Source organism: Paenibacillus terricola, from assembly GCF_014779765.1.
GTDB classification, from domain to species: Bacteria; Bacillota; Bacilli; order Paenibacillales; family Paenibacillaceae; genus Paenibacillus_T; species Paenibacillus_T terricola.
The window spans coordinates 230,687-346,029 of sequence record NZ_JACXZA010000001.1 but is presented as its reverse complement, the minus strand read 5'-3'; the positions used below and the strand labels follow the sequence as shown (position 1 = coordinate 346,029).

The window sequence follows — 115,343 nt, the reverse complement described above, 5'->3', positions numbered from 1 at the left end:
GCCCACCGGCTTCATCGTGCCGCCCGGTACATGGTGAACGAGCGTCAGCTCCTTATTGTCTGGATGCGCAGCGTCGAACGACCATTGTGTCCAGTAGGTCTGCCGTTCCGACTGCAGCAAGCTTTGAAAAGAGCCTGACATTTCACTTACCTCGGAGAACTCGGGATCGAACAATACAGGTTGCTCGCCATCTACATACAGCTCAACTTTATTAATCATCGTGTTAGAGCCCTGCATAACGAGCATTGTATTCGTAATGTCGCGGGACCGAATGAAATCTTTGACGAAATCGGTGTCGCGAAGCGTGTAATTGAATTTGGAATCGAAAGCCCAATGCGACAGCATAAGCTCCAGATTGGACAATTGTTCGTCCACGTTATGTGCGCGATGTTGAATTTGTTCATTATGCATGTTCAACAGCTCGCTCTCGAGCCGTCCTCCAGCCATCCAGTAAACGAGTGCGCCTGTAATGAGGCCTGGTATGCCGGAGACGAGAAGAAGCACGATTAAGCTTTTGCGATAAAATCGTCTCTTGCCGCCCGCTGGGCGCTCCTTACGGTTGTGCATCCATGCCTTAAAGCTGTTACCCATCTCTCTCACCAGCCATTATTCATAAAATGTAAGCGCGTTCTTCTAGGATATATGGACACGCAACAATGAACAAGACCCAGATAACAACGTTGGACTTGTATCTTTTTGCGCCGTTTGCACTATTTTGATCTACCCGCCTAATTCCTCCCTCAATGGAGGACTCAAGGGGACTAGCCCCCTTGGACCCTCTATTTTCCTAAAAGATTCCGGGGCTTCGCCCCTTAACCCCTTTATTACTTCTGAAAATATAAATTTCAAAAGCTTCGCCCTATAACCCATTTATACCAATTTTCTCTACCCACCTAAATCCTCCCTGCAAGGGAGGACCCCATGGGTTTCCAACCCCTGGACCCCGGAAGGGGATGTTGGCAGGACAGCGATGCGGATATGTTAATGCGTGCTTAGAGTCGTGCGCCCCTTTGGGGCACAACTTTTGTTCGAGCGTATTGGTGCGGATATGGTAATGCGTGCTGGGGGTCGCCCCTTTTGGGGCACAACTTTTGTTCGAGCGTATTGGTGCGGATATGGTAATACGTGCTTGGGGTCGCGTGCCCCTTTTGGGGCACAGCATTTGTTCGAGCGTATTGGTGCGAATATGGTAATGCGTGCTTGGGGTCGCGTGCCCCTTTTAGGGCACAGCTTTTGTTCGAGCTTTATTGGTGCGGATATGGTAATGCGTGCTTGGGGTCGCGTGCCCTTTTAGGGCACAGCTTTCTTTCGAGTTTATTGGTGTGGATACGGTACTGCGTGCTTGGGGTCGCGTGCCCCTTTTAGGGCACAACTTTTGTTCGAGCGTTAATGTTAAAATAAAAATAATTAGTAGGTACGTGGAAACTTTTTTCTTGAAAGTTTTGTATTGGTAGATGAGGGGGGGGGATGGAATTGAGCGATAGCGATAGATCGTTGATACAACAAATTAAGAATAATGATGAGAGCGCGATAGAAGAGCTCATTGCTAGATACGGTCAGTACACTGCGGCAATTGTGTATGGAGTTGGCGGGGCGTCGATGAATGCTGAAGATGTGGAAGAGGTTGTATCCGATGTTTTTTATGCCATCTGGAAAAGCAGACACAGTCTTCAGCAAACCGATTCAATAAAGCCATATCTGGCACAAATTGCACGGAACATGACACGTAACAAATGGAGTCGCGTGAGAAATGAGCAGCCTTTGGACGATGAACTTTCGGTTATCGGTGCTCCTGCAACAGACGAGGTAGTCATCCTGAAAGAACGGATCTCCATGATTAAGACGTTGATGGCAGCATTCAAGTATCCGGATAAAGATATTCTTACCGCTTACTATTTTCGAGAATATAAATTGGAGGATATCGCATCGATGTACGAGCTTCCCTTGTCCACGGTGAAGTCGAAGATTTATAGAGGCAAGAAATCGATCGTGCAATATTTCGATAAAGGAGGTTGCGAAGTTGACGAATACAAACGGTGACGCAAGCATTCCTAAGATTAACCTGAGCAGGGTTACAAACCTGACTATGAGGAAAATACAGCAGGAAAAGAAGCGTAAGACATATAAATTCAACAACAAATTCGCCCGAATCGCTTGCGCGATAGCGGCAGCTTGTATCCTTACAACAGGTGGCGCCGCATACGCAATGAAGACGGATGGTATACAGGTAATCATAAGCAAACTGTCAGGCATCCCACAATCATATGTATTGACGGTTGGCGAGGCTATTTCAAACAAGGATTATAAGCTGACTGTGCATGAACTTGTGACGGATTCACATGTCGGATATGTTGTTCTATCTATCGAGGCGTTACGAGAGGCAAGTAAAGAACATTTTGACAGCTATCGATTCGCCCTTGATCATATAGGCAGCGGCTTTAGTGTTGGAGAACTGGATCAATATAGAGAACCCTACACTCGATTTTATCGAATAAATTTCACGGGCGCATCCAATCCCTACTCACGCAATGACGGCAAACTTCGATTTTCAACTGACGGGATGAAGACGCCAATTGAGGTTCCGCTCTCGCCTACCGTAAGCTGTATTGATAAGAACATTGCAGAAGATCGTTCAAGTGCGTACCAATATCAATTCAACAAGCTTCATTTATCTGAGATAGGGTTGTCTTTGGAAGGTGTAGATACCAGAAATGCCGAACATGACGATCAGTATCGAATCGAGCTGCTGTTCAATGACGGCACGAAAGCGCTGCTGCAGAAACAATCAAACGATTCGGTCGAACACGGCGAATTGAGCAGCGGCGCCTCTGAATACCATTCAGGTGATGATGGCGAATATGTGAATATATCCACGGCCTTCTCTAAGGCTCTTCCTCTGAACACAATAAAGCAAGTTATTATTAACGATATTGCATTAGATATAGAATGAGTTCGCAGTTGCAGACTCAAACATAAAAGACCACTAGCTAACCTGGCCTAAGGACGGTTTGCTAGTGGTCTTTCATTCATTCATTCATTCATTCTACGTTACTTTGTGATCAGTGGTCGTTAAATAGAGCAATCAGCACCGAGAAGGTTGATTTGGACTGAAGAACGAGTAGCGGAGTGTAGGCAAAACCTACATGAGCTACAAGGTTTCCGTAGGAAACCTACATCGGAAGCATACGCTTTGCAGTTCGAAGGCCGGATCAAGATTCGACGTCGAATACACTCCCCCGAGCTACTTCGTGATCATTGCTCGATTATTTGTTGCTTGCTGCGTAGAGCTGATTCATCTCCTCCACCAGATCGTTGCCGCCGGTTTTCTTCCACAGCTCGATCGCTGCAAGGAAGCCTGCTTCGTCGATTTGGCCAACGATGTATTTGATGCGGGCATCGTTAATGATATCGTCCAGCTGCGGACCCTTCTGCGAGTATACCGTCGAGATGAACGGCTCGGCCGGGTTAGGCACGATATACTGCTCGTTCTCCTTCATAAGCGCCGTCTGCTTTAGGCGGAGCGGCGTCTGTTTCACCGTAATTGCCGTCGTCGATGGAATGAACGTCAGCATCTGGTTGAGGCCTTCCACCTCGGACTCCAGCAGCACCGAATCTTTGCTTGGCTCAGCAAACTCGCCGTTCTTCGTATAATGCGTGCCTTCAATACCGAAGCTTGCCAGCGTCTGAAGCTCTGGCTCGCTCAGCTGATCGATGAATCCAAGCACGCGTTTCAGTTCATCTTCCGTCTTCACCGAAGATTTCGGAATCGACAGCAGACCTGCAAATCCCGAGGTTGGCAGCGTGTGCAGCGTGCCATCAGAACCGATTACGCCTCCGACAACGTCCATATAGTTCTGATCGTCCGGCACTTCTGTGCCTGCTTCCTTCAGCGCCGCGTGAATTTTGTCATCGATACGGGCAGCCGTATCAACGACGTCAACGATAACGCCCGCTTTGTTGTTAACGACCGGATCAACCCATTTCGCCGAGTCATACACGGCAAAATCTTGGTTAATCAGCTTCTCGTCATACAGCTTCTTCATGAAGCGGAGCGCATCCATATAGCCTGTTGTTTCGAATTCCGGCACGAGCTTGCCGTCCTGAACGCCCCATTTGTTCGGTGAACCGAACCACAGCTTCATGGTATCGAAGCCGCTTGCCCAGCCGCCGGTCCACTTAACGAGAACCATGCCGTACGTATCGTCCTTGCCGTTCTTATCCGGGTCCTTCTCTTTGAACGCTTTAAGCATATTGTAGAAGTCGTCGATCGTCTTCGGCTCGCTCAGCCCCACGTTCTCAAGCCAGTCTTTGCGGTAGACGATACCGTTACGGCCGAGATTGCGCGATCGGTAAATACCGTATGTTTTCCCTTCAACCGAGGAGTTGTTCAGAATGACTGAATTCGCTTGGCTTAGGAACTTATAATCTTTCAGATAGGATGACAGCTCCCAGAAAGCACCCGATTTGGCTGCATTAACGAAGCTAGCGCCTTTTGCATTATCGATATAAATGATGGATGGCAGCTTGCCGGATGCCAACGTGATGTTCAGTTTGTCCGTATAAGATGCGTTCGGTACCCATAGGAAGTGAATATCCGTGTTCGTCAGCTTCTCGATCTGCGCGGCAACCGGGCTGTCATCCTTCGGGAAATTCGTCTTGAAGATCGGCAGCATAATGTCCAGCTTGAGCGGGTCCTGCTGCTTAGGCGTATCTGGCGTTGTCGCCGTATTCGCGTCTGTGCCTGTGCTGGCTGTCTCTGTTTGCTGGGTTGTGCTCTCTTTCTTGTCGTCATCCGAGCTCGAACCACAGGCTGCAAGCGAGCTTGCTACAAGCGTACCCACCAGGAATGTTGCAGTTAAGCGCTTTCGTGCAATGGCATTTCGTTTCATGATAAGCGACCTCCCATAGGAATAGTAGTATCATATCGTAAAGCCGCGTTTACAGCTATCCTATCTACGCGCAACGCGGATTTCACGCACGGTAAGTTCGGGGCTTTAGCCCTTGACGGAGCCAAGAAGAACGCCCTTCGCAAAATGCTTCTGAAGAAACGGATAAACGAGCAGAATCGGTACGGTTCCGACGACGATTACAGCCATTTTGATCGACTGCTCCGGCGGTTTGACGAAGTTCGGATCCATGGAGTTCAAGTCGCCTGCCGCTGCTTGCGACAATAGGACAATCTGGCGAAGGAGCACTTGCAATGGCCACTTCTGCGGATCGTTCAAGTAAAGCAGCGAGGAGAAGAAATCGTTCCAATGGCCTACTGCATAGAAAAGAGTAAATGTTGCAAGCACCGGCGCTGACAACGGGAGAACGATGCGCAGCAGCAGTCCGATCTCGGAGCAGCCATCGATGCGCGCCGCTTCCTCCAGCTCCGGCGGGAGCTCCTGGAAGAAATTTTTGACGATAATCAGGTTGAATGCATTAATGGCACCAGGGAGCATGAGCGCCCAGTATGTATCAAGCAGATGCAGATCGCGAATGACGAGATACGTCGGGATCATGCCGCCGCCGAACAGCATCGAGAAAATAACGAGATTAAGAACGAGATTGCGTCCCATAAGCCCGCGCTTGGCAAGCGCATAAGCCATCGTCACTGTAAATGCCAGGTTGACCAGCGTACCGATCACCGTTACGTAGATAGAAACACCAATACTTTTCATAATCGTGTCTGTTGAGAAAATGAATCGATAAGCGTTGGCCGTAAACGTCTTCGGGATGAGGAATACCGCCCGTTTGGTCAGCTCTGCATCCGATGCGAATGAGCCCGCAATAATGTAGAGGAACGGCAGAACCGCCGCAGCAGCGAACAGTCCAAGCACGATGTAGTTGATGACATCAAAGGTGACGCCAGCAGGTGTTCTGTATGTTCTGGCCATAGGAAGCGCCCTCCTTTCGTTAAAATAATCCCTTCAGTACAAGCCCGACTGGCCGAATCGCTTCGCCAGCCAGTTCGTGCCTAGCACGAGGATGACGCCTACGACCGCTTTGAACAAGCCAACTGCCGTACTATAGCTGAACGCGCCTTGCGTAATGCCCATCATGTACACGTAAGTATCGAACACTTCCGCTTTCTCGCGGTTAAGTGGATTAAGCATGAGATAGATTTGTTCAAAGCCGTTGTCGAGCACATGCCCCATACGCAGAATGAGCAGAATGACGATCGTACTGCGAAGAGCGGGCAGCGTGATATGCCACATCTGTTTCCACCGATTAGCGCCATCCACGATTGCCGCCTCATATTGCTCCACATCGACCGCTGCCAGCGCAGCGAGGAATATGATCGTACCCCAGCCGCATTCTTTCCAGATCGTCTGAATAATGATCATCGGCCTGAACCAGTCCGGGCTTGTCAGAAAGCTGATCGTTGTCCCCGTGTGTGCATTCAGCCATTCGTTGACTACTCCACCCTCTGTCGTCAGGAACACGTAAGTCAAACTGGCGACGATTACCATTGAGATAAAATGCGGTATGTAGATTAACGTTTGAACCGTACGTTTAAACAGTGCTATTCGGACCTCATTCAGCAGAAGAGCTGCAATGATCGGCGCCGGGAAGAAGAACAGCAAGTTGTAGAATGACAAGACCAGCGTGTTGCGTAATAGCTTGAAGAAATCTGGATTCGTAAAGAACAATCGAAAATGTTCAAATCCGACCCAATCGCTCTTCCAGAACCCGAGAAACGGTTGATAGTTCTTAAAGGCGAGCAGCACGCCCCACATCGGAACGTATTTGAATAATAGAAAATAAATCAGACCCGGCAGCAGCAGCGCATACATCCATTTGTCTCGCTTCAATCGGCTCATGATGCTCGGCCGATACACGGAGGTGCGCTGAACTGCAGCAGTTGTTGATACAGCATTGTGCTTCACCTTGGTTCACCTCCCTATGAAAGTCCGTCGATTTCGTGATGCAGCCTCAGTATGCTTGGAGCAGCTCCTTTCCGGCAATTAGACATTTTGGAAAGTGTGATTCCATGCGGCTTTGCACTTTATCACCGAGCTGCGCGGAGGCATTCAAGAAAGTGCAATTGCCCGCCGTTACTAGGTTCGTTACAGTAATAGAGCATGCTTGAACAGGAAGAACAGGAGGAAACTTGCGATGAGTGCGAAGAGCGGAAAGCTGTATCATGGAACGGCCTGGTACCCGGAATTGTGGGATGAAGCGGTCATCTTGCACGATATTGCCAGGATGAAAGAGGCCGGCATCAACGTAGTACGAATCGGAGAATTCGCCTGGTCAACGATGGAACCGTCCGAAGGTGAAATTAATGTATCCTTGTTCGCGGATATCATCACAAGACTCCATGATGAAGGAATCGATACGGTCATGTGCACGCCGACGGCGACGCCGCCGATCTGGCTGACCCACCGGCATCCGGAGCGGCTGCATGTAGATGAACGCGGCGTCTTGATGGGACATGGCTCGCGTCAGCATATATGCACGAATAACGCTGCATTTCGCGAGAGGGCCGCTCGGATAACAGAAGCAATCGCTTCGAAGCTTGGCCGGTTGCCGGGGCTGATCGGCTGGCAGCTGGATAATGAATTCAAGGCGCATGTCGCCGCTTGTCACTGTGAGAACTGCCTTCTCCTCTGGCAAGGATGGCTGGAACAATGTTACGGAACGATCGAGGCACTCAACGAGGCTTGGGGGGCGGCGATCTGGAGCCAACAGTATGAACGATTCGATCAAGTACCGCATCCAGGGCCAACGCCGTTCCTGCACAACTCTTCGATGCAGACTGCACATCGGTTGTTCAGCATGGCTGGCATCGCCCAATTCGCCGATGAGCAGGCTGCAATCATCCGTCGATTCTCGGATGCGCCAATCACTCATAACAGCAGCATTGCCTTCCACGTCGATAATGAGAGGCTGTTCGAGCATTTGGATTTTGCTTCCTTCGATACATACGCAAGCGCAGAGAACTACGCCGCCTATCTGATCAACTGCGATTTGTTCCGCAATTACAAGCCAGGTCGCGGCTACTGGCTTATGGAGACAAGCCCTTCCTACAGCGGCTCGCTTCAGAGCGCTGCCGTCCCGCATCCGCAAGGTTATGTGGCAGCGGAGTCCGTTGCAGCCTATGCGCTGGGTGCGGAAGCTTTCTGCTATTGGCATTGGCGGCAGCATCGCAGCGGCTGCGAGCAGCCGCACGGTTCTGTGCTAAGCGCTTGGGGCCAACCGACGGTTGGCTGGATGAATGTGCTTGAAGTTGAGCAGGCACGGCGCGCGTTGGAACCGCTGCTGCTCGCATCGCAGCCAGCGAAAGCAGAAGTGGCACTCGTATATTCCGATCGAGCGAAGACATTCATGGCGACAGAGCCGCTCAAAGGGATGAACTATCGTGGACTAATGACGAGTTATTACGCTAGACTGCTAGCGATGGGCATTCATCGGGATGTCGCGCCGGAGGGGATTGATCTCCAAGGACGCAAGATGCTGCTGACGCCCTTCCTGCCATACGTCAGCGAGGCGTTCATTCGCAAAGCGATAACATTCGTGGAGCAAGGCGGCACCTGGATCATCGGACCATTCACAGGCGGAAGAACAGAGGAACACACGATCCCGACAGATGCAGCGCTTGGCAAGCTGGAGGCGTTGGGTGGAGTCGAGGCTTGCTTCTCTTATCCATTAGACGGATCAGGCGCGATCGGCGAAGCTTTCGGCATTCAAGCGCCGCTTGGCATGTGGAGCACCGTCTTCGAGCTGCGAGGAGCATCGTCAGTTGGCACTATAATTGACGGCCTGACGCCAGGATACTCGTTCCTAACCGAACATCGGATCGGAGATGGTCTGCTCGTCATGCTCGGTGCGATGCCAACCGGTGAAGAAGGCGATGCGATGCTGCGTGCCATGTTTGATCATTATGCTTCGCGCGCAGGCGCAACGCTACGCGTGGATGCCACCTCTGGTACGCTCGTCGCACCGAGGGTTGAAGCCGATGGCCGCCAGCTGTGGGCCATCGTCAATATGGATGGCCGTGGCGGCACGGTTACCGTTCCGGATGGTACGGTTGATGCCTTTACCGGCGAACTTATTGCAGCTGGCTCGCTCGCCGTTGAGCGGTATGCGTATCGTGTAGTGCGACTGCCACTGGTGGATTAAAGAGATTCGCGTAGAGAAATATACCTCTACATTCTGCAGGTTGGATCTCGAATATCGCCAAAAAAAAAAGGGACCACAGCCTCCGCTTGATAGCCGAGTGGAAGCTGTGGTCCTTCTATAGTAAGAGAAGTCTCTTTGAGCCCCCTTCGGATACGCCGTAGGTGGCTTTGTTCATATAGTAAGCTTCAATCGGCGAAATAACCCACAGCAGTTGCGATTTCCAGCCGCCACAACAAGAACGTATGTTCTTACTTAATTTTCCAAAATCGAGACCTCCGCATGTTGGCTGTGCATCCATTTAGGCAGGTAGTCTCACTTTCCTCCATGACCATCGTTCAGTAACTTAATAGGTGCCAGGACCAATTCACAGCGGCACCAAATTGTGGTTATCTAGGTATTGTCGAATTTATGCAGGGCTTTATAGCTAATGACGCAACGATCGGCACACAGATGATGGGGGATGCTCAAATTGAAACGTTGGATTGCAATTGCAGCGATAAGTGCCATGCTGGCAGTAGGCGGAGGAACCGGCTTCACACCAGCAGCACACGCGGCTTCGGCTGTCGTGTTCACTGATATTGCGAAGCATTGGGGCAAGGCAACGATCGAAGACATGGTGACAAGAGGCATACTGGACGGTTATCCAGACGGAAGCTTCCGACCTAACGATCCAGTGAAGGTCGACCAATTTATCAAAATGCTTGTTCTGTCCTATTCGGATTTGCATCCGAACGGGGAGCGCAGCTGGAAATCAACTTTCCTAAGCTCGTTAAGCGAAGAGAATCGGACGATTGTCGCGCAAGACTATCGCTATTATGACTTCAAACCAAGTACGACTGGCTATTGGGCCAAGCCGTTCATCGATATCGCAAGTGACTTGCACTTTCTGAACAAAAGCCGCTACAGCGATTTTCAAGGCAATATGACCCGCGAGAATGTGGCTGAAGTGCTGTATTACACCCTTCAAGAGACGGAGTATCTAGAGGATGAATCATTCAGCCGCTCCGTCGCACAATCCTATGGCGACTTGACCAGCGCATCAGACCGGATGCAGAAGTTTATTGCAGAAGTGCTGGTGAAGGGCATTATGCAAGGTTATCCGAATGGCAAATTCGGCGTTGGCGACGTCGTGACTCGCGCAGAGGCACTCGTCATTCTCAATCGGCTGACGGACACCGGCAAGCGTATTCCGATTCAGCCATCCGCAGACAAGCTGCAGCGCTCTGTGCCTGCTGCAGGAGGCTTACAGAAGGTCGTCGTATTCCCAGATAAGCGTATGTGGAATATGTATGATGTATTGCTCGATGCAGGGAAGCTGCGCGGCAGCAACTACGATCTGCAAGGAACAACGCTCCGCTTGTTCAAGGACAACGCTGAGAAGTCTGCCGTGCTCGATTCAACGACGTTTGCCAAAACAACACCGGAAACGTCCATCTGGCTGGATACCGCATATAACACCTACGGCATTACAGTCGTGCTGCGCGATGGCACCCGTGCACGTAACAAAGAGTCGATCACTTTGTTCGCTAATGCACTGTTCGGCTATTATGCCAGCGCCTTCAACCAATGGTTCGATGCGGTGTGCAGAGAGATTGAAGCCGGGCGCCCGCTCGCCTCTAAGCAGATTACGGTCGGCACCGATCATGTCAGTCTGCTCGTCGACAGCGGCGCGAAGACAGTTAGCTTCTCGATTGCAACAATTAAACAGTAAAAGATGCGAAAAAAAGTTGCCCAGCTCTCAATAAGAGCTGGGCATTTCATTTTTCTGAAGGGTGTTATGCAGGTATTTAGTACTAGAAATTCATCGAGAAAGCGAACTGGTTAGATATTCCTGCATGAACGACGGAAGTACCTCTCCTTAAGTCACGGTTTGCCCTGCGGTTAGGAGTGAGAGGTCCACACCGCTCTCGTATAACCAATCCTCAAGCCAGCTCTCTCCATGTTGTTCTGGCTTATGGAAGCATATGCCGCTTGGCTGACGACAAGATCGCATTGTGCTATTGCAGCATCGTAACAGCGTTTATGTAGAAAAGCCGTCTGCAGCCCGCGCTTTCTGAAAGCGGGAATGGTCGCTGCGAACGTGAGCGAAGCAGTACTGTTATGCATATACATGACCGCGACACCAGCAGGTTGGTCATCTACAAATCCGATATAGAACCGCCAGCCCGGCTGGTCGTACAACACACGATTATTATCCGCAACATGGCCTGCGCCATCTACATTTAATCCCGTACCTAAACAATGCAGTTTCCCATATAGCTCGAACTCGTCTGCTTTCAATTCTCGAATGGCAATTCCCGCTGCATAAGCAGGTTCTTCTTCCGCATTCGGCATCCCATACAGAACAGTATGGAAACCGCTCTGTCGAAAGCCTCTATCCGTCAAATAGCTCAGCAGCTCACTGGATGAATTCGCTGGCGTAATCTCGAACTGAAACGACCGACTCCGTTCACGGAAGAAGCTAATGATTTCATCTATATAATCGATGTGCTCCTCCCGGACGCCTTTGACGGTATTAAACGATCCCCAAGGCATCTCGTGGACATAAAAGGCAGTCGCGCCGCCAAACTGCCTTACCTCCGCCCCCATCGGATTGCCTTCTCGTTGTCCAATTGCATTCACTCTCGATATCATATAATCGATCTCGGATTGCTCCAGTCGTTCCGCAAGCGCCCTCGTGACAATAAGCAGCCAATTCATCGTCAGCTCTCCTCTTCGGCATGCAACTACGCTATTGCTTTCGCAGTCGCTCCCATCATTTATATGTATATTATTCCAAGCAACGGATATCAGGCAATATGCAAATCGCTCCTGCAACGATCTGCCAGAACGTAAGAAGACCGCCGAACATCCAGCTAGCACAGCACGATGCGGCGATCTTCTTGTTCATTTATTGAGTATTCACCAATCGGAACGGCAGTGCCGTATTCGTCTTGCTGTTCGGTCCCACGAACGCGACGAATGCGCCCGAATCGCTGACGTGGGTCAGGTCGGAATGGTAATAACGCAGTTTCTGCTCTGACAGAACGAACGATACCTCGGCGCTCTCGCCCGGCTGCAGGCAGATCTGGCGGTAATCCTTCAATTCCTTGACGGGACGAACCACTTCTCCCGAAATATCCCGAACATACAGCTGCACCGTCTCGACACCTGCGACGTTTCCTTTGTTCGTCACGGTAACCGATACCTTGATAGGCGTCGCCTCTGTCATAGTATCCGTTGAAAGTTCAGCTTCGCTATACCCAAAGTCGGAGTAGCTCAGTCCGAAGCCAAAAGGAAGCAGCGGCTCGTTCGGAATATCGATGAACTGCGATACGTAACGGACCTGCGCATCCGGAGCCCCTTGCGGGCGGCCCGTGTTGTAAGCATTATAATAGACCGGAACTTGACCGACGCTGTATGGGAACGACATTGTCAGTCGGCCGCTCGGGTTGGCGTCGCCGAATAATAAATCGGCTACCGCATGGCCTGCTTGAGAACCCGGATACCACGCCTCCAATATCGCATCGGCTTCGTCTATCACCCCGTGCAAGTCAAGCGGACGGCCGTTGAACAATACAACGACGATCGGCTTATTCAGCGCCTTGACCTTGCGGACCAATTCCAGCTGAGCCTCCGGCAAGCGAATGTCCGCCCGGGATGCCGCTTCGCCGTTCATATCCGAATGCTCGCCCAGCGCGAGCACAATCGTATCGGCGTCTTGAGCAGCCGCCAGCGCCCGCTCCCATTGCGCCTCCGTCCCCGCTTCCAGAATCCCGCAGCCTTCCGCAACCGAGAGCTTCGCATCCGCTGTAAGCTTCGCATTCATGCCGGCTTCCAGCGTGATCGCATCATCCTTCGAGCCGGTCCATGACCATGGACCCAACACGTCGCCGCTTGCGGCAAAAGGACCGATAAGCGCGAGCTTCGCATCATGTTTCAGCGGCAAGACGCCTTCGTTCTTCAACAGGACGCACGACTTGACCGCGAGCGCGCGCGCAGCTTCCCTGTGCTCCTCGCAGAACACGATTTCCTTCTCCAGTTCGGGATTGGCGGCACGGAACGGATTCTCGAACAAGCCCAGCTTCTGCTTCAGCGCGAGAATCCGCAGCACTGCTTCGTCAATCAACGCTTCGTCTACTTCGCCGCGCTCCACGAGCTCAGCCAGATTCTTAACGTAACAAGCCGTCATCATCTCGATGTCGACGCCTGCCTTGAGCGCCTTGAGTGCAGCTTCCGATTCATCGGCGGCTATGCCATGGTTGATCAGCTCCTTGACCGCTCCCCAGTCGGAGATCAGGATGCCGTCGAAGCCCCACTCCTCCCGAAGCAGCTTCCGCATCAGCTTCGCGTTGCCCGTCGCCGGGATGCCGTCCACCGTATTGAACGACGTCATCACCATTTCGCAGCCTTCATCCAGCGCGGCTTTGTAAGCCGGCAAATAAAACTCGCGCATTTGACGGTCCGACAAGTCGACCGTGTTATAATCGCGGCCTGCCTCCGCAGCTCCGTATGCAGCGAAGTGCTTGACGCACGCCGCGACTTTGTCCATGTCGCCAGCAAGATCTGCGCCTTGGAAGCCTCGCACGAATGCCCTGGCGAACTCGGCGTTCAGATAAGGGTCTTCCCCTGTTGCTTCCACGACACGTCCCCATCTCGGATCCCGCACGAGGTCCACCATCGGCGCGAAGGTGACATGGACGCCAGACACAGCCGACTCTTTCGCCGCGATCGCCGCACTCTTCTCCGCGAGCTCCATATCCCAGGAGCAGCCGATCGCCAGCGGCACGGGGAATATCGTTTTGAAGCCGTGCACGATGTCCGCCATCATGAGGAGCGGAATGCCGTGCCGATTCTTATTCAGATGCGCAGACTGCACATTGATAACATCTTGCGCACCGGCCATGCCTAGAACGGAGCCGGAATTATTAACGGTATCCTCCGTAATGCCTAAGCTATCCATCGGCCCTGTAATCTGCCCCTCCCCCGCGCCTTCATAGAAAGGGACAGCCAATTGAATGAGCTGCGCGATTTTTTCATCGAGCGTCATTTGCTGGATCAGCTCGTTTAGATTTACCTCGCCGCTCTCTGTGCGCGGCGGTTGTTGTTGGACTTGGTTGGACATCTAATTGCAGCCTCCTGATTGTTGTCTTTATCAACTGTTCAATCGTTTGTGCATATGTGCATTCGAAGCTTTCACATGGCTATTCCTTGACGGCGCCGATGACGATGCCTTTTACGAAAAATCGCTGCAGGAACGGATAGACGAGCAGAATCGGCAGCGCGCTGATGAAAATTTGCGAAGCCCTCAGCGTGCGCTGCGACATATTGGCGATGACGGCCGGGTCGAAGCCCGTCGTGTTCCCCTGTACGATCAGCGTCTGCATAAAGCTCGCCAGCGGCAAATTCTGCGCGCCTTTCATATAGATAAGGCCATCGAAGTAGGAATTCCAATGGCCGACCATCGTGAACAAAGCAATGGTTGCTATGGCCGGCATAGAGACAGGAAGAAAAATCGAGATGAAGGTGCGGAAGTAGCCCGCTCCGTCGATGAAGGCTGCTTCTTCAAGCTCCTTGGGCACCGATCGGAAGAAATTAAGCAGCAGGATGATATTGTATACCGCCACGAGTCCGGGCAAGATCAGCGCAAACAGGTTGTTAAGCAAGCCCAGCTTCAGGATCAAGATATAGCCGGGCACGAGACCTGCGCTGAAGAGCATGGTGATGACAAAATACCAAAGATAAATGTTTCTCCCGCGGAAGACATGGTTATCTTTCGACAGCGCATAGGCCGCGATAGAATTGACAAACAGGGCAAGCGCCGTTCCGATGACCGTCCGTTTCACCGACACCCATAACGAGGTGACGAAATTATCGTTGCCGAACGTTTGGGCGTACGCATCCCAGTTGAATCCGATCGGCCAGAGCGTCACGCGTCCCGCGTTCGCCGCGGACGTGTCGCTGAAGGATACCATCAGCAGATGATAGAGCGGCAGCAAGCAGGCGATGGAGATTACGGCCAGCACGATGTAGTTGAACAGGTTGAATACGCGATAAGACAGCGTTTTATGATACACGAGGGGTCACCCTTTCCAAGTAAGCAAAATCGGCCGTTATAGATTCTTGCATTGCTAGAATATGCGGTATCCCGCGAATCGATAGGCCAACCGATAGGAGATGATGATAAGCACGAGGCCGATCATCGATTTGAATAAGCTGACCGCAGTGGCGAAGCTGAATTGGCCGCTGAGCAGTCCTTCGCGATAAACGAACGTGTCGATAATATCGCCCTGCTGATAGATCATCGGGCTGTACAGATTGAACACCTGATCGAAGTTCGCGTTCAGTACGCTGCCGAGCGCCAGCGTGGCGACCACGATCAGAATCGGAGTGAGCGACGGAATCGTAATATGCAGCGTCTGCTTCATCCGGCTTGCGCCGTCGACCTCTGCCGCTTCATACAGCGCCGGATTAATGCCGGACAGCGCAGCCAGGAAGATGATCGTATTGAAGCCGAATTCTTTCCACACGTCGCTGAAGATGATCGTCAGACGGAACCAGGTGCCGTCCCCGAGGAAGAAAATCGGCTTAATCCCGAACAGAAACGTCAGCAGTTGATTAGCGACGCCCGTCTGCCCAAGCAGATCGATCAGGATACCGCTAAGCGTTACCCAGGACAAGAAATGCGGCAGATAGACCATCGTCTGAATCGACCGTTTGAAGCCCATATGCCTTACTTCGTTCAACAGCAGTGCAAATGAGAACGGAACGATTAAGTTCAATATAATTTTGGAGCAGGCGAAGATAAGCGTGTTCATCGTGATTTTCATAAAATAATCGTTCTCGAACATATACCGGAAGTGCTTCAGTCCGACGAACGGAGAGCCGGTAAAACCTAGACTAGCCTTGTAATCTTGGAAGGCCATTACGATGCCCCCCATAGGCAGATAAGAGAATACGAATACTAACAGTACGGCAGGCAGCACCATGAGATGCAATACCACAGGCACGCGGTATCCGGATCTCTTGCTTGCTTTAGGTGTGGTCTTGAGATTATGATCCGTCGAAGTCATTGCGTCCATGGTTCTCTCCCTTTCCAAACAATTTTCATTGTGCCTTGATCGCGGCTTTGCTATATATATTAGCAACGGTTATGTACGCCGAACTATATGACATTGTTAGGATCGATAGTGTTTTGTTAAGCAATTCGCGGGGGGAATCAGCAATGATGCTTGGTAGAGGCATAAGCATGATGAAGAGAAAAGTAAGCTCCAAGATGAGCCTGTTCGCGAAAATAAACGGACTGCTAATCGTCCTGTTCGTCCCTGTTATTCTGTTCTTCGCCTACTCCAACGGCGTATCTTCGAACGTCATCGTGAAGGAGCTGAAAGCGTCAAACATTAAGCAGCTATCATTCCTGTCCAGTCAAATCGAGTCGCGGGTCAATCAAACGATGGACTTCGTCCTCACCTTCTCGAAGGATCCGAACGTGCAGAAATTCAACGGGCTTAATGTGTGGGACGACCCGTACGACCGCATGCAGACCCGATACGTTATCCAGGAAAAAATGACGCTGCAATCCGGGGTCATGAACATTTGGCCTGTGCAGTTCACCGTCTATTCGCAGCAGAATAAATTAGCAATTTCGAACTCAAGCAGCATGGCGGAGTACAACGAGGACTATCTGAAGCGGAACGCGACGGGCAAATGGTTGTATGGCGACGGAGAGCCTGAAACGCCGGAGCATCCGAAGGCGTTTCATTGGTTTTATGCCGATTCGTACGGGCAGCAAGGCTCGCTTACAGGCAGTAATCTTGTCGTACAAGCCAGCTTTAATCACGCTAACATTCAGAATATGCTGGACACCTATAAGGCCGGCGGGCAAGGCGATCCCATGTTCTACCGCAAAGGCGAAGGCGTCATTCTGAATCGGAGCGCAAGCGGGAAGCTCGCCGGTGAATTGGTAAGCTTGCTGGACAAGAAAGAATTGGGAGACTCCATGCAAGAAGTCGTGGAACTCGACGGCAAACGTTATCTCGTCAGCGCGATCATGTCCGTCCCGCTCGGTTGGCATTTAGTCGATGTCGTGCCGATCGACCGCATTCTCGGGCCGATTTCGTTCAGCCGCAACCTGTTCTACGCGGCCATGGCTCTACTATTCGTAGTCGGCATTTCTGCTTCCGTGCTGTTGTACCGTAACGTGCAGCGTCCCATCCGCAAGCTCATCGTCGGCTTGCAGCGCGTGCAGCGGGGCGACTTCTCCGTGCGGATGACCTCGAACGTCAATAACGAGTTCGCTTTCCTGTTCTACCGGTTCAACGATATGTCCAACCAAATTCAGATATTGATCGAGAACGAGTTGAACGAGAAGCTGCGGGCGAGAGAAACGACGCTTAAACAGCTGCAGGCCCAAATTAACCCTCATTTCCTGTATAACTGTCTCGGTTATATAATCAATATGGCCCAAATGAAGGATGAAGAGGCCGTCGTCACCATGGGGCACAATTTGGCCGCCTATTACCGGTACATGACTCGACTGGAGCGCCCTACCGCTTCTCTAAACGAAGAAGTGCAGTTAATCATCAATTACTTGGATATCCAGAAGCTCCGCAATGGGCGCATTCATTACCGGATCGAGATTCCCGACGACATGCTGAAGCTGCAGGTACCGCGGCTCATGCTTCAACCGGTCGTCGAGAACGCCGTCATTCATGGCGTTGGCAAAACCTATTCCTCCGGAGAAATCCGGATTACCGGAGAGATATCCGGGAAGTTATGCAGGCTTTATGTAGATGATGATGGTCCAGGGATGACTGACGAACAACTAGAGACGTTATCCCGCGCAATGAAGCAGCCGCTACAGGATGACACGGGCTACGGCCTCTGGAATACGAATCAGCGTATTATGCATCAGTTCGGCGGGAAATCTCAGTTAACGTTCACGAGATCGGAACTCGGAGGACTGCGAGCCGAGATGTGCTGGGAGCTTGCTGACACGGACGCGCAGCTGATCCCGCCATACAAGTAAGGAGGAGAAAACACTTATGCAAATGATCATCGTTGACGACGAAGCCCATTGGGTCGACAATCTATCCACCACCAAGCCTTGGCATACGCTCGGCATTGATGTGGTTCACAAAGCATATTCCGCTCAAGAAGCATTGCAAATTATGGAAGCGCATCCAATCGATATTATTATCTCCGACGTGCTCATGCCGGAGATGACCGGGATCGAGCTCATGGACAAAATCCGCGAGTCCGATCAGCGGGTGAAATGCATTATTTTATCGGGATATTCAGACTTCGACTACGCCAAGGATGCGCTGCGCAACCAAGCGGTCGATTACCTGCTCAAGCCCCCCACGGACCAAGAATTGCTCGGAGCAGTCAAGCTCGCCATCGAACAACTCGAAACCGAATGGAGCAATATCAGTTCTCTTGAGCGCACCCAACATATTCTTCGGGAGAATATGCCTCTGCTGCGCGGACAGCTGCTGCTGAGCGCTTTCCGAGGGGAAAAGCTGGCGCTTGGCGAATGGGAGCGAAGACTCGACAGTTACGGGCTGCCCTTCCGCTTCGGAGACTGTGCGCTCATGCTTGTCCGTATGGAGGAAGAATTCGGGCAGTATCGCAATAACGGCCAGCATCTGATGGAGTACGCCATCATGAATATGGCGGAAGAGATATTCGGCGATTTCGCGCATGCCTGGGGCGTCAAGGAAGAGCACGGTTATCTCGCCTTCCTGCTGCAGTTCAAAGGAAATTTGACGAAGACAGGCAAAGAAAGCAGCTTCGAGAAAGCCGCTATGCACCTGCAGGCGAAAGTAAAGCAGTATTTGAACGGCTCCTTGTCGATCGTGATGTCCGAGCCCTTCGCTTTCCCGGATCAGCTGGCTGACCGATACCGCCACTCGCTCGCTTACTTCAGGCAGATCATCGGGGACGAACGGGAATTTGTCATCCGGGCGGGCGACTTGGGCGGCAATGCAACAAACGGCGTGCTCGACGTCATCCATGCCCCGCCTGTCCTGAAGAGTCTGCTCGAGGCTGGAAGATGGGAATCCGCCGAGGAGAAATTGACGGAGATCTTCACGGAGCTCGACGGGCGTTGGTCCGATTCCTGGGAGCATTGTCTGGAGGCTGGGTATCTCATTGCCTCCTCGTTCACGAACTACTGCCATCGCAACGGACATACGCTCGAAGGACTGCTGGGGGAAGACATCGAGCTGCTGCGCACGGGAGAAGCATTCAGATCGATCGCCAAGCTTCGCAATTGGGCGTTCCTCGCCATGGGCAAGCTGAAAGAATCGGCATCGAGCGAGGTCAAGGACATTCGCTCGATCTATGTGCGCAAAATCCAAAGCTTCGTCGAAGCGAACCTCCATCTCGACGTCTCGCTGCGTGCCCTGGCCGATCATGTCAACCTTCATCCAACGCATCTGTCGAAACTTTACAAGATCGAGACAGGAGAAGGCATCAGCGATTTCGTCTCCAGGCTCCGCATGGAGACAGCTTGCCACAAGTTGAAGACGACCGATAAGAAGGTGTACGAAATCAGCACGGAGATCGGCTATTTGGATCCGGCCTATTTCATCAAAGTGTTCAAAAAGCAATTCGGCATGACCCCTCAGGAATACCGCGAAAGCAACTAACAACCTAACAGAGTCCTATGGAAACTGAGAAAATCCTATAGAAGCCCCCTCTCGGCTGTTGGTAAAGTAACACATGTAGACATCATAAACAGCAGGGGGAGTAACGATATGGGAAAATTGAAGAAGCTGGCTCTGCCGCTTATGGCCATGACGCTTGTCGCTTCGGCATGCAGCAATGGCGGCGGCAATAGTGAACAACCGAATAACACCTCGACCGAGACTTCGGCCAATACGGGCGCCACGACGTCTGAAGCCGATGCTGCCTTCGCAAAGGGCAAATACGATCCGCCAATCGAGATCAGCACCGTCATTATGCCGAAAGAATATACAAAAGGCGAAACGAACGAGAACAACGTGCATGACCGTTGGATGTTGGAAACGCTGGGCATGAAACATAAAAACACCTGGTACCCAGCTGGCTCCGATCAATATAAACAGCAGTTGCAGCTCGCGCTCACATCGGGCGAGAAGCTGCCGGACTTCGTGTTCGTCCCTACGGATCCGGTCCTGACGAACCAGCTAATCGACTCCGGACAATTCATTGCGATTGACGAGCTGTTCGAGAAATACGCCAGCCCGATCTGGAAAGAGCATGCCGAGAAAAATCCGGAGCTGTGGTACCCATTCACGAAGGACGGCAAGAAGTGGAACCTGCCGATTCTCGAATACACGGACAATGACGACACGCTGCTATGGCTCCGCGAAGATTGGATGCAGAAGCTGAATCTGCAAGCACCGAAGACCATTGCCGATCTGGAAGTCATCATGGACAAGTTCAAGAACCAGAACCCGGACGGTCTGAAGCCCAAAGACGTCTATCCACTGGCGATCTCGCTGAAAAACAACACCAATACGTGGATGGGCGGCCTCGACTGGCTGTTCGGCGCATACGGTGCCGTGCAGGAGCAATGGAACAAGGACGATAATGGCAACCTGGAATACGGTTCCGTCAACCCTGGGGCCAAGCAAGCGCTGGCTAAACTGCAGGAATGGATGAATAAAGGTTACATCCACCCGGATGCCGCGTTGTGGGATGAAGGCAAATCAGCCGAAATCTGGACCAAAGGCAACGCCGGCGTCTTGCCTGGCGCGAACTGGGTGCCGGATTGGCCGGCGCCGGATCTGCTCAAGAACGTGGCTGGCTCGCAATATAAAGCGTACCCGATTCCCGCGGGACCGGACGGCAAGATCGGCACGAAGTGGCAGAATTCAGGCGTTAACAGCAGCTTCATGATCAATAAAGACGCGAAGCATCCGGAAGCGATCATTCTGTACTACAACTACCTGCTCGAGAACTTGGCGAATCCGGCTGTCGGCAGTAAGTACGAATATGGCTTCGCACAAGGCTACGACTGGGATGTCATCGACGGTCAACCAACCAACGACAAGGAAAAAATCAAAGATTTCTTCGACAAGTTCCCTTATATCACCGGTCCTGCGCGTATTCCGGGTCTCTACATGGAGAGCCTCGTGAAGCTCGCGAACGGCGAGAAGGCTGAGACGCCTTACGAGAAACAGCTGGAAACCTTCCGCAAGCCGGAGAACTGGTATGCCGCGAAGGTCGTCATGGACCAGATTGATATCCGCAAACAGAACTACTTCACGGGCGCAGCCACGCCGACGATGATCGAGAAATGGAACCTGCTCCGCCAATCCGAGCTGGAGACGTTCAACAAAATCATCTACGGCAAACTGCCGGTCGATGCCTTCGACCAGTTCGTATCCAACTGGAAAGCAAACGGCGGCGAGCAGGTGACGAAGGAAGTTAACGAGTGGTTCAAATCGGTGTCGCAATAATAAAGATCGAGGCCGTATGTTTGATGAATTATGGTCATGTCAAAGAACTCCTGAGAATTCTCAGGAGTTCTTTGCGTGTTCCTGTTGTTTTTTATCACATCATGAATGAGAGCCAACAGAGATCAATCGCTGCATGGAGAGATCATCACATCATCTCGCCTGCTTCTTGCTTTCCCTCATTCATCCCGTTCCGCAGATAATCGCCATGCTCCTGCGTCCACTTCCACATCGCTTCAAAAATCGGCTGTAACGCCTTCCCGCTCTCGGTTAGGTCATATTCGACATGCAGCGGCACACCAGGGAAAAGCGTACGCGTGACGATCCCCTTCTCCTCTAACAAACGCAATCGATCGGTTAACGTTTTGGGACTAATCGGATGTAGTTTACGACGCAGCTCGCCAAATCGCCGATTCCCGTTGAATAGCTCGAATAGGAGAAGGAGCATCCACTTGCCGTCTAAGATCTCCAGAATAGGTTCGACCGTACCCGGGCAAGAACGATCTATCATTATAACCACTCCATAGTTCATTTTTTGAAACTATTGCACTTAAATGTAACTACTTTTCAAATGTACCACAGACCCATTAAGATGTGAATCAAGCAAAGGGAATAATAACCAGTACACATTATTAAGGAGTGTTCTTCTTGATTAGACCATTTGAAATAGACCCTGCGGAGTACCCGTTCACCGATCACTGGATGCCTTACCGCGACGGTTACATCCACTATGTCGATGAAGGCCAAGGGACAGTCGTTCTTCTCCTGCATGGTAACCCTACATGGTCTTACTTGTACCGAAACGTAATCAAGGAGCTTCGCACGGAGTTCCGCGTCATCGCTCCTGATTACCCTGGGTTCGGGATGTCGAAGGCGCCTGACGGATACCGATTTACGCCGCAAGAGCAGTCGAAAGCCGTTCATGACCTTATTCAACATTTGGATCTGAAGCAATTTATTCTTGTCGTTCAGGATTGGGGAGGTCCGATCGGTCTGAACTTCGCAGTACGGCATCGAGATAAACTGCGCGGCATCGTCGTGATGAATACTTGGGCGTGGCCTGCGACAATATTGCCAATGAAATTGTTCTCGCTCGCCATGGGAGGCTGGCCTATCGGACGCTGGCTTCAGACGAAGCGGAATTTCTTCGCCAAAGTCATCGTGCCTCACGGGATTTATCATGCCGAGAAAGTTACGGATCGTTTGCGTCAGGCTTATACCGCCCCGTTCCCAACCCCGAAGTCCAGAATACCGACTTGGGTTTTTCCGCGGTATATCCGCAAAGCGCGTAAGTGGCTTGCCGATATTGAATCGAAGCTGCCCAATCTATCCGATTTGCCTGCACAGATTGTGTGGGGAACGAAAGACAGCGCCGGCTTCCCGCTCGAGCAGATGGCCAAATGGCAGAGCTATTTGCCTCTGAACGAAACCGAGATCCTAGAAGATGCTTCGCATTATGTTCAAGAAGACCGTCCGGATCGAGTGGCAGCAGCTATCCGAACATTATCAAACCGAATCTAAGGAGGAGTAATATTATGAAAACAATCTTGTGGGCAACTTTAACCGCCAACGGCAATTATGCGCAATCCAGCCCCGATAATCCGCCGAAACAAGAAGCGCTAGACGACTTCTTTGCGGAAGCCAAAGCCGCTGGAAATTTCATTGTCGGACGTCGGACCTTCGAAGGTATGCGCGGCAGCGGCGGACCAGGGCCCTTCGCCGATATCGATATCGTTGTCGTTTCGAACAGCGCCCCGGAAATCCCGGACGTAAAAGTCGTAAGATCGCCGGAAGAAGCTTTGATTTACCTGAAGGAGAAAGGCCATCAGACCGCTCTTATTAGCGGCGGCGCCGATATCCACAATTCGTTCCTGGGTCAAGGACTTGTTGACGAAGTGATTTTTAATGTGGCGCCCGTGCTGGAAGGTAAGGGATTGAACCTCTTAATCGATCAAGAAAACTATCGTTATCAGCCTGTGCAACTGTTGGACTGCAGGCCGCTTGGCAGCGGCATCGTTCAACTGCGTTATGCGATCTGTTTCCAACAATGAAAACCCAAAGTTTAACTTCAGTTTATATATGCGCTCTAATATGATCTTAACCAAATCGAACCATTAGGAGAGATCAAACATGGAGAACAATGCGTTAATCGAAGCGATGGACGGTTATTTTCAAGCGGGAACCGTATTGGACCTGGATAGGCTGGAAGCGATTTATGCGCCCGACTTCATCAACATTCGGACGGATAAGCTCGGGCAGACCGTATCGATTACGAAGGAGCAGTTCATGCAAACATTTCGCCGCATACAGCAAGGTGGCGGTACTTCGCTTGGAACGACCGAAGACGTGCAGTACCTCACCACTACCATCTACGACGATCACGGATCTGTTCTTCTCCGCCGGGAAAAGGAAGGAAAAGCTGTACTGTACAACTTCGTATGGCGAATGAGTGACGGTCTGCCGACGGCGATCGTCCGCGAGTTCTCAGTAGAAGAAGACCTTAGCTCGCTAATCGGCATGATGCGCGGGAAAGGCTGACAACATCTACTTCATTCTATAATGCGATTAACATTTCCGCCTTTTAACTTTTCATCCTGAGTCACTATGCCTTGCCCTTCTTATTCCGACGGTATTGTCATCTTATTCGAATCGATAAATCAGAATAGATTCCACTCGAAAAATCGAACCCTCGCGCTTGCCCGTAATCTGAACGGTTTGATCCGAAGCGAGCATATCAAGGTTCGCGGCATGATCCTTGTAGGTCGTGCCGCTCTTGTTCGCTATTCGCAGCGTATACTTCGTCCCCTCCGTTACCTTCACATTAACCTTAATCGCATTCTCTCCCAGTCCCGTTACAGCAACCGCCGCGCCTCCCTCGGTCTCCTGGGTAACGCTTAGATTGAGCGTGATGTTGTCTCCATCCACTTCCATAATCGAGCCTGAGATTTCCTCAGTTGGAGCTTCCGGAGGGACTTTCCGATCGCTTCGGCGCAGCTCCTCTTCCGTCGAAGGAGCTTGCGAATGATCGGTATGCCCCTCCATTGCAGTCGATATCGTTTGGGTTCCTTTGCTAGGGACGAGCGGATCGGAGATGACGATAACATCCGGTACATTCGATTGCTGCTCGAACCACAGCGTCAGCATCGCATGGTCCGGAAGACTGTCATACTGCTTGGATGCCAACCTTTCATACCGTATCGTACTGCTGGATTTCCCGCTGACGATCGTGCGCCGATATACTTGCGTACGTTCATTCAGACGAACCTGACGCTTCTCCAACCATTGATCCGTGGCCTCATTACCGGTAAGCAGTCCCTGATAATAAACCAGCTGCTTGTCCGTTAACTGCACGAGCGTCCCTTCCGCATCGGCCTCCCGTTTCGGAATAGGCTCGAAGCCTTCATAGATCGTCTCGTATTTCGTCAGGCCAAGCATTTGACCGAACTCTTCGGTTGCAATCCACATAGCAGGGACGCTGCCGACAGCCAGCATCGCCAGGATAAGAATCCGTGTCTGCAATTGATTCGAGCCCGTCCAGCGGGAGACCCTGCGGAACGCTGCCACGCCAACAGCAGCTCCCGCCACGTTAAGCAGCACATCATCAATATCGGCGCTCCCTAGAGCCAGAACGTATTGCAGGCTTTCAAAGAGGATGCTTAAGCCCAGAGCGAGCATGACCGGCATGGAAAAACGTTGTTGGAAGCGTGGAGACAACGACGGCAGCAGCAGCCCGAATGGGACAAAAACCGCCAGGTTGCCGGCTATATTCGAGAATGCCCGAAGCCAATTCGAGGAACGTAAATAGGTGCCATAATCGACAAAGATTCGAAAAGGAACGAGATTATACGACCGATAGCCGCTCGACCGACCCAAGAATATATCCGAGAGCGATTCTGTTTTCAATAAGATGATTTTTACGAGAAAAGCGAGGTAAGCGAGCCATGCGACAACTATTAATCCAGAGATAACCTTCTTATTCAATGATCATACACTCCTCTTGCTTCATTCCGATTGTTCTCGGTGCAAGAAGAGAATACCGCATAAATCTCAACCTTTTCTCAATTTCGGCAGGAAAATACTGCCGTCACGCTGGCCCCTCCATTCTCGCCGTTAGCGAGCGCCAAGCTTCCGCCATGCTTCCGGCACAATACTTCGCATATATAAAGCCCTATTCCCGCTTGTCCTTTGATCGTCAAGGGGTCATGATAATAAGGCTTCTTCGCCATTCGCAGCCCTTCGCCGCTAAATCCCGCCCCGTCATCCCGAACCGTTAGCGCCAGCTCTCCCTCCATTGTTCGGCATTCGATCACGACTTCCGAGGCAGCGTGGCGAACGGCGTTGGATATAAGATTTTCCGCTACGCGAATGACCAGCTCATCGTCGACCCTGATCTTCGCCTCTTGAATAGACATGCGTAATCGGTACCGAAGGCGATCTGGCGGGACGTGCATGCTCAAAAGCTCATGTAGCGCTTCATTCAGCCTTACAGGAAGGATATCCGTCTTATGCACGCGAATGTCCTCCAGGCGGCTGATAGAGCTCATGCTCTCGACATATTGTTCGATTCTTGCGATGCTTATCGAAACCGAATGAAGCACCCTTCTTGTCTTCTCGAGCGTCAATTGATTGGAAGGCAAATATTCGATCAGAAAATCGTTATACCCTTTGAGCGCAGTGATCGGGGTCCGCAAATCATGGGCGAATGCGGCGTTCAGCCGTCTTCTCTCTTCGACCGCCCGCCACATCTTGATATGATTGTTTTCCAGCTCGACCCGCATCTTCTCGAATGCCTGGACCACTTCGTTCATCTCGTCCTTCCCGTCATAGCTCAATCGAAAATCAAGATTATGACTTGAGATCTGATCGGCCCCTTCGATGAGCAGAGCAATCGGGCGTTCCAGCTTCGATAGGTAGTACTTCCGCGCCGCCAAGAAGATGAACAGGCAGAATATGACGATCGGAAACAGATTCGACGTCCATTTCAACAGCTGAACAAGGAGTTCGTCTCTCGCAGAGAGCTCGGAATGGACGACAAGCAAATTGTCGGACTGAACGGCCGTATACTTGCGCATGATCCTGCCCGTTGCGCTTGCACATCCATTTTGAACGAGTATGGAAAGAATGGAGGCCCCCGAAGCGGCAACCGCCATCAAGAGGAACAGGCTTGTTCGCAAGGATAGCCTTTTCAGCCGTTCCATAGATAACCTACCCCCCAGACCGTATCAATGATTGTTCGATCGGTGTGCTCAGCGAGTTTTTTGCGGATTTTGCGAATATGCTCCATGATCACGCCGGAATCGCCCTCTTTCTCGAAGCCCCATACTCGTTCATAGATCCGCTCTCTGTCGAATACCTGTCCGGCATTTATCGAGAGCAGCTCTACGATCTCATATTCTTTCTTGGACAGCTGAATCTGTTCACCGTTAACCAGAACCTTTTTGCCCCCGTAATCGACGACGATCCCGCCCTCGAAAATCGACCGTTGCTTGTTCGCTTTGCGGCGTTCTCTTCGCAGATGCGCCTCTATCCTTGCCCCTAGCTCTCTGATGCTGAAAGGCTTCTCGATGTAATCATCCCCGCCCGTGCGGAAAGCGTTGATTTTATCCAACTCCTCTACCTTCGCGGTCAGAAAAAGGATCGGACAAGAAACATGCTCGCGAATCCGTGCGCACACTTCGAGTCCGTCCAGATCGGGCAATCCGATGTCCAGCAGGATCAGATCCAGCTGCCCCGTCGCCTTCTCCAACGCTTGTTTTCCGTTTTTTGCCGCAACGACGAAATAGCCGTTTATCTCCAAATAATCCGTCAGCAACGATACGATCTCTTCATCATCGTCTACAACCATAATTGTGTGCACGATTATCCACCTTTATCGAGTCTGCAAGGTTCGTCCATTTAACCAGTATGAAGTCCATTGTACTGAACAAATCTCAACACTTTATCAAGTTCAAACCCTATAACAAAGAGGTTGAATCATGTTGAAACGAAATTTTTATTAACACTCGGCAAGCAAATCGTAACAGAAGCGTCAAATCCGCCCCTCGATCATATATTGACTTCCATTTGCGCTTTTTATAAGATAATTGCAATACCCCACAGGGTATATGATGCATCATATCTCAACCGGAGAAGCAATAGAAGCATCACTTTTTTTTGACCTCTTACATACCCATTGGGGTATGTAAGAGGGATCTTCTCAGAAATCGGAAAACCCGATTAATCTGTCCCATCGAAGGAAACAAATAAAACGATGTTTCAGGAAGGAGCCCGACATGAGCGTACCTATTATTACTGCTGAAGAGCTTTACCGCAAAATGAATGCCGGAGAAGATGTCGTCATTCTCGATGTCCGCAATGAAACGGACTACAACGATTGGAGAATCGAAGGGAAAACCGTCAAGTCGGTTAACATCCCGTACTTTAACTTCCTGGAGGAGGACGACTCACTATTCGTCGATCTCCCGAAAGAGAGCGAGCTTGTCGTTCTGTGTGCCAAAGGCGGTTCATCGGCTTTTGTGGCGGAGCTGTTGATGGAGAAAGGCTATAAGACGTATTCCCTGGACGGCGGCATGCTGGCATGGAGCCAGTTTTATTATCCGACAGTTGTTAGTGACCAGGACAAACTGAAGTTGATTCAGGTCAACCGCTTGTCCAAAGGCTGTCTGTCTTACGTGGTCGTTTCCGAAGGGAAAGCTCTGATTGTCGATCCAAGTTTGCAAACGGAATTTTATGTGGAAATGGCGAAACAGCAGGGCTTCGAAATCGAGCATATCGTGGATTCCCACCTGCACGCCGACCACATATCCGGAGGCGTCAAGCTGGCTTCGCAAACCGGCGCGACTTATTATATTTCTTCCGGCGAGGCGAAGGGCACAGAGCTTGCGTTTGAACCGTTGGAAAATCATAAACAAATTCGTGTAGGCGAAATCGATGTGCAGATTCTAGCGATTCCGACGCCGGGCCATACGCCGGGTTCCACATCCTTCTTGATCGAAGACCGATTCATGATGTCGGGAGACACGATTTTCGTCGGCGGCCTCGGCAGACCCGATCTTGGCGGCAAAGCAAAGGAATGGGCGATGGATCTGTACGACACCGTCTTTAACAAGCTGAAGGATTTGCCGGACGATTGCCTCATCCTGCCTGGACATTACGCGGATATTCAAGAAATCGGGGACGACGGGATCGTTGGCGCCTTGTTCGGAGAAATCCGCAATAACAATGAAATCATGCAAAATACGGATAAGGAAGCCTTCACCGAACAGGTTGCAGGCGCAGCTTCTTCGGAGAAACCGCCGAATTTCGAAGAAATCATCGCCATCAACCGCGGCGAGCTGAAGGTGGATACGGATAAAGCGATCGAACTGGAAATCGGACCGAACCGCTGCGCGGTGCACCATCACGGATAATTAACTACTTGAAGGGTCTAACTTTATGAATGTCGCCGCGTTATTGGTACGATAATGCGGCGAATTCATAAGACAGGTTTCTGAATCGGCAGAAACGAGACCTTTGGAGGTTAGCTCAGATTGTAAAACCCAATTCGTTTCCATCCGGGTCAGCGATCGTAAACTTAGTCACCCCATAGGGAGTGGTATGCAAGTTACAGTCAAGTGCATGACCCAACTGACAACGACCCTCTTATTCTTATGCGGTTATAATCATGCTTATTGCGCGCCAGATGGACCCTTTTTACACCATTATGTTTGTCACAATGCTTATTACACCGTCATGCAGTAATTTGACCTGGATCAGATCCCAATAGCCCCGCACGCAACCGTTAGCGTTTAGAATGAGGCTGTTTCTGCGCAATTCGGGTGAACCGGTAAGAGCCCCTACTCGGGTTTCAACCTTAGAATACAAGCCCTATAAAAGGAACAATGGGATGCTGCCACGGATTCGTGAAAGCATCCCATTATATTATTCAAAGCGAAGATAGGCGTCAAATTGATATTCAATGCGGCGCCAGACTTCCGCACTGCGCTATCTTGTTCTTAGCGCCTGGATTCTCGGCGCTTCGCTTCGCCGGTTTGTCCGTTGTTAAGCTTTGACGCCCTCGATCTCCGCGATCTTATTGGCAACCGCTTCCGTAAGCTCTTGTGCGGTCTTAGGCACGAACGATTTCAAAATCGTATTCACCATTGGTCCCATCGCGCCCTTGGCCGTGATGTCCAGACTTCCGTTCATTCGGGTTTGATTGTCGCCGAGCGCTTCCGCTTCGAAGTAGCCGCCGCCTACAAAGTTGTCGGACAAACCCTTCAGGTCAAAGGTTACTTTTGTCGGTTCGATCCAGTTCGTGATGTCGATCTTGAGCTTTACGGTCTTCTTCATAAAGCCAAGATCTCCTTTGAAGGACCACGTCGACTCACGATCGTTGATGATGCTGTGCTCGATGTAGCCCGGTACGAGCGGAGCCCACTTGTCCATGTCGCTGACAAATTGCCAGATGCGATCGATTGGGACAGGCAAATCTACATGATAAGTTCCATTAGGCATTGAAAATACACTTCCTTATTGTTATGTGTTATCGAACACTTGATGTCGATTAGATGCTTCTAGCTTCCGACTTGCCTGCAGCAATGCCCGCCAAGTAACCGAATGTCATAGCCGGGCCGATTGTTCCGCCCGCGCTCACGTATGCTTGTCCGAGTACGCCCATCGCTGCGTTGCCTGCCGCGTATAAGCCGGCAATCGGCTTGCCGCGCAAGCTCATTACTTGCCCGTCTGCGTTAATGCGCGGACCTCCGTTCGTGCCAAGCGCGCCGAAGTAGATCGGCAGTGCGTAGAACGGAGCCTTCTCGATTGGACCGATGTTGGCAGCAGGATTGCCGCCGCCTCCAGGCAGATTCTCGAAGAACGTCGTGCCGCGATGGAAGTCAGGATCGATTCCTTTAGCCGCGTTCTCGTTCCAACGATTGACGGAAGCTTCCAGTCCATCCGGATCAACGCCGATCTTCTCGGCCAGCCCGCGAATCGAATCCGAGCTGTCTACCCAATCCGGAGTATCCTCGCCCGGCATCATCGTGATGATCATCTGGCTGTCCTTGAGCTGCTGGTCGAAGATCATCCATACCGGCGGCTCATTCGGCCATTCCAGTGCAACAGGGTCATATTGGTAGAAAGACTTCGGCATATCGTTGTATGTTGTACCTTCATGAACGAATCGCTTCCCGTGGCGGTTGACAATGATACTGTTAGGCCCCATCCGTCCTCCGCCCAGTTGGTTCATTACGCGATCCTCATATTCGAAGGTAGGGTCCTGCATGGCCGGATACCACCAAGCCTCGCTCATGTTGCCGAGCGCTGCGCCGGCTTCCATCGCCATGATCAGCGCATCGCCGTCATTTCCGGCTGGAGACATCGGGTGCGTGATATGTCCCTTAAGGAATGTCTTGATAAGCTCCTGATTCCACTCAAATCCGCCGGATGCCAGAATAACGCCTTTTCTTGCGCCGATGTAGAGCTTCTGATCCCCCTGCTCGGCAATGACGCCGATAACGGAGCCTTCATCGTCCAGCACGAGTTCCTTGCCTGGCGTCTCGATTAATATTTCGACTCCGCGATCAAGCAGCGCCTTGAGGAGAGGAGCAATTAATGCTCGGCCCATCGTAACGATATTGTTCTCCATACGCTCTGCTATCTTAGCGAAGTCAACGCCGCCAACAGCGCCGCCTTCCTCAAGCGTCAACGGCGGGAACGTTGGATTCTGGCGAACCTTATCTCCCCACTCGCCCAGCTCCTTCAGGTCAAAAGGCTTCGGATCAAGCGAGCGTCCGCTCTTCGCGCCGTCGAGGTAATGATAATAAGATGGATATGAGAGCGGCGGCGTGAACCGCAGCGCAGTATTCTCATGAAGATAGTCGATCATCTTGTGGCCGTTATCGATGAACACTTCGAGAAGAGCTGGGTCCGGCTCCTTGCCGCCGGTTAAACGCCGAACATAGTTTAACGCCTCTTCCCTGGAATCTTCGATGCCGCCTTCCTTCATGTAGCGGTTCATAGCGATCCACGGAATGCCTCCCGAGAAGGCTGTCGTTCCGCCAATTTGCGATGTCTTCTCCAGAACGAGTACTTCGGCGCCTTGATCGCTAGCGGTTACGGCCGCTGTAAGCGCGGCGCCGCCGGTTCCTAACACAACTACGTCAACCTCGCGATCCCACTTAGCTGGTTTCTTAGCTGGCATGTTCGAACATCTCCAATCAGTTAGTAGGTTGGTGATCGCCACTTTTTTGTAAACGCTGTCATTAGCAACTAAAAAAATTTGCTTATGGAATCAAACGTTTTGATATAATAACTATCACCATGATATATATCATATCAAACACTTATCCATCTGGCAATTTGAAATAAATAAAAAGAGCCTTGACCCCCTTTCACGTCTTTCTCGTCACCCTATCGCAAGAACCATCCAGGGGCGAAGCGTCGCGAGAAGTTTCATACGTACATGACGAATGTGGCGATTGTGGCTCTCTATGTTGGATTGGTAGAGCATAAAAAGAAGGACGCTTCGTCGGCGTCCTTCAGCAAATGGCTGTCCACTATATTAATTCGAAGACCATCAAATCGCGAGCGACCGTGATTGGACCTGCGTATATCGCGGCCATCCCCTCGATATATGCCTGCTCCGCCTCCGGATTCGCCGCAGGCGCTGGAATGTGATGCGTGAGCACGAGGTGCTTGACGCCCGCCCGCTGCGCGATGCCCGCCGCTTCCAGCGTCGTCGTATGATACTTCGCTGGGTTCGACAGCGCCTTCTCGTGCTGCGGATATATCGCGATCAGGTCGTCAATCCATGACTTGTTGTACGCTTCGTGAACGAGCAAATCCGCCCCGGCCGCTTGCCGCTCCATGTTGGCGACTGGGATGGTATCGCCCGAGATAACGACCGTCTTGCCGTTATACTCGAACTTGTAGGCGACAGCCGGATAGACAGGGCGATGGTCCACTTCGAATGCGGTAATCCGGATGCCGTCCTTCTCGTATACAATTCCCTCGTTGCATTCCGTATACTCGATTCGCGAGCCTGCTTCATCCGACAGATTGTAGCTGATTCGGAGCTCAACGTCGAACTCGAAGGATTCCCGCATTTTACCGATGATCGCCTTCGTCGTCTCTGGCCCGTACACTTGCATCGGCACCGAACGACCTTCGAAGACACGTTCCTCGGTAATATGCGTGCGCCAGCTCGAGATGAACACGTCGAAGAATCCTCCGTTATGATCGTAATGGTGATGGGTGAACAGAACATCGGATATCCGTTGAGGCATGATGCCCGCTTTGATCAATTGATCCACCGTAGAGCCCCCGCAATCGACGAGGAATGCCTTATCTCCCGCTAGCACCACGGCTCCGGGCTTCGCTCGCCCATAGAAAGCGCGTGGTGACCCCGTTCCGAGCAGAACGACGGTAAGATCAGGGTGGTAATCTGGCCGCAAATCCTTTTGTGGTTGAATATACATCGCTGCGCATCCCTCATCTTTGGTTTATTTGCCTTCTTGCGTCTCCTTCAACAGAGACAGATCATACAAACCTTCCAGATCCAAGCCATCTGGACTGACTCCCTTGATGTAGCCTGCATCGACCGCCACCTGGGCCATCGTTTTCAAGGCGTCTTCGTCGATGGTTGTCGTCAGATTCAGATGCTCCAGCGCAGCCTTGATCAATTCGACGTCCAAGCCCTTGCCCGTCAGTTCCTTCAGTTCGTCATTGACAAGGGAATACGTGTCGTCCGGGTTATCATGGATAAATTGAATTGCGTCCTCGTTGGCCAGAAGAACGGATTTGGCCAAATTCCTATGTTTGTTAAGGAAGTCTTCGCTGGATACGATGATCGTAAGCGGATAGTTCCCCTTATTCGGCGGAATCTGATTCCAATCGGCCACGATCTCGCCAATGCCTTCGTTCGCGATCTGCGTGCCCCATGGCTCAGGCAATAGCGCAGCGTCTACCTGACCTTGCTTCATGGCCGTCAGCGTATCCGCTGGAGCCATCGCGATGATCTGCGCCCCGCTCTTATCTGTCGTCACCTTCAGTCCTTGCTCCTGAAGAAGCAGACGAAGTGAAATCTCGTTCGTGCTCCCCTTGGTCGGAATCGCGACCAGCTTGCCCGCTAAGTCCTTGACGCTCAGCACGTCGGAGCCCTTCCTCGCCACTAGCATGGCACCGCCGTTGTTCGCTCCGGACAAAATCTTGATGTTCTTGCTCCTTACGTATTGATTAATTACGGGGCTTGGCCCTACGTAGCCAATGTCGATCTGCCCTGTCGCCATCGCTGTGGAGAAGTCAGAGCCGTTGCTGAAGCTCTGTACTTCGATCTTCACATTAGCGCCGAGGCGTTCTTGCAGATAGCCCTTCTTGATCGCTACGAAGGCCGGGGCATGGGTCACGTTCTTGAGCAAGCCAATCTTCACCGTAATGGAGTCGGCCGACTCGGAGTTTCCTTCACTGCCTGCATCAGAGGAGCCGCAGCCAGACAGCAGAGCTAGCATCAAGACGACGATCATAAGACTCGTATAAATCGTTTTATTCAACATGGTTCAATCCCCTTCCTTATATGCTTACGTTTTAGCCGTATTAAGACCATACTGGTTCCAGATCCGATCCTCTACGCGTTTGAAGACGAAGTAGTCGGAGATCGTACCTAGAATGGCGATTACAAGCACGATGCAGAGCATGAGAGAGGTATCCCCGATGCTTCGACCCTCCTCCAACATCTGCCCCAGACCGACGCCGCGCGCAATGAGCTCCCCGGAAACAAGCGCACGCCAAGCGAACGCCCACGCCATGCGCATCCCCGTAATGAGCTGAGGGATGGCGGCGGGAATCATCACTTGGTAGAAGAGCCGAATCCCGCGGCCTGTTCCGAACATCTGAGCCGACTTTAGATAGATGGGAGGAATGTTCTTGATTCCGCTCCGACTCGCTATCGTCATCGTCCACGTCGCCCCGATCGTTGTGATGAACAAGACGGCGAAGTCGTTCAACCCGAACCATATGATAGCGAAAGGCAGCCAAGCGATACTCGGAACCGTCTGAAGAGCGACGACAGCAAATCCGAACGTCTCATCCAGCAGTCGGCTGCGAGCGAACAGGACGCCGAGCGTTATGCCGATGGCGCACGAGAGGACGAACGCGATGATAATTCGCCTCAAGCTGCTAAGCGTCGCTTGCAGCAGTTGCCCGTTTGCGATCCCGTCGCAGAACGTTTGAATCGTCTGCAGCGCGGACGGGAAGCGCCAGCCCCATTGCATCGTTCTATATGCCGTCTCCCAAATTACTAACAGCAGAATGAGAAAGAGGGCTTTTCTCAAGATTGTAGTCATCGCCATATTCCTCCTTCGCCACCTTCGCCAGTTCAGCGGCCAGCGTATTCATGATCTGACTCTCGATATGATGCAGAAGAGAATCGCCTGCTTCTCGCGGCCGTGCCGCCTGTACGCGGAATTCCTTCTTAATCCGTCCCGGCCGGGTCGACATGACGAGCACTCTGTCCGATAGCGTGACCGCCTCCCGGATGTTATGCGTAATGAACAGAATCGTCTTTCCCGTGTTCAGCCATATCTGCTCCAATTCCTTGTGCAGCAGAAGCCTCGTCTGTTCGTCCAGCGCAGCGAACGGCTCATCCATGAGCAGAATTTCCGGGTCCATGACGAGAGCCCGCGCGATCGCCACCCTCTGCTTCATTCCTCCCGACAGTTCATGGGGATAGCGGTCCGCGAACTTCCCAAGATGGACAGCCCGGATCTGCTCCATGGCACGCTCATGGCGCTCCTCCTTTTTGATCCTCTTTTGTTTGAGACCGAATGCGACGTTCTCCAGCACGGTAAGCCAAGGATACAGGGCATGATCCTGGAATACGACAATCCGGTCTGGCCCTGGGGCATTGACCTTCTTGCCGCTGACTTCGACGCGGCCTTTATCCGCTCTCTCCAGTCCCGCTACCAGATTAAGCAGCGTGGACTTGCCGCAGCCGGAAGGGCCTAGGATGGAGACGAATTCACCCTTTCCAACCTCGAAGGCGATGTCATCCAACGCGGTGTAACCCGCTCCGCCCCGTTGCTCGAACGTTTTGCTTACTCCTTCTACTCTGATCATGCTCCGCCCCCCATGGCTTTCCCTATCATTATTACAAGCGCCGTTGGAACTCGTCGGTATCGAGAATGACAACCGTCTTCTTCTCATAGTGAATGGCACCTTCGTCCCGCCATCGTCCCAATGTCTCGGTAACCGTCTGCCTGCTGCAGCCAATGACATAGGAGATTTCCTCATGGCTGAGCGGAAGCGCGACGACCGTCTCCTTCCCCGATCGAACGCCGAGCTGCATCAATAACTGAGCCAGCCTCCAGGCAACCGGGCGAGAGATAAGCGTCTCAACGTACTGCTGTGTCTGCAGCAATCGCCTTGCATTGGCCACTGTCAGCGCGTAGAGTGCATCCGGATGTTTCTTCAGTAAGTCAGTAAATTGAGAAGACGGAATCGAGAGAATGGAGCAGTCCTTGATACATCGCGCATAGCGCTGCCTCCTCTGCCCCGTCAACACCTCAGCCGCACCAAAAACCTCGCCCTTGTGCCGCAGGAACAAGGTGATGCTCTGGCCCTCTTGCGCAAACTGCGAGATCTTCACCAGTCCGTCCTGGACGTAATAAATCTCCTGACTTTCTTCCTCGCTCCTGAAGATAAAGGAATTTTTCTTCATCTCGCGAGAAGCTCCGAATTGCTGGAAAAGCTTCGCTAACGCAAGTTGCTCGGCTTCGCCGTTATCCGATACGGAGCCGCCGGAATTGGAATACCTAACCTCTTGATCCACTCTCGTCGCACCTCTCTCAAGCCGTTATTAATTCAAAGTTTGCCTATCGGTATTTAATATTATATTTTATGGTTAAAAACAAAAACAGTCGGCTAGCCGACAAAACATTAGGCGGAGCAATTGTTTATTTGTCAAAGACGATAACGAGAACAAAAAAAAGGTTGTCTCGAAGGCCTTCAATGCCTTAGAGACAACCAGATACCATGCTCGGAGACCTGCTGACAAACCTAGTTAAAAATGCTAGCATGTTACCTAATGATAGTCGACAGATTACGACACAGAGCATGGAGGAATTGGGACGATGTTTAAGAACCGGCACCTTGAGGTCATTATGGAAGTCCAGCAGCAGATGTTGTTAGCTAACTTTGATTTGAAGCAATTTATGCAGACGATCTGCGATCGGATGTGCCAATTAACCGATGCCGATGGTTCTACCATCGAGATGCTGGCAGGCGATGATATGGTATATGCCGCCGTAAGCGGCACCCTGCATCCTCATCTCGGCATTCGAATCAAAAAAAAAGGCAGCTTGTCAGGCATGTGCGTGACAGTTAAGGAAATTCTATATTCGCCGGATACTCAGCAGGACGACCGCGTCGACAAAGCAGCGACATTGAAAGTTGGCGCACGCAGCATGGTCTGCGTCCCCCTGTTCGAATCCAGCAACGCCGTCGGCGTGTTGAAAGTCATCTCCGGCCGTCCAGATGCGTTCTCCAATCGCGATATTGAGACGCTGCAGTTGTTATCACTCGCCTTGGGTTCGGAGCTAGGCAAGCAAATTAACTACGATGACAAAATGCGGATTCTGAATGATTACGAGCAATTATTGGTTCAATTGAGGGCCGAAATTAATAGACGCGAGAAACTAGAAAGCGAACTTATTCAACTGACAGAACGCGACATACTGACGGGCTTGCTGAACCGAAGAGGCTTCAGCGACCGAATTAAAGGCTGGATGAATCGAGCTAGTCGAGAAGAAGGCTTATTCGGGCTGTTCTACCTCGATTTGAATAAATTCAAGCAATGCAACGATACATATGGACATGATGCCGGCGATCTTGTGCTTGTAGAATTCGCGAATCGTATCAAGAATGCCGTTCGCGAATCCGATCTGATCGCTCGCGTGGGCGGCGATGAGTTCGTGGTAGCCGCATGGCTGCAGAACGGCTATGACGGCTTGCTGCAGGTTGCCAAGCGTTTGATCGAGCAGTTGGAGTCGCCAATGCAGATTAAGGAACTTCAACTGCCGATGACAACGAGCGTTGGTTGTACGTTATGGACAGAAGGTAAGACGGAGCTCGATCTCATTCGTGCGGCCGATCAATCCATGTATCTCGCCAAGTCTAGCGGCACCAACCGGATTGCGATTGATGGAGAACTCGCGTGGTAATTGGAATACATCGTTAGTCCATCATAAGAGTCATCCCTCGTGGATGGCTCTTATTTGTGTTCCATTTTCGAATCCTTTCATGACCATATATGATATTCGTCATACCCTCACCTTGACGTTTATGACTATAAGCGACAGTGCCCTGTTCTCTATAATGGATATATACCGATTATTATGTCGACATTTCGTATACGTACTTCTAGGAGGAAGTCCCCGTGGATCCGATGAACATTGCAGAACTAAAGAAGCATTCAGCTCCGTTTGCACGAACGAATACCGCAGCCAGCTTGCGTCAGCTTGCCAACACGCTGCTGCCATTTCTGCTGCTGTGGGCTGCAGCTTATGCGAGCTTGTCCATCTCTTACTGGCTCACGATACCCATTACGGTCGTCGCGGCGAGCTTTCTTATCCGGACATTTATTATTTTCCACGACTGCTGTCATCAATCATTCTTCAAGAGCCGTAAGGCAAACGATTGGCTGGGGAACATTACCGGCATTCTAACGCATTTCCCTTATGAGCAATGGAAGAATGCACATAATATTCATCATGCTACAAGCGGCAACCTCGATAAACGAGGAGTCGGCGATATGTGGGTCATGACTGTGGAGGAATATATCGCTTCCCCGCCGCGAATCAAGCTGGCGTACCGATTTTACCGGAATCCGTTTGTTTTCCTGGTGCTTGGTCCCCTGCTCGTCTTTCTCGTCACTTATCGCAAGAACCGTCCAGGTGCGAAACGCCGCGAGAAGCTTAATACGTATATGACGAACGTGGCCATTGTGGCTCTCTATGCGGTATTGGGCGAGTTATTAGGGTGGAAAAGCCTGCTTCTCGTGCAAACTCCGATTCTATGGGTTGCAGGAATGATGGGGATTTGGTTATTCTATGTTCAGCATCAATTCGAGGACTCCTACTTCGAGAATGACGATGATTGGAGCTACGTGAAGGCTGCCGTCGAAGGAAGCTCGTACTATCAACTTCCCCGGCTGCTGCAATGGATAACGGGCAACATCGGCTTCCATCACGTGCATCACTTGAACCCGAAGGTGCCGAATTACAATCTAGAGAAGACTCATCTAGCCATTCCGCCGCTGCAGAAAGCAGCGACGATCAATATTCGCACCAGCCTGCAGTCGCTTCGATTCCGATTATGGGACGAGGATGCCAAGACGTTTATTGGCTTCCGCGAGTTAAGCGCTGCCCGAAGGAGGCTGGTTGTGAAACCGAAGCCCCAATTGAATGAAGAGGCTAGGATCGGTCGTACAGGCTAAGGCGCGCATTAGTCATTCCAAAAGGTGGAACCCTATGCTTAACTGGCGTTCAAATTTGTACAAAACAACCGGGCTTAATCCATTCATATGGGCGATCCTTTTCATTCTGCCCTTCTACTACATCTTTCGCACCTCGACCAGAGCTCATACGGCGGTAGGAATAGGACTCATCCTCCTATTCTTCATCTCCTATGTGCTCGTCTTTATTACTAAGGGGTGGAAGGTCTATATATGGTCAGGCTTACAAATCGCAATCTCCATCGCGATGACTGTCTTATTCGGATTCGTCTATTTCTCGCTGCTGCTTACCTTCGTAATCGGGAACATCGTCAGCAAGAAAGGCTTCATTACGCTGTATGTCATTCACCTTACCATAACGATCATCATCATCGACTACGCTATCATCATCAAGAATCCGGTCGTCATCAGCCAATTGCCTTTCGTCATGATTTGTTTAATCATGGTGATCCTGCTTCCTATCTCGAACTACAATCGAAATAAGAACGAGCAGCTGCAAGGCCAGCTGAATGATGCGAATAAACGTATCTCGGAATTGGTGAAGCTCGAAGAACGCCAGCGCATCGCAAGGGATCTGCACGATACGCTCGGTCAGAAGCTTTCGCTCATTGGCCTTAAGAGCGACCTCGCCCTTAAGCTGATGAACAAAGATTCGGCGCAGTCCATGGTCGAGATGAAGGAAGTCAGACAGACAGCGAGAAATGCGCTGAAGGAAGTCCGTCAGATCGTGACGCAAATGCGCGGCGCAAGGCTGACGGAAGAGATCGCCCGTATCCAGCAAATGCTTAGGACTGCTCGTATTGAGTTAATTGTCGAAGGCGATCTCGAACCAAAGTGCTTATCCCTGATGAACGAGAACGTACTCTGCATGTGTCTGAAAGAAGCCGTTACGAACGTCGTTAAACATAGCGAAGCTTCTGTCTGTACGATTACGATCAAGCCCGATCGCCTAGCATTGGTCGTCATCGTCGAAGACAACGGGATCGGGATGTCCCAGCAAGCTACGTACTCCAACGGCAGCGGTCTTATCGGGATGAAGGAACGACTCGAATTCATTAATGGGAGCCTGGAGCTTAGCGAAGGTCCAGGTACCGCCCTTGTCATAACAATACCCAATACTCAACCAAGAGAGAAGGCTTGAAGATGATTCGAATCGTAATTGCAGAAGATCAACGAATGATTCTCGGCGCTCTCGCTGCGTTGCTGGATCTGGAAGAAGATATGACGGTCGTCGCAAAAGCAAGCAACGGAGAGGATGCCGTCAAGCTGGCGCGTCTTCATCAGCCGGACGTATGCATTCTCGATATCGAGATGCCGCTTAAGACCGGCTTGGAAGCTGCTGAGGAGCTGTCCTCCCTATCGCTAAATTGCAAGGTTGTCATCCTCACGACTTTTGCACGTGCGGGCTATTTCGAGAGAGCGATTAAAGCTGGCGTGCACGGCTACTTGTTGAAAGACAGCCCAAGCGAGGAGCTCGCGAATTCGGTTCGAACGATCGTAGGCGGCCGGCGTCTATATGCTCCCGAATTAATGGATGAGGCTTATGGCGAGGAGAATCCGCTCACCGAGCGCGAGAAGGCTGTCCTTACGTTAATTGCGGATGGCAAAAGCACGAAAGAAATTTCGAAGGAATTGTTCATCACCCAAGGAACGATTCGGAATTACATCTCCGTTATTCTCAACAAACTCGGAGTTGGCAACCGAGTCGAGGCGATCAAGCATTTTAAGGATAAGGGCTGGTTTAAGTAGCCTATTCCTCTGCTGACACGATAAGAAAAGGAGCTGCACGCGGCAGCTCCTTCTTTGTGTTCCTCAGGCTCTCTTCAATCTTCGCACATGTTTGTTGACTAAGCTTTAAGCTCCTGTTGATTTCATATCAGCGCGTTTTGCGTCGAGTTGTTTATTGATGTTGTCCACGTCTTTATCAGACAGCGGGTAGAACTGCATCACGATCATTGAAACAATCGCAAGAACAGCAGGTATCCAAATAGCCGTCATATTAATTCCTGAAAGCGCGTTGGCCGTCTGCTGCTCGGCATCTCCATTAAATCCATATGCTGCGAGGAACCACAGCGGAACGGCACCGCCAAGCGTGAAGCCAACCTTGAAGAACAGCCCCATAATCGCGTTGATGATAGCAGCATTGCGTTTGCCGGACTTCAGTTCGCCATACGAAACCACTTCGGGAACAAGCGCCCACATGAAACCAGTCGCTGAGGACAAGCCCCATTGTTTGATGAAAGTTGACACATAAGCCAGCCACAGCTGATCGCGCATGCCGTCAAGACTCCAAACCCAAGTCAGGATTTCGCCGATGACGAACATGCCAAGGAATAGATGGAAAAAGCCTTTTTTACCGAAGGTCTTCTTCAGTCTAGGCCAGAACACTGTAAAGGCGATACCCGGTATCGAGGCAATCAGACCTACAGCACCCATCCAGTCCGAATGATCGACGGTGTATTGGTAGAAGAATCCGTTAACCGTATTCATGAAGAACATGAATGTGAATGCTAACATGAAGAATACGCCTAGGATGATCAATGGCTTATTATTCTTAAACTCAATAAAGAAATCATAGACTTTCACTTGCGCCGATTGTTCCGCATTGGCGACAACGCGTTCTTTCGTAAGCTTGTAGCAAAGGAATAGCGCAATTGCGCCAATAATCATATAGACGGCATAAACGTTAAACCAAGCATGGTCTGCAGAAGGATCGGTATACGTTCCCATGTTCAGTTTCAATCCGAACAATCCGGTATCTTTGAGCGAACGATCTTTAGGCGCCGCCATTTGAACAAACATTGGGAACAGCGTATATACGAGAAGATTCGCAACGTTTGCAAGCGTCATGCGAGTCGTTGTAATTTGGTCAACGGATTCAGGATTACGGGTCAGCGAGGCGTTCAGCGAGCCATAAGGAATATTGACGACGGAATAAACCAAGTCAAGCAGCAAATAAGTAATGAAAATAAAGGGCACAGAGCCACGTACACCAGGAATAGGCGCGAACAGAAGCGCACCCAAGATCACCAGCGGAATGCCTGCGCGAAGCAACCATGGACGGTATTTACCGGCTTTGGATGTGCGTTTATCGACAAAGGTCCCGACCATTGGATCCCAAATTACATTGACGATACGGACAAAGAGGAAGATGAACCCTGCAGTCGCTGTGCCGATCGCGTTAACAGTCGTCAGAAAGAGGGCAAGAAAGCCTCCGACCGTACCAAAGACAAGATTTTGGGCAAAATCTCCAAAGCCGTAGCCCATGCGTTCAATAAGACTGAGCTTGCGATACTCTTCTTGTTGAACAACCTGTGTGTCATTACTCATGATGAATGCTCCTTCACTTTTTCCATTAAACATTTGAAATCTACGAAACTAAAAGCCCTTACATTTTTAAAAGCTCGTTCAAGTTTACCCGTTAGATGACTCGTTATACTCCTCCAGCCAATGTTGTGCTTAAAAGGATTAACTCCTCGTTTGTTTGTTTATTAAACAAACAAAGGTAACACTTATTATCCATAATCGCCTTCAACTCGGCAACGGCTAGATATATCCAGTCCCGATCACCCATCAAACGGAGTGAACAACAAATAACTCGGTTCCTTTGAGGAACCGAGCCGTTCTGCTCGTTCGATCGGGCCGCTAAAGCAGCCAATAAGGAAAGCCATCCTCTGCGGGTGGCTTTCCTTATTGGCTCGATCATTCGTTTACATAAAAGAGGACACCGCCGAAATGCGCATTGAATCTTCGGTAATCGGCATTTCCTTTCAACACGATGATAGAAGGATAAGCATTTACTCGTCTGCGCTTCAATGAAGCAAGCAGCTCTTGTTGTACGGAACAGTAAAACTTCCCTGCTTCATATTGAATAAGAAGCGGCGGCTGAACGGAAAAGTTCTCCTCTTTGTTATCTGTGTGATTGCCACCAATCTCTGCACCTTCGTGCTGAATAAGACGAAGAGGAAACTTCACGACCCCGAAGAAGATCGTCTCCTCCTTCAGGAACTCATGAAAATCAGACTCCGCTTTGCGGGTAAACAACAGATAGCACTGGATCCATTCCTCGAACAGTCCTGCATTCGCATATTGAACAGCCGATGCGACGGTTGGCGAATAGCTCAAATTGCTTGCCATTCTCTTCGAATAAATAATTTTCTTAATGGAATCCAAGGACAAGCAATATTCGTCCGCCAGCTCCGAGATGGTAATTCCGTGGGCATACTTATTGCGAATCATACGATTGCGCTTCAGCAACTGATCTCGGTAACCGGAAGCTTCCCCCCAAGCTCTCTTATCGTCCCCTGAAGGAACATAAAGCAGCTTTCCCGCCGCGTATTTCTGAATTTCTCTCAACAGCTCCACGGGGAGCAAATCGTTCGCATTCTCATATTTCATCTGATCACCGTTTTACAAGTTGTAAATTCGATCTTTCAGTTCGCTCATCGATTTCATGATGGAGATGCACGACTCTTCATCATCGATCGACGCGTGCCAACGCAAGCAAAATAGCCCCTTCAAATAACCCATGCATAGAAATCTTTCTTTGAAATCAGGAACGACAATGCCCTTCTTGTACAAATACGGAACGAGCAGCTCCGGAATTCGCATGTACGGTTTGTGCAAATCCATAATCGCGAAGTCCATCAGGAAATCACCGATGCTTGCGTAGCTCCAATCCGGAAATCCGACCGTAGACTTGCCGTCCGTGATCATATTAGAGAAGAACATGAAGTCGTTAACCAAGTACCGCCAGCCCTCGCAATAAGGGATACGGTCCATCATCTCTTGATAGTAGTGTTCGAAGAACTCGCGCTCAAGCAGCGTCGTATCGAACATTTCTCTCCAGTTGTACCAGTATCCTTCTTGGTCCTCAGCGAATTCGCCAATGATATATTCCCTGCACGTTGTATGTTGCGTCTTACAAGACTCATCTAGGTTTCCATAACCATCCATATCCGAAATGTCCGACGCATGGATTTCTAAGATTTTATCGAAAAACAACTCGTGACAATCCCAGAACTGCTCCGGGGACAATTGGTCGGCTTCAAATCCGCTTGGCGTCATGTCGACCTTCTCCGATAGTATCGATCTGAGGACGTTGTCTCGGCTCATCTTGTTTGCTCCTTTGCGACTTTCAACTAGGGTTCATCAGGTGCGTAGCTAATCTACGTCTAGAATAACTTTTCCCCCGTATGATGAATAGGTCGAGTTTCGTTTAAAGCAACTTTGCATCTGCAACAAGACTCTTATCCTCGAATCGTGTAGACAGAACTACAAGCGTCGAAGAAAAGCCGAATGTATTGCAGCGTTCAAGAAAAGCTTCCAACGTTTCGCTAGTTGCAGTTACAACCTTTAATAAATAATTATATTCACCGCTTGTTCGGTAGAAATCGATGATCTCAGGCGACGCCTCTCCAAACTCTTCGAATTCCTTGCAGTTATTCGACTTCAATAGAACAAACGCCGTTGTATATTTAATAAGCTTAGATGGTGAAAGGACCGCCTTATAGCCCTTTATGACCCCTTGCTCCTCCAGCTTGCGAAGCCGTTCCGTGACAGCTGGCTGCGACATTGCAATCTTACGGCTCATCTCGGAAACCGTAATACGGGCATTCTCATGAATGATTGACAAGATCTGATTGTCTATCTGGTCCATCGTTAGCACACCTCATTTTTATAAAGTTAAGTTCCGAAACAACGATAGAATTAAGTTTCCAGACCCCATCTTTCTTCATAATCCCATTTCGATTGTAATCTAAATTCTATAAAATTCCACTATAACCAGCAAGGGAGATGGAAAAGATGGCGACAGCGTTAAACAAAGCAAAAGAGATTGATGGGTTACTTTATTTCACGACCACTGATGGCGTTCGAATCGCTTATCGAATCGATGGAACAGCCGATAAACCGGTATTGATGCTTGCGAACTCCATTGCCACCTCAATCAATATGTGGGACGGCCAAATAGCTGAATTGTCTCAGCATTTCCGCGTGCTTCGATACGACTACCGAGGTCATGGCGGCTCGGATACGCCAGACGGCCCCTATTCGTTCGACAGACTGGGACGCGATGTCATCGAATTATTGGATGCCCTTCGTATTGAACAGGTACATTTCCTCGGATTATCGTTAGGCGGTATCGTCGGCCAATGGCTTGGCATCTATGCTCCTGAGCGAATCGACCGACTGATTCTAAGCAATACATCCTCCTACCTCGGGCCAGCTGAACAATGGCAAGGTCTGATCACCTCCGTCCTGCAGCCGGAGAACCTTGCCGAAACTGCCGATACATTCATGAGGAACTGGTTTCCTTCCCATATGCTGGAGCCAGAGAATACAATCGTCAGCTCATTCCGACAGATGGTGCTTTCTACTCGTCCGCAAGGAATCGCAGGAAGCTGGGCTGCAATCCGCGACATGGATATGCGCCGGACGGTTGCCCTCATTTATAACCCAACATTAGTGATCGCCGGCCAATATGATACTGTGACACTTCCAAGCCACGGTGAATTAATCGCCAACACGGTTCCGAACGCAGCCTTCGTCTTGATGACTTCCGTTCACCTGCCGAATATCGAATATCAAGACCAATTCCTGAACATCGTGTTGGAATTTTTGCAATTGATTTAATTGATCGCGACTCTTCTAGATATGGTAATATTTTACTAAATAAAGTAAGATAGATGATGTAGTTATTTATCATTATTCTATAACTGAAGGAGGTATCGTACGATTGGGGAATGTGGAGATGAAGTCTACTTCCGTCAAAGAGTCTCCTATTGAAGGCGGAGTGCCTGCGGTATTTATTTATGTTAGCAACTTGGCGAAGTCAGTGGAATGGTACGGCAAGTTATTAGGGGAAAGAATACCGGATACCATTCGGGAAGATATTCATATCTTTGATCTTGGCAGTGGGGCATGTCTCTTCCTCCGGGCGCAAGATTATTTGGACCGAATTAATGTTGATCCCTCCACTTGGAAGCCTAATCGGCTGCCGGTCTGCAGCTTGATGGCTAAAGACAAGGATCTGCCGCAAGCCAAACATTTTCTAATCGATGCGCAAATCGAGATAATCTATGAAGATGATGAAACGATTAATTTCCTGGATCCCGATGGGAATGTGCTGATGATTTGCTCCATTTAATCGACAAAGGCACCCAATCAGGGTGCCTTTGTCCGTTAGAAAGCTATATCGCATTAAGTTCGAATAAACTTAATGCCCCATGCCTTGGCGAGGTCCTTCGCCTTCTGGCGGCTGCGTCCGGCGAATGAACAGACCGATCACGAGCGCGAGAATACCTATGCACAGACCTACCCAGAAAGCATTGTGCAAGCCCTCTACCATACCTTTTAACGATTCGATCGGATCTGTAGGGTTGCTGGACTTCGCAAGATAATCTTTGGTGCCGTTGGACATGATGCTGATGAACAACGCAACGCCGATTGCGCCTGCAACTTGCTGAAGCGTGTTCATTATCGCCGTTCCGTGTGGATACAGCGCACGCGGCAGTTGGTTCAAGGCCGTCGTCTGCGCAGGCATCATCACGAGTGAAATGCCGATCATCATAATGATATGCACCATGATGAGGTAACCTTTGGTCGTCTCCATATCAATGCTAGTGAACATGTAGATCGCGAAGACCACAATGGCAAGGCCCGGAATAACGAGTACACGCGGACCAAGCTTGTCGAACAAAATGCCAGCTACAGGCGCCATCAATCCGTTGACAATGCCGCCTGGCAGCATAAGAAGACCCGACGCGAATGCTGTCAGCATAAGCGGACCTTGCAAATACAGCGGCAGCAATGTCAACGTCGAGAACAACGTCATCATCATGACGAGCATGAGCACCGTAACGAGCGAGAACATTGGAAACTTAAATGCGCGCATATCCATAACCGGACTTTTGAGCATCAACTGACGTATAGCAAAGAATAGAATAGCGAGGACACCTACCGCAACCATCCCATACACTTGAGGTTCGCTCCAACCGAGGTCACCTGACTTACTAAATCCGTACACCACACCGCCGAAACCAATCGTTGAGAGAATGATCGACAGGATGTCCACCTTCGGCTTCGTAATCGTCGATACGTTCTTCATATAAACGGATGCAAAAATAATCGAGAATGCCGCAAGCGGAATAACTAGGTAGAACAACCAGCGCCATTCAAGCGAATCGAGAATGAGACCCGATACCGTCGGTCCGATCGCCGGGGCAACCATGATAACCAGGCCGATCAGTCCCATCGCTCCACCGCGCTTTTCAGGCGGGAAAATCGCAAGAATCGTGTTCATCATTACCGGCAGCATCAATCCGGTACCAAGCGCTTGTACAACACGCCCTACCAGCAGCACTTCAAATCCTGGTGCAAACGCCGCAATAATCGTACCTATTAAGAATAATGTCATCGCACCGATGAACATTTGCCGTGTCGTAAACCATTCTTGCAGAATCGCCGTTACCGGCACTAGCACGCCAACTACCAGCATGTATGCAGTAGATAGCCATTGAATTGTAGAGGGCGTTACATTTAACGCCTTGATCAAATCCGGAAAAGCATTACCGAGCAACGTTTCGTTCAAAATCGCAACGAATGCGCCGATGATAAGCGCGATAACAATCGGGGCCCGTTTGATTTTGCTTAAATCCGGCCCTTCTGCGCTCATTGCAGCTTGAGCTTCCATTGTATTCAGTTTCCTCCCTGTTCTGTCTGCCTTCAAGACATCCGGCTTATGTAGTGGTGGAGCCGTGAGCAAGCTAGCCACCCTCACAATTCCCAATAATCGCCGACCTGCCTGAAAAAGTCAACCCGTTTCACGCCTTCAAAACGACGTATATGCCATTTTTACCAACGCCAGGAATATTCCATCTCCCTAAATCCAACATCCCATAGTTTTTCATTTCCTTCAATGGTTATGGTAAGCTTGTTTGCCCGTTCGAGATAAAGGCCAAACATATCCGGCTCATGGGGCTGATCTTCTGCGGACATGGACAGAAACACCTGCCCATCGACGGTAACCGTAATGCTTCCACGAAAATCCTCCTGGTCAGGAATTCCATAATTCATGTAGAGATAAAGCTCCTTATTGCCTTTGCCTAACATATACGTGTATGTTTCAATATTACGGCCCTCTGCGCTATACACATTATACTGGGGCACTACCTTCTGGCCGCCAATTTCGAAAGGATCTAACTTTGCTCCCTCTGACGGCTGTCCGGTGCTATCTTGCAGTTCATTTATCGCCACAAATTCGCTTAGCTCTTGGGTAAACGCCTTGTCCACAACCCCGAAGCTCCCCCAAATTCCAAGCATAAGGATAGCAATAGCAATGCCCACAGCGGCTATATTGCTCCAGATACGTCTATAACGACATCCCGATTTGTACGCCCCGAATCCAACTGCTGCGCCCAATGAATTCTGAATGACGTCGTTAATATCGAAGCTGCCGAGCAAAGTTAGAGCCTGAATGGTTTCAATCACAAGAATAGACAGGATGAACAAGATCATGAAGCGAATAAAATCGGTTCGATATAACAGCGGAATCAATAGGCCAAACGGGATAAAGGCTGCAATGTTGCCCAAATCCACAAGATCCATCAATGTAGGATGCAGAAGATCAGAAAGACCTGGCAGCCTAAAGAAGCTGTCCGGCAGAAAAATAAAAGTATACCCCGTCACATGATCTACAGTACCTAACCTACCGAAAGCGAGAAATATAAAGTAGAGGATCAGAACGGTATACGATATGGTTATGGCGGCAATCATCTTACGTTGTTGTTTGGTCACTGTTTTCTCCTTTTCACATCTTTAGAACTCAGCAGTTCAATAACTGGTATAGGCAAAATGTAATCACCCCTAATTTAACGCAACTACAGCCACAATAGTTTCTGCAAGTATAAGAAAGTTTCTGGAGGGGCTTGTCGCGAAACAGGCACCGCTTGTTCCTGCGATGGGACGGTGGCGCTTAGCTTGGCATTCGCGCCCAAATTTCTAGAAATAATTGACAGGACGGAACAAATCGGTTATTTTAAGAATGAACCATTCATTCTCAAACAGAACGAACGTTGATTAAAGATCAGGGAGGAATGACTTATGAACACGGAACGAGCCATTGTTATTGGCGGAGGTATCGCCGGACTGCTCGCAGCGAAGGTTCTATCCGATTATTATGGAGAGGTTGTAATCGTAGACCGAGACGATTTCCCTCTGGAGCCCGTGAATCGTCCCGGAACGCCTCAAGCCTTTCAGCCTCACCGTTTCACGCCTCGCAGCAGATTGATTCTAAATCGCTTATTCCCTGACCTTATCGATGAGCTAATCAAACATGGGGCCTACCCCACTCGCGGTAAAAACGTACATCTGCTTAACCCCTACGGCTGCATGTCCGCGGTCGAACACAATCATGATGCTTCTTTCAGCAGAGCCCTATTCGAATGGGTCATACGAAGCAAGATTCGGGCGACAGAAAACGTTCGCTTGCTTGGTATGAACGAAGCGACTTACCTACAAACATCCGAAGATCGCTCTCGAATTACCGGTATCGTAATCAAGGAGCGTGAATCGGGCGAACGTAAACAGTCCACGATGAAGGCGGATCTTATCATCGATACTAGCGGACGATTATCCAAGACCGTCCAATGGCTCTCTGAGCTTGAGTACAAAGTTCCGCAGCCCGATCGATTAAAGATCGATCTGGGTTACAGCACTCGTCGATACCGCATCCCTGCCGGGCGCAAGGAAGAGCTGGGCACGATTCGTATGGAGGGCGATCCTATTGCTGCAACGCATGCTGGAGCTTTCTCGATCATTGAAGACGATACAGCCGAACTGGTACTCTGGAACTTAAATGGTCGGTACCCCTCTACAGACCCGACGTTATTCGAACAAGAAATTCGCCAATTAGGAAATCCGCTATTGAATGACGCATTACAAGGACTGGAACCGATCGGACAACCGCGTGGGTTTAGGGTACCGGAATTGTCCAGGCAGCATTTTGAACAGATGCAGGATTGGCCTTCGGGACTGTTGGTCATGGGAGACGCTTTCTGCCAACTGGATCCTGTTTACGGCCAAGGAATGACGCTCGCTGCGATTGAAGCGGAGATTCTTGAAGAGTGTATTCAGCGGCAGTTGAATCATCCCATACCTCGCTTCGAGCTTGATGTCCTTCAGCGGATGCAGAATAACATTGAAGCGGCTTGGTGGTTAAATGTCGTATCCGATCTGCGGTGGAAAGGCGTGGAATATCTCGGCATGCAGCCGATTCAAGGCTTGACGTTCGCTCAGAACTACTTCGATCATCTTCTCAAATTTTCTACGGAAAACGCCAATTACGATATACTCGGATTATATTGGCTCATCAACTCTTTGTTCTTATCACCGCAACAGTTGTTTCATGCAGATATGGTCACAGCCCTGTTGGCTGCAGACAGCTGCGGTGATGCTAAGCGATGGCTGGACCGCTGGATCGAGGAGTCGGATCAACCGATGGTTGAACGGCTGTCGCAAACAATTCCTTCATTTGCAGGAGCCACCTTCGCTTCATTGGATCAACTTATGTTTTCAACTTAATCAGTTATCAGTTATCGCAAGTATCTAACTTAAAAGGAGTGCCTAAACATTGTCGCCCTTATCCGAAGAACAGTTAATGAAACGGCGTGAAACTCAAAGGCAGCGAATCATTGAAGCAGCTCTAAAGGTATTTGCAGTGCGCGGCTTGCAAGGAACGAAGATGAGCATGATCGCCGAAGAAGCCGGACTGAGCGCAGGTCAGCTCTACCGCTTTTTCGAATCGAAGGAAGAGCTGTTCGTCACCTTGATTCGGCAAGTTGCCGAGGAGACTACCCGGGCAATGGAGAGTATCTACAATCTTCCCGGATCTCCTTTTGATAAAATTCGCGCCTTTACCGCAAGCACGTTGAAGGAAGAGAGCGCGAAATATCCATTCAAAATGATTCAGCACGTCAATACTGCCGAAGACGCGCCGGAAGAAGCTAAACAACTGATCCAACAATTTTCCGCTAAGCGCTATATCGAGCAGCTGCTTCCTCTGTTCAAGGAAGGGCAGCAGACTGGGGATTTTGCACAAGGCGAACCCCGCCGGCTCATATCCGCCTTTCTGACCCTGTTATCCGCATTGATTACGTTCAACATGCCTATTGATGACGATCATCAAATGCCGGATGCAGATATTCTCATGCGCACTATAGCAGGTCCGCGCACCCAAGATCGCTAAGCTAAGGGCCACTCATCGTCGGCCCCGGCTATATCTAAGGAGGGGATGATCGGTAATGAGTACAATTCTGGCTTGCACGAACTTAACAAAGAGCTACGGCAAACACGATGCCGTCCGAAATCTCGAGATGAAGCTGAACGAGAACACCATATATGGACTCCTCGGTCGGAACGGCGCCGGAAAAACGACTTTACTCAACATGATATCCGGCAGCCTATTCCCTAGTTACGGTCACATTGAAGTCGCCGGTTCTCGACTTAAGTACGGGGAAACTCCGATGGAAGTTTGCTATATCCGAGAGAAGAATCTGTTCTTCGGCAGCGCAAAGGTCATCGAAATTCTGCAGCTTGCATCTGTGTTTCACAAGAATTGGGATTGGTCATTCGCCCATGAGCTGCTAAGAATCTTCAACCTCAATCCCAATAAAAAGATCCGCCAGCTCTCCAGAGGAATGGAATCCCTAGTCGGCAATATCATCGGTCTGGCAAGCCGGGCGCGACTAACGATTTACGACGAACCGGTGCTTGGTCTTGATGTATTAATGAGGGAAAGGTTTTACCGCATTCTGGCTGAGGATCATGCGAATCATCCTCGAACGATTCTGTGCTCGACCCATCTGATTGACGAAATAGCGACTGTCGTTGAACAAGTCTATATTCTGGACTTCGGCTCCATTCAGATGAACGATAAGGTAGACAACATCCGAAACCAATCCCATTTGTTGAGCGGCGATCGGGTAGCCGTTGAGAGATTCACCGACGGCAGGAAAGTCATCTATCAAGACGCTTACGGTCAGAACGTTGTGGCTGCGGTATATGGAACGCTCGGAGATACGGATCGACAGCTCGCTCACAAGCTCGGCATTATCATCGAAAGCCTGCCGCTCCAGAAATTCTTCTCCTATTTGATCGAAGGGAGGCAGCGAATTGAATAAAACGACTGTACTGTTGAAGGCATCCTTCCTGCAGCTCAGGCTTTATCTGTGGATTATTCTAGGTATACTCGCCGTCAGTGTTACTACGGACCTGATCATAAGTCTCGGAATGGGACCGGGAGAGAACGCTTCGGTGTCGGCCGCAAATTTGCTCAATGTGTTCTTGATTTTCGTCGGAAGCGTTCTTCCCTTAAGCTTCTTCAAGCGAGTCATTCATTTAGGCGCAACCCGTAAGGAGTATTATGTTGGCGTCTTGTTGGTCTATGCGGTATCGGCGGCCTTCTTCGCAGTACTCAACATCGCTTGGTTACAACTGGAGACAGACGTGATTCGCAAGTACGAGCAGACGTTTAACATTCTCGAAATTTTTCACTGGGACCAATTCGGCATCGTCGGCATGTTTGGGTACCAGTTCGGCGCATACCTTTTACTGCTTGCGCTTTTGAATTTGTTATTCACCGGCCTTCGCCATGCTGCGGGCTGGGCGATGTGGGCGACCCTCATTGCGATGATCCCCATCTTCACCTCGATCGCTTCGCTTCGGAGCAAACTCGTCGATGGTCTGCACACGCTGCTCTTCAATCATTCCCTTCTGCAAGGATTCGGATTGACATTCGGAGTGGCATGCCTGCTGCTTGCCGGTGGTTGGTGGTTTACAACGAGACGCTCCTTCATGTAAATCGCAAACCGTTCAAACAACACGAAGAGCCTATCACCACGCGTGGTGACAGGCTCTTCTCTTATGGTGGCTATTTAATTAATAGACAACCATTCCATGCAAGTATCTGCACGTAATTGCAGCTCATTGAACAACACGCCGACGTGGTAGCCGTCGCAAACGGCATGGTGGAATTGTCCCGACAATGGCAGCATTATTTTCCCATCGTGCGCATGGTATTTCCCTATTGTAAAGATAGGCAGTAAATACGTTCCATCGTTATACACATTCAGATTAAAGCCCGTAAAGCTCACCCACGGGATGCTTGAGATTGGGAAGCAATTGGCTGGTTCATTGGCTTTAGCAGCAAATTGTTTAACACTTCCGAACCTATTCATATCATCAAGATAACGGTTGTAGAAACCATTAAACTCTTCATCGTACACCGTCCAGATGCTTGAGAAAGTCTTATCATCATCATGGAAAACGGTAAAGCTAGGAGACATGCTGTCCCAATAACCTAATCGACCTTCAGAATCGTAACATGTACGAAACTCACGGTGCCGGTTTACCACTGTAGTTATCATATGGATTAGTGTCGGGTACAGCTTAATCTTCTCACCCTTTACTACTGACAGCAGTTCGGTAATATCAATATTCGCCGTCATGCTATAGGTACATCTGACATTATTTAAATAATGTTCGAAATAGGGTTTCCTACTCCAACTATCCATATCAATCGGATTGAAAATCATTTGTTATGACCTCCCAAAATTTATATGTTTATATTTTAGGAGGTCTGCTCGACTGATTTAACCATATCCCTATCACGATCCCTTAAGAATTATTCAGTAATGATTACTATAATTTAACCACAGAAACCCATCCTATAACCATCCAAATCTTGATCGATAAACTCTTTGTTTGGATAGCATATTCGAAGTTAATATCTGGATACTCCAATTCTGTGTATGCTTATTCTTTCCACATCGTTGGAAATTTTCATGCTGCCGAGGATATCCCGCAAGATGTTTTTGTAAAAGTTTTTTTAATCTGATTACATTACAAGACAATGAAAGGTTTGGACCTTGGTTACTTACAATTACAAAAAGAAAATCGTTTGATTGGATTAAGAGGACAAAGAGACAGCCATGGATTCTATGAGAATGCTGACGAAATGGGGGTTCGGCTACGAGCGTCAGTAAGATCGAGGCGGCAGGCCCTGCATATTCCACGCCCAAATACCTCCATGCCGGGACTTTTCTTTCTCCTTAAGCCAACAGCCTCGCCTATCAGCAGAGACTGCTCACACCTTAAACCGATACCCCGCGCCCCATACCGTTTCGATAAACTGATGCTTCGCCGGCTCCTTCTGAATCTTGTCGCGGATCTTCCCGACATGGACCGTGACCGTGGCGGAATCCCCGAAGTGATCGATCCCCCACACTTTATCCAGCAATTCCTCCTTGGAATAGACCCTATCCGGATTTTCCGCGAGGAAGAGCAGCAAGTCGAATTCCTTGGCGGTCATCGTGATCTCTTGCCCGTTCAGCATCACCCGTCTGGCATCGACCTGAATCGCAAGTCCACGAATGTTCAATTCACGCGCCTTCCGAATAGACGAAGAACCGGCGCCTGCAGCAGCCCCAGTCAACCGGTCATATCGTTCAAGATGTGCCTTTACCCTCGCCACGAGTTCCGACGGGCTGAACGGCTTCGTTACGTAATCGTCCGCGCCCAAGCCAAGTCCCCGGATCTTGTCGATATCCTCCTTGCGGGCGGATACCATCAGCACCGGAATGAACTTCTTCTCGCGAACCCGCCGCAGAATGTCGAAGCCATCCATGCCCGGCAGCATGACGTCTAGAATAATAAGATCGTATGCTTGCTCCAACGCTTCCTCCAGCGCTTGCCGTCCGTCTTCCCGAAGGGTCACCTCATAGCCGTGCACCTCGAGGAAGTCCCGTTCCAGCTCGGCGATCGCTTGATCGTCCTCGACGATCAACACTTTCCGTTTCGTCATCTTCTTACTCTCTCCCATCACGCTCGAGACTGATTCATCGGAATCGTAAACATCACCGTCATCGATTGTCCCAGCTCGCTTCTTGCGGTAATCGTCCCACCATGAAATGCGACGATCTGCTTCACGATTGCCAAACCTAACCCGGAGCCGGATACGTTCTGATTCCGATTGGCGTCCGCACGATAGAACCGGTCGAAGATACGTTCTAGCTCGTTCTGCTCCATGCCGGGACCGTTATCCGTCACCGCGATGACCCACGCCTCCGCTAGTTGGCCGAAATGCACATGGATATGCGGTTCCTTCTTATCCATAAACTTCACCGAATTGCCGACGATATTCAGAATGGCTCGCTTGAGCTTCTGGGCATCCATCGTCGCGACAGCGTCCGATCCGGCCTCGTATTCTCCCGTCAGCCGTATGCCTGCTCTCTCATATTCGATGTACAGCTCGCTCATTGTCTGCCCGTAGAACTCCGCAAGCGGTACCTGATCGAAATGGAACTTCTCTTGCTCGAGATCCAGCTTCGACAGCAGGAACAGGTCATCGATCATCCGATCCATGTCGAGCGTCTTCGTATAAACCACGTCGATATACTTCTTCAGCTTCTCCGGATCGTTCGCAACGCCTTCCCGAATTCCCTCCACATATCCCTTAATCGAGGTGAGCGGCGTCTTCAGATCATGCGAAATGTTCGAGATCAGCTCTTTGCGATTCTCCTCCAGCGCCAGCTGCGCTCCGATCGATCGCTCGAGTTCGCTGCGCATTTTCTCATACGAGCGGATCACGCTGCCTACCTCGTTGCTCACTTTCGATTGCAGGCTGAAGTTCAAGTCCCCATCCGCGATACGGCGGGAACCTTGCTCGAGCTGCCGCAGCGGCCGGACGATATCCTTCGTCGTAATCCAAATCAACGGCACTAGAATAATCCCAAATAAGATTGCAATACCCAGAAGCACAAAAAGCGGGAACCGGTCACCCTTCGTCCACATCTCCGTTACATCGGTGACGAGGTAATACGTTAAGGGCTCGTCGATCGCCGGAAAATCGTAACGAACCGCGAGTAACTCGCGTCCCTCCCACGAAATCACCGTAACCGCGCCGTCTGCGTGCTGCCCCATCTTCGATACGTCTTTCCGCAGCTGCGCAAGGAACGTATTCTCCTCCTTGAGCGCGCCGTAGCTTTCCCATCGTTCGCCTGCCTGGACGACAAGGAAGCCCCCGAACGGCTTAAGTTGGTCCCCTAATAGGCTCGCGAATGCGGGGGAGGCCAGTTCCGCCGGATTGTACCGCTCCGCATAACGCAGGTCCACGAACAGATCGATGCCCCGCCCAAACGCCTCACGAGGGGATTGATCCTTTATGATGCCGCTCGCAAAATACGAGACGACCGCCGAGACGAGTCCGATTCCCGTCACAGTGACGATCGCCGCGGTCAGCAATATGCCGATGATATACGTTAAGATGAGCTTCAATCGAATGGACATCTGTTAGATCTCTTTTCTTTGGAAGGCTATCAATCCCAATATAGTGCCAATAATATAGTAGGTTGCTATAAATAGCAATGTCGAGATCGACGCGCCGGCATCGCCTGCATACAGGAGCGGCCGCACCCAATCCGTGAAGTCCGTGACGAGGAATCGGCTCAATTGCGGTTCGAGCAAGCCGACGACGCCCATCGCCATCCACAACACAACGCTTACCACCAGCCCGACTCCGCCGCTTCCCGTCCATAAGGATATACAGTTGGCCAGCACCACAAGCAATCCGCAGAAAAGAATCGCGCCGCCAAGTTCCGCCAAACTCGCCCCCAGCTCAGAAAGTGCAGGCACACCCTGGAGCACTATGCTTCCGATCAACGTCGGCACGAACACGCTTAGCACGATCAGAGCACCGGCGGTCCACCCTGCGAGTATTTTCCCCATAAAGAGGAACTCTCGGCTGATCGGCAGCTTCAGCGCGTGCTTAATCGTACGATCCTTAAATTCGCCGACCATGAGGTCGCTCCCGAGCGACACCATGAATAAGGGGAACACGATCGCAAGCAACAATTCCAGCACGGTCGACGGGAGGTTGTCGTCCAGCCCGATACGGTCGCCGATCAAGACGGAGAAGATCCCGATCAGGAAAGCGAGCAGCAGCAGCACCTTCAGCTTACCTCCACGGAGCAGCTTACGCAGCTCTTCGCCCGTGAGATAGTTCAATTGCGCGATCATTCGGCCCCGCTCCTTTCTTGCGCGATACCGTGCAAATAATATTCCTCTACGCCCCGGAACGCTTCCCGAATGTGCGCGACGCTCGCGGTACCGACATGCCGCCCTTCGAAGATGATGCATGCATGAGTGATCCAATCCTCGATGTCGTGCACCTGATGCGACGAGACGATGATGCTAATCCCCGTCTCGGCTACGAGACAGCGCAATATTGCGGCCATCTCGCGCCGACCCTCAATGTCCATGCCCGAGAACGGTTCGTCGAGCAGCAGCAGCTTCGGCCTGTGGAGCAGCGCGCTGGCGAGCTCAATCCGTTGTTTCATGCCGGTGGAGTACTTCTTGATCTTGAGCTGGTGGTGCTTCGACATTCCCACAAGCTCTATCGTTTGCCGAATACGCGCTTCGTCGACGCCAGAGTACAGCTTGTGATAAAGTTTCAAATACTCGTAACCCGTAAGATAGGAGTACGGTGTCGGCTCGCCGATCATCAAGCCCATGTGCGGCCTCGTCTGCTCGGGCAGGTCGGCGACGGAGACTCCGTCCAAGCGCGCATTCCCGCTGTCGCTCTCGAGCCACCCGGCCATCGCTTGCAGCGCTGTCGTCTTTCCGGCACCGTTCGGTCCCAATAAGGCGACAACCTCACCGGGAAGTACGGTGAGATTGAGCCCTTGGATACCCCGACCGCCGGGGTAGACCTTCGACAAATCGTTCACTTCGAACATAAGACAGGTCCTCCCGTTATCGTGATGTTAGCCGCGATCGTCGAACGTTGCTGCGTTGATGATTTCGATGTTCTTGCCGGCAGGGTCGTACACGTCTGGCGTCGTAGCGTTAATGCCGCTGATATCTCCTGCACCCTCGATCTCCACCGTGTGGGCAGTACCTGCTTCGTCCTTGCCGCTTACTTCAATCTCGCCTTGCACGCTCTGAAGCTCGTTGTTCGCATTCACCGTGAACTGGAGCATCACGTGCTCAACCGCGAAATCTTTCGTCAGCTCTGGCAATTGCTCTTCGAAGTTGATGTCCTCAAGTCCTTGGAAGAAAGGAAACTGCTTGATCCGCTCCCATTCTGCCGGCACTTCCTCCGCATGCTTGCGTCCAACCCTGTCCTTCGACTCTGCCGCGTCCATCAGCAGGCGAATCGGAAGGGGAATGTCCTTCTCGTCAATGTCCGCCGTAATCGTCTTCGAGCCGTCCGCATGGTTAGCCACGCTGAAGTTATTCTTGAGGTCGCCGACCATGAAATCGAGGAGCGCTTCTTCCGCCTTGCTCATCGAGCGGTCATCGCGGCCGTCCTTATCAGACCGCTCGCGGCGGTTGCCGCTGTCTTCCCCGCCATGGTTGATCACCTGATAGTTCAGATTGTGCGTGCGGTCGATCATATAAATGCTTTCATCGTTGCTGCTGTAAAGACTGGCGCTGCGTGCGACGCCCATGAGGGTGAAGTTGAAGTCGCTGCTCACGATGTGCCCATCTTCCGCGTCCGCTACTTTCGCCTTACCGTGCGAGTCCAGTACCGTCTCGCCGTCTACCGTCACGCTGAAGTTCCCGTTCACCGTCGCACTCTCGATCTTATCGGCCGACAGGTTGTTCGCCTTCAGCACCTCTTTGAACGCGTTGTACCCATCCGTATTCGGGGTGTACGCGAATGCCGTCGCCGTAAACAACGTCGCCGCGGCCACGGCCCCACCGATCATCAACCATTGGTTTCTCTTCTTCATTTCATATTCGCTCCTTTAAGATTGTATGGGTTCTCTCTTACTTACAACCTTAGTCTAAAGGAGGAGTCTAAACTTCCTCGAAACCAATTCGAAAATATTTCTAAAATGTGGGGACCGTGAAGTGATTCAGATTGGGCCTTCAGTTTATCGACTCTGCCGAAATCGTCTCACACCCATACAAGAAGCAAGCTTAGCGCCTTCTTCTGCTAAATGCAGCCATGGCGTGTTATCGTCGTTCATTCCCCTGAAGGGAAATACAGACTTCGGCCTCTTGTACAGTTTAATACCCAACAAAACGATACATCTGCGGCGATGCTCATTATTTTGGGCGATACCCAGAGTGAATTATATGTAGAAGAAATTTATAATGCTGCTGTGTAATCAGGGAAAATGCCTTGCGATGTACGCGACAAGCAGGTCACACAAATTATGAGCAAATTACCTTTTGGCGCTAATTTGAATTCACATTCCCCATTACAGACGAGAGTCGGACCGGTAACCGGTCCGACTCTCTCTTCTATGCCTGTATCTACTGCATATCTCTACCATTCAATTGTTCCAACAAAACCCAGTTGAGGTTCCGTATTTCATGTATAATCAAGAAAAACCATCGTATGCTTGAGTATGAAAGGATATCTATGAAAAAAGTCTTTTACATCATGGACTGGGGGATATTCGGGCTCCGTTCCTACAATTATATTTTGCTGTTATTACATATTGTAACGGACAATGACTATTCATCACAATCGCTCTTGGACATCGTGTGGCTCTTAGCGGCTTTGATTATTCCAAATCTATTCTGGTTTCCGCAGCTAAGGACGAACAAGGAATGGTTCATCTTACTTGAACTATTGCTGGGAGGATCCTATTATATTAAATCGTTCATGCAGGCGGATCAGTTGGGGAGCGTCGATTACCTTATTCCAAGTCTCACAATCGGTTACTTATTGACCAGAAAGACGGCATGGACATTGCCGGTGCTATTATTACTCCCCTTTGCCAGCATGTTATTTGGCGAAGTTACATGGGACCTTGCGCTCGGTTCAAGCTCAGACAACCTTCTTTTCTCTCTTATCGGAATTTGGGTCAACTTCATTGCCAGAGCCTATCATGAGAAAAATAAATTAGCTAAAGAAATTGATGAACAAAATAAATTGTTAACCATATATACTGCCGAGATCGAAAGGATGACTCTGCTCGAGGAACGAAATCGTATGTCCAAAGAGATGCATGACACGTTAGGGCACTCTTTTATTTCCCTTATTATGAGTCTCGATGCCGCTATTGCACTTCTAGACAAAAACCCAAATCAAGCCAAAGAAAAATTGATTCGTATAAGAGAACTGACGGAACACAACTTGGATGAGATGAGAGACATTGTGCACAAGATGGGCGAGGAAGAGAATATAAGTTTAGTGAACCACGCCGAGAAACTCGTCAGCAACTTTCGAGAATATACCGGAACGGTCATTCGTCTCACACTGACGGGAACAGAACGGATCGTTCATTTCGATGCGCGGCAATCGATCATTCGGTTGATACAAGAGTCTTTTACGAATGCACTAAAGCATGGAAAGGCAACGGAAATTGAGTTGAATATCCGCTTTTCCCCCTCAACTTTGCAAGTTTCTATTCGAAATAACGGAAAACCTTTGGGTAAGATCGAGTATGGGTTCGGCTTGACAACAATGAAGAATCGGATCGAGATGCTGGGAGGTACCTTGTCAATCTCCGACTTGGCGGTCGCTGGCGCTGAAGTCAGATGCGAAATACCACTACAAGGAGATACGTTGTATGCCACAAATTAAAGTGCTCATCGTTGATGATCAGGAATTGATTCTTGAAAGTCTAAAAATAGTACTAGAAATGGAAGACGATATCGAGGTTGTTGGATTGGCTAGGAATGGTGAAGAAGCTATCAACTGTTGTGAACTATCCCAGCCGGATATCATCCTCATGGATATAAACATGCCTATTATGGATGGCGTTGTTGCTACGGCGAAGATTAAACCTCGATTCCCGTTAGCCAAAATCATTATTCTAACTTCGTACAAAGAGGTTGAATATGTTCTGGCAGCGTTAAGTCATGGAGCTGAAGGTTACCTGCTCAAAGCCATCCATCCCAAAAACCTCGTCGCCGGCATACGGGTGGTTCACACAGGAGGCACGCTCATTTCGCCGGAAATGGCAGACAAAATGATTAAAAGCATGCTGAAAAGCGGTATTTCGCCAACTATTGATACACGGTCTTCTGAACCCGAATTGCTTGAGCACAACAATGAATTCGGACTTAGCAACCGCGAAATCGAAGTTCTTCACAAGCTGGCGTTAGGTTTGCGCAATCAGGACATCGCTAAGGCATTATATCTTAGTGAAGGCACGGTTAAAAATTACATCTCGAATATTTATTCGAAATTGAATGTAAAAGGAAGAAGAGAAGCTGCCTATAAAGCTAAGGAAACAGGGATTTTAGATCTCTAAAAAACACATCATCAAGAAGAATAGATCATACAATAGATCTGCTGAAAGCCGACACCATAACGGATGTCGGCTTTTATCTTGTTAAAGTCATATGACCGCGACATGACTAAACGGTACTACTTACATATGACTTTTTTAAAGTAAAGTTTGATTTGTAACCTGCAAGATCGGAATGACAATAGCTATCCTGTTAGAGGAAGAGGAGCGATCAATTATAATGATAAAGACGAATACACCCAACAATGAGGTACTTAGCGTGAAGAGAAAGACTAAGTTAGCTGCCTTCTTTCAATTCCCTCTCATCTGGATGCTCGTGGGAGTGCTTGGGATCATCCTCGCCAATGTGACATTCAATTGGTTATCCACAGACTTAAATGCACTAGGGTCCATCATACTGACACTTGTCGGAAGCGCCGTTGTAATCCTTATCTACTGGCTTGCGATGAAATTCCTAGCGCGGCGTCCGGTTCCTGAACTTCTGTTCCAACGGCGTGCGGTATCGGAAGTCACTCTCGGCGCTGTCGTCGCCCTTATCTTTATCATCGTTTCAACAACCCTCATCGTCTTATTCGATGGGTATTCGTTCGAATGGTCAACCGGCAACACCAGCGCTGTCGTATGGCCTATCATCACCACCTCACTCGGTGCCGCCTTCGTAGAAGAATTGATTTTTCGTGGGCTTGCTTTTCAAGCAATTGAACGAATGGGTGGAAGCTGGCTTGCACTGACCCTAACATCCCTCTTCTTCGGGATCGCGCACCTAGGCAACCCTGGAGCTACAATTTGGGGAGGCCTATCCATATCCATTGAAGCTGGTGTATTGCTAGGTGCAGCCTTCCTGTGGCGACGCAATGTTTGGTTTATCATTAGTCTCCATTTCTTGTGGAATACATTAGAGGGACTCTTAGGCATTCCCGTCTCAGGCCATCCCTCCGCAGGTCTTTTCACGGTCGAAGTTACGGGTCCGACCCTACTCACCGGAGGGAATTTTGGCCTGGAGGCTTCGATAATTCCCGTAATCATTAGTCTGGTGATCGCCGTCCCTATGTTGATTTCCGCTCGCCGCAAAGGGCATCTCCTACCACTCCGTCAAGATCCGCGATAATCGAACTCGATGGAAGCCAATTCGAACTTCACATTACCTCCTTCTTCTGAAATACCAAGAACCTCTTCGATACTTCTTCGAAGAGGTTCTTGGGTTTCATGGAGGTATCGAGAGCGCCCTTCTTCTTACAAGTTCTGTTCGGTCACTCCCGTTATCGGATTGAAGGTCAGCATCTTGGTCCCAATCTTATCGATAAAGAAGCGATCATGGCTTACTGTAATGACGGCGCCCGGAAAATGGATCAGAGCTTGCTCCATCACCTGTATACTCGTGAGGTCCAGATGGTTGGTCGGCTCGTCCAATATAATAACGGCCGCACCCGAGAGAAGACATTTAGCCAGCGCGACCCGAGCTTTCTGCCCGCCGGACAGTTTGCCGATCGTCTTGCTTAGATCCGCCTCTGAGAATTGCAGCATAGCTAGAAATTTGTTCACCTTTTTGCGAGGGGCGTCCAGTCCCAATCCATACGTATTCACCGCGTGGCTGACGGTATCCTTAGGATCAAGCTCCTCCCACATTCGGTTGAAGTAGGCGTAGTTCACACCCTTCTCCCAGGTAACCTCCCCGGATTCCGGCTGCTCTTGCCCGGTAAGTGCCTTGATGAGCGTGGACTTCCCGCTTCCGTTCGGTCCCACGATGACTAAGCGATCTTCCTTCTGAATATCGAAGCTAACGTTCTCGAAGATCTGCCTGCCCTCGTATGTCTGCCCGATCTTCTTCACTTCGCATAGCTTGTCGGGGAAGCGCAGCCTCTCGTAGATGTCGGTAATCAGCACGTTAACGGGATGCGGCTCTATCCGCTTCTTGTTATCCGCCAGCTTACGCGAGAGACGGTCCTTGGAACCGGAACTCCGTTTCGCGTGATCGTCGATCGCCTCGGATTCCATGAGCAGCAGCTCTTCCTCCCACTCGAACTGTCGGTCTAATTCCTTCTTGCGCATCTTCTTCTTACGGACGTAATCCGTGTAGTTGCCTTCGTATTCCTGAAAATGATAGTTCTCGATCTCGATCGTGCGCGTGACGACCTTGTCGATGAATTGCCGGTCATGCGACACTAGAATCATGGCTCCCTTGAATCGGTACAGCCACTGCTCCAGCCATGCGATCCCTTCCATATCCAAGTAATTCGTCGGCTCGTCGAGCAGAACGACATCGGGGAGCTCGATTAGCATCTTTGCAAGCGCCGCGCGGTTACGCCATCCTCCGGACAACTCATCGATTGGCTGATTGCGGGATCGATCGTTAAACCCTAGCTTCGTAAGTACGGTATTAATCTCGACCGAAACGTTCCAGCCATCGAGATGATCCATCTGTTCGAATAACTCCGCCTGCCTTGCAAGCAGAGCATTCATCTCGCTATCGTCGGTAACCATACCCAGCTTATCTCCGACCTCTTGCAGCTCCCGTTCAATAAGGGCAACCTGCTCGAAGCATGCTTCTAGCTCTTGTTGAACGGACAAGCTTCCGCTAAGCTCCGAGAATTGCGAGAAATACCCGATTCGCACCTGAGGATCGATTTCTACTCTGCCGGACGTCGGCTCTTCCTTGCCCATGATGAGCCTGAATACCGTCGATTTGCCAGCGCCATTCCGTCCGATTAAGCCGATACGTTCCCCTTGCATAACTCGAAAATAAATGTCGCGGAAGATCAAAGACTCTTCATACTTCTTCGTAACGTTCTCTAACCGTATTACGCTCATGATTATCACCCTTCTTGTTCCAACACACTAGAGTGATTATACCATCCTCGCCTCATGGATACTTCTCTGGCTACTAACTCATAGGAATGAGAATGCAAGGGGGGCTTCTCCTTATTCAGGAAAAGCCCCGCTTCACCGCTTCATTTAAGCGAGTTAATTAAGTTGTGATTGGAGCATTACCCCTGAACGAACCGCCGACGTTGTTGAGTATCGAGCCGGCTGCATTGACAATGGTACCGTTGTTCGTGATCATGCCGCGGTTCGTTATTGTACCGGGGTTCGTGATCATGCCATCGTTCGTGATCGTGCCGCTGTTCGTGATGACACCGTTGCCGGCATAACCTGTGATGGTGCCGTTATTGATTACAGTCGCTGAGCTTGTAATATTGAATGTCCCGTCAACGATCAGCGTAGCTGCCATTGCCAGCGTAACTGTACCGCTCACATTCAACACTGCGCCTTCCGTGATGTCCCAATAATAACCTTCATCCAATGTCGTGTTGCTCACATTCAACGCTGCATCTGCCAGGACCTCAATATTGCCAGCCACCGTTGAGTTGATCACATTCAGCGTCGTGCCTTCCACAATCGTTAATGTGAAGCCATTCAGCATCGCATCACTCAGATTCAGCGATACACCTTCTGGGAGGGTCCAATTATCGGTCAATGCCGCACCGCTAATGGATACTTCTGTTGAAGATACGACAGTGACTGTGGCAGATGCCAAATCTAATTCATCGGCGTTGGCAATCCATTCGGGAAGCGGCTCCGAAGTGGGCGCGGCATCCTGCACAGCACTCGTTGATGAACTGAGTACCATACCAAGGCCTTCATTGGCACCGTACACCCAAACTTGCAGCTTCTTCCCTACGTCCCCCGCTGCAACCGTGTAACTCACTGTTGTTCGTCCAGCCCCTGAAGCGGATACATAACGATCGCTTCCGACGATATCTTGTACCATCCATTCGTAAGTCACGCGGTTGCCGGCCGTAACACCATCCCCCATCGTGACTTGAGCTGAAAGAATGTCGCCGACATGAGGTGTTGTGTTGTTGATGCTGACACTCGTGATATACACGCCTACCGCACTTGTAGGTTCACTCGTGACGGTGCCTGCTGCTCGCCCCATATACGACACCACAACGCGCAGCTGCTTGCCTTTATCCGCGGCTGCAACTTTGTAACTCGCCGTTGTATGGCCCGCTCCTGCGGCATTCGTGTACGCTCCGCTGCCTGCATCCGTTTCAACTTGCCATTGATACGTCACTTGACCGCCCGCCGCACTGCCATCACCCATGGTCACACTAGCGGTAAGCGTATCGTCATAAGCCGGATATGCATTGTCGATCGTGACGGCAGTGATTGGAATGGATACCATATTAGTTGTTGCGGTTTGCGTGCCGGTAATTGGGTTTACCCCCGTCACCACGACTTGCAATTTCTTGCCCATGTCCGAGGCTGCAACCGTGTAACTCGCTGTTGCATTGCCCGCACCTGCGGCATTCGTGTACGTTCCGCTGGTTGCAGCCGTTTCGACTTTCCATTGATACGACACGCGGCTGCCGACGGCATTGCCATCCCCCATCGTTACATTGGCATTCAGGGTGTCCCCTATTGCGGGGGTTGTATGGTCTATACTTACCTTAGATATCGTGTAATCAGGCGTCCACTGCGCGGTAAAAGTAACATCCTGAGCAGGCATTGTAACAGGTGCAGCAGGCGACCATCCCGCGAACACATAGCCTGCCCTTGTAATGGATATCAGAGGTAGAATAGACATCGATTCCTCATATCGCATACTTATCGCGTAATTGCCTGTTGTCTTGCCATTGACAATCCCCCCATTGGGATCGAGGTTCATCTTGTACACGTTCCGATTATAGTACAGCTTCAATTCGAGCGTACCGCTCGTCGGGACTTTCCCAGATGTAATGGTGCCTGACGAGCTGCTGTCATACGTGAAGCCTTCATAACTCTTCGGTGTTGCTGTGACGGTATCACCTACGCCCCCGCTTAACGTCTCCTTGTCGATTATGGTGTATTGACCCGTTCGGTCTTGCTTAATATGGGACACTGTATAAGAAGCAGTCTTCGCATTCCATTGTGCGGTGAAACTCACATCATGCGCCGGCATCGTTGCTGGAATGACCGGCGACCATCCCGAGAGAACCTCCGTTCCTTTGGTCACATAAGGCGGTGATATGCTGGCTCCATATGGAACAATCCCTGTGTAGAACCCGGTTACTGGGGCGGTTGTTGCAGCATCTTTAATACCACCACCCAGATCAAAGGTTGCGGAATACGTATTGCGCTTGTAGTAAAACTTCAGAATCGTAGAGCCATCACCTGATATGCTGCTCGACTGAACGGTACCTGGAACGCTGCTGTCCAAGGTGAAGCCTTCATAACGCTTAGGCGTTACTGCGCTCGTGGCGGTATCCGTTGTGCCTGTAAGAGATTCCTGATCAACGACCGTATAGGTATTGCCGAGAATCGGAAGTCCTAGCGATGTCTTTGTTATGTCCTGTTGCAAGTAAACGACTTGGTAAGGTGTATCGCTTCTAGCCTTCCATGTCGCGGTGTATGTGGTGTCTTGACTCGGTCCCGTGCTCGGAACGGCTGGCGACCATCCGACAAACGTATAGCCAGGTCTTGTCACAGTAGGTATCCATGAGATGTTATTTCCGATTTCCTTTGTCAGCGTACGCACAACCGCATTATCTCCATAGCCCGTTTTGAAGGTTAGATCTCTACTATCCGGATAGTAATACACCTTCACGACTGTCGAGCCATCGGCGTTAATGTACCCTGGACCGACATTGCTGCCGTTTCTCGTATACGAATAACGATAGCCCTGATCTTTGAATCGGTTGGTATTGGCAAGCGTAATCTTCGCATACGTTGTGCCCGTCAAGTTCTCCGTCGCTGCAAGCGTCACATCACTGGTACCTGGGGTGCTCGTAAAAGTAACGTTCGGCTTAAACAGATAGTGTTCAACCTTGTAAGGAATATCCGTCCTTGCTGTCCAATGCGCATAAAGACTGCGAGATTCCCTTGGCAGCGGCATCGTATTCGGAATCGTATACTTCGTGCCGCCCGTTGGATCGGTATACCATCCGTCAAAGATGAATCCTTGGAATACAGGATCGTCTGGGATATCAATTACAGTGCCATATTGTCCAGATAGAGTCGTACTCGGATTACCGTTCAAAGGCGTCGTGACGATTGTCGTATCGCCGACTTTAACGTTCATAGACAATGGAATGTAGCGCGTTGGAGCAACCGTGAGTGAACCGGATGCATTCTTCCATTTAATAATCAGGTTCCCGTGCGTATTGATTGGAAGCCCTTTACTCCACCGTATGTGCAATTCCTCTGAGATGGATATTCGATTTAATTCAGGATCATAAGTGAAATCCGGGTTATCCGTAGTAATGGTGAAATTCGATCGATCGTATAGCATGATAGAGGTTTCACCGGATTTGATGTCCATGATCTCCATTCTCATCAGGTTGCCCGGTAATAGCGGTGGCTCTCCGAACTTCAATGGACCTGAAAGTTCATAGCTAGGTACTTGAGCTTGTTTGTAAGCAAAATCCACGACATTGACTTGTGTCCCCGCAGTGTAAAGCGGCCATTTGTTGTTGTATAATGTCTCACTAGTGGACAGCAGCTCGTCACCGAGCTGTGCTCCCACTTCTGACTGCAGGTATATGCCAAGCTCCATATACAAGGCACCGAAAGATGTGTTTGTTACCGCACCTCCCGAATTTTTGAGCTCATAGTAGAAGTATCCCCACAAATTCAAGTAAACGCCAGGCTCAACAGAGATGCCTATGCTGTCCCAATCGACACTGCCGACCCCTGCTTGCAGCATCACCTGAACACCCGCTCGCAATCCCAACGTGCCTAGAACATAAAACTTAAACTGGTAATCGCCATCACCTGTCAGGCTTACAGTGTTACTACTGCCTGTGAAGCTGAGAACACGTACGGTAGCTGAATACCGCTTGGCACTCTTGTAATTGAAATCAACACCTACCGTTAGATTCACATTCGCACTAACCACGAATTCAACTGAAAACTTGACCTCAACGATACCAAGACAAACTCTTAGATTCTTTTCAATGATCTTTTTGCTAATTAACGGAACCCATTCCGTCTCATTCTTCAATAAGCTCTGGTACCTTGCCTTTAGTGTCGTCGCGTCTAGTCCGGTACTCTGCGCGCCTTCAATTAACGCTTGCAGCTCCACCGCGATGTTTTGAACCTCGCCTAATTTGCCAGCTGTCTTGGCTGCCAGCCAGTCCTCTAACGCATCATTCAGCACATCCGGTGAGACGGTGGTGATCTCCGCTGTTATGTTGATCCCAGTATACGTATAGGCATCCAAGTTCGCTGTAATGATATAATCCTTAAGGACTGGGAAGATCCAGTACCACTCCCACTGGGTATCACCATTGACGCTGAGATCCAGCTTTATCTCTTCGACGAAAGTACCGGTCATATGGATGACGATAGAATTATTGTTGTTGATGGCAATGACAATATTTGCATCCAATTGAAGGGAAACACTGACACCAGACCCAGAGATATGGCGCATGGAACTGCTTATTGAAGGTACTACCTTCAAATTTTCGACGCTTATTGCAGGGGCTGCTTTGGCTGCTGCCTTCGATGCAATTGCAGCGTATTGCTGCTTGAAGCTGTCCGTATGTAATGCCAAATTAGACAGATAGCTGGCGGCTTGATCGACGAATCCGCTGGATACCGCCTGCTGCTTAACTTGACCTTCCAATATGGAGACATCCGCATCAGATAATAACCGATCCCCATCAAGCGCCTGTTGCTGATAGATATCCAGAGCGCTCGTGATTTGATCCAGCGTGGCTTCAGTATACGTAATGATATCCATCTCTGCGTCGTGTGTGATCGACGTAATGAGACCATACCCCGCCGAAGCAGCTTTGCTATTGAAATCTCCATTATAGAAGGCAATAAAGTCGCCCGCGTTCACAACCGTAAGCTCATTCAGACCAAGTGGCGCATATCGACTATCACTATAGTTCATCGCGGTATGCTCGATCGTAATCGATTCGTTCGTCGCGTCTCCATCCGTGTCCGCTGCTGTACTCACGGGCAGAACATCTGGTTTGATCAGCACTTTCTTGGCATCTGCCTGGGCATAGGTGTAGCTGTTGCTATTGATCGCTGTGATCTGTACGTAGGCAACACTGCCGTTATCCTCCGCGGTACGCTGATCAGGACGAACCCCTTCATAGATCGCGACGATATCGCCAACTTGAATCACCGTACTCCCGGTATAATCGAAGGTTCCGCTGCTCGTATTCGCCTCGTTCAGATCTGTTCCGCTATCGCCTAACCCTGTCCTGATGACCGGAATCGCAGGGCTGTTCACATCCGCACCATCCAGTATCATATTCGATACGTCCGAGAAGGATAGATAGATCATGTCAGGATTGAGCGGCAAATTCATGACGGCTTGTTTGGCGATGCTAAATATATAGATGGTGGTCGTTTGGTCCTGACCCTGGAATGACAGATTCGCATCCATCAACGTAAGTTGATACGTGTTTCCTTCCTCGAACGCACCGCTCTTGGCAGCTACGGTGAAATGACCATTCGAGCCTGTGACGACAATACCCGCAAACGCGGGATTCGCCGGGGATTCGAATGTCATTCCGGCTTGAACTTGGTCTGGTGTCATCTTGCCGGCAGCATCATTCACTTGAATCGTGAAGCTCGGCGCTGCATCCAGCACCGTCACACTCGGAATACGTGCCACCGCATTATCGACGCTTGCAATATAATTGGCATACAGCGTGATATTGCCGGTGACTGGCTCTCCTTCGACGAATACCTGTGTGAATTCAATGTCCTTATACCAGCCTTGAAAAATATATCCCTGCTTCACCGGCGCTGGAAGATGACTCAGCATATCCCCTGCGTGGCTCTCAAGACTATCAATCGCTGATCCGCCATTGGTTTCAAAAGCTATCGTATACGCAGTGGAGCCTGAGCTTCCCGCGCCTCCACTATTACCACCGCTGGTACTGTCGGTTTCTGGTGTTGGCTTCGTACTTGTATCTTCTTCATTCTGATTAGCCGATCCCTTCACCACTTCGTTGCTGCGCATGCACAAAACAGCCGCTTCCGCACGTGATGCATGGGACCGGGGATTGACATTACCGTGTGCATCTCCGGTAAGCACGCCAGCCTGCCACAGCTTTACGACTGCATCGACCGCCCAAGGCGAAATGTCTGCAAGGTCGTTGGGTTTCGTCGTCACGCTGTCACCCGTTTGATAATCGATATTCTCACTTTCAAAATAGCGAAGCGTCAGCGTCGCCATCTGTTCTCTCGATACCATAGCATCCGGAGAAAAGGTATGGCTATTCGTTCCGCTTGTAATACCTGCCTCAACTGCCCATTGCACATAAGGCGCATACCAGGCGGTTGGCAGCACATCTGTAAATGCAGAAGTTGTATATTTACTTGTATCAATTCCTGCTATTCGACCAAGCACCGTAACATACATGGCACGAGTCATTGTACCCTGTGGCGAGAAGCTGTTATTCCCTGTACCGCTGAATATGCCGTTCTGCTGTACATAGGTTACAGCATCATAAAACCAATCCGTTGGTTTAACATCTTGAAATGAATTTTGCGCTGTCCCTGCGTTCTGTGCTGCATCATGCCAACTGATTGGCGGAGAAGAACCGTTCGCAGCGCTCGTTGAATTTGTTGCAAGTACCCCCGCTGGTATTAACGATCCCAACAAGCAGCCTATAAGTAATAAACTAATTGTGCGTTTATACCATTTATTCAAGTCCTACTTCCCCCTATACATTCGTTTTCACTCCATAATAGAGGGACAATGATATTTACACATCTATAGAAAGTTATAGAATTCGACATAAACTTGCATGTCAAAAAGGCTAATGTCGATTTCTGAATGAAATCAACATTAGCCTTTGGGTATGGAACACGTAATTAACTAATGAGCTGAAGTTCCTTGGCTTTCTTGATCGCTTGCACTCTTCTATTAACGTCTAACTTGCCATAGATGTTGTTGATGTGACTTTTGGTGGTGCCTTCCGTAATCCCCAGACACAATGCGATCTGTTTATTGGACAGCCCCTCGGCCATGAGACTCATAATCTCCAATTCACGACTCGTTAACGGTTCGACTAGAGGAGCCGTATTCGGGGTCTGATGCGGCTTCGGACTTGTAGAAGCTTGCACAGGAAAAGCTTGCAGGACAATAGGCGCATAACTTGACGTATTCGTCGAATACCCACTTTTGTCCCCTAACGATTGCACATAAATAGACAACAGCTCCGCCATCGCCTGACCTTCGTCTACAAAGCTGCGAATGTACCCTTGAGGTTCGGCGAGATGCAGCACGGTTTCCAGCTTTTCAAGCGCTGACTCGATCCGACCGTCCAGATACAAGATCATACATTGCATGATTATTATGTGAATGCGATCTCGCAGACGATCTTCCTTCGTCAACAGCTGATACAGCCGCTCCGCGAGAGACAGCGCTGGTTCGAATTGTCCACATGCGGTCAGCACGCGAACGAGGATCGCCTGTTCAGAAACTTTGCCCAGCGCTGCCTCATCCGAGTTCGACAGTCCGCTATTCTCCAACCATCGACGAGCCGACTCGATGTCGCCTCGACGCACCGCCAGACTCGCCTGCTCCGCTTCAATTTTACGCATAAAGATTTCATAATCCGGCGAATCGATCTTCAGCTTGAGTTGTTCTAGCAATCTCGCAGCTTCTAATGAATTGCCCTTTGCACGCTGAATTCTCGAAGCAGCCACACCGATTTGATAGAGATTGCGTGCAACCGGCGCGAATCCGTCAACACGCATAATGCGATTAATCCAATCCTCCGCTTCTTCTAACCGGTTCCACTCGCACAATAACTTAGCGTATGAAGCATACATCGGTGTCGCATTGGGATGGTTAACGTGATCCCGCCAATGATTCATCATTCTCGTTAGAAACTGTGCTGCACCATGAAAGTCATTAATATAACCCAGATGGTCATCGAATTCTTCGGTCGAATAATGCTTATTGTTGCCGCCTATAATAAACAAGCTTTGCTGCAGTGAATACGTATCACCAAGAATAAAATAGTCGGCTGTGCTTGCAATGTCTTTGGTTACGTAGGCAGCAGTACCGCAAATATAATAGATCTCTCCCATCGTCGCGCGCCAAATGTCAGCGTCCATATGATCCTTCATGGCCTCGAAACGGATTCGAAGCCGCTCAGCTCGATCCGGAATATTGTGAAACTGCCCAACTCCTATCATTACATACAAACAAAATATCTCAACGATCGGCCGGTGCGATACATAGGACTCAGGCACTTGCATCGCCCAGCGGGCAATTACGATGTTCTTGCCTCCATTAAGAAATTCTTGCAGATGCTCCTCGATCAGACGGACGACATCTTCATATTGTTTGCCTGCCAAATAATGCTCCGCCGCTTCTTCGACAAAACCATTGCTTTCGAGCCATTGCGCGGCACGTACATTCGCCTGCGTCCACAGCCAAGGCTCTGTTCGAGCAAACATCGCCTGCAGAAAATCGGACAGCAGATGATGATAACGATACCAGTTGCGTTGATCGTCCAGTGGAATGATGAATAATTGAAGCTGTTCCAGTTGCTCCAGCTGCTGCTGACCTCTCGCTTGCCCCGTCACTGCTTCGCACAACGCATAATTCATCTGGCTTAACACAGACGTGTGAAGCAGAAAATCGCGCATCGTCTTCGGCAGATCGCGAATGACTTCTTCGAGCAAATAATCGGAGATATGCTGCTGACGACCGCTGAACTGACGGATCGATTCAGCCACATTGCCGCTGCGTTTCAAGGAGATGGACGCAAGACGCAAACCACTGATCCAACCTTCGGTTTGGTCGTACAGCATATTTAGCTGCTCCGCCGATAGCATTAATTCCGTTGTCACTCTGAAAAATTCGGATACTTCCTCCGGTCGGAATCGCAGCTGCTCGATCGTAATTCGCCGCATCTCGCCTTTCGCCAACAATCTTGCTGTTGGAAAAGGGAGGTCGTTGCGGCTGGCGATGTACAAATGAATATGGGCCGGGAGGTATTCGAGTAAATAGCTCATCGACTTCTGGATGGCTGGCGTGGTCACCAGATGATAATCGTCCACCATGATGACGAGCTCGTGATCAAGTCGGTTCAGCTCGTTCAGCAGCTCAACCATCGCCGGCTCCATCGATGCGGAAGACGCGGATGGCCCTTCTGACAGCAGCGGCCGAACGCTTCCTCCAAAGTCGTTGACACGATGCTGAATCGAAGCGATGATTGCGCTCCAGAATATGACCCAATTATCGTCCTGTTTGCCCAGTGACACCCAGGCAACAAGCTTGTCTCTTTGCTTGACCCATTCACTTAACACCGTCGTTTTCCCATAGCCGGACGGTGCGAATACGAGCGTCATCTTCGCATCCATGCCGTCATCAAGCAGCTTGAACAGATTCGAGCGAGCAACCAAGGTGTGCCGTACATGAGGAATGTGCATCTTTGCTGCAGCAATCATAGGTGGACCTCCAAAAGTCGCCGAAATTGTATGATTAAGTACAAAATTCGACATCAAGTCGTAAAATCCTATTCATGGTACCTAATGAGCCATCCATTATTGTATCAACCCCTTACTTGCTTTTTTTCTAGCATACAACAAGCCCAGTGCCGGCATGGCACTAGGCTTGTATTTAACAGATCATCCCGTCAGAGGGTTGTTATTTAAAGCAACTTAATTAGCTCCTCTAGCTCATCAACCAATCCTTTTGCAAGTTCGAAATTCGTATCTTTTAAAGCCAATTCGATTTTCATTTCAACGGATTTTTTCTTTTGTTCCGTTTCCAGATAGTCTTTATCAAAATGGCTGGCATAAATCATCTGTCTAAATTTACGCATGCTCATTTTTCGAATCGTCTTATCCTCAATGATTAGAACATAATCCATACCATTGACAACCGAATAGAAGTCATGAGAAATCATGAGAATCGCACCCTTGAATTGTTCAACGGCTTTCTCCAGCGCTAGTTGTGTATAGGTATCCAAATGGCTTGTCGGTTCATCAAGAAGCAATACGTTTGCTTTACTGGCAGAAACTTTAGCCAATTGAAGCGTATTTTTTTCTCCACCTGATAAAGATTGGATCTTCTGATTAACGATTTCTCCCTCGAAGCCATAGTTGGACAGATACGATCTGATTTCATCATAGGTTTTAAAACCCGCATCGATGAATTCTTCTAGTATGGTATTAGAATCATTGAGCATTTCACCTTGAAGCTGCGACAAATAAGCCACTTTAACATCGGCATTGATTTCAATTGCATCATGTTTATTGTTAAAGATGTCTCGGAGCAAGGTCGTTTTCCCGGTACCGTTGGAACCGATAATCGCTACTTTATCCGTAGATTTGATCTCAAAGCTAACCTTGTCTAGCAGCAGCTCATCATAGGCAACACTATAATTGTTTACATTTACAACAACAGTATCGTCCATTTCATTATCAATATCAAAACGGATATTCGGTTGCTTGATAGCAACGAACGGCGCCTTAATTCTACGCGCTATCAATCTTTCTTGGAATGTAACTCGAGCTTTTAAGGCTCTCCCTCTTGCTGCATCTGAATTATAAGTTGCGATCACTCTAAGGTTATTGATCGTGTTCTCATTTCTCTCGATCTCTTCCTGTTCAGCGACTGCGAGTTCTTGCATCTCGATTTTGGTCTGAAGTAAGGAGAAGTTATACTCGATATAACGCCCATCAAACTCTTGGATCTCCATGTTTTCAAGGTGTATAATTTTGTTGAAACAATGATTCAATAGATATCGGTTGTGCGTAACAACTAACAGCATTCCTTTGTGAGCATTGATAAGTTTTTTAAGCGCATTTAGGTTTTCGAAGTCCAGGAACACATCCGGTTCGTCCATAATCAATAAGTCGGGATGATTAAGCATTTCCTTCATGACTTGAACAAGTTTGAACTCCCCGCCGCTCAGGTCGGATACCTTATTATCTCTTCGCTTCATGAGGTTTGCTAGATTTAGCTGCTTATGAATAATACTTTCGTAATCATCCCCGCCCATTGCATCAAATGCGTCTAACGCTAATTGATACTTTTCCAGTAACGGTTCTATATCGGATGAAGTTTCCATTTCGATGCAAATGGCTTCAATTTCTTTTTGAACCTTAACAAATCGTTCTCCTATATATTCAAACACGGTTGTTTCTTTCGTGTCGTCTAGTTCTGAGAACTGGCTTACATATCCAATTGTGCAATCGGGGTCTATTTCTAATTTGCCATCAAATAGATATCTTTCTGGGTCCATCAGAATATCGATCAATGTACTTTTCCCACTGCCACTTGTTCCGATAAAAGCGCAATGTTGTGCTTCTTCTAACGTAAATGAAACGTTGTTATATAGTTCTTTTTGCGGAAATGAAAAGGATAAGTTTTCAACTTTTATCATGGGTTGACCTTTCTTTATAACTAAATTAGTGAATATCAATAGAGTGAATATCAATAGATATTGTGCAGAACATAGGTTTTAAGTTCACCGTTGTTAGCGTAACACCGTTTACAACCAACTTCAATCCATTTGCATCCCCTCTGATTCCGCTATTTCCCTGCGCTCCATACCCGCTTTAAACGGCAAGTTTTAAGCCACCCCTTAAAGGGATGGCTTAATTGATTTCTCTGTTTTCTTGTAATACCTAATTCTAATGCATGTTGAAGAAATGTTCTTAAGCATGCGATAACATAGGGGCACAAAATGGAAAGTTTAAGTTCAAATCATTCTTCGACTTAACAAATAATAAGTCGCCTTGACTCTTAAGTTCACAAATCACATTGTCAGTGAAACGATCAGGCGTGAAGTGAAATTGAATGGTTTCAGTATCACTGTTACTAATATGAGAAAGCAATCTTACTAAATCGACCTTGTACTTACTCACCACATCATACAGGTGAAGGACATTCCCTTCATTTTGATACACGATGACAGCCTCTTCGTCTTCATAAAAATAAATCGAATCTTGAAAGACATTTAAGGCATAGAACATAAAAATCCCCTGATTATCGCTAATGCCAAATTGATTTGAAACAGGCGTGCGCGTTTGAAGGATTTCATAGATCACTTGTAGATCTTCATCATTGGCGCAATCCATTTGTCGTAATCCGTTATTAACGATGGAGATTAGAGCAGCTTTCATGCTGAATTGCACTTCTCTGCAAGGAGTGAACCCGAATTTCGGATAAAAGTGATGCACGCTGTCGTTCGCAAACAAATAGAACACGTCACATTCATCTCGATAAGTTTCTAGGACATGCTTCATTAATGCGCCAGAGAATCCGTTCCCTCTATAGTCAGGGTGCGTCATAACGGTTCCAATCTGAATGGCTCTATGGTTTGTTCCATCGATGATTAAGTTCAATTTGCTGATCGAAACATTAGAAACGACTTTCCGGTTTATTACAACGGAGTGGCAAATATAATGATTATCCCAGAGGCCTTGCTGATACCAATGTTCGAAGTCGATTCCGAAAACCTCGTTCGCTAATTGATTAAAGCTTTTCCTTAGTATCTCATCGTTGCGATAATCACTGATAATAGATAATTCCGATGTATCAAATTGGATATTCATTCCTATTCCTCCTAAAGTGGAAGGAAACAAAATACCGAGGTTATAGGAGAAAATGAGCGCAAAAAATGCAGTACCCATAAAGGTAACTGCACCGATGGCTAATAACGCTCCATACATTGCATCCTTGTAATGGATTAATTGGACAAACTACTCTCTTGGATTAAAAGCAGCCAAAAGAAAGATTGTCTCATTATAGGCATCCATTACAAAGTTGTTGGCATAGAGTGAATCCCCTTCCATTAATCTCCTGAAGTAAAAGTTAACAAATGAGTATAATCAAGTCAAGAAAGAATGTACACCGAAGTCAAGTTTGTAATTAGTCCTGCTCCCCCTCATCGCCGGCTGGATATCATTTTATGAAACATCTCGTCTAATAACATTATTTCTGCTTTTTGCTGACGGCATGGTTCCCAAGCTTTACATCAATTATGAAGTCATTGCTCAGCATCTGACGGTAACGGGAAATAATATCGCTGTCGGGCAAATCCCCCATTGCCTTCGTTTCGGGTGGGATTACCGGAATGCCGGCTTGCTCTACCAGGTGAATGTTTTGTTTAATATCTGCGGCGATCTTACTTAGAGTGCTTACACTTCTTGCCGTCTCAATATCCACCATTCCATCATTCGTATAGAAATGCTTGTTGACGATAGCTAACGCAGTATGCGAAACATGGAATGCCTGAATATCTTTTTGGATTTCATAATGCAAATCCACCGATTCAAATATTTGGGCAAGATCATTGACTCTTTCGGTCATCCGTCCATTTATTTCACCAAAAATGGTTCCTTGATGTTTTTCGGAACCGAATTGGGCGTATAGAACATCTTCTTTGATGTCTCCACCGGCGCCCGGGAATCCCGGAAGTAAGCGATCGCCCACGATATCAAGCCAAGAATCATATCCAATGGTGTTGGTTAAGGTGACGATGGTCTTGCTCCGGTTAAGCTTGATCGCGGACAGGGCAGATTCAGCCTGATCATATCGGACTGGGACCAAAATGAAATCATAAATATCGTCGTTCTCAAGTTTGTCGATCGTCTTGATCGATATTTGCTTGATCGTTCCGTTATCGTTATATTTCAGTCCTTCCCTATTCAGCGCCTCCAGTCTCTTTCCTCGTGCCAGTATAGTAACGTCCAGTCCCGACTGTGCTAAGCGGAGTGCATATACACTGCCAATCACGCCGGCGCCAAATATCAAGAGTCTATGTGGTTTGGTGTTCAAATTCGATCCTTCCTTTCAAAGAATTAGTCATAGATCGTTTAAACAACATCTGCATGATAGGATAATAATATCGCATGCTTTTGATTTCAACCGGCAGAGTTTAAGGAAAGTTGCATAGACAACACATTTTGATATTTGATGTTTAAAGGGGGGACATAACAATGGTAAATCTGGAGGATCCGAGGGTGTTGCGCACACGACAGTTAATTAGAGGAGCGTTCAGAGATCTGTTGCTTAGAAAGGGATTTGATGCAATCACCATCAAAGATATCGCTCAGAAAGCTACCATTAACCGTGCCAGCTTTTATGCCCCTTTTGAAAATAAATTCGCTTTGCTTGACGATATCACGGAACAGGCTTTTCATGAGAGGTTTCCAGAGCAGGTGGCGAATGCGCAGCAATTTACGGATGAAATATGTAACCAGTTGATCTTGATGACGCACCAATACATCGTGGTTTTTTATCGGATCTGCAGAATGGATTCCAAAACGATGGCTACGCTTGTCGATGAAAAAATAAAGCAAATGCTGCAGCAAACGATAGAAAACATTTTCCTGAAAGGGGATACCCCACAGAGGGTGGACAAGCATCATATAAAAATCATGTCGGCCATGACCGGTTCATCAATCTATGGCGCTGCTCATCATTGGTTAAATGTCGAGGCAAATGACCGAGCCGGTGTGCTTGTAGAGATCGTTCGACCCTATATAATGAACGGTCTGGGGCTGTATCGCAATGGCGATGTTTTTTTGAATGACAGTCAAGAGAAGTAAATTCGTTTCTGCAAAAGTTGCATTAATAAAGAGAAGACGACTACTTAATGAAGTAGTCGCTCTAGAAAGAACCTGCTCCCGCTATCAATACCCTTTGGGCTTTGACATGCGTTCCATGATCAAGGCTACCCTGCGTCTGCTGAACAATCGAATCATTTGAGCCATAAGGTAATTGTTACGGCCATCGATGATGTAGCTGCGTCCCTGGTCAATCCCGCGAAATCCGGCCTGTACAACCTTCTCTGGAGTCGATAGTTTTTGACCCGCCCCCATTTCCTCGCTGCCGACCGAATCGAAAAACCCCGTCTCGGTTGCACCTGGGCACAATGCGAGCACGCGAACGCCTCGCCCACGCGTTTCCGCCCATAGCGCCTCGGAGAAGGACAATACAAATGCTTTGGTAGCCCCATAAACGGCCGAATAAGCACAAGGCATAAACGCGGCCATAGAGGCCACGTTTACGACGATTCCATCCTCACGCTTCAGCATATCGGGTAGATATCGATGCGTAAGGTCGGTTAGCGCAGCCGTGTTCAGCATAATCTCCTCTAGTTCCCGCTCCGAGTCTATTTCCTCGAAACGGCCGTAAGTGCCAACGCCTGCGTTGTTGATGAGAATATCGACCGACAAGCCCAGTTCGGAAATTTGTTCGGCCAGGTGACGCGGGGCACTCGCTTGGGACAAATCGCAAGCCAATGGATAAGCCTTTACGCCATACTGACGGTTGATTTCCTTAGCCAATGTATCTAATTTGTCCTTGGAGCGCGCTGCTAGCACGACATGACAGCCTCGTGCCGCCAGTTCCTTGGCATACGCTTTCCCGATTCCGGATGATGCACCGGTGACTAATGCTAGCTTGTTTCGATAGGTATACTTGTTCAAGAAACAAAACCTCCTATTTAGCACGTCTCTGACGTAAATTATCTTCATCGTACTGTCGATAGGCGGAGGTTAACCACATCATGCTTATACTATTAACGGGATTAACAGCCTCGATACTCGTTATAGCTCTCTTTTGTGGCAACTGACACTTGATAGAGATTATAATAATCGTGTATGAAGTACTTCTGGTCCAATTGATTAATAGCATATGTATTCTTCTATATGAGTAATTAGAGGTGATCTGCTTGACAATAAATCGTTCCTCATCCGCATTAGGTGACTTCATTAAATCGCGCAGAGAACGGTTGCAGCCTTCAGAGGCGGGGATCCAGTCGCTGCCCGGACGAAGACGCACTCCGGGGCTTCGAAGAGAAGAAGTCTCTTATCTTGCCCATATAAGCGTGACTTACTATACATGGTTGGAGCAAGGCAAGGAGGTTAATCCTTCTCCAGAAGTGCTGCTAAGTATCAGCAAAGCGCTTCATCTTGACGAAGATGAACAAAAGCATCTGTTCGATCTGGCTAATGTAGGTGTGGCAAACGTCGTCACGGTTCCGAATAATGGCGGGCCTGATACGGAAGTTTTGCAGAAAATCGTAGAGCAACTGCATTACCCTTCTTTTATCACGGACGAAGGTACTGATGTTATCGCCTGGAATCGGGCGGCAGAACTGATCGTAGCCGATTTCGGCAGTCTGCCGGACAACGAACGGAATATGATGGACATTATGTTTTTAACGCCGGATTACCGCAACAAACTGGTGAATTGGGAAGGCTTTGCCCGATACGCCGTAGCGGTTCTTCGGGCAAGCTTTGACCTTTACAAGGAAAATCCGTTATATATGGAAAGGTTCGAACGCTTGAGACGGGAAAGCGAGGAATTCGTGCATTTCTGGGGGCTATATGAAATCAAGCAAAAACGCGTAGCCACCGCTTTATTTCGTCTTCCTGACGCACAGGAGATGGAGTTTATGCTCCATTCCGCAGCTGTAATCGATAATGACCCGGGACTGCACTGGTGTTTTTTTGTTCCGGTGCCCGGTTCAGGCACTGAAGAGAGTTTATTACGTTTACTTGAGCTGGACAGGCAACTCCCGTAGACGGTTACTCCACTGATTCAGATGATGGGGACTATCTGTAACGGCAAGTTTTAGGGCCACCCTTAATAGGATGGCCCCTTCTTTAGATCCAATCATTGAATGATCCGTTACTAATCAAATCTCTCTCTCATTTCTTTTATGATTTCTAAGAATTGACCAACTTCCTCGGATGGATGTAATGGATATATCAAACCGTATGGAACTGTGAAATCTAAATCACTAGGAATCGTCACCAAGGATGGATGAATATCTGCCCACGCCTCCAATGTTAGCATAACCGTATTACTTTCCTCGCAGCGATTAAACACATCAAGATCATAGAGACGCGGAACATCCTTAATTCGAATTTGAGGATGTTTCATTTTCAGGAAATCTCGTATCTCATGAATGACAGCACTATTCCCTCCATTCACTATAGCCAATCTTTCTCCATACAAATCTTCGACACAAAGTGTTTTTCTTGAAGCCAGCCTATGCTGCCGAGATACGGCAAAGCAAACGCGGTAACTCCCAAGCTCGAGCAAACGGTAGTAATCCTTCAAGTTATCTGTAAGAAATGGCCCCGCAATGATATCGAGCGATTGGCCAATCATGCGGTAAGTGGTTGGGAGTGTATGTGCGTCATCTTCGAAATGAACGATGTTTATTCCGAATTGAGGGTATAGGTCGCTAATTCCATTCCACAAATCAATCAAAATGTTACAGGGGTTAAGTATAGAAGTACCCACCCGAATAATATGCCGATTGGCCTGCGCGGACTGATGCATGCGGATAAGAGATTCTTGAAAATACTGCAGCATAAATTCCGCATCTTTAATAAAAGCTGTTCCGGCCTTTGTGAGCCTGACACCGTGGTTGGTACGAATAAAAAGCGGGACTCCCGTTTGTTTTTCCAACAAATTCATTTGCTTCATCACAGCGGTCGAAGAAATAAAAAGCTTTTCGGCTGCCTTAGAGAAGCTTCCGGACTCCGTCACTTGAACAAACGTCTTCAGTTGCTCAATCATTCAGGAAGGCCCCCTCCTTTTGCATAAACCATAAGTTAATACCATGCTAACTTATTTGAAATTCCGTATCAAGCTGCTAAGTCGTAACATTAGGGATGAACTAAAGAGACAGCTGAAGCTTTATAAATACTACACAGAAGACATGTATTGGAGGAGAATACCATGGAAACCAAAGTCTGGTTTATTACAGGAGCCTCTCGCGGATTAGGGCGCATTTGGGCGGAGGCCGCACTCTCTCGCGGGGATAAGGTTGCCGCGACCGCCCGCACACCGGAAAGCATCGCCGACCTTAAGGAGCGCTTTGGAGACGCTGTTCTCCCCCTTGCACTTGATGTAACGGATTCCCGGCAGGTCGAGCATGCCGTTCAGCAGGCGCATGCGTATTTCGGCAGGCTGGACGTCGTCCTAAACAATGCCGGTTACACGCTGGTTGGCACGACTGAGGAGGCTAACGAATCCGATGTACGCGAACTATTTGACGCCAATTACTTTGGTACGCTCCGTGTCATCCAGGCTGCCCTGCCTCTGCTTCGACTGCAGGGCAGCGGGCACATTATCGGCGTCTCAAGCGCCATGGGGATTGTTGCAGCGCCGCTCATCGGCTTCTATTGCGCTTCCAAATGGGCAGTCGAAGCACTGCACGATAGCCTCGCTCAAGAAGTCAAAGACTTCGGCATTAAGGTCACGTTGCTCGAGCCGGGCGCCTTTGCAACCGATTTTGGAAGCCCCCTGTCCATGAAGACATCACAGGGATTGGAAGTGTACACTGAACTTCGAAATCAGGTGACTGCTCGCTTATCGACAGAAGAACGAGGCGATCCGAATGCAACGGCCGAAGCGATTCTTCAAATCATAGACGCCGAGGACCCGCCGTTGCGGTTCGCGGTCGGCGCACGGGTCTTACCTTTGGTGCGCGGAGTCTATGCTGATCGTTTAGCTACTTGGGAGACGTGGGAAACTGTTTCGAACGGAGCGCAAGGAACGCCGATAAGCCACCGTTAGATTTGGAATTAGCAGAAGGTAAAGAAACAGGGGCACCCGATCCGGTGCCCCTCATGTATACTACCTCGCTTTTTGCCTGTTCTTGGTCTGCCATTTTTCCCATCTCCGTAACTTCTCTCCAAGCATCCCACCATGCCAATACTCGACTCGAAACTGCTCCGCTTCCTTCTTTGCGGGTCCCGTCAAATCTGATGATGTAATAAGCAGGGTCAACATGCAATTATGATTCCGTTTTGCAGCAACAAGCTCCCTAACGGTCTGCACAGGAACCAAGTTGTGGTCAGCGTAGCATTTTGCCTGCACAGCCGTTCTTTCTCCGCGCTTGTCCACAATAACCAGATCCACTCCACCGTCATTTCCGCCTATACCGACTTCATGAACTACATATCCCTGATCTCGGAAGTACAGTGCAAGGAGCCTTTCGAACTCCGTTCCGTTCAGATTATCAAGTGAACTGGACAGAATGACCTCATCCGGTCGGCAGGATTTCGAATTCCGGTTAGATTTCTGTTTTGATGATTCTGATCATACCTCACTCTAGTTTTTTTCCACCTATCTCAATGCGGATGGAACATCTATTTTCTGATCTCTCCCATCATATTTTTCTAGTATAATGACTTCATACAACAATAATTCTATACATATCCTGCCTTCAGCTTGTAAGGAATTCTTACGACTTTGTAAGGTAGGAAGAAGGAGAGTCTTTATGGAATATCATGTATCCATACGTGGGAATGATCAGTTGAAAGGAACAGCTGATCAACCGTTTCGTACAATATCACGTGCTGCGGCTCATGCGATGGCGGGTGATACGGTTATTGTTCATGCCGGAATATACAGGGAATGGGTTAACCCGGCTAATGGCGGCACAGCGGAGCATAGAATAGTATATCGATCCGCAGGAGACGGGGAAGTCGTCATTACAGGAGCTGAACGGATTACCGACTGGAAGTCTGAAGAGGACAATGTTTGGAGCACAGAAGTGCCCAATTCCATTTTTTCCGTTCGTAATCCCTTTGAAGTGGAGTTGAGTGGGGATTGGGTGTTTGACGGGCCCTTCCCGGTTCATCTCGGTGATGTATATTTGGATTGCAAGTCCTTATATGAATGCGACAGTATTGCAAGCGTTTACAAGCCTGAAGTTTGGCCCGAAGCCAAATATCCCGAGGATTCATTGTTAAAATGGTATGCCGAAGTTGGTTCTACGACAACAAAAATCTGGGCTCATTTTGGCGGAAAAGATCCTTGTAAGGAAAATGTAGAAATCAGTGTCCGTCCTTATTGCTTCTGGCCTGAGAAACCAGGACTTAACTACATAACCGTAAGCGGCTTCACGCTTCGTCAAGCCTCTCCTCAATGGGCGCCGCCTACTGACTACCAGGAAGGTTTGATCGGGCCTCACTGGAGCAAGGGTTGGATTATTGAGAACAATATAATCAGTGAATCCAAATGCGTTGGTATCAGCCTGGGGACCGAAATCGGTACAGGTCACACCAAGTCTTTGGAGAAGCATATTAAAGGAGGGACTCAACGCGAGCAGGAGGTTATTTTGCGAGCATTACGCTCCGGCTGGCATAAAGATCGAGTCGGCAGTCACATCGTTCGAAATAATGTGATTCATGATTGCGAACAGGCAGGCATTGTCGGTCATATGGGAGCAGCCTTCAGCCGCATTTATCAGAACCGCATTTACAATATTCACCACAAGCGGCTCAGACACGGTGCCGAAGTAGCGGGAATTAAGCTGCATGCTTCCCTGGATACTCAAATCAGTGAAAATAAAATCTATGGCTGTTACCGTGCGCTTTGGCTTGACTGGCAGGCACAGGGCACCCGCATCAGCCGCAATGTGTTTTTCGACAACCTTTCCGAAGACCTCTTCGTTGAGGTTTGCCATGGTCCGTATATGGTCGATCATAATCTGTTCCTATCTCCCATGAATTTCAGAAATATGGCGCAAGGCGGGGCATTTGCCCACAATTTGTTTGCAGGTAAATTTGTAGTTCGTTCCGAGATTACCCGTATTACGCCGTATCACTTCCCACACGAGACGGCAATGGCGGGGTACTCCAATATCACTGGAGGCGATGACAGGTACTACAACAATATCTTTGTGGGCGATGATGTCGCTAATAAGGAACCTGTTCCAATAACCTTTTTTGAGCATCTTCCACTGAAACCAAGGGATGAAGTTGGAGCTGACGGGAAGACCGTCATGGATGGCGTTCCGGACAATTCCATTTGCTATCTGCATGCTGTGGGATTGGGGGGATACGACAAACATCCTAATGTAAAAGATAAGAAATGGTGGGAATACACCAAAGAGGAGCTCATTGAGCTTGGCGATGCCGCAAAAGATTTCTTTATAGGAAATGCCGTTCTTCCAGTAGCTATGGGTGGAAATTTATATCTTAACCATGCGGTTCCAAGTCGTCATGAATCGAATGCGAAGATATATGCGCAGAAGGGCATAAAAATTGAGATTAACCCTGCGCAAGGCAGGGTGCAAATGCAGGTCAATGAGCCCGAACTGCTTCGGGGAACCTCTGCAATGTTGGTTACCACGGACTTGCTTGGAAAGACTTATCACGCCGATATGAAGTATGAGGAACCGGACAGCACTCCATATCGTTTCGACTCCGACTTTTTCGGAATCAAGAGACCCGATGCAGCTGTCACGCCTGGTCCGTTTGAATGGACCGACAATGGTACCATTGATTTTGAAATTTAGTTTATGATTGAGGATCCAGTCAGAGTGGCCTCGATTTTCCTTCTAGCAACATTGGCTCTATCACGATAATCAACAGAAACTTGCCATTACTTATGATAAGGTTCACCTTAACGCTCATAACGGCGAAAATCGCAAAAGGAGCTGCCGTGGCAGCTCCTTTTGTTGTATATATGGGATTGATCTTACTGTGAACGTACATCGTCGAAATTCCGTAGAAGGCGTTTCTCCAGCTCTTTATCGTTCGTTTTTAATTCTTGCATGATCGGAATACTCATTGTTATTCCTGCCAGGTCACTGGTTTATCGAGTATGACGCCATCCGTCTGCACCCATTGACGGAGACTGCCCGCTTGGACTTGAATTACGATAAAATACAAATCGCCAGTACCGTTATTGCGAAGCGTGCGTTCGCCTTCAGCTGAAACACGAATAGCCGTTCCTTCCTTTACATCAACAATCTGTCCATCTACCTGAAACTGACCTTGGCCGCCAATGAATAGGTATAGCTCTTCATTCTCGCGATGGGTGTGGTAGAACGGGACAGAGCCTCCCTCCGGCAGCTGGTTCAGTGAAACTTCCATGCCGGTTAGTCCAAGCTTGTCTTTCAGAAAGAGCTTGCCTGGGATGGGATCCTTCGACATACTCAAAAGATTGATAATAGGACCTGATTCCAAAACATTGAAATGATTACCATTCATTTGAAAATTTCCGTTCGGTTTAAGTTTAGTACCGGCACACGAAGAATTAAACTAAATGTTAAACCATATGGCCGGCAGGGTTTTGTCTGTTTCGAGAATGTCAACCGGAATTTCGCCACCGACTTCGTTATGTGATAAATCGAGTATAAAGTCCGTACTTTCAAATTGCAAGTATAGATGCAGAGCTTGTCCCGATAAAATTTTCGTTGTTACTTGTGATAAGGCTCTCCCCATTTAATCTCCAACCCTACTTCTCGCCATGCTCCTTATACCAATCATTCGCTTCCCTCAACACCTGCGTTCCGCCTGCTGCCATAAACTCCTTCACGAACGTATCGAAATAATCCACCGGCTTATCTCCGGTAATAATCGAGATATACGCTTTGTTCTTAAGCTTGATTAAGTCTGACCCATATTTGATCAAGGACGGGGTCGCAACTTCTAATGCATTATAGATCCCGTCCTGATCCAGTCCTAACGTTGCAGCCCACTTCTCCCTTCGTTCCGTTGGCATCGTAGGAACGGTCATCCCGAGTCCAGCGCCAATCTGGTTCTGATAGCTGAAAGTATGGTCGTACGGAGGACGTATAATGACGTCATCCTTGGCAGGGCTCGCCCACTGCCAATGCGTTCCTTGAATGCCGTACTTCATCGAAGCGGCTTCGTCCGGATCAGGATTGGCGCTCATACAGTCCAGCAGTCGAAGGATCATCTCCCTCTTGCCAGGCTCCTTGGCAGCATCGGCTCCAATTGCCGTGAAGCTCATGAGCATATCATAGGCTTTGGAGCCCCGCTTCCCCTCTGGTCCGCTGAAAGGCCGACCGAACACAATTCGAGCATCGGGATGAACAGCGGTCAATTCCTTCACATTGAATGTCGCTTCCACAGGAACCTCTTCGCCGTTCGAATTCCACTTCAAGTAATCGCCATCTTGAATCCAGTGATAATAGTTGCCCATAGAGGTCATACCAATCGTTCCATTAATAAAAGAGTGCGAGAGATGCTTGTAGCCGCCCTTATTCTCACCGGTAATAAACGTTGGATCGATGACGCCGTCCTGGTACCACTTGCTAAGGTATTGCAGCGCCTCCTTCATCTCCGGCTGCAAGGCGCCAACAACTAACCCTCCATCCTTAACGCCGAAGTAAAGCTGGTCCGCGAAGACGATCTGCCCGAAGGCACCAAAGACGACATTCATTCCCTCGCTGGACAATCCATACGTATCCTTGATGCCGTTGCCATCCGGGTCCTCATTCGAGAATGCATAGATGACCTTCTCAAATTCAGCCAGCGTCTGCGGCACAGACAGACCCAGCTTGTCTAACCAATCTTGGCGATAGACAACGGGGATGCGATAAATGTTCGTCGGATTAATGACCGGAATGCCGTAATACTTCCCGTCAATGACACCATAATTCTGATAGTCGGGCGCATGATCCCGAAGTGCCTTCATTAGATTAGGCGCATACTTCTCCAGCATCTCCTGCGGAATCTCTGCCAGTACGCCCTGCTGCTCGTATTTAAGCAAATCCTGTGGTTGTCTAATTCGGAATAGATCGGGAATCGCGCCTTGCGCCAGCTTCATATCGAGCAGCGCTTCATATTTGTTATTCTCTAGATTCCAGAACGTAAGATTGACGTTGAACTTCTGTTCCAAGTAGCGAACCATCTCCGCGTCCTCCGTAACGGGGAAATTCTGATGCATCGTCCAAGAGATATCATAGAGAGGGGTATCCGAAGCCGAAGCATCCGTAGAAACAGCTGAGACATGCACGTTATCGGCATCCGTTCCATCCGCGTTATCTCCGCAGCCGCTGACAACGATCGCCAATACTGCTATCAGCAGCAATGCGGACCCGCCGCGCCTTAATTTCTTAGCAGCCATCTGGACGAACTCGAACTTTCTACTCATTAAGATCTTCCTTCCATATACGTCCACCAGCGGTTACGCTTCCTTCGCAATGCTGCGCAGATAATTGCCCGGCGTACATCCATGCATTTCCTTAAACTTCTTGATAAAATAAGCCGCCGTACCGTAGCCCACCATATTCGCGATCTGCTCTATCGTCATATTGTTCTTCTCAATAAGTACCTTCGCCCGCTCCATTCGCTGGCTGGTCACGTAGTCGGTATAATTCATTCCGATCTCTTCCTTAAACAACTTGCTAAGATATTTGGAGCTAAGGAACACTTGAGCGGACACCGCGTCAAGCGACAGATCCCCCGAGAGATTGTCTTCAATGTACTGCCTAACCACTTCGATACTCGACACAGCCCGTTCGCTGTTCCGATTCTCCAGATACGCAAGAAGATCGGCAGACGACTGGACCAGCCATTGTCGGAAAGCTCGAACGCTTCGCAGCTGTGCGAACTGACTATACAGATCCAGCTTCTCTTGCTCACGATGCTTATATTGAACGCTCTTCAAGTAGTCGGAGTAGACGAACACGATATTCCCTAACATGAATCGGCAATGATCAGCGGAATACATACCTTCTTGCATCGCCAAGACCAACTGCTCCACAACCATCTCAAGTTCATCAGACTGCCGAGCCTGCAGTTTATCTCTGAATCTCGCCACAATCGCCTGCGGAATTTCTTCCGTGCTGTTCTCCCGATCCAGCAGTTTGCGATCGTTCAGAATAGCGATGTCCGGCAAGAAATAGCCGTACTTCAATTTGATATGAGCCTCGTCATAGCTCTCATGAACTTCCGTCATCTCCGGCACCCAACTGCCCCATGCGATTTGGACATCGAGTTGGAATTGTTCCTTCCCTTCCGAGATGACGAATTGCGAGATCTGCTCCAGCAGTCCGTCGCTCGCTTCATTGGCGCACACGATGACGACAACCCTCTTATCCGGAAGCGCTTCGGCAATAATACGGCAGTCCGGCAGGACCACCGATTCCAGCTGGTTCATAATCCGGAATACGGCATACTGCATATTGCGAGCACTTAACTGGGCAAGCGCTTCGCTTGAATCAAGTACCAGACAGCAATAATGGTTGTATGCGTGCGTAAAGCCTATAAACGGACGCTCCTCCAGCCATTCCTCAGGCGTATAGCAATTATTTAATAGATTTTGGACAACATTATGTTTAATAACCGCGCTATTCGCCTCCAGCGTCTCTTCCAGACTGTTCACTTTATCTTTCAACTTCACGAAGGCCGCGTCGATAAGTCCGTATTCATTCGTCATCTGCTCAGGTGCATGGTCTAATAAACCTCGTATCTTCGCCGTCAGCCGCTTGATTGGGCTGTAGTTTGCTCTGGCTAGAATGCCGGACATCGCGATGCCAATCAGGATGACTAACAGACAGATGCCTAGAATCAGCTTCTGAATGACAATCGATTTCTCATAAAAGGAGCTCGAAGGCACTACGCTGTACATGGTCCATCCCGTCGAAGGTATTAGCTGATAAGAAACGACATGGGATGCTTGATCGATCGTACCGTTATTGCTCTGCGCCTCCCCCTGTATCGTGCTATCGTCGTATTCACCTTGTAACCCTAACTTGCTTGAATCCGCATCGGATATGGTCTGGCCGGAACGATCTAGAATAAAAGTACCTTCGTATTGGGAAGGCATCATGTTGCGAATAATGTCACGGATCGCACTTTCCTTCACATCTACCGCAATAATAACGTCGCTGTCCGAGCCCGACTCTTGGAATGGATAGCTGTGAGCGAACGTGATTAAGGCATTGCTGCTACTGTTATCCGATTGGACAGTGTAAATATCCTGCGGAATCACACGGGTTGACGTCCAGTAGCTGCTCGATGGATTGCTCCGCATCCCTTGAATCCAATCGGCCAAATACGTCATGCTGCGGTCATGATCAACATTCATTGCCAATCCATATAGCGACGACAGCAGCATCTTATTCTTCGGATAATAGAGATGCACGGCTTGTACGACGTCTGAATTGCTGATCACTTCCGACTTGAGCAGCTCTTGCAGATCAATGACCTTGCTGTGATTGTTCTGATACGCAGGGTCGGCGAACAGTCGCACATTTACATTTTTGCTAAGCGAGATGTCCAAGTACATTTGCTGCGCTCTCTGGAGCACCGTCGATTCGATCGTTTGCGCGGTATTCTTCAGAATCAGCTGATTTCGATTACGAAGCTCGTCCTTATATTTGCCTGAGAAATAAATATAGAAGGTTGAGCAGAGCAGCAGCACGATAACGATCACAATGGACATATAGGAAATCGCCAGGTTAGCAAATACGGAATTCCGCTTCTTCATCTTATTGCTCCTCCCTCCCTGGTTTGTTGTTCGATCGTTGTACTCAATTATCAGCCTTTTTTATTTGTCGAATGTAAACTAGCCGCGGCGTTATATTAGGTGAATGTTAAAAGATCCCCGTATTCCTCCCAAACTGATAGAAAGGGGAAATTGTTATATTGCCGCTCGCAGCGGCCCGATGCTACATTGAGTCCGATTCCGATGCCCTAGCTCGGGCCGAGAACAATATGAGACGAGGAGTAGATTCATCTTGAAAATGAAAAACAAAAACAAGCTGGTATCAGCTGCGATGGGTACACTGCTATTGATCAATCCCGCTGTCGACAGCATCACGGCTTCAGCAGCAGACCATTCTTCCGTTCCACTGCCTACAGCTCCAGCTTGGGGACACTTCGTCGACGGTTACAAGAACAATATTCCTGCGAACATGACACTGGAGTCCAATCCGGCAATCGGCGTGCTCTCCGGGTTTCTGAAGCTGTGGACGCCAGGCACTTCATGGGATAACGGTACCAAGCTGAACAGCGAAGTGCTGGACTACAATATTCAATATGTTGCCAATCTGTCCAAGACTCGCACAAAGGAAATGGAAGACGCCGCTTATTACGATGACCGACGCAACCAAACCTACGGTGCGATTGATGGTCTTGGTTCATTGGCAGACGTGTACCGCAGCACTACGAACACGTATACGACCATTGCAAACATTCCGGAAGATGCAACGACGGTGAAGTACAACGATGGCAACGGAGAGAATAAAGGCGGCAGTTCCGACTCCTCGCTCGGCAAGATGGTCGATCTGATTGGCATCGTGCGCGGCAACTATGCTTCGTCCAATCAGGCCAAGAAGTATTACAGCTATATGCGACCTTGGCGTTGGCTCGATACTACCTCTGTTATCGTCCCAACGCTGGTTCCTGCGAGAAGCTCAACGCCGGAATCGGACGGCGGCTTCCCAAGCGGTCACACGAACGCATCCTATCTTGCTTCGCTTGCGCTCGCTTATGCCGTGCCAGAACGGTTCCAAGAGCTGCTGACCCGCGCTTCCGAGATGGGCAACAATCGCATCGTCGCCGGTATGCATTCGCCGCTTGATGTCATGGGGGGACGCGTCCTCGCGACAGCGCTGGCAGCCTCCGCTCTGGCCGACCCGGACAATGCAGCGCTGAAGCAAGCTGCCTATGAGCAGGCACACGAGACTTTGCTGACCCAGACTGGCACCGCAGTCGACCGCTTCAGCAATTATGAGCAAAATAAAAAGGACTTCACCGACCGCTTGACTTATGGCTTCACGCCAATCTCCTCCACAACGGAACCGACAGTTGTTCCGAAAGGCGCTGAAGTGTTGCTCGAAACTCGCCAGCCTTACCTGAGCGATGAACAGCGCCGCGAAGTATTGGCGACGACTGGCCTGCCATCCGGTTATCCGTTGCTCGACGATCCAGAAGGCTGGGGACGCCTCAATCTGTTCGCTGCTGCTGACGGCTACGGCGCCTTCAATAACAACGTAACGGTAACGATGGATGCGATCAAAGGCGGCTTCTATGCGAAGGACACTTGGAAGAACAACATTGCCGGCACAGGCAAGCTGACGAAGGAAGGAACTGGTTCGTTGACGCTGACAGGCAGCAATACGTATGCCGGAGGCACCGAGCTTAACGCTGGTACGCTGACAGGCAAATCGACAATTGCATTCGGCAGCGGCGACGTAGCGAACAACGGTGGTACACTTGCTGAGGATGTTATCGGAAAGGTGACAATCGGCGGAGACTTCACTCAAGCGGCTGATGGTACGCTGGAACTGAATATGGCAAGCGCCAATGACGTATTGGAGACGAAAGGTGCTGTGGAAGTAAACGGTAAGCTGCACCTATCCTTCACGAATGGTTACGCGCCAGGCACGGGAACCTATACGTTGATGGAATATGCTGACGGCGCTCGTACAGGTCAATTCTCTTCGGTTCAAATTGACGGCCTGTCTAGCTCGTATATTACGCAAGTTTTCTATCGATCCGATAAGATTGTGTTGAATGTTACGACGCCAACTTCTACGACTGATCCGGTCGTTGTTCCTGGCACAGGTTCCGGCACGGATACCAATGCAAATACGGGCACGGAGCAAGGCACAGACACGGACAACCAAGGATCGAATGGTACGGAACAGCCAGAAACGACGGTAAACCCGTTCCAATCCAACGTCGTGAATCGGGATGCCGTTCTGAATGCGGTAAACAAAGCAATCGCCGCATCAAACAACGACAATCAATCGTTCAGTGACATCAGCAATCATTGGGGCAGCAGCTTCATTCATAAAGCAGTCAAGCTGGGCATCATTACGGGATACGAGAATCATACCTTCCGTCCGAACTCGCCGGTTACAAGAGCCGAATTCACTGCGATGATTGCCCGAGCATTCGCGTTGACGCCAGATGCTTCAGCTAGCTTCAACGACACAGGTTCGAGTTGGGCTGCAGGTTACATCGGTGTGCTCGCCAATAAAGGCGCTATTACCGGGTATTCGGATGGCAGCTTTAAACCAAATGCTCCAATCTCCCGCGCCGAGATGGTTGTCATCATCTCTCGCATCTTGAACCTTGATATATTGGCCGCTGGACAACCCGTCAGCTTCAACGATGTGAGCAGCAGCTTCTGGGCAGCGAATGAAATTGCACGCGCATCTTCTGCTAATCTGGTGCAAGGAATCTCCGCGTCTTCGTTCTCGCCGAACGGCACGACGACTCGCGCAGAAGCCGCTACACTGATTATCCGCGCGCTGGAGAGCGACAGCTCGATCAAAGCGCTGATTGAAGGTGTGTAAGAAACTATAGCTATAACAAGGCGGCTCGTGTTTGCGAGCCGTCTTGCTTTTTGGACACAAAATAAGAAGGCTCATTCTCCCCTAGTCGCGAAATATCGTCATCTTTACAAATCCTTCGGGGCACCATGACTCTGCCATAATAATGTTCTGTTCTAATAGGCACGTAACAACAATCAAACAAGTCAGGAGGGACATGAAGGATAGGAGACGGCTTCAATATATAAGGATCATGGATGGAGGAGAAATAATGAAGAAGAACAGCTCGAAGTGGACTCGCAGCGTAGGCGCTTATCTGTTAACGTGTGCAATTATTATGGGGATCTTCAGTATCCCTGGACCTGCCGCATTCGGCGAGGGTCCTTCTGATTCCGCTCCGGTGCTGCAGCCAACAGGTACAGCCAATGGCAAGAAAATATTGTTCGACAATACCCACGGTCAAACGGCTGGCGCTGCAGACTGGGTTATCGACGGCGGTTTCTCGGACTATGCGACGGCTTTAGCCGGCCAGGGCTATTATGTCAAAGAATTACGCAAAACGACGCCCATTACGCTGAGCGATCTTAGCGCTTATAACGTCTTCATCATTGGCGAAGCGAACATTCCTTACAAATCGTCGGAGCAAGCCGCGATGCTGCAATATGTACAGAATGGCGGAAGCATTTTCTTCATTGGCGATCATTACAATGCTGACCGTAACAAGAACCGTTGGGATGCTTCGGAAGTTTTTAACGGCTATCGCCGCGGCGCTTGGACCAACCCTGCCAAAGGGATGAGCACTGAAGAAGCTAATTCCGATGCGATGCAGGGCATTGTCAGCTCGGACTGGCTTGGTACGAACTTCGGCGTTCGGTTCCGTTATAACGCAATCGGCGATGTAACGGCGAACAACATTGTTTCTTCATCGCAGGCATTCGGCATCACCCAAGGTGTATCGACTGTAGCTATGCATGCTGGCTCTACCCTTGCTATTATGGATCCGACCAAAGCAAAAGGAATCGTCTACCTGCCTGCCACGACGACCAAATGGTCGAGTGCCGTTGACCAAGGCGTCTATGCAGGCGGCGGCGTGAGTGAAGGACCGTTCGTCGCTGTTGCTAAGGTCGGCCTCGGCAAAGCAGCGTTCATCGGCGACTCTTCCCCAGTTGAAGACGCAACGCCGAAATATAAACGCGAAGAGGATGGCACCACGAAGACGACTTACGATGGCTTCAAGGAGCAAAATGACGGAACGCTGCTCGTCAATATCGCGAATTGGCTGTCCGCTCAGGAGTCTTATACCAGTCTGAGCCAAGTTAGCGGCCTCACGCTTGACCAAGCAACTTCGCTGCTTGCGATGGAAGCGCCAGCTGCTTCGACGGAACCACAATCAGAGCCTTGGGCAACGCCAGCGGCAGGGTACAAATGGTGGGATCGCTGTACCTTCAAGACGGGTTCCTATGGTGGCGGATCCTGTACGGTCACGAACCCCTCCACATCGCTTAACGAAGGATTCGAGTCCGGTACCAAAGCCGCATATACCGCTGCTAGCGTTACGCTCAGCTCCGGCTCTTGGACGTTCGATAATGCGCTGATCGGTGACTTGAGCACGGACAAGAAGGTTGGAACGCAATCGGCTCGCATCAAATCGTCGGGCTCCATCTACATGAATTTCGACGTTGCGACTGCAACAACCGTTAAGCTGAGTGTTGCAAACTTCAGCACGGATACAGGTGCGACTTGGAAGCTGCAGAAGTCGACCAATGCAGGCTCGACCTGGACGGATGTTACGACTGCAGCAACTGCAACATCGACGTTGACCGAGAAGACGATAACCGTTAATTCAACGGTACCGGTGCGCTTCAAGATTGTAATAGCCGGCACTTCAGGCAGCCGAATTAACGTGGATACATTTACAGTGAACTAACCCTTCCTTCGACTTCTGTGATAAGGTTTTTCGTGCAATCTGCAAACGACAACATTAAGCCATCTTTGCAGGAAGACACACCTGCGAAGATGGCTTATATGCTTCGACTTCATGAGTAGATAAAGGCAATGGACATCTGATTATATGAGGGTATTACAATCATTCGTTCACTTGCTTAAGCCATTTCACGAAATCCCTTTGATTAAGCTCGGAGACGCCATGATCGGTCGGATACACGTTGAAGGTCAAGCGAGACGTTAGACTTCCCATATAATCGGCCGTTTCATGCCCGATCCGAATCGGGAATACGGAGTCGAATTCGCCGTGGGAAATAAACACCGCTACATCCTGGATGCTCTTCAGCGTATATTCCGTCTTCACGAATTCCGGTACATACCCGTTCAACGCTACGATTCCCTTCAACGCATCCCCCATCGTAAGCGCCATCGTCATCGACAAAATCGCGCCTTGACTGAAACCGAGCAAATAACGCTTAGCCGCATCGATCGGATACTTCTCCGTCGCATAATGAATGAATGCTTCCAATTGCTCGACCGCTTGATCGAACATTTCCCGGATCGGATTGCCTAAGCTCTTCAGCTCATAATATTGGAAGCCCGCGCCCAAGGTAAGATTGCCGCGAATGCCGACAATAATAAATTCATCGACTAACGGCTCCACTAAACCAAACATATTCCTCTCGTTCGACCCTTTGCCGTGAAGCGTGAAGATGGCCGGATACCGCTTGTCCGGATCCATGTTAGCCGGAAAATGAATGTCATACTGATAAGTCGGGTTCATGAGGTCACATCTCCTTTGGGTTAGGCGCTGCGCTTTCTCCACAACATGTGGTCGAGCGACAATGGCGATCGGTCAGCAACAATTAAGTAAACCGCAATGACGATAAAGCTCAAATCCAGCTCATAACCGGCCATCTGGCCGTTCCCAAGCAGTCCGACGGACAGCTTAGTTGTAATAATCGCGCCAATGAGTATGATTACCAACAAGGCCGCCACATATCGGGTGAAGATACCTGCTATCAGCAGAATTCCTCCAACCAATTCGATATACGCCACGGCATAAGCCAGCGGCCCCGGTACGCCGATAGAATCGAACCACGCCTCCACATTGCCTAAGCCCATCTGAAATTTGTCGAGTCCATGAGCCACGAATAAGATTCCCAACACGATGCGCGCTATAGTCGAAACAACGTTTATTTTTGTCATAGGATTCCTCCCCCTCGTGAATATTAGTTATAAAGATGTTTGTTTCGTATAGCTAATATATTGTTTGGAGGAGTAGCTTGTCAATAGGAATATTGTTATTATTAATATATATTCAGTATTACAAATATTCTAATGGGGTGAAAATCCGTTGAACATCGGTTCCACCATCCGAACGATACGCAAACGCAAAAATATAACGATCGCGCAAATTTGTGAAGAAACCGGTTTGTCGCAAGGCTTCATGAGCCAGGTTGAAACGAATAAAACGTCTCCGTCTATCGCAACCTTAGAAAGCATTGCTAAGTCCTTGAAGGTGCCGCTTGCTTACTTGCTGCTGCAGCAAGAGGAACGCATGAATATTGTCCGGAAGGACGAGCGGAAAACGACGACGAGCGGGACCGAGAAATTAATAGTGGAACACTTGAGCTCGACTAAGAACGTAAGGACGATGCTCGTGGAGATTCCTCCCGGCGCTTCGACCGGCTTGGCTCCGCATGCGCATGAGGGTGAAGAGGTCCATGTCGTCGTGAAAGGTACAATCTACGCCGAACAAGGAGAGGATGCGGCTGAATTCAGAGAAGGTGACTCCTTCGGCTGGAATGCTTGCACCCCTCACATTGTCAAAAATATTGGCGAAGAAATCGCTCTTATTCTGATTGCTGTCTATACCGAAGGCGATCAGGCGCATGATTATCTGTAACCCCACCGGGAATAACGTTTTGAGAAATAGGTATTAGACCGATCCGATAAATGAAACAGCGGCGCACTAGGATGCGAAAATAAAATCCTAGTCCGCCGCTGTTTTGATTTTAATTTCAACGTCTCCGCTAGCGAAATGTCGTACTTCTAGGACAACAATACGGATCTAAATTACAATTGCTTAGCCTTTTCTGCTCTATGTCCTGACCGCTGTAAATAAACGGCAGTGGCACATGCGATGAGCACGCTGACTGCACCGGCCCAACCAATGTGAATAACTGAAAACCGGGCAACAATCGCTCCGCCTGCAGCAGCTCCCGCTGCCATACCGATTTGAAGTATGGACGTATTTAGGCTCAGCAAGATTTCCGAAGCTTGGGGAGCCAGAACAATAAGGCTAAGCTGCTGTACAGGAGCGGTTGCCCAAGATGATCCGGCCCATAGCATCATTAATATCAATGAGACAAACTGTGAAGGGTGCGTCAATTCGAAGAGTAACAAGACAAGGGCATGCAGCAGAAGACTGGAGATCAGCATTGCCGATGTGCCCCACCTATCTGCGCCATATCCACCAAACCGCGAACCGATTATACTGAATATCCCGAACGCAAATAATCCGATACCGACCCAGTTGTTAGGCAGGTGTGTATGCGCAAGCAAATAAGGAGAGATATAAGTATAGACGATGGAGTAGCCCATAATCCAGAAAAAGGTAACTGACAGCGTGATACTTATACTCCGGTCCTTTATACTCGAAAGCTGTATGCCTAGCGAAACGGGTCTATGGCCTTCCAAGTGCGGTATCCATTTGGAAATAGCAATTATTATGAGAACACCACCGCCTGCAACAATAGCAAACAAATAATGCCAATCGAAAGTGTTCGCAATCACTCGTCCCATTGGAACTCCGATAATCAGTGACGAACTGAAACCCATAATGACCGTCGCAATGACACCACCCTTTTTTTCAACCGGAGCTAGATGTGCTGCAAGAGTTAGTGCAGTGACCGTATAAATACCTGAGCTGACCGCCAGTATGACTCGGGATGCCATAAGGAGTGATATATCTTGGCTAAACAAAGCGAGCAGATTGCCAATTATGAATACAAACAATGAAATAGATAGCAGCTTCTTTCTTTCGACTCGCGAAGTGACGGCGACTAACAATGGAGTGCCCAGTGCGAATACGAGAGAGAACACAGTGACGAGCTGTCCGGCTAACGATATCGGGATCTTTAAATCGACCGCAATCCTATCTAATACGCCCGCTATGACAAACTCCGATGTCCCGACCAAAAATCCTCCCGCAGCCAGCAAGTATACTCTCCAATAGTACTTCATAAATGACAATCCTCCCTATTCCTTATCGTCCGTTGGATTTTACGCTTTCAACTTTTTATCATTTTCAGTTTTATCACAAAGTGACATTTGAAATGTTGCTCTTTCATTCGGAGGGACGTTTTTTCATGGTTGAAAAACGTCAAGGAGCAAGTCGTATGACGACCTGCTCCTTATGTCTGAAAGTCTAATCCACCGATGCTTAATAAACATTATTGGGTTTCGGTGAGAATAAAAAAATCCAATTCAGCCCTTCTTCCCTGACACACAGCTGTCAACAATGAAACCTTATGATGGTCTCAGATGATTGTTCAGCAATCAATTCAGGTACATGAAGGGATGGAAACGTATGACAAACAAATTACCCGCAATCGTTGGAGGCCTGCTGCTTGCTATTCTAATGGCGTCCATGGACAACACGATTGTTTCAACCGCAATGGGTACGATCGTCGGAGAGATGGGCGGACTCGACAAGTTCGTATGGGTTACCACCGCGTATATGGTAGCAGAGATGGCCTGTATGCCGATCTTCGGCAAGCTGTCCGATATGTATGGACGCAAACGTTTCTTCATCTTCGGGATCATCATGTTTATGATCGGTTCCGCATTATGCGGATTCGCGCAATCGATCGTTGAACTAAGTATTTTTCGGGCTGTACAAGGAGTCGGAGCAGGTGCAATGGTATCCATTGCGTTCACGATTTTGTTCGATGTCGTATCGCCTAAAGACCGCGGGAAGATGATGGGGGCATTCGGAGCCGTGTTCGGTTTGTCGAGTGTGGTTGGTCCACTGCTAGGTGGGTACATCACCGATCATATTAACTGGAATTGGATTTTCTACATCAATCTTCCGCTCGGCTGCATTGCTTTACTGATGATTGTGTTGTTCTATAAAGAGTCGGCTGAGCACTCGCGTCAGCGAATCGACTGGGCGGGTTCGATTCTTCTCGTAGGCGCTGTCGTCTGCTTTATCTTCGCGCTTGAGCTAGGCGGCAAAACGTACGCTTGGGATTCACCTCAAATTATCGGGTTGTTCGCCGGATTCGTGGTCCTTGCTTTCTTACTTGTCGTGGTGGAGAAAAGAGCAGCAGAACCAATCATTTCATTCGGCTTATTCCGCAGCAGATTGTACGCAACGAGCAATCTAGTCGCGATGCTAAGCGGCGCTGCATACATGACGGCGGCGATCTTTATCCCGATCTACGTGCAAGGCGTGTTCGGCGGTTCAGCTTCCAATTCAGGTTTAACTTTGTTGCCGATGATGTTCGGATCGGTCGTCACCGCGACGCTTGGCGGATTTCTCATGACGAAGCTTCAGTACCGCACCATTATGATAGGGACGTTGGCGACGCTAGTGACTGGTATTGCCCTCCTCTCGCAGATTACGGTAGAATCTTCTCGACTTTCAATTACGGGAATTATGATTCTTATCGGACTTGGAATTGGTGCTTCCTTCTCGGTACTCAGTACATCTGTGCTTCATTCATTCCCTGCGGCGCAGCGCGGAGCGGCAACCTCGACGCTCAATTTCAATCGTTCGCTTGGCATGGCGCTTGGCATTACGATCTTCGGAATTGTACAAAGCCACAGCATGCTCTCGAAGCTTACCGAATCACTTGGCAAAGGCGACATAGCGGTTCCCGCTGATTTGAACCTAAGCGATCCCCATTCACTGCTGAATCCATCGTTCCGTCAATCAATCGATCCTAACCTTCTGGATACCATTACAACTGGGCTATCGGGATCCATTGAAGCAACCTTTGCTTGGAGCCTTATCCCCGCTGCGCTGGCGCTAATTGCGGCATTCCTGATGACGAGGGATAAAATGGAACCGGTTGCCGAAGGCAAGGAATTGGCTGCGGTGCATTAATTTATATAACGGCGAGCTGCGGCATGCCGGATTAGGAGATATAACAATGAAGCTTGAACGATTAATGACCATTACGATATTGCTGCTTAACCGCAAGCGGATACAGGCGCAGGAATTGGCAGATCAGCTCGAAGTATCGCTGCGCACCATTTATCGCGATCTCGATTCACTTGGTCAAGCGGGCATCCCCATCGTCTCCTACACCGGCATGGAGGGTGGTTATGAGATTATGGACAGCTTCCGGCTGGATCGACAGCTGCTGTCCTTCGAAGAGCTGACCGCCCTCTCCACTGCTCTTCGAGGTCTCGCGTCTACGAAGGCTTATGACGCTTCGAATATGGACCGCCTGCTCGGTAAGGTTGGCGCGATGGTCACGCAAGCTGAGCAAGGCCGGACAGGAGAAGGACATCGCATTCATATCGATTTCACCCCTTGGAAGAACAGCCAAGAGGATCAGAGTCGGTATGATTCGCTTCGTAAAGCTGTGGACGAACGAAAACTCATCCGTTTCAACTACACGAGCCGAACAGGCGATGAACAAGGGCGTGAAGTAGAGCCGATGTCACTCGTGCTCAAGAATTATTCATGGTACCTTCATGGCTATTGTCTCTTACGCAACGATTATCGCATCTTCAAGCTGACTCGTATTCAGGAATTAGAGGTGCAGGCTGGTACCTTCATTCGCCGAGAGGAATCGCACGTTCAGTTGAATGAAAGGTGGGCGCTACCTGAGAGGAACGATCCGTTTTCAGTAATTCTTCAATTCAAAGCATCGGCTGCAGTGAGCGTAATGGACCAATTTGATGCCAAAGATATTGAACGGCTTCCAGATGGACAGCTCCTTGTACGTACGACATTTTCTAGTGAAAACTGGTTGATTCGTACCGCCTTTCACTATATGGCTGATGTCATGGTGCTTGAGCCTGCTCATCTTGCTGACAGGGTGAAGAAGATTGCGCTAGATATTGCAAGGCAATATGGTGTATTGGATACCGACTAAGTTTAGGGAAGGAGGTTGGCTATGATGTCCCTACATGGAAAAGTAATCATTGTTACCGGGGCTGCGCAGGGGATTGGGCGAGCAACGTGTCTGCAATTGGCTTCACTGGGAGCCAAGGTTGTGGTCACCGATTATGAGAATGAGATGACCATCCAATCTGTTGCTTCCGAGATTATTGCCGTCGGCGGCGAAGCACTGGCAGCATCCGCGGACGCTCGCAGTAAAGAGCACATGGAACATCTCGTGGCTGTCGTGAAGAATACATTTGGACGTATCGATGCCCTCATCTGCTATTCGAATGGCAGCGTCACAGCTTCAACCTTTGCCGAGCTCGCCTGGGAACAATTCGAACAGCAGTTGACGGATGAATTAAAGTCGGCATTCGAATCAACGAAGGCTGTCATCCCGACGATGATCGCACAGCAATTCGGCAGAATCATCTATGTTTCCAGTACGGAAGGCAAGGATCCTGCCCCTCAACATATCGCATTCGGTACGGCGAAAGGCGGGCTCGATACGTTCGCACGATATATTGCACAAGAGTTCGGCCCTTATGGGATCTCGGCAAACATCGTCGCTCCCGGCTTCGTTAAAGCCGATGCTTCTTTTATGATCTCCGAAGAGGAAAGCCGCATGATCGGCAGCTTCACACCTCTAGGCCGGATCGCCGAGCCGGAAGATGTGGCCGGGGTTATTGCCTTTCTTGCAAGCGATAGCGCTAGATTCCTGACCGGAACCTATACGCCTGTTACTGGTGGACTGGTCATGGAGTGAGAACCATTTTACAACAGAAATTCAACTGAACACCTACTAGTCAAGGATTCTATGCGCTGCTGCTTCATGATTACCTCAAGGTGCTTATATGACTTCAAAGTGCGTACTTCTCAGATTCTCTTCCCTCCTGCACAATAAGGAACATGATGAAGAGGAGGAATGAAAGATGAATCGTAATGAAAATCAATCACGGAATACCGCTCTTGTCATTGGCGCCAAAGGGGTTATTGGACGGAATCTAATCGAGCATCTGTCGACACTCGATGAATGGGATATTATCGGGGTCTCGCGACGGGGCGGAGAAGACACAAGCCGAGTTCGTTATTTGGCGGTGGATTTGCTCAATAGAGATGATGCTCGAGTACAGTTAAGCCAATTGACCAACGTGACCCATATCTTCTACGCGGCATATCAGGATCGTCCTACATGGGCGGAGCTCGTCGCCCCTAACCTTGCTATGCTTGTGAACGTCGTCGATGCAATCGAGCCCATCGCTGTGGATCTGCAGCATATTAGTCTCATGCAAGGCTACAAGGTGTATGGTGCGCATCTTGGTCCCTTCAAGACGCCGGCACGAGAAACGGATGCTAATCATATGCCGCCCGAATTCAACATCGATCAGCAGCAATTTCTCGAGAGGCGGCAGCCAGGCAGCAGCTGGACATGGTCTGCCCTGCGCCCTTCTGTCGTTTGCGGATTTGCCTTAGGCAACCCGATGAACTTAGCGATGGTTATCGCCATCTACGCTTCCATGTCGAAGGAAGTGGGCCTGCCGCTTCGTTTCCCAGGAAAGCCGGGGGCTTACAACAGCTTGCTGGAGATGACCGACGCCAACTTGCTCGCGCAGGCAACGGTCTGGGCAGCCACTGACGAACGCTGCGCTAATCAAACGTTTAACATTACCAACGGCGATCTCTTCCGCTGGAATGAACTATGGCCGAAGATCGGTGCGTTCTTCGGGCTTGAGACCGCCCCTCCATTACAAATGTCACTAGATGTCGTCATGGCGGATAAAGAACCGCTCTGGAATAGCATGGTTGAAAACTATGGTTTGGAGAGAAACAGTTATGCTGACGTGTCGTCTTGGCGTTTCGGGGATTTCGTATTTTCTTGGGATTACGACTTCTTCGCGGATGGGACGAAAGCCCGTCGATTCGGATTCCATAACTTTATCGATACAGAAAAAATGTTTATCGACATCTTCGAAGACCTGCGTCGTCGTAAAGTCATTCCTTAATGGTTTATCTTGATATTGGCGGTTCAAAGAGGATCTTGCCTCTCTCGCCATATACCTTATCAACATGAACATCGCCCCATCTGCACATCAGATGAAGGATCTCTTTCAAGCTCCATCCATAATCCGTCAACTCATATTCGACTTTCGGAGGCACTTGGTTATAGGCAATGCGGTTCACAATTCCATCCCTCGTCAATTCGGACAACTGCTGAGTCAGCACCTTTTGCGACATCGTCGGAATCAGGTGCATGAGTTCGCCATTGCGTTTCTTGCCGAACGTCAGATGGAACAGAATGACCGGCTTCCATTTGCCTCCGATCACTTCAAGCGTAGCTTCTACCGCCGTGTTGTAAACTTTATCCTCATCATGCATACCTTCGAATCGCCTCCCCTGTTTTACTTTACCAAGTGAGTCCCGAGACTACAATCCACAAGCTAACCATACGGTTAATAAAAATCTCTTCAACAGCTATTAAAGAGGGATTCAGAGTATAATAGGAGATGAATAATCGACACATATAAGTACTCAAATATAGCGTAGATGAGGTTACCAATGAGCAAGCACCATTTTGCACAATATCAACTAAGTGAAGAGATCGTAAGGGCGCTGAGCAGCTTAGGCTATGAGACGCCAACCGAGGTACAGACGGAAGTCCTTCCGATCGCGCTGGAGAAGAAGGATCTCGTCGTCAAATCACAGACAGGCAGCGGCAAAACGGCTGCATATGGGATTCCGCTCTGCGAGCTAGTCGACTGGAACGAGAATAAACCGCAAGCACTAATTCTTACACCAACCCGCGAACTCGCGCTGCAGGTCAACGAAGACATTACGAATATTGGGCGATATAAGCGGATCAAGTCGACGCCTCTATTCGGAAGATCTCCTTTTCATTTGCAAAAGGCGGAGTTAAAACAGCGGACACATATCGTGGTTGGCACGCCGGGACGTGTGCTCGATCATATTGAACGCGGCACGATATCACTGGGACGGATTGCTTATCTCGTCATTGACGAAGCCGATGAGATGCTGAATATGGGCTTTATCGAGCAGGTTCAGTCGATCATTCAAGCACTGCCCAGTGAGCGGGTTACAATGCTGTTCTCCGCTACATTCCCTGAAGACGTAGCCAAGCTGTCGCGCAAGTATATGGACAACCCTGTTGAAATCGAGATCAAAGCGAGCGGCCTGACGACGGCCACGATTGAACACTCCCTCATTCAGGTCACAGAAGCGGACAAGCTTGCGGTTCTGCACAATGTACTCATCGTCGAGAATCCTGACAGCTGCATCATTTTCTGCCGCACGCAGGAGCATGTCGATACTTTATTCCGAGCAATGGCTGATCTTGAATTACCTTGCGATCGTATTCACGGCGGCCTGGAGCAGGAAGAACGGTTCGAAGTCATGAATGCGTTCAGAAGAGGACAGTTCCGTTACTTGATCGCGACCGATGTAGCTGCCCGCGGCATTGATATTACGAATATTACCCATGTCATCAATTACGACATTCCGCTGGACAAGGAAAGCTATGTCCATCGCACAGGGCGTACGGGACGCGCTGGCAAGACAGGCAAAGCGATTACCCTCGTCACATCGAAGGATAGTCATCGACTAGCCGAGATTGAAGCGTATATTGGATTCTCAATTCCGAGAGTTAAGGCCCCCTCCGAAGAAACGGTTGATCGGAGCAGAGAAGCGTTTGAACTTAAACTAAACAAAGTGCCTGAGCAGCGATCCGATAAGCGCGAGCAACTAAACAAGAACATAATGAAACTGAACTTCAATGGCGGCAAGAAGAAGAAGTTTCGGGCTGTAGACTTCGTCGGAACGATCGCTAAGCTGGATGGCGTGTCCGCGGATGATATCGGCATCATTACGATTCTCGATCATGTGACCGATGTTGAGATTCTTAATGGCAAAGGTCCGCTTGTCCTAGCTTTGATGCAAGATACGACGATCAAGGGCAAGCTGCTGAAGGTGCGCAAGGGGAAGAAATAACCGAAGTTATCATCATAAAGAAGCGTCAGGGACATTGAATTGTTCCTTGACGCTTCTTTGTGATGAACATGTTTACAATGGTACGGTTCACAAACTTTTCTTCCTGGATCGGAAAAACCCGGAGTCCATCGTAATATAGATGCTGCCGTTTCCTTCTATAATCTTCTCATTCAAAAAGGATCTGAAGTCTTTTAATTTATCGCCCTTCAGATAATCTCTTGCGTTCATAGGCGTTGAAGTCATGTAATGAATGAGCGGGTCCGCCTCATCCACCTTCATATAATCCTCATACCGAAGCAGATCAATGACCGAGAAGCGGGACGACAGGATCTCCGTTCCGTTATCCAGATGGAATCTCTCCATTACATCGTCCAGCACACGTAGATCCGGGGAGAATTCCCTCGCGAGCTGCTCCATTTCTTGAAGGTGGGCCTTGCTCATGGTAGAGGTATAGAACAAGCCGTCATTTTTGAGAACCCTATAGCATTCGGACAGCGCTTGTCCGATATCCACCACGTGATAAAGCATGTGATTCGCAATAACGATATCAAACTCGCCATCGTGGAACGGAATGGATTGCGCGTCGGCGGCAAGAAACGCAAACCTGCCGCTGTTGTCTTGGACATTGGAGCGTGCGACCTCCAGCATGCCCGAGGAGATATCCGTAAGCATGATGCTCCACGATGGCGGAATTCTGTCTCTATTGCGGCTCCACAAGGCGGCATCTCCGCAGCCGAGCTCCAATATTCTCAGATTTGGTTCCGAGCCGAGCTGATCGAAGAACCATCGATGCCAACCGGTTTTATTGGCGCTGAAGGTGTCGTACAACCGGATTCTGGCCTGCAGTCGGAGCGCGCTCTGGTATTGCTCCCCCCAATCTTGCTCGGTATGAATCGTCTGAATGATTTCGGACAAGCTATCCCAATCCGTTTCCGCTTGTTTCTCCAGCATATCGAGCGCTTCATCGATTGCTTTGGATACATATTGCATATGGGCAACCTTTTGCCGAATCACTTCCTTTTGCAGCATGAGCGAGCTTCTTAAGTCCTGTTCAGGGAATGAGTCTCCATGAATGATGGACTTGATTTCATCAAGACTTAGACCGATATATTTGAGCGTGTCAATTTTTTGCAGCCGGACCAAATCTTCTTTACTGTACAATCGAGCAGAGGCATGGTTAACATGCGATGGCTTCAGCAACCCAATCTGGTCATAATACCGCAAGGTTCGAAGGGTCAGCCCCGTCCGTTTAGCGATCTGTCCTGTCGTCCAGTATTCGTTATCTTCCATTCTACAGCCTCTCCTATACGATTCGAGGAATATCTTGCAGCTTTCTATAGATGGTTTTCCCCATTCCTTGAGCGACTCTCACCATTTCATCAGCGCCTTGGGAAGGTCCTCCGATTCGAAGAACCGCATCGCAATGCTGCAAGAGTCGAATAGAGGATGGATGAAAAATTTGATTGAAAATATCGTCTCCAATATTCAGCGACCCTGCCTTCCTAATTAGCGGAAGTGCATACCACTCGCCTAGCACAGGCATATGGCCCGCCTCGTAAACCTGAAGCGCGGTTTCGGTCATCCATTCGATGTTCCGATGAATCAACGCCGGGTCGTCTCCTGTTCCAGAACGATAAGGTCCGGCAACGAGAATATGCTGCTGTCTTGGAACGGGGTCAAACAGCCGATTGATTTGAGCGTATTGCAGCAGCATAATCGTTTTGCCGTCTTTGATCTCTCCTGTTTTAATCATCTCGAGCGCCTTCTGGAAGGAATATTCCAGCACTTCGATGTTCTCATGCTCTTCCTCGAGTCCTCCGCCATCGCTAATCTTCATCATCGGCGTGTATTCCGCGACGAAGAAATGCAACATTTCCGTTACGGACCCTGGCGACATGTAGGCTTCGCCGATTTTTTGAATTTTGTCTACCTTATATCCGGTCTCCTCTTCAGCCTCTCGGCGAATGCTCTCTTCCGCGCTTTCCTTGTCCAACAAACCCGCGCAAGTCTCGATTAATAACCCCGTCTCGTTCCCGTTCACGTAAGTCGGGATCCGGAATTGCCTCGTCAGAATAACCGTCTGCTTCTCCTGATTATAGAGCAAAATGGTTGCGCCGTTCCCACGGTCGTACGATTCCCTAGTCTGTTTCGTCCAAGTACCATCTCTCGCTTCGCTCATGTAAGTAATTTTCTTTAGCTCATACCAGTTATCGGACAAAATTTCTTCGTTTACGATTCGGATCTTCGGATTCATCGTCATCCTCCCTTTCGATGAATCTCATTATATTGGGTTACGTAACGTCACCTTCAAGCTTTATTTGCTTATGCGAATCTCTTATCCGCCTGAAACGTCATTTGCTTCAGCATATCCAACTTGCGCCGAGCTCCCTTGCAGCAAACGCCCGATCACTCCTCCGAATTGCTCCGGCTCCAGCGCATGATTGTACATGCCAAGAAATGCCTGTGTCGCTTCCGGGTGAGCGGCAATGAATCGGTTAACCATCGTTTGTTCTGTCGTAAACGGAACATTCTTCGTTATCTGGCACGCCATATGATACCGTGGCATCATCTTCGTTTCCGTCATGGTCCGATACGTTTGCGCCATCGACTCCCATTCGGCATCCCAATTGTCATGTTGAGATAATATCTCTGTTAGAATGCGTGCCGTGTAAAGTGCGTCATGCATTCCTTGCCCGACAGCGGGATCTTTGAACGACAAAGCATCGCCGACGAGCGCCCAACCCGCCCCCATCCCCTGGTACCAATCATTGTCGTAGCCTCGCAGCCCTCTTATCTTGCCGTCGAGTGCAGATTGGCGCAGTCGTGCCGGCAGCGGAGAATCCGCGAAGCCGCTGTCGACTAATTCGCGAAATGCCGTTTCGGGGGAAGCGGTGAATCGATCGCTCCACTCTTGGTCATCCAATGGAAACATAACGCCAAGGACGTACAATTGATCGCTGGTCGGGAAAACAATGACCATTTTATCCTTGATCTTGTACAACTCCACATGAAGATCGCCTTCCTGCTCGTAGCCAGAGAAATAACCGACATACGAAGCATAGTCCGTCGGTACAGCCATGAGCTGCGGACTGTTTACTAGCTTCCGCAAGGTCGAGTTACGACCGTCGGCTCCGACCACGAGCTTCGCCGTAAACTGTTCAGCCGAACCGCTGCGATGAACACCCGTAATCCCATTGACCGCATCCCCTTCCCGAATCACATCCGTTACGCGGAAGCCTTCAATCGTCGTAACGCGAGGCTGCGAAGCAGCATGTTCAAACAAGATTTGATCCAGATGCACACGTCTGATGCACAAACATTCACTCTCTCCATCCACTTCAGGAAACTCTCCATCGATGACCGCGTCCTCGAACTGAACAACGGCGCGTTTGTACAAAGGGGTACCCGTTTGCAGCAGCTTATCCAGCACCCCCATCTCCCGTAATATCTTCAAGGAGTTGTTGAAGAAATTATGGGTCGATAGGATATCGCTCGGAAACTCGCTTTTGTCCACCAGCAGAACTTCATAGCCCGCTGTCGACAATTCATAAGCAAGCGTTGCCCCTGCTACCCGTGCTCCAACAATAATGACGTCATAATGATGATTCATCTCATTTATCCCCCTCAATATGATTTGCCAAATATTTGCTCCCGACAATCATATTGAGCGAGAGGGGATCTTATGTCCATCAGCTTGCAGACCTATGAGAAAAGGCGCCCAACAAGCGGACGCCTCAAGCAAAAGCCCTTCCATCAGGAAACGGACAGCACCGCCTTACCAGCAATACTACGTTTCAAGAGGCTCTGGGTAACCTCTGCAATTTCGGTCCATGGCGCCTCCAGATCGATTGGCGGATGCAATAATCCATCAGCAACCATTCGAGCTAGCCGTCCAAGATCTTTTGACACGCCTCCCGGCGGCATTCCATTAAGAACGAGCACTCCACCCGGTACCGATTGAAGTCTATCCTGAAGCGTCATTTCCGGTTCGGTTGCAGATCCAACGTTAATACAGCTTCCACCCTCTTCAAGAAAGGACGAAACCATGTGAAGTGATTTACCGCCCAACGTATCGACGATAACGTCATAGGGACCGAATGATCGAGCTGCAACAACGTCTTCTCCAACAACTACGTTGTGTACCCCTATCCTGAGTAGACAACCCGCACGCTCTTCACGCCGCACAAGTCCGGTAACTATAGCGCCTGCTTGCTTTGCCAGCTGGCAGGTGAAATTGCCTACGCCGCCGGATGCTCCAGTAACCAACACCTTCCGATTAAGCAGAAAGCCGCCTTTCTCCAATGCAAATAAAGCAGTAAGTCCAGCCACAGGCAAAGTTGCAGCCTGGGCATAAGTAACATTATCTGGAATTTCTGATAAGAAATTCGTCGGAACGGCGACAAGTTCAGCCCATGAACCTGAATGAACCATTCCGAAGACTCTAGTACCGGCTGAAGGCCCCGATCCATCGGCAGCGGGCTGTTCTACTACACCGGATAGATCCCACCCTGGGCGCCACCCCGCATTTGCTCTTGTTGCAGTGCGCACCTCGCCAAGATTGAGAGAGATTGCATGAACGCGAACCAATGCTTCCGAAGAGGCAGGACGGGAAGCCTCTACTTCGCCGACCTTTAGACGTCCTCTAACAGCGGGGTCAATAACAATAGCATGAATCTTACTCATCATGCGTCTCCTTCTTTCCGAGTTTTTCGTCTTGATCTTGTAATATGCTTTGACATAGTACCGTTCGACGTTTAGAGTCTAAACTATAAAGTATACTTGAAGGTCAAGACCATTTTGAGGGGATTTTTATGAAAATTCATGTATTGGCACAGAGGACTGATTTAACCCCTTCTGCCATTCGCTTTTATGAAAAAGAAGGACTTCTGGATGCACGCCATGTTCAACGGGGACAAAATAATTATCGCGACTATTACGAAGAAGCAGTCGAGCATCTCCTGATGATCAGAAAGGTTCAAGCCGTAGGATTTACGTTAGCGGAACTCAAAGAAGTGATCCAAGCGTATGAGGTAAACGATCTTCCCCTTTCAAAGAAAATTGAGCTTCTTAATCAAAAGATGCAGGAGATCGATAGAAAGAAAGATGAATTGGAACAAGTTCATGCGCACCTCGCACGGATGCTGGCAAACAAGATGGCGTTGATGGATTCCATAGAAAAAGGGAGTCAACCAAAATAAATTATTCTGCCAGCACTGATCCTCCCTAGCGTGGCTTTCATCCCACTCGCTCCAGGGCAGTTTACTTGCTCCAAATATCCATATCGCGCACTCAACCTGGCTCGCTCAAGAAGAAACTCATTATTTCCTGCATGAATCGTTCTGGTTCTTCGATGCTCGGCGCGTGGCCGGAATACTCGAATTCAACGAAGGTTGAATCGGGGATGAGCGCAGCAATCTCCTTTCCCCGTTCCGGCGGATTTAAGCCGTCGTATTTACCGCTAATGACTAGCGTTTGGGCAGCAACCTTCTTTAGATCGTTCCGGAAATCAAAGCCTTCAAGCGCCTTGTTCGCGGCCATCTGCTCCTGTGGCTCCGACAGCGTTGCATGTTCGAGATGCCAATCGTGCATGACCTTCCCAACCGCAGCTTGGTTATTAAACATATAGGCAAAAGCATGCGCCTGTTTTTCTTCAGCCGTGAGATCCTTCATTTCTTCCGCATGGCGCTCCAGAAGCTCTTGCATCGAAGAGGTTACCCCGTTGCTTTTCGAAGCGATTAGCGCAAGTTTCTTTATTCTTTGGGGATTGGCGATAGCGACCCCCTGCGCAATATAACTGCCCATCGACACCCCAAGAAGATAACTTGATTCAATACCGAGAAAATCCAGCAAGGCAGATACGTCTTCTACGTGATCCTGCCAAGTATACTGAAGCGGTTTGTTCGACTTTCCATGTCCGCGCATGTCTAGCGTGATCACACGATAATGCGACTTGAACTGATTGACTTCATTTTGGAACGTTGCGCCGCTCCCCATCAGGCCATGAAGCATGATCAATGGCAGACCGGCCCCTTCTTCTTCATAATGGAGCTCTATCCCGTTTGAGATAAACGATGGCATTTTCCTGTCCCCCCTTTGCGGTAATTGGATAACCCCTAACGAAGTAATTTCATCTGGCTCGAAATGACGCCAAGATGAATGGCTTCGTGCATCAGAGCGAAGTTAAACAATTCGCCAGCGGTCGTGAATTGAAACGGACCCATTGCAAACGGCGATTGCAGCGTCTTGTCGAGCCGTTCGGGCGCAAGCTCGGAGAGATTGGAAAGCTGAGTAACCAACATTTGGATCAGCTCATCCTTGGATGGCGGAACGATCGTCCAATCCGAGGGCTTCGTTCCCGAGTTGAACAAAACCTCATATTGCGAAGGAACGGCAGACATGGACCCGAATGATAAGGTTGCGTATTGGTCCATCCAATAGATCATGTGACCGACATTCCAGCGTATCGTATTGTTGAAGCCTTCCGGTTGAATGTCGAGCTGAGCCTCCGAAACGCTTTGAAGCTGTCCGATAACAATCTGACGCAGAACTTTTCCCGTATTTACGATCGATTGTGCCATTGTTAAACGCCTCCCGAATGGGTTTATGTTTTGGCTTTGCAACTAAAGATTACCTCTAGCTGCATAAAGCAACAATCACGAGATTCCGATGAGATCGATCGTTTTTAGTAATGAAAGCAGAGATGAGAGGGAGGGCCATTCAGAATGGAATTAAGACAATTGGAGTATTTTGCTGCCATATGCAAGGAAATGCATTTCTCAAGAGCGGCAGAGAACCTCTGCACCACGCAATCGAATCTGAGTCAACAGATCAAGTTTCTGGAGAACGAGCTTGGGCTGCCTCTATTCGATCGTATCGGCAAGCGGATCGCTCTAACGGAGGCAGGTCAAATCTTATTGGAGCACTGCCGGAAGATATTCGAACACATCAACAACGCCAAAGGGGCAATAACCGATCTGAAGCGAATGGAAGGCGGGAGGCTGGATATTGGTATCCTGCCAGGGGACGGGGACTTGCTCTTCGATACATTGTTGGTTAACTTCCATCTTGCTTATCCCAACCTTTCCATCCAGGTAACGGAGACCGTGAATGTGTATGAACAGGTTGTCGACGGCACAAGAGATCTTGGCGTTACGACAGTGCCTTCGAATCCAGATGACAGAATCGCTGTCATCCCTTTGTTCCACGAAGAGTTTGTATTAGCTATCCATTCCGATCACCCGCTTGCAAAGTCAAAGGCGATCCCCTTCGAGCGATTAGAGCAATTAAAGCTGATTCTGTTCGGTTCGGAGCATCAAATTACGAAGGTCTTCCATGCCTGTTGTCAAGAAACAGGGGTTGCCATTCATAACCCGATTGTAACCTCTACCTTGTCGACCCTTCTGTCCCTAGTAGAAAAAGGGATAGGGGCCTCCATTCTGCCGCGAATGCTGCTTGATTATCTTAACCATGATCATATCTCGGCGGTTAAGCTGATCCAGCCTACGCCTAGTCAGGATATCTGCATCATGTATCGGAAGGACAAGTTTATGGGGCAAGCAGCAAAGGTATTCATAACCGAATTGCAGTCCTTCGTCCAAGGAGTAACGGAGCGTGCCCGCCGGGCTCCGGGGTAACGACTTAATAGCCTGCCGTGAAAACAGCAAAAGCGAGACTACGATTTGCCGAGCCGGAATCCCAATCCCATTCGGTCAGAATGTATGTCGGCTTTGTTGCGTCAGCGAATACGGTGAAGACCGGCTTCGACATTCAAACGATTTGTGATGCCTTATAAAATACGTCGCCATGCATATACTGAATGCTGTCCCATTTGGCGGGATTGGTTGTGTTTGAGGTGCGGTGCTCAGAATGGCCTGGTACAGGGCGGGAGCCTCTGTCCTTTTGTTGTTGTATCATACTTACAGCATCTCGAACTGCAGTTGCAGTCAACTTTCCAAAGGCGGGGCTGCTGTTTCGTGTTATTCGTTCTTCTGTCCCCTTATTTATGAGGTACTTAACAGTTGCATGACCCACTTGAAGAAACATAACGGAGAAATGGAACAAGGTGCCGCCGGATGGGTACCGTCGCCACCTTGCTCAGAACTTTTAGGAAACTTGTTTTTACCATTTAAGCTATACTTACTCCTTCTGGGACATTAATTCTTTCATCGTTGGATAATCCGTATAGCCCTCGCTCCCGTTACCAGAGTACAATGTTGCACGGTCTGCTTCATTCAAAGGGAAACCTTCTTTAAGGCGCTCCACCAAATCCGGATTAGCTAACGACCATACCCCGACCGGAGCCATATCAGCAAGGCCGCTATCAATATCTATACCAATATCTTCTAGTGATCGTCCTGCTCGATTGACCAATAATGGTTGAGGCCAATTCGAACGAATTTCACGGAGAAGTGTTTCGTTCCCTAAATGCATTACATGGAGATATGCTAAATTGTATTTAGCTAATTCTTTTACAAGGTAGAGATATACTGCAGGCCCTTGTTCGCCTTCGTCAATCCCGTTAAGAGGTGTTCCTGGGGAAATACGGAATCCCGTTCTGTCCGCTCCGATTTCTTCAACGATTGCTTTCGTTACTTCGATTGCAAAGCGAGCGCGGTTCTCTACGGATCCACCGTATTCATCCATTCGTTTATTCGAGTTCTCACTGATAAATTGATTAATCAGATAACCGTTGGCTCCATGAATTTCTACGCCGTCAGCGCCTGCTGCAATAGCTGCCGCTGCCGCTTTTCTAAAGTCCACAATTGTCGTTTGAATATCTTCTTCACTTAGCTCTCTTGGAACGGGTATGTCCAACATCCCTTTAGCAGTAAATATTGGTTCGCCGGGTGCGATCGCAGATGGCGCAACTGCTTGACGATGATGCGGAGTATTGTCGGGATGTGATATCCGACCTACATGCATTAATTGGATAAACAGAAAACCACCAGCTTCATGCACCTCATCCGTAACCTTTCTCCAACCCTCAATATGCTTTTCCGTATAGATGCCAGGTGATCTTAAGTAACCTTGACCATCATCAGAAGGCTGTGTGCCTTCCGTAATAATTAAACCCATAGATGCTCTTTGAGCATAATAAAGGGGAGTTAGTTCTCCAGGTGTACCATCCTCTTGTGCTCTACTCCGTGTCATTGGTGCCATAGCCAACCGATTAGATAATTCCAGATTTCCTATTTTCGTTTTGCTCCATAGTTTTTCCATTTTTTTCAAAAAAAACTCCTCTTTTATTTATATTCGGTTATTGTTCTACTTTGCCCTGTGCGGACCCGACCAAATGGGTCATCAGCTTGCGCTCTTTACCTATCCCGCCCGACACACCGGTGATGAGTACCGTTTTGCTCATCACACCAGTTGTGGGTACAACGCAGCAACACCGCCGGCCAGACCCCGTTGAAGATTAAGGCTTGCTTCATCGGCAAGAATCTCAAAGCTGTCGGACTCTATTCCATCGATAGCCTTTTTTGCAACTTCTGCAGGGTCGACCTTAGGAGCATCAATACCCACCGTCATATCGGTTTCCATAAAGCCCACATGCAAACCGGCTACTCTCACCTTTTGTGGATACAGATTTAATCGCAACTCGTTCGTCAGAGCCCACTCTGCCGCCTTTGCAGCCGTATAGCCGCCTGCACTTCCCATACTGAACCAAGATAATGCGGAAAGAATATTCAGAATAGACCCTCCGCCATTATTTGAAATAACAGGTGCAAAAGCACGGACCATGGACAGTGTGCCAAAGAAGTGCGTATTAAATTCCAAGTGAATTTTATCGAGATCTCCGTCAAGTAAAGAAGCTCCTGTTGACGATCCTGCATTGTTGATCAGAAGCGTAACGTCCTTAGCGGTCATAGCAGCTGCAGCTACCTCTTGCGGGTTGGTGATATCAAGCTTTACAGGTATTACACCTGGAATATCAATGGACTCCGGATTTCTTGCGCCAGCATAAACCTTAGCTCCTCTGGATAGAAGTTC

The 115,343-nt window shown here is 49.3% G+C and carries 92 protein-coding genes and 1 pseudogene (2 of these 93 running past the window's edge); 38 read left to right on the top strand and 55 right to left on the bottom strand.

Going from position 1 to position 115,343, the window contains the following annotated elements; all coding sequences use genetic code 11:
- On the bottom strand, positions 1–591 hold the beginning of the coding sequence (locus tag H8B09_RS01575; RefSeq protein WP_224753201.1) for a helix-turn-helix domain-containing protein. It extends 1,743 nt beyond the left edge of the window; the window shows 591 of its 2,334 coding nt (coding positions 1–591); the start codon lies at positions 589–591; the stop codon falls past the left edge of the window.
- 882 nt (positions 592–1,473) lie between these two features.
- Here H8B09_RS01575 and H8B09_RS01570 point away from each other — a divergent pair.
- Together H8B09_RS01570 and H8B09_RS01565 are read left to right on the top strand one after the other, a co-directional pair.
- Positions 1,474–2,040: an RNA polymerase sigma factor gene (locus H8B09_RS01570; protein ID WP_224753200.1), complete on the top strand. Its 567-nt coding sequence runs from the start codon at positions 1,474–1,476 to the stop codon at positions 2,038–2,040.
- Positions 2,021–2,950 carry a DUF4179 domain-containing protein gene (locus H8B09_RS01565; RefSeq protein ID WP_191201723.1) on the top strand — a complete coding sequence of 310 codons (930 nt, stop codon included), beginning with the start codon at positions 2,021–2,023 and terminating at the stop codon, positions 2,948–2,950. The genes H8B09_RS01570 and H8B09_RS01565 overlap by 20 nt, the downstream gene beginning before the upstream one ends.
- 313 nt (positions 2,951–3,263) lie before the next feature.
- On the opposite strand, the gene H8B09_RS01560 is transcribed toward H8B09_RS01565, so the two are convergent.
- The 3 genes from H8B09_RS01560 to H8B09_RS01550 all read right to left on the bottom strand — a co-directional run bounded on the left by H8B09_RS01560 (position 3,264) and on the right by H8B09_RS01550 (position 6,806).
- Entirely contained in the window at positions 3,264–4,889 is a 1,626-nt protein-coding gene (locus tag H8B09_RS01560; protein ID WP_191201722.1) for an extracellular solute-binding protein, read from the bottom strand.
- Positions 4,890–4,994: 105 nt separating this feature from the next.
- Positions 4,995–5,879, bottom strand: coding sequence for a carbohydrate ABC transporter permease (locus H8B09_RS01555; protein WP_191201721.1), 885 nt, complete (start codon positions 5,877–5,879; stop codon positions 4,995–4,997).
- Positions 5,880–5,912: 33 nt separating this feature from the next.
- Positions 5,913–6,806 (bottom strand): ABC transporter permease, encoded by an 894-nt coding sequence (locus H8B09_RS01550; RefSeq protein ID WP_191202752.1) that lies wholly within the window; start codon positions 6,804–6,806, stop codon positions 5,913–5,915.
- Between the two features lie 295 nt (positions 6,807–7,101).
- Here H8B09_RS01550 and H8B09_RS01545 point away from each other — a divergent pair, with 295 nt between their 5' ends.
- Together H8B09_RS01545 and H8B09_RS01540 are read left to right on the top strand one after the other, a co-directional pair.
- Positions 7,102–9,108: a beta-galactosidase gene (locus H8B09_RS01545; RefSeq protein WP_191201720.1), complete on the top strand. Its 2,007-nt coding sequence runs from the start codon at positions 7,102–7,104 to the stop codon at positions 9,106–9,108.
- Positions 9,109–9,577: 469 nt separating this feature from the next.
- Positions 9,578–10,819 (top strand): S-layer homology domain-containing protein, encoded by a 1,242-nt coding sequence (locus H8B09_RS01540; RefSeq protein WP_191201719.1) that lies wholly within the window; start codon positions 9,578–9,580, stop codon positions 10,817–10,819.
- Between the two features lie 170 nt (positions 10,820–10,989).
- Here H8B09_RS01540 and H8B09_RS01535 read toward each other — a convergent pair whose 3' ends face one another.
- The 4 genes from H8B09_RS01535 to H8B09_RS01520 form a co-directional block, all read right to left on the bottom strand.
- The gene (locus tag H8B09_RS01535; protein ID WP_191201718.1) at positions 10,990–11,808 is read right to left on the bottom strand and encodes a GNAT family N-acetyltransferase; all 819 of its coding nucleotides are present in this window, start codon (positions 11,806–11,808) and stop codon (positions 10,990–10,992) included.
- A gap of 190 nt (positions 11,809–11,998) precedes the next feature.
- Positions 11,999–14,212, bottom strand: coding sequence for a glycoside hydrolase family 3 N-terminal domain-containing protein (locus H8B09_RS01530; RefSeq protein WP_191201717.1), 2,214 nt, complete (start codon positions 14,210–14,212; stop codon positions 11,999–12,001).
- Positions 14,213–14,291: 79 nt separating this feature from the next.
- Positions 14,292–15,164 (bottom strand): carbohydrate ABC transporter permease, encoded by an 873-nt coding sequence (locus H8B09_RS01525; RefSeq protein WP_191201716.1) that lies wholly within the window; start codon positions 15,162–15,164, stop codon positions 14,292–14,294.
- A 54-nt stretch (positions 15,165–15,218) separates the two neighbouring features.
- Complete coding sequence (locus H8B09_RS01520) at positions 15,219–16,169, bottom strand: ABC transporter permease (RefSeq protein ID WP_224753199.1); 951 nt, start codon at positions 16,167–16,169, stop codon at positions 15,219–15,221.
- Between the two features lie 143 nt (positions 16,170–16,312).
- Between H8B09_RS01520 and H8B09_RS01515 the strand changes: the two genes are divergently transcribed.
- The 3 genes from H8B09_RS01515 to H8B09_RS01505 all read left to right on the top strand — a co-directional run bounded on the left by H8B09_RS01515 (position 16,313) and on the right by H8B09_RS01505 (position 21,536).
- On the top strand, positions 16,313–18,115 hold the full coding sequence (locus H8B09_RS01515) for a sensor histidine kinase (protein ID WP_191201715.1): 1,803 nt from the start codon (positions 16,313–16,315) through the stop codon (positions 18,113–18,115).
- A 16-nt stretch (positions 18,116–18,131) separates the two neighbouring features.
- Complete coding sequence (locus H8B09_RS01510; RefSeq protein WP_191201714.1) at positions 18,132–19,739, top strand: response regulator transcription factor; 1,608 nt, start codon at positions 18,132–18,134, stop codon at positions 19,737–19,739.
- 108 nt (positions 19,740–19,847) lie between these two features.
- Complete coding sequence (locus H8B09_RS01505; RefSeq protein WP_191201713.1) at positions 19,848–21,536, top strand: type 2 periplasmic-binding domain-containing protein; 1,689 nt, start codon at positions 19,848–19,850, stop codon at positions 21,534–21,536.
- 145 nt (positions 21,537–21,681) lie between these two features.
- Here the strand turns inward: H8B09_RS01505 and H8B09_RS01500 are convergent, their stop codons facing one another.
- A complete protein-coding gene (locus H8B09_RS01500) occupies positions 21,682–22,044 on the bottom strand; it encodes a winged helix-turn-helix transcriptional regulator (protein WP_191201712.1) in 363 nt (120 codons plus the stop codon).
- A 128-nt stretch (positions 22,045–22,172) separates the two neighbouring features.
- On the opposite strand from H8B09_RS01500, the gene H8B09_RS01495 reads away from it, so the two are divergent.
- The 3 genes from H8B09_RS01495 to H8B09_RS01485 all read left to right on the top strand — a co-directional run bounded on the left by H8B09_RS01495 (position 22,173) and on the right by H8B09_RS01485 (position 24,071).
- Positions 22,173–23,054, top strand: coding sequence for an alpha/beta fold hydrolase (locus H8B09_RS01495; RefSeq protein ID WP_318152513.1), 882 nt, complete (start codon positions 22,173–22,175; stop codon positions 23,052–23,054).
- A gap of 14 nt (positions 23,055–23,068) precedes the next feature.
- A complete protein-coding gene (locus tag H8B09_RS01490; protein ID WP_191201710.1) occupies positions 23,069–23,584 on the top strand; it encodes a dihydrofolate reductase family protein in 516 nt (171 codons plus the stop codon).
- Positions 23,585–23,663: 79 nt separating this feature from the next.
- Positions 23,664–24,071 (top strand): hypothetical protein, encoded by a 408-nt coding sequence (locus H8B09_RS01485; RefSeq protein WP_191201709.1) that lies wholly within the window; start codon positions 23,664–23,666, stop codon positions 24,069–24,071.
- Between the two features lie 102 nt (positions 24,072–24,173).
- Here the strand turns inward: H8B09_RS01485 and H8B09_RS01480 are convergent, their stop codons facing one another.
- The 3 genes from H8B09_RS01480 to H8B09_RS01470 form a co-directional block, all read right to left on the bottom strand.
- Entirely contained in the window at positions 24,174–25,514 is a 1,341-nt protein-coding gene (locus H8B09_RS01480; RefSeq protein WP_191201708.1) for a VanZ family protein, read from the bottom strand.
- Between the two features lie 77 nt (positions 25,515–25,591).
- On the bottom strand, positions 25,592–26,731 hold the full coding sequence (locus H8B09_RS01475; RefSeq protein ID WP_191201707.1) for a HAMP domain-containing sensor histidine kinase: 1,140 nt from the start codon (positions 26,729–26,731) through the stop codon (positions 25,592–25,594).
- Complete coding sequence (locus H8B09_RS01470) at positions 26,719–27,390, bottom strand: response regulator transcription factor (RefSeq protein ID WP_318152512.1); 672 nt, start codon at positions 27,388–27,390, stop codon at positions 26,719–26,721. Before H8B09_RS01470 ends, H8B09_RS01475 begins: the two co-directional genes overlap by 13 nt.
- 415 nt (positions 27,391–27,805) lie before the next feature.
- Between H8B09_RS01470 and H8B09_RS01465 the strand changes: the two genes are divergently transcribed.
- Complete coding sequence (locus tag H8B09_RS01465; protein WP_191201706.1) at positions 27,806–28,942, top strand: MBL fold metallo-hydrolase; 1,137 nt, start codon at positions 27,806–27,808, stop codon at positions 28,940–28,942.
- Positions 28,943–29,573: 631 nt separating this feature from the next.
- Here H8B09_RS01465 and H8B09_RS01460 read toward each other — a convergent pair.
- The 7 genes from H8B09_RS01460 to H8B09_RS01430 all read right to left on the bottom strand — a co-directional run bounded on the left by H8B09_RS01460 (position 29,574) and on the right by H8B09_RS01430 (position 36,339).
- Positions 29,574–30,029 (bottom strand): SRPBCC family protein, encoded by a 456-nt coding sequence (locus tag H8B09_RS01460; RefSeq protein WP_191201705.1) that lies wholly within the window; start codon positions 30,027–30,029, stop codon positions 29,574–29,576.
- Positions 30,030–30,078: 49 nt separating this feature from the next.
- Positions 30,079–31,716: an FAD-binding protein gene (locus H8B09_RS01455; RefSeq protein ID WP_191201704.1), complete on the bottom strand. Its 1,638-nt coding sequence runs from the start codon at positions 31,714–31,716 to the stop codon at positions 30,079–30,081.
- A gap of 355 nt (positions 31,717–32,071) precedes the next feature.
- Positions 32,072–32,992, bottom strand: a complete 921-nt coding sequence (locus tag H8B09_RS01450; protein ID WP_191201703.1) for an MBL fold metallo-hydrolase — start codon at positions 32,990–32,992, stop codon at positions 32,072–32,074.
- A 24-nt stretch (positions 32,993–33,016) separates the two neighbouring features.
- Positions 33,017–34,066: an ABC transporter substrate-binding protein gene (locus H8B09_RS01445; protein ID WP_224753198.1), complete on the bottom strand. Its 1,050-nt coding sequence runs from the start codon at positions 34,064–34,066 to the stop codon at positions 33,017–33,019.
- 24 nt (positions 34,067–34,090) lie between these two features.
- A complete protein-coding gene (locus tag H8B09_RS01440; protein ID WP_224753197.1) occupies positions 34,091–34,855 on the bottom strand; it encodes an ABC transporter permease in 765 nt (254 codons plus the stop codon).
- Positions 34,788–35,627: an ABC transporter ATP-binding protein gene (locus H8B09_RS01435; protein WP_191201702.1), complete on the bottom strand. Its 840-nt coding sequence runs from the start codon at positions 35,625–35,627 to the stop codon at positions 34,788–34,790. The genes H8B09_RS01440 and H8B09_RS01435 overlap by 68 nt, the downstream gene beginning before the upstream one ends.
- Positions 35,628–35,658: 31 nt before the next feature.
- The gene (locus tag H8B09_RS01430) at positions 35,659–36,339 is read right to left on the bottom strand and encodes a Crp/Fnr family transcriptional regulator (protein WP_191201701.1); all 681 of its coding nucleotides are present in this window, start codon (positions 36,337–36,339) and stop codon (positions 35,659–35,661) included.
- A gap of 301 nt (positions 36,340–36,640) precedes the next feature.
- Here H8B09_RS01430 and H8B09_RS01425 point away from each other — a divergent pair, with 301 nt between their 5' ends.
- The 4 genes from H8B09_RS01425 to H8B09_RS01410 all read left to right on the top strand — a co-directional run bounded on the left by H8B09_RS01425 (position 36,641) and on the right by H8B09_RS01410 (position 40,770).
- A complete protein-coding gene (locus H8B09_RS01425) occupies positions 36,641–37,729 on the top strand; it encodes a sensor domain-containing diguanylate cyclase (RefSeq protein WP_191201700.1) in 1,089 nt (362 codons plus the stop codon).
- Between the two features lie 215 nt (positions 37,730–37,944).
- Positions 37,945–39,003, top strand: a complete 1,059-nt coding sequence (desA, locus tag H8B09_RS01420; protein ID WP_397376035.1) for a Delta(5) desaturase DesA — start codon at positions 37,945–37,947, stop codon at positions 39,001–39,003.
- 34 nt (positions 39,004–39,037) lie between these two features.
- Complete coding sequence (locus tag H8B09_RS01415) at positions 39,038–40,162, top strand: sensor histidine kinase (protein WP_191202746.1); 1,125 nt, start codon at positions 39,038–39,040, stop codon at positions 40,160–40,162.
- Between the two features lie 2 nt (positions 40,163–40,164).
- Positions 40,165–40,770, top strand: coding sequence for a response regulator transcription factor (locus H8B09_RS01410; protein WP_191201699.1), 606 nt, complete (start codon positions 40,165–40,167; stop codon positions 40,768–40,770).
- A gap of 105 nt (positions 40,771–40,875) precedes the next feature.
- On the opposite strand, the gene H8B09_RS01405 is transcribed toward H8B09_RS01410, so the two are convergent.
- The 4 genes from H8B09_RS01405 to H8B09_RS01390 form a co-directional block, all read right to left on the bottom strand.
- Positions 40,876–42,351, bottom strand: coding sequence for an MFS transporter (locus H8B09_RS01405; protein ID WP_191201698.1), 1,476 nt, complete (start codon positions 42,349–42,351; stop codon positions 40,876–40,878).
- Between the two features lie 372 nt (positions 42,352–42,723).
- The gene (locus tag H8B09_RS30960; protein ID WP_318152511.1) at positions 42,724–43,419 is read right to left on the bottom strand and encodes a CD3324 family protein; all 696 of its coding nucleotides are present in this window, start codon (positions 43,417–43,419) and stop codon (positions 42,724–42,726) included.
- A gap of 12 nt (positions 43,420–43,431) precedes the next feature.
- Positions 43,432–44,136, bottom strand: coding sequence for a hypothetical protein (locus tag H8B09_RS01395; RefSeq protein ID WP_191201697.1), 705 nt, complete (start codon positions 44,134–44,136; stop codon positions 43,432–43,434).
- A gap of 103 nt (positions 44,137–44,239) precedes the next feature.
- Positions 44,240–44,680 carry an Lrp/AsnC family transcriptional regulator gene (locus tag H8B09_RS01390; protein ID WP_191201696.1) on the bottom strand — a complete coding sequence of 147 codons (441 nt, stop codon included), beginning with the start codon at positions 44,678–44,680 and terminating at the stop codon, positions 44,240–44,242.
- A 146-nt stretch (positions 44,681–44,826) separates the two neighbouring features.
- Between H8B09_RS01390 and H8B09_RS01385 the strand changes: the two genes are divergently transcribed.
- Both H8B09_RS01385 and H8B09_RS01380 read left to right on the top strand, forming a co-directional pair.
- Complete coding sequence (locus H8B09_RS01385) at positions 44,827–45,654, top strand: alpha/beta fold hydrolase (RefSeq protein WP_191201695.1); 828 nt, start codon at positions 44,827–44,829, stop codon at positions 45,652–45,654.
- Positions 45,655–45,757: 103 nt separating this feature from the next.
- Positions 45,758–46,168 carry a VOC family protein gene (locus H8B09_RS01380; RefSeq protein ID WP_191201694.1) on the top strand — a complete coding sequence of 137 codons (411 nt, stop codon included), beginning with the start codon at positions 45,758–45,760 and terminating at the stop codon, positions 46,166–46,168.
- Positions 46,169–46,237: 69 nt separating this feature from the next.
- On the opposite strand, the gene H8B09_RS01375 is transcribed toward H8B09_RS01380, so the two are convergent.
- Positions 46,238–47,695 (bottom strand): DHA2 family efflux MFS transporter permease subunit, encoded by a 1,458-nt coding sequence (locus H8B09_RS01375; RefSeq protein WP_397376045.1) that lies wholly within the window; start codon positions 47,693–47,695, stop codon positions 46,238–46,240.
- Positions 47,696–47,874: 179 nt separating this feature from the next.
- Entirely contained in the window at positions 47,875–48,795 is a 921-nt protein-coding gene (locus H8B09_RS01370; protein WP_191202745.1) for a VanZ family protein, read from the bottom strand.
- A 327-nt stretch (positions 48,796–49,122) separates the two neighbouring features.
- Here H8B09_RS01370 and H8B09_RS01365 point away from each other — a divergent pair, with 327 nt between their 5' ends.
- From H8B09_RS01365 to H8B09_RS01350, 4 genes are all read left to right on the top strand, one after another.
- Complete coding sequence (locus tag H8B09_RS01365; protein WP_191201692.1) at positions 49,123–50,601, top strand: FAD-dependent oxidoreductase; 1,479 nt, start codon at positions 49,123–49,125, stop codon at positions 50,599–50,601.
- A 76-nt stretch (positions 50,602–50,677) separates the two neighbouring features.
- Positions 50,678–51,265 (top strand): TetR/AcrR family transcriptional regulator, encoded by a 588-nt coding sequence (locus tag H8B09_RS01360; RefSeq protein ID WP_191201691.1) that lies wholly within the window; start codon positions 50,678–50,680, stop codon positions 51,263–51,265.
- Positions 51,266–51,320: 55 nt separating this feature from the next.
- Positions 51,321–52,199, top strand: a complete 879-nt coding sequence (locus H8B09_RS01355; RefSeq protein ID WP_191201690.1) for an ATP-binding cassette domain-containing protein — start codon at positions 51,321–51,323, stop codon at positions 52,197–52,199.
- Positions 52,192–52,878 (top strand): hypothetical protein, encoded by a 687-nt coding sequence (locus tag H8B09_RS01350; protein WP_191201689.1) that lies wholly within the window; start codon positions 52,192–52,194, stop codon positions 52,876–52,878. The genes H8B09_RS01355 and H8B09_RS01350 overlap by 8 nt, the downstream gene beginning before the upstream one ends.
- A gap of 74 nt (positions 52,879–52,952) precedes the next feature.
- Here H8B09_RS01350 and catA read toward each other — a convergent pair whose 3' ends face one another.
- The 6 genes from catA to H8B09_RS01320 all read right to left on the bottom strand — a co-directional run bounded on the left by catA (position 52,953) and on the right by H8B09_RS01320 (position 58,811).
- Entirely contained in the window at positions 52,953–53,612 is a 660-nt protein-coding gene (gene catA, locus H8B09_RS01345) for a type A chloramphenicol O-acetyltransferase (RefSeq protein ID WP_191201688.1), read from the bottom strand.
- A 551-nt stretch (positions 53,613–54,163) separates the two neighbouring features.
- On the bottom strand, positions 54,164–54,880 hold the full coding sequence (locus H8B09_RS01340; RefSeq protein WP_191201687.1) for a response regulator transcription factor: 717 nt from the start codon (positions 54,878–54,880) through the stop codon (positions 54,164–54,166).
- A gap of 17 nt (positions 54,881–54,897) precedes the next feature.
- Positions 54,898–56,364 carry a sensor histidine kinase gene (locus H8B09_RS01335; RefSeq protein ID WP_191201686.1) on the bottom strand — a complete coding sequence of 489 codons (1,467 nt, stop codon included), beginning with the start codon at positions 56,362–56,364 and terminating at the stop codon, positions 54,898–54,900.
- Positions 56,365–56,367: 3 nt separating this feature from the next.
- Positions 56,368–57,093 (bottom strand): ABC transporter permease, encoded by a 726-nt coding sequence (locus H8B09_RS01330; RefSeq protein ID WP_191201685.1) that lies wholly within the window; start codon positions 57,091–57,093, stop codon positions 56,368–56,370.
- Positions 57,090–57,794 carry an ABC transporter ATP-binding protein gene (locus tag H8B09_RS01325; protein WP_191201684.1) on the bottom strand — a complete coding sequence of 235 codons (705 nt, stop codon included), beginning with the start codon at positions 57,792–57,794 and terminating at the stop codon, positions 57,090–57,092. Before H8B09_RS01325 ends, H8B09_RS01330 begins: the two co-directional genes overlap by 4 nt.
- Positions 57,795–57,839: 45 nt before the next feature.
- Positions 57,840–58,811, bottom strand: coding sequence for a hypothetical protein (locus tag H8B09_RS01320; RefSeq protein WP_191201683.1), 972 nt, complete (start codon positions 58,809–58,811; stop codon positions 57,840–57,842).
- A 638-nt stretch (positions 58,812–59,449) separates the two neighbouring features.
- Between H8B09_RS01320 and H8B09_RS01315 the strand changes: the two genes are divergently transcribed.
- From H8B09_RS01315 to H8B09_RS01305, 3 genes are all read left to right on the top strand, one after another.
- Positions 59,450–60,619 (top strand): sensor histidine kinase, encoded by a 1,170-nt coding sequence (locus H8B09_RS01315; protein WP_191201682.1) that lies wholly within the window; start codon positions 59,450–59,452, stop codon positions 60,617–60,619.
- Positions 60,606–61,292 carry a response regulator transcription factor gene (locus H8B09_RS01310; RefSeq protein WP_191201681.1) on the top strand — a complete coding sequence of 229 codons (687 nt, stop codon included), beginning with the start codon at positions 60,606–60,608 and terminating at the stop codon, positions 61,290–61,292. Before H8B09_RS01315 ends, H8B09_RS01310 begins: the two co-directional genes overlap by 14 nt.
- Before the next feature lie 217 nt (positions 61,293–61,509).
- Complete coding sequence (locus tag H8B09_RS01305) at positions 61,510–62,397, top strand: CPBP family intramembrane glutamic endopeptidase (protein ID WP_191201680.1); 888 nt, start codon at positions 61,510–61,512, stop codon at positions 62,395–62,397.
- 125 nt (positions 62,398–62,522) lie between these two features.
- Here H8B09_RS01305 and H8B09_RS01300 read toward each other — a convergent pair whose 3' ends face one another.
- The 6 genes from H8B09_RS01300 to H8B09_RS01275 form a co-directional block, all read right to left on the bottom strand.
- Positions 62,523–64,097, bottom strand: coding sequence for an ABC-F family ATP-binding cassette domain-containing protein (locus tag H8B09_RS01300; protein WP_191201679.1), 1,575 nt, complete (start codon positions 64,095–64,097; stop codon positions 62,523–62,525).
- 157 nt (positions 64,098–64,254) lie between these two features.
- Entirely contained in the window at positions 64,255–70,947 is a 6,693-nt protein-coding gene (locus H8B09_RS01295) for an InlB B-repeat-containing protein (protein WP_191201678.1), read from the bottom strand.
- A gap of 164 nt (positions 70,948–71,111) precedes the next feature.
- Positions 71,112–73,703, bottom strand: a complete 2,592-nt coding sequence (locus H8B09_RS01290) for a winged helix-turn-helix domain-containing protein (protein WP_191201677.1) — start codon at positions 73,701–73,703, stop codon at positions 71,112–71,114.
- A 203-nt stretch (positions 73,704–73,906) separates the two neighbouring features.
- Complete coding sequence (locus tag H8B09_RS01285) at positions 73,907–75,646, bottom strand: ABC-F family ATP-binding cassette domain-containing protein (RefSeq protein WP_191201676.1); 1,740 nt, start codon at positions 75,644–75,646, stop codon at positions 73,907–73,909.
- Positions 75,647–75,920: 274 nt separating this feature from the next.
- Positions 75,921–76,937, bottom strand: coding sequence for a GNAT family N-acetyltransferase (locus H8B09_RS01280; RefSeq protein WP_191201675.1), 1,017 nt, complete (start codon positions 76,935–76,937; stop codon positions 75,921–75,923).
- A gap of 262 nt (positions 76,938–77,199) precedes the next feature.
- The gene (locus H8B09_RS01275; protein WP_224753196.1) at positions 77,200–78,045 is read right to left on the bottom strand and encodes a ketopantoate reductase family protein; all 846 of its coding nucleotides are present in this window, start codon (positions 78,043–78,045) and stop codon (positions 77,200–77,202) included.
- Between the two features lie 161 nt (positions 78,046–78,206).
- Between H8B09_RS01275 and H8B09_RS01270 the strand changes: the two genes are divergently transcribed.
- A complete protein-coding gene (locus tag H8B09_RS01270; protein WP_191201674.1) occupies positions 78,207–78,818 on the top strand; it encodes a TetR/AcrR family transcriptional regulator in 612 nt (203 codons plus the stop codon).
- Positions 78,819–78,902: 84 nt separating this feature from the next.
- Here the strand turns inward: H8B09_RS01270 and H8B09_RS01265 are convergent, their stop codons facing one another.
- Positions 78,903–79,700: an SDR family NAD(P)-dependent oxidoreductase gene (locus tag H8B09_RS01265; RefSeq protein WP_224753195.1), complete on the bottom strand. Its 798-nt coding sequence runs from the start codon at positions 79,698–79,700 to the stop codon at positions 78,903–78,905.
- Between the two features lie 245 nt (positions 79,701–79,945).
- Here H8B09_RS01265 and H8B09_RS01260 point away from each other — a divergent pair, with 245 nt between their 5' ends.
- A complete protein-coding gene (locus H8B09_RS01260; RefSeq protein ID WP_191201672.1) occupies positions 79,946–80,800 on the top strand; it encodes a helix-turn-helix transcriptional regulator in 855 nt (284 codons plus the stop codon).
- Positions 80,801–80,910: 110 nt separating this feature from the next.
- On the opposite strand, the gene H8B09_RS01255 is transcribed toward H8B09_RS01260, so the two are convergent.
- Positions 80,911–81,807, bottom strand: coding sequence for a LysR family transcriptional regulator (locus tag H8B09_RS01255; protein WP_191201671.1), 897 nt, complete (start codon positions 81,805–81,807; stop codon positions 80,911–80,913).
- A 162-nt stretch (positions 81,808–81,969) separates the two neighbouring features.
- On the opposite strand from H8B09_RS01255, the gene H8B09_RS01250 reads away from it, so the two are divergent.
- Positions 81,970–82,809, top strand: a complete 840-nt coding sequence (locus H8B09_RS01250; RefSeq protein ID WP_191201670.1) for an SDR family NAD(P)-dependent oxidoreductase — start codon at positions 81,970–81,972, stop codon at positions 82,807–82,809.
- A 60-nt stretch (positions 82,810–82,869) separates the two neighbouring features.
- Here H8B09_RS01250 and H8B09_RS01245 read toward each other — a convergent pair whose 3' ends face one another.
- The gene (locus H8B09_RS01245; protein ID WP_224753312.1) at positions 82,870–83,250 is read right to left on the bottom strand and encodes a restriction endonuclease; all 381 of its coding nucleotides are present in this window, start codon (positions 83,248–83,250) and stop codon (positions 82,870–82,872) included.
- Positions 83,251–83,515: 265 nt separating this feature from the next.
- Here H8B09_RS01245 and H8B09_RS01240 point away from each other — a divergent pair, with 265 nt between their 5' ends.
- The gene (locus tag H8B09_RS01240) at positions 83,516–85,540 is read left to right on the top strand and encodes a right-handed parallel beta-helix repeat-containing protein (protein WP_191201669.1); all 2,025 of its coding nucleotides are present in this window, start codon (positions 83,516–83,518) and stop codon (positions 85,538–85,540) included.
- A gap of 277 nt (positions 85,541–85,817) precedes the next feature.
- Here the strand turns inward: H8B09_RS01240 and H8B09_RS01235 are convergent, their stop codons facing one another.
- The 3 genes from H8B09_RS01235 to H8B09_RS01225 form a co-directional block, all read right to left on the bottom strand.
- Complete coding sequence (locus tag H8B09_RS01235) at positions 85,818–86,180, bottom strand: cupin domain-containing protein (protein WP_224753194.1); 363 nt, start codon at positions 86,178–86,180, stop codon at positions 85,818–85,820.
- Positions 86,181–86,484: 304 nt separating this feature from the next.
- The gene (locus tag H8B09_RS01230) at positions 86,485–88,149 is read right to left on the bottom strand and encodes an extracellular solute-binding protein (RefSeq protein ID WP_224753193.1); all 1,665 of its coding nucleotides are present in this window, start codon (positions 88,147–88,149) and stop codon (positions 86,485–86,487) included.
- A gap of 33 nt (positions 88,150–88,182) precedes the next feature.
- Positions 88,183–90,489 carry an AraC family transcriptional regulator gene (locus tag H8B09_RS01225; RefSeq protein WP_191201667.1) on the bottom strand — a complete coding sequence of 769 codons (2,307 nt, stop codon included), beginning with the start codon at positions 90,487–90,489 and terminating at the stop codon, positions 88,183–88,185.
- A gap of 256 nt (positions 90,490–90,745) precedes the next feature.
- On the opposite strand from H8B09_RS01225, the gene H8B09_RS01220 reads away from it, so the two are divergent.
- Positions 90,746–93,307, top strand: a complete 2,562-nt coding sequence (locus H8B09_RS01220; RefSeq protein ID WP_191202742.1) for an S-layer homology domain-containing protein — start codon at positions 90,746–90,748, stop codon at positions 93,305–93,307.
- Positions 93,308–93,704: 397 nt separating this feature from the next.
- Positions 93,705–94,790 (top strand): annotated as a pseudogene (locus tag H8B09_RS01215) (Ig domain protein group 2 domain protein); the annotation flags it as partial.
- A gap of 579 nt (positions 94,791–95,369) precedes the next feature.
- Here the strand turns inward: H8B09_RS01215 and H8B09_RS01210 are convergent.
- Together H8B09_RS01210 and H8B09_RS01205 are read right to left on the bottom strand one after the other, a co-directional pair.
- Positions 95,370–96,011 (bottom strand): alpha/beta hydrolase, encoded by a 642-nt coding sequence (locus H8B09_RS01210; RefSeq protein ID WP_191201665.1) that lies wholly within the window; start codon positions 96,009–96,011, stop codon positions 95,370–95,372.
- 20 nt (positions 96,012–96,031) lie between these two features.
- Positions 96,032–96,436, bottom strand: coding sequence for a DoxX family protein (locus H8B09_RS01205; RefSeq protein WP_191201664.1), 405 nt, complete (start codon positions 96,434–96,436; stop codon positions 96,032–96,034).
- Between the two features lie 148 nt (positions 96,437–96,584).
- Between H8B09_RS01205 and H8B09_RS01200 the strand changes: the two genes are divergently transcribed.
- Complete coding sequence (locus tag H8B09_RS01200; RefSeq protein WP_191201663.1) at positions 96,585–97,136, top strand: helix-turn-helix domain-containing protein; 552 nt, start codon at positions 96,585–96,587, stop codon at positions 97,134–97,136.
- Positions 97,137–97,306: 170 nt separating this feature from the next.
- On the opposite strand, the gene H8B09_RS01195 is transcribed toward H8B09_RS01200, so the two are convergent.
- Positions 97,307–98,476: an MFS transporter gene (locus tag H8B09_RS01195; protein WP_191201662.1), complete on the bottom strand. Its 1,170-nt coding sequence runs from the start codon at positions 98,474–98,476 to the stop codon at positions 97,307–97,309.
- Positions 98,477–98,822: 346 nt separating this feature from the next.
- Here H8B09_RS01195 and H8B09_RS01190 point away from each other — a divergent pair, with 346 nt between their 5' ends.
- The 4 genes from H8B09_RS01190 to H8B09_RS01175 all read left to right on the top strand — a co-directional run bounded on the left by H8B09_RS01190 (position 98,823) and on the right by H8B09_RS01175 (position 103,354).
- Positions 98,823–100,343 (top strand): MDR family MFS transporter, encoded by a 1,521-nt coding sequence (locus H8B09_RS01190; RefSeq protein ID WP_191201661.1) that lies wholly within the window; start codon positions 98,823–98,825, stop codon positions 100,341–100,343.
- Between the two features lie 46 nt (positions 100,344–100,389).
- Positions 100,390–101,343, top strand: coding sequence for a helix-turn-helix transcriptional regulator (locus tag H8B09_RS01185; RefSeq protein WP_191201660.1), 954 nt, complete (start codon positions 100,390–100,392; stop codon positions 101,341–101,343).
- A 21-nt stretch (positions 101,344–101,364) separates the two neighbouring features.
- Positions 101,365–102,117 (top strand): SDR family NAD(P)-dependent oxidoreductase, encoded by a 753-nt coding sequence (locus H8B09_RS01180; RefSeq protein WP_224753192.1) that lies wholly within the window; start codon positions 101,365–101,367, stop codon positions 102,115–102,117.
- Positions 102,118–102,283: 166 nt separating this feature from the next.
- Positions 102,284–103,354, top strand: a complete 1,071-nt coding sequence (locus H8B09_RS01175; protein WP_191201658.1) for an SDR family oxidoreductase — start codon at positions 102,284–102,286, stop codon at positions 103,352–103,354.
- A gap of 4 nt (positions 103,355–103,358) precedes the next feature.
- Here the strand turns inward: H8B09_RS01175 and H8B09_RS01170 are convergent, their stop codons facing one another.
- Positions 103,359–103,727, bottom strand: a complete 369-nt coding sequence (locus H8B09_RS01170) for a winged helix-turn-helix transcriptional regulator (protein WP_191201657.1) — start codon at positions 103,725–103,727, stop codon at positions 103,359–103,361.
- A 180-nt stretch (positions 103,728–103,907) separates the two neighbouring features.
- On the opposite strand from H8B09_RS01170, the gene H8B09_RS01165 reads away from it, so the two are divergent.
- On the top strand, positions 103,908–105,353 hold the full coding sequence (locus tag H8B09_RS01165; RefSeq protein ID WP_191201656.1) for a DEAD/DEAH box helicase: 1,446 nt from the start codon (positions 103,908–103,910) through the stop codon (positions 105,351–105,353).
- Between the two features lie 87 nt (positions 105,354–105,440).
- On the opposite strand, the gene H8B09_RS01160 is transcribed toward H8B09_RS01165, so the two are convergent.
- From H8B09_RS01160 to H8B09_RS01145, 4 genes are all read right to left on the bottom strand, one after another.
- Positions 105,441–106,643, bottom strand: coding sequence for a MerR family transcriptional regulator (locus tag H8B09_RS01160; protein WP_191201655.1), 1,203 nt, complete (start codon positions 106,641–106,643; stop codon positions 105,441–105,443).
- Positions 106,644–106,656: 13 nt separating this feature from the next.
- Positions 106,657–107,607: a GDP-mannose pyrophosphatase NudK gene (nudK, locus tag H8B09_RS01155; RefSeq protein ID WP_191201654.1), complete on the bottom strand. Its 951-nt coding sequence runs from the start codon at positions 107,605–107,607 to the stop codon at positions 106,657–106,659.
- Positions 107,608–107,688: 81 nt separating this feature from the next.
- Positions 107,689–108,963 carry an FAD-dependent oxidoreductase gene (locus H8B09_RS01150; protein WP_191201653.1) on the bottom strand — a complete coding sequence of 425 codons (1,275 nt, stop codon included), beginning with the start codon at positions 108,961–108,963 and terminating at the stop codon, positions 107,689–107,691.
- 143 nt (positions 108,964–109,106) lie between these two features.
- A complete protein-coding gene (locus H8B09_RS01145; RefSeq protein WP_224753191.1) occupies positions 109,107–110,039 on the bottom strand; it encodes a zinc-binding dehydrogenase in 933 nt (310 codons plus the stop codon).
- A gap of 125 nt (positions 110,040–110,164) precedes the next feature.
- Between H8B09_RS01145 and H8B09_RS01140 the strand changes: the two genes are divergently transcribed.
- Positions 110,165–110,551, top strand: a complete 387-nt coding sequence (locus tag H8B09_RS01140; RefSeq protein WP_191201651.1) for a MerR family transcriptional regulator — start codon at positions 110,165–110,167, stop codon at positions 110,549–110,551.
- Positions 110,552–110,642: 91 nt separating this feature from the next.
- Here H8B09_RS01140 and H8B09_RS01135 read toward each other — a convergent pair whose 3' ends face one another.
- Positions 110,643–111,431 (bottom strand): alpha/beta fold hydrolase, encoded by a 789-nt coding sequence (locus tag H8B09_RS01135; RefSeq protein ID WP_191201650.1) that lies wholly within the window; start codon positions 111,429–111,431, stop codon positions 110,643–110,645.
- 35 nt (positions 111,432–111,466) lie between these two features.
- Positions 111,467–111,931 carry a DinB family protein gene (locus H8B09_RS01130; protein WP_191201649.1) on the bottom strand — a complete coding sequence of 155 codons (465 nt, stop codon included), beginning with the start codon at positions 111,929–111,931 and terminating at the stop codon, positions 111,467–111,469.
- 144 nt (positions 111,932–112,075) lie between these two features.
- Between H8B09_RS01130 and H8B09_RS01125 the strand changes: the two genes are divergently transcribed.
- A complete protein-coding gene (locus tag H8B09_RS01125; RefSeq protein ID WP_191201648.1) occupies positions 112,076–112,987 on the top strand; it encodes a LysR family transcriptional regulator in 912 nt (303 codons plus the stop codon).
- A 502-nt stretch (positions 112,988–113,489) separates the two neighbouring features.
- Here the strand turns inward: H8B09_RS01125 and H8B09_RS01120 are convergent.
- Positions 113,490–114,572, bottom strand: coding sequence for an alkene reductase (locus H8B09_RS01120; RefSeq protein ID WP_191202741.1), 1,083 nt, complete (start codon positions 114,570–114,572; stop codon positions 113,490–113,492).
- Positions 114,573–114,713: 141 nt separating this feature from the next.
- Positions 114,714–115,343, bottom strand: partial view of an SDR family oxidoreductase gene (locus tag H8B09_RS01115; protein ID WP_191201647.1) — the 3' portion only. Its footprint extends 69 nt past the window's final position; 630 of the gene's 699 nt are visible here — the last part of the coding sequence; its start codon lies off the right edge, out of view; the stop codon is at positions 114,714–114,716.

Bases quoted from the DNA above. Each gene is read 5' to 3' on its own strand.
- H8B09_RS01560 (WP_191201722.1), bottom strand. From the start codon at position 4,889: ATGAAACGAAATGCCATTGCACGAAAGCGCTTAACTGCAACATTCCTG.
- H8B09_RS01555 (WP_191201721.1), bottom strand. From the start codon at position 5,879: ATGGCCAGAACATACAGAACACCTGCTGGCGTCACCTTTGATGTCATC.
- H8B09_RS01550 (WP_191202752.1), bottom strand. From the start codon at position 6,806: ATGAGCCGATTGAAGCGAGACAAATGGATGTATGCGCTGCTGCTGCCG.
- H8B09_RS01545 (WP_191201720.1), top strand. From the start codon at position 7,102: ATGAGTGCGAAGAGCGGAAAGCTGTATCATGGAACGGCCTGGTACCCG.
- H8B09_RS01535 (WP_191201718.1), bottom strand. From the start codon at position 11,808: ATGAATTGGCTGCTTATTGTCACGAGGGCGCTTGCGGAACGACTGGAG.
- H8B09_RS01530 (WP_191201717.1), bottom strand. From the start codon at position 14,212: ATGTCCAACCAAGTCCAACAACAACCGCCGCGCACAGAGAGCGGCGAG.
- H8B09_RS01520 (WP_224753199.1), bottom strand. From the start codon at position 16,169: ATGGACGCAATGACTTCGACGGATCATAATCTCAAGACCACACCTAAA.
- H8B09_RS01515 (WP_191201715.1), top strand. From the start codon at position 16,313: ATGATGCTTGGTAGAGGCATAAGCATGATGAAGAGAAAAGTAAGCTCC.
- H8B09_RS01510 (WP_191201714.1), top strand. From the start codon at position 18,132: ATGCAAATGATCATCGTTGACGACGAAGCCCATTGGGTCGACAATCTA.
- H8B09_RS01505 (WP_191201713.1), top strand. From the start codon at position 19,848: ATGGGAAAATTGAAGAAGCTGGCTCTGCCGCTTATGGCCATGACGCTT.
- H8B09_RS01500 (WP_191201712.1), bottom strand. From the start codon at position 22,044: ATGATAGATCGTTCTTGCCCGGGTACGGTCGAACCTATTCTGGAGATC.
- H8B09_RS01490 (WP_191201710.1), top strand. From the start codon at position 23,069: ATGAAAACAATCTTGTGGGCAACTTTAACCGCCAACGGCAATTATGCG.
- H8B09_RS01485 (WP_191201709.1), top strand. From the start codon at position 23,664: ATGGAGAACAATGCGTTAATCGAAGCGATGGACGGTTATTTTCAAGCG.
- H8B09_RS01475 (WP_191201707.1), bottom strand. From the start codon at position 26,731: ATGGAACGGCTGAAAAGGCTATCCTTGCGAACAAGCCTGTTCCTCTTG.
- H8B09_RS01465 (WP_191201706.1), top strand. From the start codon at position 27,806: ATGAGCGTACCTATTATTACTGCTGAAGAGCTTTACCGCAAAATGAAT.
- H8B09_RS01460 (WP_191201705.1), bottom strand. From the start codon at position 30,029: ATGCCTAATGGAACTTATCATGTAGATTTGCCTGTCCCAATCGATCGC.
- H8B09_RS01455 (WP_191201704.1), bottom strand. From the start codon at position 31,716: ATGCCAGCTAAGAAACCAGCTAAGTGGGATCGCGAGGTTGACGTAGTT.
- H8B09_RS01450 (WP_191201703.1), bottom strand. From the start codon at position 32,992: ATGTATATTCAACCACAAAAGGATTTGCGGCCAGATTACCACCCTGAT.
- H8B09_RS01445 (WP_224753198.1), bottom strand. From the start codon at position 34,066: ATGTTGAATAAAACGATTTATACGAGTCTTATGATCGTCGTCTTGATG.
- H8B09_RS01440 (WP_224753197.1), bottom strand. From the start codon at position 34,855: ATGACTACAATCTTGAGAAAAGCCCTCTTTCTCATTCTGCTGTTAGTA.
- H8B09_RS01435 (WP_191201702.1), bottom strand. From the start codon at position 35,627: ATGATCAGAGTAGAAGGAGTAAGCAAAACGTTCGAGCAACGGGGCGGA.
- H8B09_RS01425 (WP_191201700.1), top strand. From the start codon at position 36,641: ATGTTTAAGAACCGGCACCTTGAGGTCATTATGGAAGTCCAGCAGCAG.
- H8B09_RS01415 (WP_191202746.1), top strand. From the start codon at position 39,038: ATGCTTAACTGGCGTTCAAATTTGTACAAAACAACCGGGCTTAATCCA.
- H8B09_RS01410 (WP_191201699.1), top strand. From the start codon at position 40,165: ATGATTCGAATCGTAATTGCAGAAGATCAACGAATGATTCTCGGCGCT.
- H8B09_RS01405 (WP_191201698.1), bottom strand. From the start codon at position 42,351: ATGAGTAATGACACACAGGTTGTTCAACAAGAAGAGTATCGCAAGCTC.
- H8B09_RS30960 (WP_318152511.1), bottom strand. From the start codon at position 43,419: ATGAAATATGAGAATGCGAACGATTTGCTCCCCGTGGAGCTGTTGAGA.
- H8B09_RS01395 (WP_191201697.1), bottom strand. From the start codon at position 44,136: ATGAGCCGAGACAACGTCCTCAGATCGATACTATCGGAGAAGGTCGAC.
- H8B09_RS01390 (WP_191201696.1), bottom strand. From the start codon at position 44,680: ATGGACCAGATAGACAATCAGATCTTGTCAATCATTCATGAGAATGCC.
- H8B09_RS01385 (WP_191201695.1), top strand. From the start codon at position 44,827: ATGGCGACAGCGTTAAACAAAGCAAAAGAGATTGATGGGTTACTTTAT.
- H8B09_RS01375 (WP_397376045.1), bottom strand. From the start codon at position 47,695: ATGAGCGCAGAAGGGCCGGATTTAAGCAAAATCAAACGGGCCCCGATT.
- H8B09_RS01370 (WP_191202745.1), bottom strand. From the start codon at position 48,795: ATGATTGCCGCCATAACCATATCGTATACCGTTCTGATCCTCTACTTT.
- H8B09_RS01365 (WP_191201692.1), top strand. From the start codon at position 49,123: ATGAACACGGAACGAGCCATTGTTATTGGCGGAGGTATCGCCGGACTG.
- H8B09_RS01360 (WP_191201691.1), top strand. From the start codon at position 50,678: ATGAAACGGCGTGAAACTCAAAGGCAGCGAATCATTGAAGCAGCTCTA.
- H8B09_RS01355 (WP_191201690.1), top strand. From the start codon at position 51,321: ATGAGTACAATTCTGGCTTGCACGAACTTAACAAAGAGCTACGGCAAA.
- catA (WP_191201688.1), bottom strand. From the start codon at position 53,612: ATGATTTTCAATCCGATTGATATGGATAGTTGGAGTAGGAAACCCTAT.
- H8B09_RS01340 (WP_191201687.1), bottom strand. From the start codon at position 54,880: ATGACGAAACGGAAAGTGTTGATCGTCGAGGACGATCAAGCGATCGCC.
- H8B09_RS01335 (WP_191201686.1), bottom strand. From the start codon at position 56,364: ATGTCCATTCGATTGAAGCTCATCTTAACGTATATCATCGGCATATTG.
- H8B09_RS01330 (WP_191201685.1), bottom strand. From the start codon at position 57,093: ATGATCGCGCAATTGAACTATCTCACGGGCGAAGAGCTGCGTAAGCTG.
- H8B09_RS01320 (WP_191201683.1), bottom strand. From the start codon at position 58,811: ATGAAGAAGAGAAACCAATGGTTGATGATCGGTGGGGCCGTGGCCGCG.
- H8B09_RS01315 (WP_191201682.1), top strand. From the start codon at position 59,450: ATGAAAAAAGTCTTTTACATCATGGACTGGGGGATATTCGGGCTCCGT.
- H8B09_RS01310 (WP_191201681.1), top strand. From the start codon at position 60,606: ATGCCACAAATTAAAGTGCTCATCGTTGATGATCAGGAATTGATTCTT.
- H8B09_RS01305 (WP_191201680.1), top strand. From the start codon at position 61,510: ATGATAAAGACGAATACACCCAACAATGAGGTACTTAGCGTGAAGAGA.
- H8B09_RS01300 (WP_191201679.1), bottom strand. From the start codon at position 64,097: ATGAGCGTAATACGGTTAGAGAACGTTACGAAGAAGTATGAAGAGTCT.
- H8B09_RS01290 (WP_191201677.1), bottom strand. From the start codon at position 73,703: ATGATTGCTGCAGCAAAGATGCACATTCCTCATGTACGGCACACCTTG.
- H8B09_RS01285 (WP_191201676.1), bottom strand. From the start codon at position 75,646: ATGATAAAAGTTGAAAACTTATCCTTTTCATTTCCGCAAAAAGAACTA.
- H8B09_RS01280 (WP_191201675.1), bottom strand. From the start codon at position 76,937: ATGTATGGAGCGTTATTAGCCATCGGTGCAGTTACCTTTATGGGTACT.
- H8B09_RS01270 (WP_191201674.1), top strand. From the start codon at position 78,207: ATGGTAAATCTGGAGGATCCGAGGGTGTTGCGCACACGACAGTTAATT.
- H8B09_RS01255 (WP_191201671.1), bottom strand. From the start codon at position 81,807: ATGATTGAGCAACTGAAGACGTTTGTTCAAGTGACGGAGTCCGGAAGC.
- H8B09_RS01250 (WP_191201670.1), top strand. From the start codon at position 81,970: ATGGAAACCAAAGTCTGGTTTATTACAGGAGCCTCTCGCGGATTAGGG.
- H8B09_RS01240 (WP_191201669.1), top strand. From the start codon at position 83,516: ATGGAATATCATGTATCCATACGTGGGAATGATCAGTTGAAAGGAACA.
- H8B09_RS01235 (WP_224753194.1), bottom strand. From the start codon at position 86,180: ATGTCGAAGGATCCCATCCCAGGCAAGCTCTTTCTGAAAGACAAGCTT.
- H8B09_RS01230 (WP_224753193.1), bottom strand. From the start codon at position 88,149: ATGAGTAGAAAGTTCGAGTTCGTCCAGATGGCTGCTAAGAAATTAAGG.
- H8B09_RS01225 (WP_191201667.1), bottom strand. From the start codon at position 90,489: ATGAAGAAGCGGAATTCCGTATTTGCTAACCTGGCGATTTCCTATATG.
- H8B09_RS01220 (WP_191202742.1), top strand. From the start codon at position 90,746: ATGAAAAACAAAAACAAGCTGGTATCAGCTGCGATGGGTACACTGCTA.
- H8B09_RS01210 (WP_191201665.1), bottom strand. From the start codon at position 96,011: ATGAACCCGACTTATCAGTATGACATTCATTTTCCGGCTAACATGGAT.
- H8B09_RS01205 (WP_191201664.1), bottom strand. From the start codon at position 96,436: ATGACAAAAATAAACGTTGTTTCGACTATAGCGCGCATCGTGTTGGGA.
- H8B09_RS01195 (WP_191201662.1), bottom strand. From the start codon at position 98,476: ATGAAGTACTATTGGAGAGTATACTTGCTGGCTGCGGGAGGATTTTTG.
- H8B09_RS01190 (WP_191201661.1), top strand. From the start codon at position 98,823: ATGACAAACAAATTACCCGCAATCGTTGGAGGCCTGCTGCTTGCTATT.
- H8B09_RS01185 (WP_191201660.1), top strand. From the start codon at position 100,390: ATGAAGCTTGAACGATTAATGACCATTACGATATTGCTGCTTAACCGC.
- H8B09_RS01180 (WP_224753192.1), top strand. From the start codon at position 101,365: ATGATGTCCCTACATGGAAAAGTAATCATTGTTACCGGGGCTGCGCAG.
- H8B09_RS01175 (WP_191201658.1), top strand. From the start codon at position 102,284: ATGAATCGTAATGAAAATCAATCACGGAATACCGCTCTTGTCATTGGC.
- H8B09_RS01170 (WP_191201657.1), bottom strand. From the start codon at position 103,727: ATGCATGATGAGGATAAAGTTTACAACACGGCGGTAGAAGCTACGCTT.
- H8B09_RS01165 (WP_191201656.1), top strand. From the start codon at position 103,908: ATGAGCAAGCACCATTTTGCACAATATCAACTAAGTGAAGAGATCGTA.
- H8B09_RS01160 (WP_191201655.1), bottom strand. From the start codon at position 106,643: ATGGAAGATAACGAATACTGGACGACAGGACAGATCGCTAAACGGACG.
- nudK (WP_191201654.1), bottom strand. From the start codon at position 107,607: ATGAATCCGAAGATCCGAATCGTAAACGAAGAAATTTTGTCCGATAAC.
- H8B09_RS01150 (WP_191201653.1), bottom strand. From the start codon at position 108,963: ATGAATCATCATTATGACGTCATTATTGTTGGAGCACGGGTAGCAGGG.
- H8B09_RS01145 (WP_224753191.1), bottom strand. From the start codon at position 110,039: ATGATGAGTAAGATTCATGCTATTGTTATTGACCCCGCTGTTAGAGGA.
- H8B09_RS01140 (WP_191201651.1), top strand. From the start codon at position 110,165: ATGAAAATTCATGTATTGGCACAGAGGACTGATTTAACCCCTTCTGCC.
- H8B09_RS01135 (WP_191201650.1), bottom strand. From the start codon at position 111,431: ATGCCATCGTTTATCTCAAACGGGATAGAGCTCCATTATGAAGAAGAA.
- H8B09_RS01130 (WP_191201649.1), bottom strand. From the start codon at position 111,931: ATGGCACAATCGATCGTAAATACGGGAAAAGTTCTGCGTCAGATTGTT.
- H8B09_RS01125 (WP_191201648.1), top strand. From the start codon at position 112,076: ATGGAATTAAGACAATTGGAGTATTTTGCTGCCATATGCAAGGAAATG.
- H8B09_RS01120 (WP_191202741.1), bottom strand. From the start codon at position 114,572: ATGGAAAAACTATGGAGCAAAACGAAAATAGGAAATCTGGAATTATCT.